Genomic DNA, 115,343 nt, shown 5'->3' on the forward strand with positions numbered 1-115,343 from the left:
GGCCCGCTGCTGGCCGCCGAGCTGGAAGCCCTCGAGAAGGCACTCGCCGCACCGCGTGCGCCGATGGTCGCCATCGTCGGTGGCTCCAAGGTCTCCACCAAGCTCGACGTGCTTAAGGCGCTGTCCGACAAGTGCCATCAGCTGATCGTCGGTGGTGGCATCGCCAACACCTTCATCGCGGCGGCCGGTTACAACGTCGGCAAGTCCCTCTACGAGGCTGACCTGCTCGATACCGCTCGCGCGCTGATGGACAAGGTCGAGATCCCGCTGCCGACCGACGTCGTCGTCGCCACCGAGTTCTCCGACAAGGCCGAAGCCGTCGTGCGCGCCGTCGCCGACGTCCAGGACGACGAGATGGTCCTGGATATCGGTCCGGAGACCGCCTCGCGCTTCGGTGCGCTGCTCAAGGACGCCGGCACCATTCTGTGGAACGGTCCGGTCGGCGTGTTCGAGATCGAACAGTTCGCCAACGGCACCGAGCAGCTGGCGATGGCCATCGCCGAGAGCGACGCCTTCTCCATCGCCGGCGGTGGCGACACCCTGGCGGCCATCGACAAGTACGACGTCGAGTCGCGCGTCTCCTACATTTCTACCGGTGGCGGCGCCTTCCTCGAATACGTGGAAGGCAAGGTACTGCCGGCCGTTGCGGCATTGGAAGCCGCAGCAAGCTGAACCCGCCTGTGTCCTCATTGGCGCAGGCTTAGAGTCACGGCCACAAGGTCGCTCCCCGTCAGCTGACGGGGGGCACCCGACGCTTCTCCACTCGATTCCTCAAAAAGACAGGTGATGTCATGGCATTGATCAGCATGCGCCAGATGTTGGACCACGCAGCCGAGTACGGATACGGCATCCCGGCGTTCAACGTCAACAACCTCGAGCAGATGCGCGCCATCATGGAAGCCGCCGATCACACCGATTCTCCGGTGATCGTCCAGGCCTCCGCCGGCGCACGCAAATACGCGGGCGCGCCGTTCCTTCGCCACCTCATCCTGGCTGCGGTGGAAGAATTCCCGCATATCCCGGTGGTCATGCACCAGGATCACGGCACCTCGCCGGCAGTCTGCCAGCGCTCCATCCAGCTGGGCTTCAGCTCGGTGATGATGGACGGCTCGCTGGGCGAAGACGGAAAGACCCCGACCAGCTACGAATACAATGTCGATGTGACCCGTCGCACCGTCGAGATGGCCCACGCCTGTGGCGTGTCCGTCGAAGGCGAACTGGGTTGCCTCGGCTCGTTGGAAACCGGCATGGCCGGTGAAGAAGACGGCATCGGTGCCGAAGGCAAGCTGGACCACGACCAGATGCTGACCGACCCGGAAGAAGCCGCCGACTTCGTCAAGAAGACCCACGTCGATGCCCTGGCCATCGCCATCGGCACCTCCCACGGCGCCTACAAGTTCACCAAGCCGCCGACGGGTGACACCCTGTCCATCCAGCGCATCAAGGAAATCCACGCCCGCATCCCCGAGACTCACCTGGTGATGCACGGCTCTTCCTCCGTGCCGCAGGACTGGCTGGAAATCATCAACGAATACGGCGGCAAGATTCCGGAAACCTACGGCGTGCCGGTCGACGAGATCGTCGAAGGCATCAAGCACGGCGTGCGCAAGATCAACGTCGACACCGACCTGCGTCTGGCCTCTACCGGTTCCATCCGTCGCTTCATGGCGCAGAACCCGTCTGAATTCGACCCGCGCAAGTATCTGAAGGAATCCGTGAAGGCGATGCGCGACATCTGCATCGCCCGCTACGAAGCCTTCGGTGCCGCCGGTCATGGCAGCAAGATCGACCCGATCAACCTCGAAGCGATGTTCGAGCGTTACAACCGTGGCGAGCTGGACCCGAAGATCAACTGATCGGGCGGCACCCGCCAAGGTCTCCCTGCCTGCCCGCACGCGAACAGGCAGGGAATGAAGAGAAAGGCGACCCTTCGGGGTCGCCTTTTTTATGCGCCTCAGGGTGCCAGCCTCTCGCGCACGCAGGTATCCTTTCGAGATTCCGTTTGGCATTGATCATTCATCACCGTATCGCAGGAGACATCATGGCCTCGCTCAAGGATCAACTGTCCGGGCTTGTCTATTCCACCGAACATGGCGCAACCTGCCCTGAGTGTCGGCGTGCCGAAGCCGAGTGCGAATGTGCCGACCTCGCCGAGCGTGATCGCCTGGCAAGCCTCGATGGCGTGGTGCGTATCCGTCGCGAGACCAGCGGTCGCAAGGGCAAGGGCGTGACCACCGTGAGCGGGATTCCGCTCGCCGAGAAGGAACTCAAGGCCCTGGCCAAGACTCTCAAGCAGCGGTGCGGCACTGGCGGCAGCCTCAAGGATGGCATCGTGGAGATCCAGGGCGATCACCGCGAGACGCTCAAGGCTGAACTCACGCGGATGGGCTATACCGTCAAGCTGGCCGGTGGCTGAACGCCTGCTGCGCGCACCTTTGCCTTCCATCTCGCTGCACAAGGGATTTCCATGCTGAACTTCATCACGCCACGCCGGTCTTCGGCTCGCACGCTCTCGCTCTCTGGCCTGCTGCTGGCCACGTTCGGGCTGGGTGGCTGCATGACCGGCCCGGACTTCACGCAGCTGGAGGCGCGCGTGGTGCCGCAGCAGGCCTTCACGGCACCGCCGGATGCGATGCTGGAAGTGCGCCTGGTGGATGTCTCCCGCGCCGACGCCGAGGCCGGACTGATTGCCAGTACCCGCTATGGCGGCCTGCGTGAAGGGCCTTTCCCGGTCAGGCTGCAGTACGACCGCAATGCCATCGAGGAAGGCCATCGCTATGCGCTGCAAGCCGATGTGCGCAGCGAGGGTCGCCTGTACTGGATCAATGACAGCGCGGTGCCGGTACTGGGTGACGCCAGCACCTCACAGGGCGAGGTCGAGATCCCGCTCACGCCGCTGCCGCGTGCGCTGGGCCATTGATGGCGCGCTCGCCCGGCCCGACCAGTACGCTCGACTTGACCAGTAGGCCCGTCTCTCACCGATAGGACACCCCAATGGATTGGCTGGAATACCTGTTACCTGTCTTCTTCCTTACCCCTCTGGGTGCCATCGCGCTGGTGGTGCTGGGCATGCGCGGCCTGCATGAGCGGCGCATCCAGTCGCCGCTGACCCGCCGCCAGCTGCGTGAACCGGGCCAGAGCCTGCGCGATCGTCTCGACGAGGCCTTCCAGGCGCTGTTTCTCGACGGGGCGCTCGGCCCGCTCATCACCTTGAGTCCGCTGGTCTACGGCATGGGGCGCATGGTGTTCGGCGAAGAGCAGAACTGGCTTGAGTGGGCCGCCTACGGTCTGGCCTGTGCGCTGCTGGTGCTGGTGTTCGCGCTGCGCCTGACGCGTCACTTCCAGCGCATCCGCAAGCTCAAGCTGGGGCTGGCCTGCGAGCTGTCCATCGGTCAGGAACTCGACCAGCTGATCCGCCCGGAACAGCTGACCAGCATGGTCTATCACGACGTGCCGGCCGATGGTTTCCATATCGATCATCTGGTGGTCACCCCCGCCGGCGCCTATGCCATTCGCACCAAGGCGCGCTCGCGGCCGCTGGATGCGCTGGGCGCACTCAAGGATGAGGTCAAGCTCAAGGATGGTCGCCTGTACTTCCCGGGCTATCGCGAGCGCAAACCGCTGCGCGAGACACGTACCGCACGCGACTGGACGGCCGCCTGGCTGAAGCGTGAATGCGGCGTCGACGTGCCGGTGCAGGGGCTGCTGGCACTGCCGGGCTGGCAGATCGTGCGCGAGGGGACCCAGCGCGAGAATGACCCCGAAGTCGTCAATGGCGAGGGCCTCGCCGAGTGGCTGAGCACCCATTGCATGGCTCCCGAAGAGGGTTGCCCGACCCTGGATGACGCCCTCAAGCAGCGCATCAACGAGGCGATTCTCGACCGCGTCCAGGCCGAGCGCCTCGCTACCAGTTGATCCTTTGCCATGCTCCGGCCCCTCGGAGCATGACAGCGCCAGACAAAGGCTTGCCAAGGCGGCCCGCCCGGCGTTAAATACGCGCCGGTCCAGCCTTGGCAACCTTATCGCGCTATCGCAATGATGGCACTCTTGGCGACATATCCCGCATGAAACTCATCACCTTCGACGCTTTTCGTACCCTCGGCATTCCCGGTGTTCGTTATATCAAGCCGGAGCGCATGCTGGATCACCTCGACGAGATCCGCGCCGCCGATATCCTGCTGTTTCCCGAATACTGGCAGATCACCACCCTGGTCTACGGCCTCGGCAAACGCATCTTCCCCAGCCTGCCCAGCTACGCGATCGGCCACGACAAGGTCGAGCAGACACGCGTCTTTCAGGCCATCTGCCCGGACAATGTGCCACCGACCGAGATTCGCGGCGCCAGCCGTCAGGCAATCGACGATATCGAGGCGCGCTTCGGCTACCCGCTGATCGTCAAGGAAGTCAAAAGCTCGATGGGCGTCGGCGTGAAGCTGATCCAGTCGCGAGGCGAGCTGGAGGCGCATGCGGCGGAGCATCCGGTGCTGTATGCCCAGCCGCGCCTGGAGATCGACCGCGACCTGCGCATCGTGGTGGTGGGTGGCGAAGTCATCACCGCCTACTGGCGCGTCACGCCGCTGGGCGGCTATCGCTCCAATGTCAGTCAGGGCGGCGAGACGGCCTACGACAATATCCCGGCGCCCGCCATCGCCCTGGCCCTGCACCTGGCCGATGCACTGAGTGTCGATCATGCCGGCTTCGATATCGCGATGGTCGATGGCCATCCGCTCGTGTTCGAGTTCAACCGCCTGTTCGGCAATCAGGGCATCCCGGACAGCTCGCGGCGCATCGGTGCCGCCATCCTCCGCCATCTGGCGCTCGACAGCAGCGACAACGACCCGATGCCACCGCTACTGACGCCGCGCCGGGTGCGCCGCGCGACACTCGAGGAAACCGGCTGACGCCTTGCGGGCCAGTCATCACGCTACGTCCTTGCCTGCCCTGAACGACAAGACGCCGCCCAATGGGCGGCGTCTTGTCGTCTGGCACTGGCCGTTCAACCGGCCAGGCGGCTCATCTCCTCACAGGCGTGAGGGACGGCTGTGCGGGTCGCCTTCGATATGATCCTTGGGCGGGTCCTGCCGCGGCTTGCCTGCTGCCGGCACGTCCTCGTCGGGTATTTCCCAAGTGCCGTCTTCGGTCCAGGGGTCGTCTGCCGGGAACTCCTCGATGTTGATTTCCTTGACCGTGTAATCCGGCTGGTAGCGCAGGTCATAGTGCGCGGCACGCACGATGGAGATGCACAGCATCAAGGCCACTGCCAATAGCGGCACACCCCCGATGATGGAGGCCGTCTGCAGGGTCTCCAGCCCGCCGATGAACATCAGCACGATGGGCATGAACGACAGGGCGAAGGCCCAGAACAGGCGGTTCCAGCGCATCGGCTCTTCATCGACTTCCTTCTGGACCACAGCGGCCAGAATGTAGGAGATGGAGTCGAAGGTGGTCGCGGTGAAGATCAGCGCCAGCAGCGTGAAGGCGAAGATCACCACGTAGTCCAGCGGCAGCGTGTGCAGCATCGCGAAGATGGCTGCGGTCGGGCTCTGGTCATTGAGAATGGTGACCACGTCCAGCTCACCGGACAGCTGCAGGTAGAGGCCGTAGTTGCCCATCACCATGAAGAACAGGAAGCAGCCCATGGTGCCGAAGAACATCGAACCGGCGACCATGGCGCGGATGGTGCGGCCCCGCGAGATACGCGCGATGAACAGCCCCACGCTGGGCGCGAACACCAGCCACCAGGCCCAGTAGAAGATGGTCCAGTCCTGCGGGAAGTGCGTGTCCTCGAAGCCCTTGAACTCGGCGAACGGTTCAAGCCAGGTGGCCATGTGGATCAGATTGCTCATCACGCGGCCCAGCGCATCCAGCCCGGTATTGGCCATGAACAGGGTCGGCCCCGCGATGAAGATGAACAGCAACAGGCCGACCGCCAGCCAGAAGTTGATGTCTGACAGCAGCTTGATGCCCTTCTTGAGGCCCACGTAGGCGCTGTAGCCGAACAGGGCGGTACACACCAGCAGCACCACGATCTGCGTAGTCAGCGACTTGGGCACCCCGAACAGCTCGTGCACCCCCTCGTTGATCATCGGTGCCGCCAGACCCAGGGTGGTCGCACCGCCGCCCAGCATGCCGAAGATGAAGCTGATATCGATCAGCTTGCCCAGCCAGCCATGCGCCAGCTTTTCGCCCAGCACCGGCATCAGCGCCTCGGAAATCTTCAGCACGCTGTGGTGACGCACGTAGTAGAAGTAGGCGATCGGCACGGCGGGAATCAGGTAGATCGCCCATGCCAGCGGGCCCCAGTGGAAGATGCCGTAGGCCGCGGCCCATTCCGCTGCCTCCGGTGTCTGGCCTTCCACATGGAATGGGGGCGACTGGTAGTAGTAGACCCACTCGATCATCGACCAGTACAGGATGGAGGCCCCGATACCGGCACAGAACAGCATCGCCGCCCATGAGACGATGGAGAATTCGGGCTTCTCCTCGGCATCACCGAGCTTTATCTGACCGATGTCGCTGAAGATGATGTAGATCATGAAGCCGCCGGCCCCCACGCCGAGCAGCAGATAGAGCACGCCGAGCTTGCTGGTGACGAAGTTCTTGGCCGCCGATACCCACATCGCGCCCTGCTCGGGGAAGATGACCAGGGGCAGCGTCACTGCCAACAGCAGGAAGATCGAGCCGAAGAAGGTCGGCTTGTCGATCATGTCGAAGGGCTTTTCCGGCCGATCCCCCGCCGCCCTGGCGGATACCTTTCGGGTTTCCTTGCTCATATATAAGCCTCATTTATCGTTATTGCCATACATGATAACAGCTTATCATGAGTGATTGCGATACACGCATCCCCACTGCGTACAATCCTAGTACAACGATCCAAGCGGCTACGTAAAGTCAATTTAACGCAAGCAAGTCATTTATTAGCGCATGACAGGCCTTGGCGTTAAGGCCAAGAGAAGAGCAGGAAGCACGACGACAGGGCTGGCAGCGACAGGCAAATCAGCAGGGAAGACACAGCCAGAACAGGCAGCGCAGAGGTGGGCAGCCACAGAGGGGGGAAGACGCAGGGGAGGCGCAGCAAAGGCAGCAGATGTCAGACCGGACAGCAGGCACCCGCCAGGAAACAGCACAGCACCGCTGCCGCTCTCTGGCTGGAGATGATGAGGCTGAAAGTGATGAAGCCTGCAGTAATCAGGCTTGAGATGATCGGGCTGATGGCGCCTCGGACTCAGTCGCCGCGCAGACGCCCGCCCATCTCCTGGGCGAGGTCTACCGCGAAGTGGTCCGTCATGCCGCCGATGAAGTCGAGCATGCGCCGATAGCTGCGGTAGAGGTCCCAGTCCTTGGTCGGCGTGTTCTCGCCGATCAATGCCAGCACACGTTGATGCTTGAAGCTGGAGCGCCCCTTGGTATGCAGCTCATGCGCAGCGCCGATGAAGGCCTCGAGCAGGATACCCAGCGTGGTGTAGGCGCCGATCTCCAGCTTGGCCTTGCGCTCGTTGCGGAAGATCTTCTGGCGCGCCAGATTCTTGGCTTCCCGCACGCCCCAGCCGAGGTCGGGGTGGCAAAGGTCGAGCAGGTCTTCACTGAGCGTGCCGGCCAGCAGTTCCGTCTCGCGCTGCACGAAAGCCTCGGCGACATCATTGACGGCACGCTCCATTGCCGCGCCTCTCAACGCCGCCACCTTGCGCCGCTGGGAGGTGCCGCGGGCGACCATCTCCTGATATTCGCGCGGCTCGCCACCGCTGATGCCGGTGAGAATCTCGAACACTTCCTCGAACTGCAGGATGCCCATCTCGAGGCCATCTTCCAGGTCCAGCAGCGCATAGCAGATGTCATCGGCGGCCTCGACCAGCCACGCCAGCGGGTGACGGCACCAGCGGCCATCGGCCCGCGCCAGCAAACCACAGCGCTCGGCGACCTGATCCAGCAGCACGCGCTCGCTCTGATAGCAGCCGAACTTGCCGCCCGCCGTGGCGTGCTCCACCGTCCACGGGTACTTGAGCAGCGTGCCCAGCGTCGCTGCCGTCAGGCGCATGCCGCCATGGAACTGGTTGTATTCGATCTGGGTAACGATGCGAAAGCCCTGGGCATTGCCTTCGTAGGTGAGCAGGTCCTCGCGCTCGGCATCGCTCAGCCCGGCCAGCCGACCGTGATCACTGGCGGCCTCGGCGGCGAACCAGTCACGAATGGCGTACTCCCCGGCATGCCCGAAGGGCGGGTTGCCGATGTCATGCCCCAGGCAGCCGGTCTGGACGATGACGCCGAGATCCGACGGCGTGATCCAGTCGGGCAACTGCTCCTTGAGCTTCTCGCCGACCATCATGCCCAGCGAGCGGCCGACGCAGCCGACCTCCAGCGAGTGAGTCAGCCGCGTGTGGATATGGTCGTTGTCGGTCAGCGGGTGGACCTGGGTCTTGCGCCCCAGGCGACGGAAGGAGCCTGCGAACACGATGCGGTCGTGGTCCTTGTGGAAGGGTGTCCGCCCCATCTCACGCGATACGGTGCCCGGTGCGTCATGCAGGCGACTCGGTTCCAGCAGTCGCTCCCAGCTCATCGATGACATCAGGCAACTCCTTGGCAGGCGCCGAGTACTGGCGCCGGCGAGCAGATAACAGGTGAATGACGCGCATAAAAAAAGAGAACAGGGATTGTGGCACCCTGTTCTCCTTGTCTCCAGCCCGCTCAGGCTGTCCTCAGTCCTCGGCCAGCGCCGGCAGCAGCACCTTGAGCTTGCGGGTCAGGGTGTTGCGGCCCCAGCCCAGCAGCTCGGCGGCTTCGCCCTTGCGGCCACCGGTATGCTTGAGGGCCGTCTCGATCAGGATGCGCTCGAAGTCGGGCACCGCCTCTTCCAGCAGATGGGTGTGGCCGGCGGCGAGTGCGCGGTCCGCCCACTCGCGGAAGGCACCACGCCAATCGCCGGAGGCCGCCTCGGTGCCGCTGGCATCGCGCAGCTCCGGCGGCAGGTCCTCGATCATCACTTCACGCCCCGAGGCCATCACCGTCAGCCAGCGACAGGTGTTCTCGAGCTGGCGCACGTTGCCCGGCCAGTCGAAGCGCGTCAGGTGTTTCTCCGCGGCCTCCGTCAGCACCTTGGGCTCGGTCGACAGCTCACGCGCGGCCTCGCCCAGGAAGTGGCTCATCAGACGCGGAATGTCTTCGCGACGCTCCGACAGGCGCGGCAGATGCACGCGAATCACGTTGAGGCGGTGGAAGAGATCCTCACGGAAGCGCCCATCCTCGACCAGCTTTTCCAGGTGCTGGTGCGTCGCGGCGATGATGCGCACGTCGACCTTGACCGGCGTGATGCCACCGACACGATAGAATTCGCCATCGGCCAGCACGCGCAGCAGGCGGGTCTGGGTCTCGGCGGGCATGTCACCGATTTCATCGAGGAACAGCGTGCCGCCATCGGCCTGCTCGAAGCGCCCGCGGCGCAGCGCCGTGGCGCCGGTGAAGGCGCCCTTCTCGTGGCCGAACAGCTCCGATTCCATCAGGTCCTTGGGAATCGCCGCCATGTTGAGCGCGATGAACGGCTTGGCGGCGCGCGGCGAGTGCTGATGCAGCGCCTGGGCCACGCGCTCCTTGCCGGTACCGGACTCGCCGTTGATCAAGACGGTGATATGCGACTGTGACAGGCGGCCGATGGCGCGAAAGACTTCCTGCATCGCCGGCGCTTCGCCGATGATTTCCTTAGTCAGCCCTTCCGGCACGGCGGCGGGCGCCTTGGATTCACGGGCATGCGCCACGGCGCGCCGTACCAGCGCCAGCGCTTCATCGACATCGAACGGCTTGGGCAGGTATTCGAAGGCGCCGCCCTGATAGGAGGCCACGGCGCTGTCGAGATCGGAATGCGCCGTCATCACGATGACGGGCAGGTCCGGGTACTTCTCGCGCACGCGCGCCATCAGGTCGAGACCATCGGTTCCGGGCATGCGGATATCGGTGATCAGGACATCCGGGCACTGGCGCATGATGCTGGCTTCAGCCTGATCGGCACGCTCGAAGGTTTCCACCTCGAGGTCGGGTTGTGCCAGAGCGCGCTCCAGCACCCAGCGAATGGCACGGTCGTCATCGACGATACAGACGCGGGCAGTCTCGCTCATGTGTGATCTCCAGAAGTGCCGGCTAGCGGAATGAGTAATCGGAATTCGGTATGGCCGGGGCGCGAGTCACACTCGATCAGCCCCTGATGCTGGTGCAGGATGCCCTGGGCGATCGACAGCCCGAGCCCTGAGCCTTCGGCGCGCCCCGAGACCATCGGGTAGAACAGCGTCTCGCGCAGGCTCTCCGGTATGCCGGGGCCGTTGTCGATGATCGCCAGCTCGCAGACCAGCCGGTGGCGCTCATGGCCCAGCGTGAACTGCCGGCGAGCGCGGGTCCGCAGCGTGATCTCGTAGGGGGCTGCGTCAGGCTGCGGTGAATCGGGCTGTGGCTGCTCATTGAGGGCCTGGGTGGCATTGCGCGCGATGTTGAGCACCGCCTGGATCAGCTGACCTTCGTCGCCGATCACCTCCGGCAGGCTCGGGTCGTAGTCGGCGCTCAAGGTGATGGCGCTGCCTTCCGCCTGCAGCAAGGCCCGCACCCGCTCGGTCACCGCATGCACATTGACCGGCGCCTGCAACGGCGGCCGGTTCGGCCCGAGCATGCGATCGACCAGATCACGCAGACGGTCCACCTCCTCGATGATGATGCGCGTGAACTCCACCATCTGCGGTTCGGGCAGATCACGTTCGAGCAGCTGGGCGGCACCACGAATGCCGCCGAGCGGATTCTTGACCTCGTGCGCGAGACCACGCGTCAGCACCTTGACCGCCTCCTGGCGGGCGATCAGCGCTTCTTCGCGCGAGATCTGCATCAGGCGGTCACGCGGTTCTATCTCGACCAGCAGTTCATTGGCGCTGATGGGCGTCGCGGTGAAATCCACCGTCAGCGCTTCATGGGCCGCGTTGATGATCTCGGCCTCACGCTGGGTGTAGGGGTGCTGCTCCTCCAGCGCCTTGCGCAGCACATTGATCAGGGTGTCATCCAGCCCGGTCATGTTGTCGGGCGTACTGCCCTTCACACGCACCAGACTCACCGCCAGCAGCGTCTCCGCGGCGGGATTCATCCAGACCATCTGCAGCTGTGAGTCCAGCACCACCACGGCAGTGTTCAGGTGTTCGAGCAGTCGTTGATGCATGGGTTTGTTCGCCATCTGCAGTACGTCTCCCTGTTCTGCAATAACCGCGCCAGTCTGGTGCAGGCACCGAGAACACGGCGTCCGATGCTGTGCAACCATTTCTGGCCCCTCATATTGGCACCAAAATGGTGCAGGCAGAAAAACGCGCTAGAATCCGCGTTGCCTCTCTTCGCTGCCAGGTGGCCCGACATCGACTGGCCCAGACACGAAAAAGCCGCCCGAAGGCGGCCTGTCAGCGAAGGAGAAAGGCGCGAAGAAAAAGGCCGCCCAGACGCTGCTAACCACCGCCAGCGTTGGCAGGGTTGTTGGGGTTGCGAGGCAGATTGACGCTGGCGCGCTGCACATAGACCACCTTCGGCTCGCTGGTCTGGCGCACGCGGCCGGTGGAATCCAGCAGCTCCGCCTGGATGACATGCTTGCCACGCTCCAGCGCCGGCACCATGAAGACGGTGCTGTGCATGGCGGATTGAGACGGCGCACCGTCCACGGTCACGCGCACCTTGTCTTCCGGGCGCAGCTTGGGCTCGATTCCCAGGCGCACCGCCAGATTGCCCGCCTGCCCGGTCTGCAGCGTTTCCTCGTTGGACGGGCTCTGGATGGTGAAGGTGGTATAGCCACGGAAGGCCACATCTACCGCAGGCGCCCGGGTGCGGGTGCTCTCGCTGGATGAGGAAGAACTCACGCGCGACGGCGTGCTGCGCCGCGGCGGCAGGGATTCCGTCGACGGCACCACGCTGAGCGGCGTCAGCTGCACCTTGCTGCCGCCCGCAGGCTGATCACTGAAGACGACGTTGCCGTTGGCATCGACGTGACGATAGACCTGGGCCGCCTGAAGATCGAACGACAGGCTGGACAGCATCAGCGTCGCTGCCAGCAGCAGGCACTGCAGTGGCTCGGGGCGCGCTGCTGGCAGTGCACGCGAGTCAGTCGCGGGGTTCGCGACGCGCAGGGAGGATACGAAGGGCCACATCCGAAGATTCCTGAAGAGAGTCATGGGAGGCCAGAAGCCGCAGGCAGCTCCAGCGGGTTGGGTCTATCGACAGGCGATCCTGCTGCCTGATGACAAGGCTAACAAGTTACAAAGCTTACCGCGTTGATGCCAGCATTTGGGGCCTTCGACAAGACGCCTGTGTGCATTGACTGTCACGCAAGGCTACCACCGCGCCCTGCAGGTCTGTCATCAGCATGGCCGATCTCAGGGAAAAGGATCAGGGGCAGAGCAAAGGATCAGAGCAAAGAGATAGAACGAAACAGGGCCATAATGAAAAACAGGGCCACAACGAAAAACAGGGCCACACCTGTCGGTATGGCCCTGCTGTCGTCATCGTCGTGGGCTTGCCTTCACCTGGAAGGCACTCCGTCAGATGGCGTGACTAGCGAATGTCTGCCTCAACCCCGGCAGTACTTAGACGCTGTAGTACATGTCGAATTCGAGCGGGTGAGTCGCCATGCGCAGGCGCTGGACGTCTTCGCCCTTCAGCTCGAGGTAGGCATCGATCATGTCGTCGGTGAAGACGCCGCCCTGGGTCAGGAACTCACGATCGCCGTCCAGCGCGGTCAGGGCCTGTTCGAGGCTCTCGGCCACGGTCGGGATGGACTTGGCTTCTTCGGCCGGCAGGTCGTAGAGGTTCTTGTCCATCGCGTCGCCCGGGTGGATCTTGTTCTTGATACCGTCAATACCGGCCATCAGCATCGCGGAGAACGCCAGGTACGGGTTAGCCGTCGGATCCGGGAAACGCGCCTCGACACGCTTGCCTTTCGGGCTGGCGGTGTACGGGATACGGATGGAAGCGGAACGGTTGCGGGCAGAGTAGGCCAGCATGACCGGCGCTTCGAAGCCCGGCACCAGACGCTTGTAGGAGTTGGTGGACGCATTGGTGAAGGCGTTCAGGGCACGAGCGTGCTTGATGATGCCGCCAATGTAGTAGAGGGCCATTTCGGACAGACCCGCGTACTCGTCACCGGCGAACTGGTTGTCGCCATCCTTCCAGAAGGACTGGTGAACGTGCATGCCGGAACCGTTGTCACCGACCAGCGGCTTGGGCATGAAGGTCGCGGACTTGCCGTAGGCGTGAGCCACGTTGTGGATCACGTACTTGAGTTCCTGAACCTCATCGGCCTTCTTGACCAGGGTGTTGAACTTGACGCCGATCTCGTTCTGGCCGGCGTTCGCCACTTCGTGGTGGTGAACTTCGACTTCCTGACCGATGGCTTCCAGGGTGTTGCACATGGCAGCACGGATATCGTGGAAGCTGTCGATCGGCGGGACCGGGAAGTAGCCGCCCTTCAGACGCGGACGGTGACCCAGGTTGCCGCCTTCCGGCGTGGAATCGGTCGCCCAGGCACCTTCTTCGGAAGAGATCTTGAACATGGAACCGTTCATCTCGTTCTTCCAGTGCACTTCGTCGAAGATGAAGAATTCCGGCTCCGGACCGAAGAAGGCGGTGTCGCCCAGACCGGTGGACTTCAGGAATTCCTCGGCACGCTTGGCGACGGAACGCGGGTCGCGCTCATAGCCCTGCATGGTGGCCGGCTCGATGACGTCACAGCGCAGCACCAGGGTGGTGTCTTCGGTGAACGGGTCGAGGAAGGCAGTGCCGTCGTCCGGCATCAGGATCATGTCGGATTCGTTGATGCCCTTCCAACCTTCGATGGAGGAACCATCGAACATCTGGCCGTTCTCGAAGAATTCCTCATCCACTGTACGCGCCGGGATGGAGACGTGCTGCTCCTTGCCCTTGGTGTCGGTGAAGCGCAGATCAACCCACTTGACTTCGTGTTCTTCAATCAGGGCAAGTGTCTTCTCAGCCATGGTAATTCTCCGATGGAGCCGGCGGCTCTGGTTACAGTTGGTGTCAGCGTTGTCTGGGGTTATTGCTCTATTTTGTAAGCCTTTTCTCTCATGGTCGGCGTCGTTATGCCAGCCATCAGACAGGATGCTCTAACAATGCAGCGAGCGTGCCAGAATGGCGCACGCCGCAGCGCTAATTTCAGTAAGTTAATGAATATGCTGAAAAAAAACACCACCATCTTCATGCATGCAGCACGAAAACCCGACCAGAGATGGGCCGACAAGGTGCAAAAATTCTTGCCGCGCAGTGCAGATTCATCATTTGAGTGCACCAAAAAACGCCATTGCTCCACATTGGTGCAAAACACTGAATCCCGGGGATTTCTCCGCTCACACCCGATGATCACGTCAGCATCACATTGCGGTCATTTCTTTCTTTCATCCTCATGTTTGCCTCGACTCACAAGTTTTTTTCATCCGCGACAAGGGCGCGGAAAAGACTTGAGAGACAACCATTTGGGCACTTCAGGCCAATTGAAGGCACTCGCTGACTCGCCTCGTGAATGCACGATGCTGGCAGGAGGCATGCCATGCCCCCTATAATGCGCCCCAAATCACAAGCGCCCGGTACGCGAGCGCCCATTTTCCGCACAGGTTCCCGTCGTGATCGAGAAACTTCGCAACATAGCCATCATCGCCCACGTTGACCACGGTAAAACTACCCTGGTCGACAAGCTCCTGAGTCAGTCTGGCACCCTGGACCGCAAGGCCGAGGGTCAGGAACGCATCATGGATTCCAACGACCAGGAAAAAGAGCGCGGCATCACCATTCTCGCGAAGAACACCGCGATCCAGTGGAACGACTACCACATCAACATCGTGGATACCCCTGGGCACGCTGACTTCGGTGGCGAAGTCGAGCGCGTGATGTCCATGGTCGATTCCGTGCTGCTGCTGGTCGATGCCGTCGATGGCCCGATGCCGCAGACTCGCTTCGTGACCCAGAAGGCATTCGCCCAGGGCCTGAAGCCGATCGTCGTCGTCAACAAGATCGACCGTCCGGGCTCTCGTCCTGACTGGGTCGTTGACCAGATCTTCGATCTGTTCGACAACCTGGGCGCGACTGACGAGCAGCTCGACTTCCCGATCATCTACTGCTCTGCCCTGAACGGCATTGCCGGTATGGATCCGGAAGACCTGAAAGACACCATGGACCCGATGTTCCAGTCCATCGTCGACATCGTCGAGCCGCCGAAGGTCGAGCTGGACGGTCCGTTCCAGATGCAGATCTCCGCACTGGACTACAACAGCTACGTCGGCGTCATCGGTCTGGGTCGCATCAAGCGCGGCGCCGTCAGCCCGGGTCAGCAGGTTTCCATCATCACCAAGGAAGGCGCTGTCCGTAAGGGCAAGATCGGCCAGGTCATGACTCACATGGGTCTGGACCGCGTGCAGACCGACAAGGCGACTGCCGGCGACATCGTCTGCATCACCGGTATCGAGAACCTCGCGATCTCCGACACCATCTGCGACACCGCCACTGTCGAGGCGCTGCCGCCGCTGACCGTCGATGAGCCGACCGTCTCCATGACCTTCCAGGTCAATGACTCTCCGTTCGCCGGTCAGGACGGCAAGTTCGTCACCAGCCGCAACATCCGTGAGCGTCTGGACCAGGAACTGATCCACAACGTCGCACTGCGCGTCGAACAGGGCGAGACTCCGGAGAAGTTCGTCGTCTCCGGTCGTGGTGAGCTTCACCTCTCCGTTCTGATCGAATCCATGCGTCGTGAAGGCTTCGAGCTGGCCGTGGGCCGTCCGGAAGTGATCATCAAGGAAATCGACGGCAAGAAGCAGGAGCCGTACGAAGAAGTCATCATCGACTGTGAAGAGCAGCACCAGGGCTCCATCATGGAAGAGCTGGGCTACCGCAAGGGCGAGCTGACCAACATGAACCCGGATGGCAAGGGTCGTGTGCGTCTGGACTTCATCATCCCGTCTCGCGGTCTGATCGGCTTCCGTGGTCAGTTCCTGACCCTGACCTCCGGTACCGGCATCCTGACCAGCCGCTTCGATCACTACGGTGATCTGAAGGAAGGCGCAGGCGTCGAGCGTCGCAACGGCGTCATGATCTCCATGGTGCCGGGCAAGGCGCTGTCCTACGCCCTGTACACCCTGCAGGAACGTGGCAAGCTGATCATCGGTCACGGTACCGAAGTCTATGAAGGCATGCTGGTCGGTATCCACAACCGCGCCAACGACCTGGTCGTGAACCCGACCAAGGCCAAGAAGCTCGATAACATGCGTTCTACCGGCAACGATGAAAACATCGTGCTGACGCCGCCGATTCGCTTCACCCTGGAACAGGCGATCGAGTTCCTGGATTCCGATGAGCTGGTGGAAGTCACTCCGCTGCACATCCGTATCCGCAAGAAGTACCTGAAAGAGAACGAGCGCAAGCGCGCCAGCAAGTAAGCTGGCCCAGCCAGCCCCCTGCCTGATGGCAGGGGGCATCGTGCTCAAACGCAAAAGACCCGCCAACTCGGCGGGTCTTTTGCGTTTGAGCACTTTTCGCTGTTGCCGCAAAGGGCAGCATGACCATCTCTCTAATACTTATGAATGTCATTGCAGGAAGTGCGTCGCTATTAGGGCTCGCAAAATAAGGGAACTTTGCGCGATACCTTGGCCTGAGGCATCTCTAACACTTAAATGAGGGTTATATGAGGCATATTCGTGTTGCGCATATAGTGTCTTCATTCAGAGCATGCCACACGCGGCCAACGCCCCTGCGCAACGTAATGTCTTGATCTATTGATAGCGCGCAATCACACGTCACCGAGCGAGGATAAATCGTCGAATTCTAATGATGCGTCGCGTTTGGACGACGCCAAAACGAGACGTCGATGCGCAGTCACTAGGGTCAACGCAACGGAGCAGGTATCTTCTGCCGGAGCTTTCTTTATGCATATCCTGCAGTTAACGAAGACTTGTTCGCCACACGCCACCCGGAGCAGGGTCCTCTTACCGATCCTCGTGAGCACTCGCCATGTGTCGCCATTGCCAAGCCCGGTGTGTGCAATGCGTCACGAATACGCTCCAGAAGACCCGTATGAAAGGATTCAGCAATGAGCATCAAGCAACGCCTCGAAGTCCTGCCATGGGACACGCTGGCGCGTTACCGCCTGATCGAGATCATCGCCTTGTGGGAGGGGCGAGTCACTTCGCGCCATCTGGGCAACGCCTTCGGTATCGCCAGACAACAAGCCTCGCGCGTCATGAAGACCTACCGCGAGACGGTCGCCGAGAACAATCTCGAGTATGACCCCGTCATCAAGGGCTACCGTCCGTCGGCGAATTTCTGCCCCATGCTGACGCGGGGTGAGGTCGATGAATACCTGCAATTGCTGGGCAATCACGACAATCTGAATCCGCATTTCACCGGGTTGGGGCTAGGCCAGGCAAACACCGAGGCCCTGCGCCTGCCGTCACGCAGCGCCAGTCCGCCGGTGGTCAGGGCCTTGATCGAAGCCGCCAGTCAGGGCGCGCGTCTCGAGGTGACCTATGCCTCTCTCAACTCCCCCCAGGGGGAGGAGCGCATCCTGTGTCCGCATACGCTGGTCTACGCCGCTGGCCGCTGGCATGTGCGCGCCTTCTGCGAGAAGAACCGGGCTTTTCGTGACTTCGTGCTGTCTCGATTCCGCGCGGTGCCGGAGCTGTTCGGTGAAGTCCTCGAGGGCAGCCAGCGCGAGTGCGATGAAGGCTGGGAGACGCGAGTCACCTTGAAGCTGGGCGCCGACCCGCGCCTGACGCCCGCCGAGCGCGGCCTGATAGAGCAGGACCACGGCATGGTGGATGGCGAGCTGCACCTGCCGACACGCGGCGCTCTGGTGCAGTACGTCCTGCGCGAGCTGGGCATCAATCCGGACCATCTGGAAGAGTCTCCGCGCGCCCAGCAGCTGGTCGTGCTCAATCGCGACGAGATCACTGACTGGCTGTTCGCCAGCTCCAGCGCCTGACGCGGGAGTGAGCGGGTCTGTCCTCGCGCTGGCCTCAGTTGCCTGAATGGGCTATCCATCGCCGAGCGAAGTTTATATGATGACTTCTGCACACAGTCCTTCGCCCTTCCCGGCGGAGGGCTGTTTTTTTGGTGTCCAGCAAGGCCTTGCTCGCAAGGGGCTGACACCACGACTGACAGGAGGTCTCATGGCCACACTTCCCTCGATCATCATCAATCGCCTGGACGCCGAACGCCTCGAGCGCCTGATTGATCGCGTTGCCGCCGCCGACCGTCAGGTGGCAGAACAGCTTGAGGACGAGCTGGAGCGCGGCGAGGTCGTCGAGCCTCACGAGGTGCCCGCCGATATCGTCAGCATGAACAGCCGCGTGGAGTTCACGGACCTGACCCGCCAGCAGACTCTGGTGCGCACGCTGGTCTATCCGCATGCGCTGCCCGGCCAGCAGGACGGCCTGTCGGTGCTGGCGCCACTGGGGGCTGCCCTGCTCGGCCTCAAGGTCGGCAGCCTCATCGAGTGGCGGCTGCCGGATGGCAGCCTGCACGAGGTGCGTATCGAGGCGCTGCATTACCAGCCGGAAAGCGCCGGCGACCTGCACCGCTGACAGCGCCTAGCGCATCAGCAGGCGGCGGATAAGACCATGGATGGCGCGCGCAGTCGGCCCGTCGGCATAGGGCGGATACATCAGTCGCGCGCCATTCATGCGTCCCTTGGCGAAGATTCCCTTGGCCTTGCTGAGCGCCTGGAAGCCTTCCTTGCCATGATAATGGCCCATCCCCGACGGCCCGATACCGCCGAACGGCATGTCATCCTGCGCCACATGCAGCAGGGTGTCGTTCAGACACATTCCGCCCGCATGCGTGCCCTCGGTGACCCGCTGCTGTTCGTGCTTGTCGTGGCCGAAGTAATACAGCGCCAGCGGCCGGGGCCGGGCGTTCACATAGGCCATCGCGACGGATAGCGTATCCGCCGGTGCCTCCAGCAACGTGTCCTTCACACTCGTCTCGCCCTCCGCCTCATCCGCTGCCCCCGGATCCGCCAGGCCGACGATCGGCAGCAGCGGGCCGAAGATTTCCTCCTGCATCACGCGCATCTCATCCGTCACATCGAGCAACGCCAGCGGCGGCATCAGACGCTTCTCGACCAGCTCCGGGTCATTCCAGTCGGGGCTGTCGACCAGAGGCCTGAGTGTCGCGCCCTTCGCCAGGGCGTCCTCGAGCACCTCTCGCAAGCGCTGGTACTGACGCTGATTGATGATGCGCGAATAGTCCTGCGTCTCGCAGAAGCGCGGATAGAAGCGCTGGAAGGCCTCGCCCAGTGCCGTGACCAGCAGCGGGACCTGGTCCTCACTGCACAGCACGTAGTCCGGCGCGACGCAGGTCTGGCCGGCGTTCATGCCCTTGCCGAAGGCCAGCCGCCCCGCGGCTTCACGACGCTGCGACTCATCCGCCATCAGCTCACGCGACATGATCACCGGCGACTTGCCGCCCAGCTCCAGCGTCACGGGGGTCAGGTTGTCCGCCGCGGCGCGCATCACATGCTTGCCGACCGCCGTGCTGCCGGTGAACAGCAGGTGGTCGAAGGGCAAGGCCGAGAAGGCCGCCGCCACATCGGCCTCACCGATCACCACGGCCACCTGCACCTCATCGAAGGCATCGAGCAGCATCACGCGCAGCGCCTCGGCGGTCTCGGGGGTGAACTCGCTCATCTTGATCATCACCCGATTGCCGGCACTCAGGGCGCTGATCAAGGGGCCGATCGCCAGATAGAGGGGATAGTTCCAGGGCACGATGATGCCGACCACGCCCAGCGGCTGATAGACGACGCGCGCAGAGGCCGGCTGGAAGGCGGCGCTGACATGGCGCTTCGAAGGCTTCATCCAGCCCTTCAGGTGACGACGTGCATGACGAATGCCTTCGTAGCTCGGCACCAGTTCGGCCAGACGCGTCTCATGGGCGCTGCGGTGGCCGAAATCGGCGCTGATCGCCGCGATCAGGGCCTCCTCGTGTGACTTGAGCGCATCACGCAGCGAGGTCAGCCAGGCCTGGCGCTCGTCGGCGCTGGGCATCGGCGACAGGCCGTAGGCGGCGCGCTGGTCTTCCAGCAGCGCCTGCATGCGCGTGATTTCCCGGGCGGCAGCCTCGCTGCTCTCATTAGACGAGCCAGCAGGCGAGACAACAGATTCAGGCGAAGCAGGATCAACAGGGGCGGCAGTCGTCATGAGAACATCCAGTGAGGGCCGGCGAAGCCAGCAGCTAAGGCAGACAGCCACGAGTATGGCGTACTAGGCGACAGCGACCGGCGCGAAGAACCGCCAACGTGGCTCATCCCGTTTTAGAACACTCGTTTGATGACGTCAAAGAAAGTCGCCTGCGCCGCTGGTGCACGCCGCAATGCAAAAAGCCCCCGCACCGTGAGGTACGAGGGCTTTTCGGGTGTCGACCGGCAATGGCGCCGGTAACGGGAATTCGTTGGCGCGCCCAGCAGGATTTGAACCTGCGACCCCTGCCTTCGGAGGGCAGTACTCTATCCAGCTGAGCTATGGGCGCGCATGCCAGGGTTGCAGTGAACCGAGGCGCGCTTATGGTAACGTCTTGATTCTACGATGTCGAGATATCCCGCCAGCCACGCGGTTGCTGCGCCTCCGGCGAGCGCTATACTGGCTCGATACACAGCCCCAAAAGGTGCACGCCATGCAAGCTCGCCGGCCAGCTGCTTTTCCCCTCAAGCGCTCTTCCCTGTCACTCTCATTGAGCGCGATGCTGTTCAGCGTGCTTGTCAGCGCGTCCGCACAGGCCGCAGACAACTCCCGCGAGGCGATTGCCGAGCGACTCAAGCCGGTGGGCGAGCTATGCGTGAAGGGCGATGCCTGCGCCGGTGATGGCTCGGCAGCGAGCTCGCAGCCGGCGGACAGCGGCGCTGGTGGCCAAGCCAGTGCCGCCAGCGCGATAGACGGCGAGAAGGTCTACGGTGGCATCTGCATGGCCTGTCACACCACTGGCGCCGCCGGTGCCCCGCGCCTGGGCGAGGCCGGCGACTGGGAAGGCCGACTCTCCAAGGGCGACGAGACGCTCTACACCCACGCCATCGAAGGCTTCAATGCCATGCCGGCCAAGGGCGGCAACCCGGCGCTTTCCGATGAGGAAGTGAAGGCCGCGGTGGATTACCTGCTCGACTCCGTGCGCTGAGTCTCAGCGCACAGTACCCGACAGTAAACATCAGCCCAGCAGCGAACGCAGGCCCGCGATGGCATCCCGCCCGCGGGCCACTTTCTTCTCCTGATCCTGCGGCTTGTCGGCCCGCCCTTCCCACTCGAGGTCTTCCGGCGGCAGCTCGTCCAGGAAACGGCTCGGCACGCAGTCCATCATCTCCCCGTAGGTCTTGCGCTGGCGCGCCAGCGTCAGCACCAACGTACGGCGGGCACGAGTGATGCCCACGTAGGCGAGGCGGCGCTCCTCCTCCACTGTCTCCATCTCGATGGAGTTGCGGTGCGGCAGCAGGTCTTCCTCCAGCCCCAGCACGTAGACATGCGGAAACTCCAGGCCCTTGGAGGCATGCAGCGTCAGCAGCTGCACACGGTCGGAGTCATCTTCCTCGGCCTGCTGCTCGAGAATGTCGCGCAGTACCAGGCGTGAGATGGCCGCCGCGACATCGCCAGTCTCGGTATCGCCGGTCATCGCCTCGCTGCCCTCCAGCTCCTCCACCTCTTCCTGCGGATTGCCGCTGATCGACTTCTCGAGCTGATCGACCAGAATCCAGACGTTGGCCATGCGCCGCTCGGCGATCTTGGGCGCACTGGCGTTCTGATACAGCCAGCCTTCGTAATCCACCTCGCGGAACAGCTCGCGGATCGCGCTGATCGACTGGCCGGCGTCCATCTCGCGGCGCACGCGGTCCAGCGTGTGGGTGAAGCGGCCGAGGCGGTCCAGCGCACGCTCGCTCAGCTGCTCGCGCAGGCCCATCTCGCTGCAGGCGGCGTAGAGCGACACGCCACGCCCGGTGGCGTAGTTGGCCAGCTTCTCCAGCGTGCCCGGCCCGACTTCCCGCCGCGGCACGTTGACGATGCGCAGGAAGGCGTTGTCGTCCGCCGGATTGATCAGCAGACGCAGGTAGGCCATCGCGTCCTTGATCTCGTTGCGCCCGAAGAAGGAGGTGCCGCCGGAGAGCTTGTAGGGAATCTGGTAGTGCTGCAGCTTCAGCTCCAGCAGGCGCGCCTGGAAGTTGCCGCGATAGAGCACCGCGAAGTCACGCCATTCGGCGCCTTCTTTGATGCGCCGCGTGAGAATCTCGCCCGCCACGCGCTCGGCCTCGGCCTCTTCGTTGCGATTCATGATGATGCGGATCGGGTCGCCATCGCCCATCTGCGACCACAGCGTCTTGTCGTAGACGTGGGGATTGTTGGCGATCAGGGTGTTCGCCGCGCGCAGGATGATGCCGGTGGAGCGATAGTTCTGCTCCAGCTTGATCAGGTTCAGGCGCGGGAAGTCCTCACCGAGGGTGACGAGGTTCTCCGGGCGCGCGCCGCGCCAGGCGTAGATCGACTGATCATCATCGCCCACCACCGTGAAGGTCTGGCGCTCCTGCATCAGCATCTTCACCAGCAGGTACTGGCTGATGTTGGTGTCCTGATACTCATCGACCAGCATGTAGTGGATGCGCCGCTGCCAGCGCGCCAGCACCTCGGGGTGATCACGGAACAGCACCACCGGCAGCAGGATCAGGTCATCGAAGTCGACCGCGTTGTAGGCCTTGAGGTGCCGGTTGTAGGCCTCGTAGATCACTGCGGCGTACTGGGCGTCTTCATCCTCGGCATGCGACAGCGCCGCCCCGGGCAGGATCAGATCATTCTTCCAGGTGGAGATCTGGCTCTGCACCGCGTTGATCTGCTCGGCGTCGGTGTCGGCTTCCTTGTGCATCAGCTCCTTGATCAACACCTTGGCGTCATCGGTGTCGAACAGCGAGAAGCCCGGCTTGTAGCCCAGTGTCTTCAGCTCGCCGCGGATGATGGTCAGGCCGAGGGTGTGGAAGGTCGAGACGATCAGCCCGTGGCCCTCGCGGCCCTTGAGCATCTTGCCGACACGCTCCTTCATCTCGCGCGCCGCCTTGTTGGTGAAGGTCACTGCGGCGATGTTGCGTGCCTTCATGCCGCATTCCTGCACCAGATAGGCGATCTTGGTCGTGATCACGCTGGTCTTGCCTGATCCGGCACCGGCCAGCACCAGACAGGGGCCATCGATGGCGCGCACGGCTTCCTGCTGGCGGGGGTTGAGCTTGGCGAGGCGATCACGGATCTCGGTCATCACGGTGTCCTGCTGGGCGAAGAAAGGGAGCGGAAATGCATCTCACGCGGGCGATGGTCGGTCAATCGAGGCCTGGCCGATCAATCGAGGCCTGGCCGATCAATCGAGGGCTGGCCGATCAATCGAGAATTGCGGCGCCGGCGAAATCGAGCTGACGCCAGCTTTCATAGACGACCACGGCGACGGCATTCGACAGGTTCATGCTGCGGCTGTCGGCCAGCATCGGCAGGCGCAACACCTGCTCGCGGGGCAGGCTGTCGAGCATCGCCTGTGGCAGACCGCGTGTCTCGGGGCCGAACACCAGCGCATCACCGGCCTGGAAGCTGGCCTCATGCGGCGCGGTGCGACCACGCGTCGAGAGCGCGAAGACCCGCGAAGGTGTCACGTTCGCCACGAAGTCATCGAGGCTGGCATGGCGCTGCACACGTGCCCACTCATGATAATCGAGACCGGCACGGCGCAGGCGCTTGTCATCCAGCTCGAACCCCAACGGCTCGATCAGATGCAGGCGGTAACCGGTGTTGGCACACAGCCGGATGATGTTGCCGGTATTGGGCGGAATCTCGGGCTGATAGAGCACGATATCGAGCATGAGCAGACTCGCGGCAGAAGTCGAAAACAGGGGGCTGGCCGGCGATGCTCACCTGGCCATGACAACGCAAAGCGGGCCCCGAAGGGCCCGCCATCTTACCGCAATGCGTGACTCACGCGGAGCACGCGTTGCCGAGAACCCGCCTCAGAACTGCAGACGCATGCCGACCAGCGGGCCGGAATCCAGCGTGCGTTCGTCACGGTTCTCGAAGTCAGCCTTCACCTTGCGGTAGCCGACATAGCCTTCGACGTTGTCGATGACCTGATACCGTGCGCGCAGGCCGTATTCGTAGCTGTGCTCGAGGTCGTTGCTGGTCGCGACGTCCGGGGTCACGTAGCCGTAGCCACCCAGCGAGACACGCGGTGCGCCCGGCAGGTAGTAGTAGCCGTAGCCGCCGAGGCCCAGACCGCCGCCGTCACCGTGGTCGGTGTCGTACTGGCTCCAGCGTGCGCCGAGGCCCACGTCGTATTCGCTGGTGCGCTCGGTGCCCAGCAGCTGGACGTGACCGGCCGTGACGTCGTCGTGGTCATCGCTGGACAGGATACCGCCGCCGAGCTGGACGCCATTGCCGATCTCGCCATTGATTTCGCCCTGAACGGCTTCAGTATTCAGGTTGATGTCAGCGTTGCCGGCCATGGCCGGGGCGGACAGACTGGCAGCGAGGATGGCTGCCGAAAGGCCGAGAATGTTACGGTGAGCTGTCATGTATGCACCTCTGTACGTGACTGGGAAGGTAATGCTGCGCGGGTCATGAACGCTCTCAGGCGCCCTGGAGACCGTATTGCGCACGGTAGTCGCGAATCGCGACCGCATGCCCAGACAGTTCCTGCTGTGCGTATTGTTCCAGATATTCGAGCACCTGGTCGAGCGTCACGATACTGACCACGGGCATGGAGAAACGTGCCTCCACTTCCTGAATGGCGCTGTTCGCCTTCAGGCCTCCCTGACCATCGGGAGCGCGCTCCTGACGGTCCAGTGCGATCACGACGCCCGCCGCCTTGGCACTCTCGGCGTGGATGATCTCCATCACTTCGCCGATGGCGGTGCCGGCGGTGATGACATCGTCGATGATCATCACGCGGCCTTCGAGGGGCGCGCCGACCAACGAGCCCCCTTCACCGTGGGTCTTGGCTTCCTTGCGATTGAAGGTGAACGGCATGTCACGATCATGATGATCAGCCAGCGCCACGGCCGTCACGGCACCCAGCGGGATACCCTTGTACGCTGGGCCGAACAGCACATCGGCCTCCAGGCCTGATTCGACGATGGCACGCGCATAGAAGCGTCCCAGACGCGCCAGGGCCTGTCCGGAGCGGAATAGACCAGCATTGAAGAAGTAGGGGCTCACCCGCCCGGACTTGAGCGTAAACTCGCCAAACCGCAGCACGTCCTGCTCGATGGCAAACTCAATGAACTCCCGCTGGTAGTCCTGCATCCGATATCACCTTTGAATTCGTTAGCCATTTACCAAATCGTCTAAAGCTCGGGTATCATACAGGCGCGACGAACCAGGGACCACGTATGAAAATCGCTACAGTTAACGTCAATGGTATTCGAGAAGCGGTCAGCCGCGGCTTCCTCGACTGGCTTGCCAGTCAGGACGCCGACGTCGTCTGCATCCAGAACCTCAAGGCCAAGAGCTTCGAGCTCGACGACAGCATCCTCTACCCGGAAGGGTATGAAGGCTACTTCCTGGACGCCGAAAAAGACGGCTTCTCAGGGGTTGGCCTCTATTGCCGCCAGATTCCCAAGGCCATCATGTATGGACTGGGCTTCGAGCAGTGCGATAACGAAGGCCGCTACCTGCAGGCCGATTACGACCGCTTCAGCATCTGCTCTTTCCTGATGCCTGACGGAAGTGATCCGGCTGCCAAGGGCGCCTTCATGGAGCAGTATCAGGAATACCTCAGCAAGCTGCGCCGCAAGCGTCGTGATTACATGATCTGCGGCACCTGGCATGTGGCCCACAAGACTGTCGACCTCGCCAACTGGTCCGACAATCAGATGACGCCGGGCTTCAAGCCGGAAGAGCGCGCATGGATGGATCAGGTCTTCGGCCCGATCGGCTTCATCGACGCCTTCCGCGAAGTCAACCGCGATGCCGACCAGTACTCCTGGTGGCCAGCGCTGGACAGTGACCAGCCGCGCGCCCGTCAGGAAGGCTGGCGCCTCGACTATCAGGTCATCGACCCGAACCTGCGTCGTCATATCAAGGACGCCTGGATCGACACCGATGCCACCTTCAGCGAGTTCGCACCGGTCATCGTCGAGTACGACCTCGAGCTGTGATGCACGCTGTCACCCCTTGAGCGTTCGGCCTCGGGCCACCCTGCCAGTCGCATGATGTGCCTTCGGGCACTGACGAAAACGCCCCCATCGCGCAAGCGGTGGGGGCGTTTTCTGTCTGGCGTCAAGCGCTCATGACGCAGCGCTCATGACATGACACTCACGACACATCACTCATGACATGGCACTCATGGCACAGCGGCCGTGCCGCAGGGCTCAGGCGTCGGCCGGCATGCCGAGTGCGGCGCGCTGCGCGGCGAACAGCTGCTCACCGGTACGCTCGGCGAGATCCAGCAGCGCATTGAGCTCGGCGCGATCGAAGGCCGCGCCTTCGGCCGTGCCCTGCACCTCGATCAGCCCCTTGCCTTCGGCCATCACGACATTCATGTCGGTATCGGCCTTGCTGTCTTCCGGATAGTCGAGATCGGTGACCGGCACGCCCTTGTAGATGCCGACCGACACGGCGCTGACCAGACTCACCAGCGGGTCGGTCTTGATCTTGCGCTCACGCTGCAGGCCCTGCAGCGCATCGACCAGTGCCACACAGCCACCGGTGATCGCCGCGGTACGCGTGCCGCCATCAGCCTGCAGCACATCGCAATCGATGGTGATGGTGTATTCGCCCAGCTTCTTGAGATCTACCGCGGCGCGCAGCGCACGGCCGATCAGACGCTGGATCTCCACCGTGCGGCCACCCTGCTTGCCACGCGCCGCTTCACGATCATTACGGGTATGGGTCGCACGCGGCAGCATGCCGTACTCGGCGGTCAGCCAGCCCTTGCCGGAACCGCGCAGCCAGCGCGGCACGCCCGCCACGACAGAGGCGGTGCACAGCACGCGGGTCTCCCCGAACTCCACCAGCACCGAACCCTCGGCGTGACGAGTGAACTCACGGGTCAGGCGGATCTCGCGCGGCTGCTCCGGGGTACGGCCACTGGGACGGGTCACGTTGGCTTCGCTCATGGGGATTCCTTGTTGCAGTATTCGGGAGGCCAGAGTCTACACGCCGCAGCCACGGGCGACGACCTTCGCGCCGCGCGGGCCGGACCTGCTCCTGATCACTGGGCGCTCAAGAGCGGCACGCGTACACTTCAGGCTATCAGCGCGGTCGCTCATGCGCCGCCCCTCTTCTGACAGCCAACCGACAAGGAGCACGTCATGGTCCACAGCATGACCGCCTTCAGCCGCCAGACCCATGAAGCCGACTACGGCACCCTGACGCTGGAGCTGCGCTCGGTGAACCAGCGCTATCTCGAACCGCACTTCCGCCTGCCCGACAGCCTGCGCGAACTCGAAAGCGCCTTCCGCGAAGGCCTGCGCAAGCGCCTCAACCGCGGCAAGGTCGAACTCTCGCTGCGCTTTGACGCCGAAGCCGGTGCCGACAGCCTCGCCGTCGATGCCAGACGCCTGGGTGAACTCAGCCGCGTACTCGCCGAAGTCGGCCAGCACTGCCCGGACACCCCGCAGCCCTCACGCCTCGCCCTGCTCGACTACCCCGGCGTGCTGGTGCGCGAAGGCGCCGATCAAGAGCGCATCAAGGCCGATGCCCTCAACCTGTTCAAGCGCGCGCTGGACGAGCACATCGAAGGCCGCGCCCGTGAAGGCGAACGCCTCGCCGAGCTGATCAGCGCACGCCTCGATGGCGTCGACACCCACGTCGCCGAAGTCCGCCGCCTGATGCCCGACATCCTCGCCCGTCAGCGCGAGAACCTGCTCGCCCGCCTCGAAGAAGTCCGCGCCACCCTCGACCCACAACGTCTGGAAGCCGAACTGACCCTGATGGCCCAGAAGGCCGACGTCGACGAAGAACTCGACCGCCTCGACACCCACGTCGGCGAAGTCCGTCGTCAGCTCACCCAAAAGGGCCCCATCGGCCGCCGCCTCGACTTCCTGATGCAGGAACTCAACCGCGAAGCCAACACCCTCTCCTCCAAGTCCGTGGTCGCCGACACCACCCGCTGCGCCGTCGAGCTCAAGGTGCTGATCGAACAGATGCGCGAGCAGATTCAGAATATCGAGTGAAGCTGGCATTTGGTGGGCGCCCGCGAACCTGGTATTCTCCTGGTCACGCTGGGCGCCATGCGAGCATCCGATCACCTCATGCGAGGCGGAATTGCTGGCCATTGCATGTCAGCATGCAGTGATCGGATCAGCTCTGGAATCTGATGATCCTCAAGATCAAGGTGCTTCAAACCGCATTCCCATACGACAAGCACTCTCCAACCAAGCTGTTGCAGCTCATTCTGGACTCTGGCATCACGGGCCATGTTGGCCTCGAACTTCTGTTGCCAGAACTCAGGCCTCGTCTTCGGGCTGGCGGCGTAGAAACACTTTTCATGTCGATGCCAGAAACAGCCATGTACGAAGATGACGAGTGAGTGGCGCTTGAGCACCAGATCGGGAGAGCCGGGAAGGCCGCGCCGGTGCAGGCGATAGCGGAACCCCTGGGCATGCAGATACTGGCGCAACTGGATTTCAGGCTTCGTATCCTTGCCCTTGATGGCCCCCATCATCCGGGAACGCACTTTAGGATCAACCACATCTGTCATGTCAGCCCCCTGCTTCATTCAGGCATCAATTCAGGCTTAGAACCATGAACCATTCAATTCAGGTGGTCGACCTTTTTGCAGGCCCAGGTGGCCTGGGTGAAGGATTCAACTCCCTACGGGATGACAACGAGAAACGCGTCTTCAAGACACTCGTCTCGGTCGAGAAGGAAGCTTCCGCTCACAAGACACTGACCCTTCGAGCCTTCTTCCGGGAACTGCTCGATAGCGGAAAGGACAGGAGTGTCTACTTCAATTATCTGACAGGCGGCCCGCATCCCTCCAGCCTCGAAGAATATCGCGACCTCTGGGAACACGCAGAGCATGAAGCATTGTCATTGGAGCTGGGAGACGAAGCTGGCAATCATGCACTTGAGGAGAGGCTCGAGCAGGGGCTGGATCATTCGAGAAACTGGGTACTGATAGGTGGGCCGCCCTGCCAGGCCTACTCCCTTGCCGGGCGCTCCAGAAACAAGGGCAACAAGGAATACAAGGCAGAAGATGACAAGAGACACTTCCTTTACAAGGAGTATCTATCCGTTATCGCGCGCCATCGCCCTGGTGTCTTCATCATGGAAAACGTTCGCGGGATATTGTCATCCAAGGTCAATGGTGAATACATCTTTGACCAGATCCTGTCTGATCTACATGAGCCAGACTCTGCCGTAGAGGTCACTACCGCGGATTCCGTGATGTCGGTGCAGAAGAAGGGCTACACCATCTTTTCTCTGGTGGATGACAAGGTTCACTACCCGCGCGAGAACAGTGGCTGGTTTGGCTCTACCCCTCTTTCACGAGATGAGTTTTCCTCTTTCCTGATAAAGGCAGAGCAATACGGCATACCGCAGGCCCGTCATCGCGTCATTCTGGCGGGTGTCAGAAATGATCTTGTTGAAAGCATGGGGATCGACAAGATCGCCAGCATGCTCAAGGTTCCTCTTCACAGGGGAGGTGAGCCTGTGCCTGCTGCAGAGGTTCTTTATCACTCAGGCATGCCTGAACTGCGCAGTGGTCTGAGCCGCGAGGATTCACGTAAAGAGTGGTCCAGAACGATTCATGAAGCCGCGCAAAGAATCATTGCTGAACTGAAGGAGAAACCTCCTGTAAAGCTTGATTCAAGGCAAGCTGAGGAGCTGCTTGACGAGATCAAGTCCGTATCCGGGCATGCAGCCAAGGGGCTACGCCTTGAGCGAAAGCAGATGGTGGTAGAAGGGGCTTACAAATCCAGCCCGATAGTCAGTCAACTGGAAGAGTGGCTGCATGGTGCCTATGACAGAAAAGTGATGCCTATCTGGGTGAATCATGAGACGCGTGGTCATATCAAGGAAGATCTGGCGCGTTATCTCTATTGCTCCGCATATGCAAAGGTTACCGGAAGAGCCCCCAAGGGCTCCGAAGAGATACACCTGGATTGCCTGGCACCCAATCATGCCAACTGGAAATCCGGCAATTTCTCGGATCGCTTCCGAGTGGTTGTCGAAAACCAGCCATCCAAGACGATCACGAGTCATATCTCCAAGGATGGTCACTATTTCATCCACCCGGATCCATTCCAATGCCGTAGTCTGACGGTCAGAGAAGCAGCACGCATCCAGACATTCCCGGATGACTACTTCTTTGAGGGAAACCGGACACAACAATATGTCCAGGTGGGAAATGCTGTGCCACCGCTGCTGGCAAGACAGATTGCTGAAAGGGTCATTGAAGTTTTAAGTGCAGTCAATAACGCTTGAGCTATCTGCTCACCACAGATTACCGGAGATACTGCTAAACATCAGTATCTCCGGTATCAGTAGAATATGATCAACCATCAGACAATGCTAGTCCACTATGCTCAAACCCATCCATTTTCAACTTATCCAAGGCTAGCAGAGCAGCTTTACACTGCTTCGGAGACGGTGGTCTTTTGTGCATCGATTTACACGCCTTTAATGAATTCTGTTCGCCAAGAGTGATTGTATCGCACTCCAAAGACCACTCATATGCAGCCTCCCAACAGTCGGTACTGATCTTGTAGACATGAAGCTCCATGTCAATACTGTCATCAAACTGCTTCTCTACTTGGGCAGATTTCTTGTTATCTCTGTCTTCTTCTGTAGAAATCAGGGCTTCTCCAATCTTGGTTGTATATGTAACTGTAGAGTCGCGTACATGTTGCCAACAGACCTCTTTCTTGGCCCATTCACTGTAATTCCTGATGCCAGGCAAGGGATTGGTAATGACTTTCTGTGCCCGTTCAGCAGTAGCAAGCAAAGCCAACCGAAGCTCAGGAGTCAAAGTTTGACGGCGCCATACAAGATCGAGGTCAATACAGACACCTGTTTTTCTAGTATCGTAAACGAGTTTTGAGATCGCATAAGCGACAATATTTGCTCGATAACCACCAGCATACCATTCGGCATTGGAAACAAGCTTTTCGGTGGCCTTGAAAATGATAGCCTTTGCTATCATCTGCTTGTACCAGTAATCATTATAGGAAGACTCATGTCTCTTCCATTGCTTGCCTATCTCTTTCGCAAACTCAATGAAGTTCTTTTGTGCCCCCAAGCTTACAATATGTGGCTTCTCTGCCCAAAGATTTTCATACTTTGCCAAGTCTGTCTTGGTAAAGAATTGACTTTTCGGGTGCTGATTATCAAAAGCCTTTCTTTGAGCCCCTGTCAATTTACTACGTAGGTCCGCATACTGCCCCCTGGCTCTTTCATAGAACCATTTTGTATCCATATAACCGTCTAGCCCCCTCGGGGCCAGTATTTTACGTGAATACTGCTCAATTCGCGTATGGAACGGGTGATTAGCAAAGAAGTCTGCAGCATTCACCTTGTTCTGACTATTGGCAAATTCTGAGATCTTGGGGACTATTTCTTCAGACGCCTCTTTCGGTACTATGGTAAGCTTCATCTGAACATGAACTCGCTTCAATTCCTCCAAGGAGTCTTTGAGTGCAGCATGAAGCGATGCTGTTGTTTGTCCACCATTTACGATCTGAAGATTTTCCACTTGCACTAATTCTAGACCAACTTCTGACTCTCTTACCATTACCTTTTCTGCCGTAACACTCAATCCATTGTTATACGACAAGAACATTTCAGGAGTATTTTTGATCGTTTCTCTTATCCCTCTATTGACCTTGTTACGCGCCTGTAGAAAGCTTCTAACATTTGCCTCCAGGAGTCGTGCCCCCCACTTATCATATATCTCAGCCAATCTATCTCCAGAAACCACTGCCAAATAACTAGAGTACGCATCAATTTGTGAAGGTATAGCCAATACTGGTAAAGCACCGCCATACTCATTAGCAAAGTCGATAATAAGCTCAGACCTACTTTGCCCCTGCTCCTCAAATCCTTTAAGTCGCTTTATATCCCAAACACTGTAAACAACTTTTTTCCCATCGATAGACTCCATGCCGACAGAGTCAGACTTACCACGATAATCTGAATTGGACACTACTACAATCTTGATATCTTCAATCAAACCCCAACGTGTTGCAATCATGTCTCCGACTAAGAAACCTGAGCTCGTTTCCTCTAATTCATAAAGGAAAGTGGTTTTTTGGGTGGCTTTTATAAAGTTATACGCTAATTTGGCAAGTTTCTCTGCTCCACCTTTATCAAAATTTCGTAATTCAAGGCTAGGGTCGAAATCACATACGATAAGACTTAATACATTTTCATTATGAATTGGGTCTCCACCATATCCATCAAAGCGTAGATTAAAATTACCATTTGCTCCGGAATAATAAGCTCGATCTCCCCCACCAATTTCACCAGCTTCTTCTAAAAACTTGCAAATATAATCAAAGAAAGATTCAGATAAAAGTTCATTATTGGCATCGGCATTACTTTGTATATCAGATACCAAATGCTGGTGGTAAGCATTTAAATCACTCATGTATTTTATCTCCTAGTGAAGTCTTCATAAATATCTGGCACACAAAACTTAATACACTCATCAAGAGATAGACAGTATTTCAGTCGACTTATACCTCTTGGCAAAGGTGGTAATAGTCGAGGAAAATCTATGCCGACAAAGTAATTCATCCTTCCAACCACCTCCCAATGACGGCCTTCATAGTCATTAGTAGGGTCATAGCCTGTTGCCATGATGGTGCTTTGCCACAAGTCGTGTGCACTTTCATCAGCCTGAAATACTTTATCTGCCTGCTTGACCAATTCATGCAATGTCACACCATCTGGTCCAGCCCCAGAGGCTACCGAGGAAACATGTAAATAAAGATGACTGCCTTCAACAGGCTCAAGTTGATGCTCTGAGGATATCGATACAACAGGCTGACTGGCAGCCCTACGAGTCTTCACCTCCACACAAAATCCCGGAAACTCGTAGTCTTTGGCCGACCCCATAGGTCCTTGCCATGCTTCAATAGCCTTCCTTGGACTCGTTAAATTCGACATGTAGATAAGAAAGTCAAGCTCGCCCACAAGGCCTCTTTGCTCTTCTTGAGTCAGACCTCTGTCCCCTCCATTCTTGAGAAAATAGTGCCATTTACCAGTACATTTCACTGCATTGGAAACAGCTTCCTCAGTAGTACCTGCTTGTTTGGCTGCATTTACAACATCGAAGCAAAGTGTCGTAAAAATTTTCTTGTACGACTTATCTTTTAGGCTGATCAACAAGGCAAACCCATCCCCCATGGTACGAATTTGCACATTGATATTCTTGAATTTTGGCATCCGAATTCGAGAATCTAGCTGCTCGCTAAAAGAAAGCAATAGCCCCAACGACCCATCCTCCAGAATAATCCAGAAGAACCCATGTAAAGCGCCAGGGTCGACTCTACGCATGACACCGGGCTTTATCCCCCTCCATGGATCACTATTACTCATACGCTTCTTCCTCATCACCTAACTCTTCTTCACCAAATATCTCAATGAAGCGAGTAGTATTGACTACATATTCAACTTTCTCATCAGGCGTACTCGACTTGGGAAGACTAATACTCCAAGCTACGACCGGTGAATTCGACAAAAATGCAAATTCTTCCAAATCACCAGTTGACTTGTTTTTCAAGTTGAGATCAATCAGATGAATTATAAGTAATGGTTTTATCCTTTTTTCGCGATATATTTTGTCAGGAAAATTACTACCCTTCTTCTTTGTTAGATAATCTTCTTCAGCCTTTTTTATTGAGATAGTGTCCACTCCCGCTTTTTCTATACCCTTGCTTGAAACCCTTCTCTTGCTTCCACCAATCGAGATAATTCCTTTTCTCAGATCTTTGGTACTGATCGACCGCTGTATTGGATAAATAGGCTTTCCTAATGCCAAACTTTCTATTTCTCCAGTCTGCTTCCCGGATATCAATACATCCCAATTATGTAACTCTGTATCCTTTTTAGATTCTATATACTTTCTGACTAACACTGGGTCTGTTTGATCATTTATAAGAATACTCTTCCATTTGGAAAGGAAACCATCAACAATGCTTACAGGTATATCCTTATATAAAAACCCGGATTTCCAATCACTATCAGGAGCATTCGTCAGTTTTGACACCAGTTCCTTTGCAGCAAGAACATTTTGATCCAGATGATTACTATCTAAACTGAGACGCGCTGTCTCGGTAAATTTATTTGAAAGCCCGATATTAGCTTTTATCTTCTTGCCGGAGCCTAGCTTGTTTCTGGCCGTAACCAATAAAGAGGCAGGATGGCTGCGTACTGCAAGACCGAATTCACCTGGAGTCGCTTTCTGAGCCTGCATGGATCTCAACTCGTCATGCAGCTCTATAGTCGCGCTGGCAATATAGGTATACCAGCCAATAGCTTCTTCTGGCATCCAGATGCGGCAAAGATCTTCATATTTATTCCTGTAACCGAACCAGCGCCCCATCTGCATCAAGGTGTCATACATCTGAGTATTGCGCAAAAACCAGGTTACTGTTAGCCCTTCCAACGTCAGGCCTCGTGAAAGAGAAAATCCACCAACAGCTATCAGAGTTTTTCCTTTATCACTTGCTGCCTCATAATCGAGTTCATTTGTACGACTATTGACTTCTACTACCTTTGCTGCTGCGATGCTTTCCAGAAGATTGCCTAGTATTTCTTCCCAGGTTTCTTCAAGGTGAGAGTATTCTTCCAACCACACATCATGAAGTAATTTTATTTCTACATTGCTTAACGCATTATCTTTCTTGCTCGCATTGACTCTTATTGCATTCAATATACGATCCAGAGCTTCGTGTAGACGGTTTCTGATCTTGCCCTGAATACCTGTGAAACGACTTGCATTGACAAGCATCGAGCAATGTTGATCACCTTGCCCTCTTAAATTTCTGATCGTTCTTGCCAAAAGGAATGTTCGCAAAGCCGTCATCAATGACTCTGGTAACATATTGAAGTCATGATCTATCTTGTGCTTTATCGGGATATGAACTTCATTATCATCTATCTCCCTGAGATATAGTCTGGCTCTTGTAACATCTTCATCTTGCACTTCATTCTTGTCATCTTCTTCCAGAAACACCTTGGCAGGACCAAAGTAATTGCTAGGTGCATCCAAGCCAATGATAAAATCTTTAGGAAAGAGATCCTCCTTGTATATCTCATCCTCATGATCAGGATCAATGAAAATATTTGCAAATGGTGTTGCTGTATACCCTATATAGCAGCACCTATGAAATGTCTTCAACAAATCACGTATTTGACCATTGATCTTGGTAACTTCACTTTTTCCATATTTTGTATTTATCGATGCGTTATCAGCCTCATCATCAATGAGAAGCATAGGCTGATCGATCATATTACCATCGCCGCAATTACTATTATTTTCCTTCAACCAGTCAATCAAATTTTTCAATGTGCTACTATTTTTCTTTATAACGAGAACAACTGGCACTTTATAAGAATCTATCTCACTAGTATTTGTAGATGCTGTCGCCTTATTGAAATCTCGTAACGTATTTGTCAAACTGACAGGCGTATTTCGTGAATCGAATTTACCTACGCCGATTACATTGCTACTTTTCTTTTTCTTATTAGTATTTGCTATCAGGCTTCCTGTATCGCGCCCGATAAAGCCTTCATCTATACGTTTCTGTGTTTGATCCCTAAGATTGTTATGTATTCCTGCGATAACAATTATCAATCTATAACCAGCATCTGCAGCCTTACAAATAACACCAGTGTAATTAGCTGTCTTTCCACTCTGTACATGACCTACGACCATACCGCGACGATCCCATGGTGTAAGCTCCCGGGGGTTGCCTAGCCGACCAAGAATTTTCTCTGTTACTCTATCAGTAGCCGTTACAACATCTTTTGGCAATCCATTTTGAAGCAATAACTTCTTGTACCTTTCCCAATAAAAAGGATCTATGGAGGCCTTGGCATCATCAAGCCATTCTATAAAATCATTACTATCAACAACAGATCCAAGACCTGCTTTAACACCATGTTTGCTTTCAAGTTCACGAGCCATACTTTCAATGTCGTCATACGACATGGTCGGCGCTATTACTTTAGCCAAATTAGTAATGAACTCCCTCAACTCTTCACCAGTCTTTTCGCCGGTTTCATAGAGTGTTGCCTCTACAGCTGACATCAGTCCCTTGTTGCTATTCATCAACTCTTCTCCAATATGTAATTTCCTACAACATCTCGAACTTCACTTTGACTGACTCCAGGTATAGCATAGTTACTCATCACGCTCATCAGGGATGATATCTCTACCCCCCCATTAAGTAATACATCCGATAATTGATAAATGACCTCCGTTAATTCATCTTTTTTATCTGGCCCGCTCTTCAATGAATCTGGGCCAGCGGAAAGCTCCATGAATATAGTATCAATCGGCAACCCTATACCCAGCAACTTCACACACTGAATGAAACCTTCTTGAAATTCTTTTGGCAAATTCTTCAGATAATCAACGATAATCGGGTGTTCAAGATTAGGTCTAAACATAACTTTGGAATCTCTTATTTCTCGATTCCAGATAGGATTCATCTCACGATCAACAAGCTTGTTACCTTTACTCTGATATGTACGCTTGGATGTACTGGATAAACGCTCTACAATCTTTTTCAACCGTGACCTAACTGCTGGCGGCAATTGCGCTGACGCCTTTTTGACATCTATCTTCCAGTCAGAGTCCATAGAGTTGGGAATATCGACTCGCACTCGACAAAGCTTGGTCAGATCTGACTGTCGTGCCAGCCCTAACCACCCACCTGCAATTATCAATCTATCCCCGCGATATATATAGAACCCTTGAGACTTCAAGTGTCCCTCACTACCTCCAAGCTCCTCCCAATCTTCGGAGCTTAACTTCCCATGATGGGGTAGTGTATGGCATAGCACATCGACTTTCCCATTCAATAGCGAAATTGTTTCAACAGGATCTTTTTGAGTAGCCTTATGGTTACTTGCCATAGGGTCTATAGGCCGAAGTTTCCGGCCATTCAATGTCAGCACTAACCGGTGACCCGATCGCTCCATGAAGCGATGAAACACTAGCCTCAAGTGAGCTTCTGCATCTGCAAGCTGACTATTCATATGCTCCTGTCTATATGTGCCAGGCTCCTGTCCACCACTCAACCTATCCAATTTTTCCCATAGCACAACGGTACCGTTGGCATAGCCTTCAAGGTGTCTCCAACATGACAATGATGCATTTTTTCCCAGTAACTCAAGTGCCCACGTATTGCGTCTAGCGACATGATCAAGGTCCCAGCGTGCACAGGAAGTCACCCCTTCCTTACGAGAAAGAACCGTCAAAGAGCGGCATTGTGAGAAGCTGGCGCTCTTGAGCCCTAAGCCAAACCGCCCCAAGTCGCCACTTTCTCTAGCATCGGTCGGATTCTTGGAGCCCAATCTCATCGCTTCGATCAGCTCTTCTTCAGACATGCCAGTACCGTTATCCACGATCGCCAACCATGGATCATCAGAACTGGTATCTACTTCCAGCTTGACGCTTGTGGCTCCTGCAGAGATGGAATTGTCGATGACATCTGCAAGCGCAGTCTTAAGGTCATAACCAAAATCCCTATGACCCTCAATCAGTGCTGATGCATTCGGTGGAGTATCGATTTCTCTACAGGCCTGTCCTGCCTCTTCTTTCTTGTACATATCGCCACCACTACTTAAAGTTTATCTACAATATGCCTAACTTATAACACTCTGTTGGTCTCTTGGTAACTATGGTGATGCTCATATTCGCTATGGACTTTGATCGATACACTAAAAATCAACTTGACTTGGCAGTTGTTCCATATAAGTACTTGAATCTATGAATATCTACTTGAACTCATCAGCAGTGACCACCATCTTGTTTCCATCCCTCGACTGAGGGCTTTTCCGCTCAAGGAGTCAGGCATGTCTATCGAACAAGTGCTGTACCGTGCAGAAGCCACTACCACTGGGGGTCGTGAGGGCAAGTCGCGTTCTTCCGATGGGGCGCTGGATGTCACCCTGAGCACGCCGAAGGAGCTGGGCGGTGGTGGCGGTGAAGGTACCAACCCGGAGCAGCTGTTCGCGGCGGGTTACTCTGCCTGCTTCATCGGTGCCATGAAGCACGTGGCCAGCACTGACGGCGTGACACTGCCGGAAGGCCTGGAGATCACCGGCAAGGTGGGCATCGGCCAGATTCCGGCCGGTTTCGGTATCGAGGTGGCGCTGGATATCAGCCTGCCGGGCATGGACAAGGCCGAGGCGGATGCGCTGGTCGAGAAGGCGCACCAGGTGTGCCCGTACTCCAACGCGACGCGTGGCAACATCGATGTGACGCTGAACGTCAGCGTCTGATGGCTGATCGCCAGACACGAAAACGCCGCCCCTCGGGGCGGCGTTTTTGATGATGCGAGACGCGCATTGCTTGCGAGCGTGTGAGCCGATCAGACGCCCTGTTCGCGCGCCATGCGGCGGGCAATCAGCGGAGCGTTCCACAGGCTGGGCAGCAGAATCAGCGACACCGGCACGGCGGTGACGACGATGAAGGATTGCAGCGCGTTGATGCCGCCATCGCCCATCGAGATCAGCAGCGCCGCGACCACGCCCATCATCAGGCTCCAGAACACACGCACGCCGCGCGGCGGATTGTCGTGACCGCTCATCACCATCGAGACCGCGTAGGTCATCGAGTCACCGGTGGTAGCGACGAACAGCGTGGTCAGCACCAGGAACAGCACCGAGATGGTGAAGCCGAACGGCAGCTGCTGGGTGATGGCGATCAGCGCTGCCGGCAGGTTGAAGCCGGTGAACGGACCGGAGACGCTGCCCGGGTTGCTCAGCTCGAAGGCCAGACCGCTGCCACCGATGATGGTGAACCACAGGCAGGTGACCAGCGGCGAGATGACCGCGATCAACAGCACCATCTGACGCAGGGTGCGGCCACGCGAGATACGCGCGACGAACATCGCCATCAGCGGACCATAGCCGATGAACCAGCCCCAGAAGAACAGCGTCCAGCCATTCAGCCAGCCATCGTCACCCCGGAAGGAGGACATGGCGACGAAGTCACCGACGTAGCGCACCAGGCCCTGCGGGAAGGCTTCGAGCAGGAAGCCGGTCGGGCCCATGATCAGGATGAACAGCAGCAGCGCGCCGCCGAGCAGGACGTTGGTGCTGCTCAGGAACTGGATGCCACGGGTCACGCCGCTGACAGCGGACAGGGTGTAGATGACGGTCAGCACGAGCAGCAGCGTGAGCTGGGTCGCGTAGGTATCGGGAATGCCGAACAGCGCATTGAGGCCATAGCTGACCTGCAGACCGAGAAAGCCGATGGGGCCGACGGTACCGGCCACCACTGCCAGCACGCAGCAGGCATCGACCAGCGCACCGATGGGGCCACGCATGACGCGGTCGCCGAACAGCGGATAGAGCAGCGTGCGCGGCTTGAGCGGCAGGCCCTTCTCGTAGTGCAGGTACATGAAGATGATGCCGGTCAGGCTGCCGAGCATCGCCCAGGCCAGAAAGCCCCAGTGCATGAAGCTCTGCGCCAGCGCGTTGTAGGCGGCATCGGCATTGCCTGTCGGGGCGTCCGCGCCGAACACCGGCGGCGGCGAGGTGAAGTGAGCGATCGGCTCTGCCGCTGCCCAGAAGACACCACCGCCCGCCAGCAACGTGCACAGGATGATGGCCATCCAGCGCAGCGTCGAGATATCCGGCGCCGCCAGCCCGCCCATGCGCACCCGTCCGGTACGGCCGATGGTCAGCACGATGGCGATGACGAAGGTCGCCAGCATCAGCGCTTGCCAGTAGGCACCGAAGTATTGGGTCGAGACACCGAAGGCACTCTGGATGAGCGCGGAGACAGCGTCGAGATCCACCAGTGCGGCGATGGCAAACACTGCCAATACGCCACCACTGATGATGAAGACGGGCCAGTCGATACCTTGCGGGGTGTGTGCGGGTTCAGCGGGGGGATTTACCGGTGTGGCGGAGCCGGACGAAACAGTCCGGGAAGAATCCGTCATTAGTCAGCCTCTGGGCATGATCTGAGTGACGGTGCAGTGTATCAGCCGTAAAACGCTGAACTATGACACAAGCCGTTGTTTTTACACCCATGTAACGCGACGTATCACCAAGCCTACAGCCGTTTTACATCCGGGCATCGGTGATAACAACTCATGACCTCCCTCGGCTGCCATCTTCGGGCCATGCCAGACTGATCCGTGCATGACGACATGCAAAGGCCGCCCACTCGGGCGGCCTTTGTCACTCAGCCAGTTACAGCCCTTGCTCACGCGCCATCTGCCGCGCGATACGCGGCGCATTCCACAGACTGGGCAACAGCACCAGCGAGACAGGCACCGCGGTCACCACGATGAAGGATTGCAGCGCATTGATGCCGCCATTGCCCATCGAGATCAGGATCGCCGCCACGACACCCATGATCAGGCTCCAGAACACACGCACGCTGCGTGGCGGATTGTCGTGCCCACTCATCACCATCGAGATGGCGTAGGTCATCGAATCCCCGGTCGTGGCCACGAACAGCGCCGACAGAATCAGGAACAGCACCGACATGATGAAGCCGAACGGCAGCTGCTGAGTGATGGCGATCAAGGCCGCCGACAGATTGAAGCCGCTGAACGGGCCCGAGACGCTGCCCGGGTTTTCCAGCTCGAAGGCCAGGCCGCTGCCGCCGAGAATGGTGAACCAGACACAGGTCGCGAGCGGCGACAGGATGGTTATCAACAGCACCATCTGACGCAGGGTGCGCCCCCGCGAGATACGCGCAACCAGCATCGCCATCAGCGGACCGAAGCCGATGAACCAGCCCCAGAAGAACAGCGTCCAGCTATCCAGCCAGCCGCTGTCGCCGCGAAAGACCGCCATCGGCACGATATTGTCCAGGTAGTCGACCATGCCCAGCGGGAAGGCCTTGAGCAGGAATTCGGTCGGCCCGAAGAGCACGATGAAGAACAGCATCGCGCCGCCGATCAGCACATTGGCACTGCTCAGGAACTGGATGCCGCGCATCACGCCACTGACGGCGGACAGGGTGTAGACGAGGGTCAGGATGGCCAGCAGCACCAATTGCGTCGCGTAGGTATCGGGAATGCCGAACAGCGCATTGAGCCCGTAACTGACCTGGATACCGAGGAAACCGACCGGCCCCACGGTGCCCGCGATGACGGCCAGTACGCAGCAGGCATCGACCAGCGCGCCGATCGGCCCACGCATCACGCGTTCTCCGAGCAGCGGATAGAGCAAGGTGCGCGGCTTGAGCGGCAAGCCCTTCTCATAGTGCAGGTGCATGAAGACGACGCCCGTCAGACTGCCCAGCACCGCCCAGCCGAGAAAGCCCCAGTGCATGAAACTCTGCGCCAGCGCATTGTAGGCCGCATCGAGATTGCCGACCGGCGCCTCCGGCCCGAAGACGGGCGGCGGCGAGGCGAAGTGCGCGATGGGCTCAGCGGCGGCCCAGAACACGCCACCACCGGCCAGCAGGGTGCACAGAATGGTCGCCATCCAGCGCGGCGTGGAGATGTCAGGCGTCGACAATCCGCCCAAGACCACGCGCCCCGTGCGCCCGAAGGTCATGCCGACGGCGACGAGGAAGGTCACGATCATCAAGCCCTGCCAATAGGCACCGAAGTAGGTGGTCGAGAAGTCGAAGGCGTGATTGATCAGGGCCGACACGCCGTCCAGGTCGATGAGCGCGGCGGCGACGAACAGCGCCATCACGCCTCCACTGAGGAGGAAGACCGGCCAGTCCAGACTGCGGGAACTGTTGAGCGCGGTGAGCTCGGAATCAGGAAGTGATGCGGCTTGATCGGGAGAGGATGCGGTGTGATCAGCAAGAGATGCGGCGTGATCGGAAAGGGGAGCTGCTTGGGTTGCGGAGCCGGACAAGGCAGTCCGGGTGGTATCCGTCATTAGTCAGCCTCGGGGCATGATCTGAGTGACGGGGCAGTCTAACAGGCGAGAAAGCGCCGAATATGACACAAGTGATTGTTTTTACACCCATGTAACGCGACGTATCATCAAGCCAACAGCCTCATTACATGCCTGCCACCCCGTAACCACCAGCGAGAGGCTCGCCGCGGGAGCGTGCAGCTGCGAGGATGGAGTCTCACTGTGGCCATCCTGCCGGTCGCCTTCGATCCACTGCCGCTCGCGGCCCCTGCAACGAACGCAAGCCATGACCTCGCCCCGTCGCCGCGACTTCACCCCCGCGATGAAGCGTCGCAACCAGCATCTGCTCAAGGACGTGACCTGTGCCCAGAGCGCACCGCTCAATGTCGCCTTCATTTTACTGGAGCACTTCTCGATGCCCGCCTTCACCAGCGCCCTCGATGTGCTGGTCACGGCCAATCTGCTCCGCGATGTCCCCTTCTATCGCATTCACACCTTCGGGGTGACGGCGGGCAGCGTACGCAGTGATCTGGGCATCGACATCATGGCCAGCGCCGGGCTCGAGTCGCTGGGGCAGGCGCAGATCGACATGATCATCGTGTGCGGCGGCTACCGGGTGCAGCTGGACGAGATTCCCTTGCTGAGCGAGGTCTTGCGGCGAGCCGACCACCAGGGCTGTCGCCTCGGCAGCCTGTGGAATGGCAGCTACTTTCTGGCGGCCGCCGGCGTGATGGCGGGCCATCGCTGCACTATCCATCCCGAGAATGCGGCGCTGTTCAGCGAGTCATTCCCCCAGCTGGAGCTGTCGCGTGCCCCGCTGGTGGTGGAAGCGGCGCGCTTCAGCTGCACCAATGCCGGCAGCGCGCTGAACATGATGCTGGAAGCCATGCGCCAGCGTCACGGCGATGACCTGGCGCGCAGTGTCGAGGAAATCCTCGCCTGCGAGCGCCCCGCGACGCCCAGCCCCTGGCATCCGGACCAGACGCTGCCCGCGCCGGACAGCCAGCACCCGGAGGCACTGCGCACCATCCTCGAGCTGATGAGCAGCAACCTCGAGGAGCCTTTGAGCATGAGCGAGATCTCGCACTGCGTGACGCTGTCACGCCGCCAGATCGAGCGCCTGTTCACCCGCCATCTGGATACCACGCCCTCGCGCTACTATCTGGAGCTGCGCCTGACCCGGGCACGCCAGCTGCTGACACAGGGCAACGCCAGCATCACCGAGGTCACCGTGGCCTGTGGCTTCGTCAGCACCACCCACTTCAGCCACTGCTTCCGCGATTACTTCGGCATGTCGCCGACGCGAGCGCGTCAGCAGCGCTGACGATGCCCTATCGCTGACGTGCCGGCGCCGCTCCACAGACTTTCCGCCACTGAAACGCAAGACGCCGCCCCGAAGGGCGGCGTCTTGCGTTGCGGCTCGTGCTCACGGGGGGGTCTTGCCTCTCTTGCCTGGCCTCGCGTTCACAATCTCGCTTCAGGCTCACATCAGGCAGAAGCCGTCTGCAGCTCGCGGCGCTCATGACGCTGACCGAGCAGGAAGACGATCAAGCCCGCGATGGCCATCGCCACCCCGACCAGGCCGATGGAGGAATGCGACGGGCCATAGGCGAAGGCCATGCCGCCACACCAGGCGCCCAGCGCATTGGCGATGTTGAAGGCCGCATGATTGAGCGTCGCCGCCATGGTCTGGGCGTCTTCCGCCACATCCATCAGGCGCATCTGCAGCGCCGGTGCCAGACCGATGCCGGTACCGACCAGCCCGACGAACAGGATGCCGCTCCAGACGCCATCGGCGGCGAAGTAGAAGCCACCCTGCACCAGCGCGCTCCAGATCAGCACGGCAGGAATGGTGCGCATCAGGTCGATGTCCGCGGCACGGCTACCGATCAGGTTGCCGATGATGGTGCCTACCCCGAAGACGGCCAGCACCATCGGCACCAGATTCTGGGACAGCCCGGCCTGGACGTTGAGCGTCTCCACCGCATAGCTGTAGACACTGAACATGCCGCCGAAACCGATACAGGCGATGCCGAGGGTATAGAGCACCCGCGGCTTGATCAGCGCTGCCAGCTCGGTGAGCGGGGTCGCGTCCTGATTGCCGGCCTGATAGGGCACGAAGCCACGCACCAGCAGCGCCGTAGCCAGCGCCAGCAGGCCGACGACGAGGAAGGCGGAATGCCAACCGAACAGGCTGCCGAACCAGGTCGCCGCTGGCGCCCCGATCAGAATCGCCACCGTCAGGCCCATCATCACGCGACCGACGGCCCGTCCGCGCTCACCGGCGGGGGCAGCATCCGCCGCCACCAGGGCCGCGACACCCAGATAGACGCCATGCGGCAGGCCGGCGATGAAGCGCAGCGCGGCAAAGCTGGTCAGCGACGGTGCCAGCAGGCTGGCCACGTTGCTGACCGCAAACAGCAGCATCAGGCCGATCAGCAGCCCGCGCCGCGGCAGGCGTGCGCCCAGCGCCGAGATCAGGGGGGCGCCGACCACCACGCCCATCGCATAGGCACTGATGGCGTAGCCGACCTGCTGCGAGGACACATTGAAGTCCGCCGCGATGTTGGGCATCAGGCCCATGATCACGAATTCGGTAGTGCCGATGGCAAAGGCACCGAGCGCCAGCGCCAGTTCGGCGATGCGCGGATGGCGCGCAACGGGGGAGGCAGACATGTCCGGGTCTCCTGAAACTTGAAAAGGGGGTATCACCCGTGGCCGTACTCAGCCGTGGCGCCGCTGTCAGGGGCAGGCCACAGCTGACATAGCCCGCGCATGGCTGGCGCTACGCAGGGCAAAAGACCGCGCGCCATTCATCATCAGCCGGAAGGCGGGAATGAATGGCGCGCGGGACAGGTAACGGGTGATGCGCTCGTGCGCGGCCTCTCTGGCGGAGGCCTGCGGCACGTCTGGCGCTGCTCTATCGACTTATGTACGCGTCTGGCAAGGCGCGATGGGAATCACGGGAGTGCGCAAGCTCAGGCCAGTATGGCGAGGCGGCGGCAAACCCTGTGTCCCTTCAAGCCCCCAGGCCGGCGCGAGAACTGGCCGACGCTTGAGTGATAACTGAAATATACGACCATTGTTGCAGATAACGCCACGCCAACCCAGCCACTTCGCGACGACAACTGTGATGCCCGAGCTGCAACATTGCATCACGGGACTGTCATGCGCGCGTGCAGCGGAAGCGGGGTGGATTATGCGATAATGCCGCGATTCAGCGACAGCAAGCGGATCACTTCCATGTCTTCGACTTCTTCAGCACCTTCCTCGGCGGCCAGCAACGCACGTGGCACGCTCTACATCATTTCCGCGCCGTCCGGCGCCGGCAAGACCACCCTGGTCAAGGCACTGCTGGAGCGCATGGACGGTATCGGCGTGTCCGTCTCGCACACCACCCGCGGCCAGCGCCCGGGCGAGCAGGATGCCGTCAACTACCACTTCGTGGATGTCGATCACTTCAAGACCATGATCGAGCAGGGCGACTTCTTCGAGCACGCCCAGGTCTTCGACAACTTCTATGGCACCTCGCGTCCGGCGGTCGAAGCTCGCCTGAGCAAGGGCGAGGACGTCATCCTCGAGATCGATTGGCAAGGCGCCCAGCAAGTGCGCGCTCAGGTGCCGGAGGCCGTCTCCATCTTCATCCTGCCGCCGTCGCGTGAAGCGCTGCTCGAGCGTCTGTCCGGTCGCGGTACCGATGGCGAAAACGTGATCGCGCGTCGCATGCGCGATGCGGTCAGCGAGATGTCCCACTACGACGAATACGACCTGATCGTCATCAATGATGACTTCGAGCAGGCCCTCGACGAGCTGTGCGGACTCGTCAATGCCCAGCGTGCGCGTCTGCCGCGCGTGCAGCATCGCCACGCGGCACTGCTCGATTCCCTGCTGGCCGACTGATGACGGCGGCGGGAATCCTGCTGCTCAGTCAGCCGTTCGGTCAGCCGCGCGGCCGGCCGTTCTGACAGCCTGACAGTCGGGCAGGACTTGCCGGCTTTCGTCCTGATCATGCGCGCTGTGGTCGCGTACGCCGCCGACAGACGCGCCAGGCGAAGGAGTTGATCGCGCCTGACTTGTCATGCAACAACGGCGTCGAGTAGACTCGATTCCCTTTCAGAATCATTGGCCGCTGAGCCGTCTCGCCCCTGGCGGGCCGGCTCAGCGGCATTGTGCTTGCGTCGTGTGCGAGATACTGTCAGATGATCAGGGTAAGTGACCCCTAGCGGTCGCGGCACTCTGCGCTGATTACACGCCGACAGCGAACCCCGAATATCCCGCTATTGATAGGTGCACCGCCATGGCTCGCGTAACCGTAGAAGATTGCCTCGAGAACGTCGACAACCGCTTCCAGCTGGTGATGATCTCCACTCGTCGTGCCCGTCAGCTGTCACGCGGCAGCCGCAACGCCCAACTGCCGTGGGAAAACGACAAGCCCACCGTCCTCGCCCTGCGCGAAGTGGCAGCGGGTCTGGTCGGTCGTGACATCCTGAACGAGCCGGTCGAAGCTCCGATCCAGCGCAAGCCGGTAATGCCGCAGATCGAAGACTGAGCCCACGCTCAACCTGCCGACTGCATGTGTGCTTCCGCACCTCTGCCACTCCCGCCCTCGCGGCCGGAGCACGGGGTGCGGGCCCGGAATCACTCTGAGCCAAGGCCGCTGAATGTTCACGATCGATGACCTGGCAGACCGCCTGGGCGGTTATCTTCCCGAGGAAGAGATCCGTCAGGTTAGGCGCGCCTTCTATTACGCCGAGCAGGCCCACGATGGCCAGCGCCGGCGTTCCGGTGAGCCCTATGTGACCCACCCGCTGGCGGTGGCGAACATTCTCGCCAACATGCACATGGACCATCAGAGCCTGATGGCCGCCATGCTGCACGATGTCATCGAAGACACCAGCGTGACCTTCGAGGCACTGGCAGGCCAGTTCGGCGAACCCGTCGCCCTGCTGGTGGATGGCGTCTCGAAGCTGACCCAGATCACCTTCGAGGACAAGGCCGTCGCCCAGGCCGAGAACTTCCAGAAGATGGTGCTGGCGATGTCCCAGGACATCCGCGTCATCATCGTCAAGCTGGCCGACCGCCTCCACAACATGCGTACCCTCGGTGCCCTGCGCCCCGAGAAGAAGCGTCGCATCGCCCGTGAGACGCTCGAGATCTACGCCCGCGTCGCCAACCGTCTCGGTATCAACACCATTCGCGTCGAGCTGGAAGACCTCTCCTTCCAGGCGCTGCACCCGATGCGTTCCGAACGCATCAAGCGTGCCGTCACCGCCGCGCGTGGCAATCGTCGTACCCTGATGCGCGAGATCCAGGCCAGTCTGCAGAACGCGCTGGAGCGCGATCAGCTGCCCGGTTCGGTGATCGGTCGTCAGAAGCATCTGCTGTCCATCTATCGCAAGATGCGTGACCAGCAGAAGCCCTTCAATGAATTGATGGACGTGTTCGGCTTCCGCATCATCACCGATGACGTGGACAGCTGCTATCGCATCCTCGGCGTGGTGCACAATCTCTACAAGCCGGTGCCGGGTCGCTTCAAGGATTACATCGCGATCCCCAAGGCCAACGGCTACCAGAGTCTGCACACCACGCTGTTCGGCATGAACGGCATGCCCATCGAGGTACAGATCCGTACCCGCGAGATGGAAGCGATGGCCAACAACGGCATCGCGGCGCACTGGCTGTACAAGGCCGGCCAGACCGACCGCCCAATCGGCGCCGGCAGCCATGCGCGTGCCCGGGAATGGGTGCGGGGTCTGCTCGAGATGCAGCGCCATGCCGGCAACTCGCTCGAGTTCATCGAGCACGTCAAGAACGACCTCTTCCCAGACGATACCTACGTGTTCACCCCCAAGGGCGACATCATGGAATTGCCGCGCGGTGCGACGGCGGTCGATTTTGCCTATGCGGTGCACACCGATGTCGGCAACAGCTGTATCGCCTGCCGCATCGATCGTCATCTGGCACCGCTATCCTCGCCGCTGGAGAGTGGCCAGACCGTCGAAGTCATCACCGCGCCGGGCGCCAAGCCCAATCTGGCGTGGCTCAACTTCGTCACCACGGCCAAGGCGCGCTCTGCCGTGCGCCATTACCTCAAGCATCAGCAGCGCAGCGAATCCGTGACCCTGGGTCAGCGTCTGCTCAACAAGGCGCTCTCCGGGCTGGACTCTTCCCTCGAGCAACTGCCGCCCAGGCGTCTCGATACGCTGGCCGCGGAGCTGGAGCTGGAAGGCGGACGTGATGATCTGCTCGAGTCCATCGGGCTCGGCACCCGCGCCGCCTACAGCGTGGCCCAGAGCCTTCTGAGCGACACGACCAGCACCACGGCGCAGCAGCCCAAGTTCTCGGCCAAGGACGGCAATGTCCAGGCGGAGCAAAGCGGCAACAGCCCGATGCAGGTCAGCGGTGGCAACAGCATGGTCACCAGCTACGCGCGCTGCTGTCACCCGCTGCCCGGCGAGCCGATCATGGGCCATCTGTCGGCCGGCAAGGGCCTGGTGGTCCATCGTCAGGAATGCAGCAACATCACCGAGCTGGCCAGCGACCCGGAACGCGTCTTCCCGCTGACCTGGGCCGATCAGGTCGAAGGCGACTTCACGGTGGCGCTGCGTATCGAGGCACAGACCCAGCGCGGCCTGATCGCCGAGCTGGCCGAGCTGGTCACCGATGCCGAAGCCAATATCGAGCGCATCGGTATCGAGGAACGCGACGCCCATCTGGCCATCGTCAATCTGACCCTGGCCGTGCGTGATCGCATCCATCTGGCGCGCATCATCAAGCGCATGCGCAACCTGTTGCACGTGGAGCGAATCACCCGCGTCCTCAGCTGATCTACCGTACTGGCCGCGTCGTCCGCCACTGGCGGGCGGCGCGGTTTTTGTTTTCAAGGCTGCCGCAGAGCGGCCATCGGACACGTTCTTCTGAACACCCGTGTCGCGGTCAAGGCCGACTGCAGTGCAGGACCTTGACCGCGACCGAACTCGCCGTGGACGGCGAGACCCTATAACCACAATCGTAACCCGCTGCTGAAGGCCGCCACCGCACAACACTCGCAACCGGCAAGGCTTGAGCGCAGTCACAAGGAGCATGTCATGAGCAATCGCGCGATCATCAACACCGACAAGGCCCCTGCTGCCATCGGTCCGTATTCCCAGGCGATCAAGGCGGGCAACACCGTCTATCTGTCCGGCCAGATTCCGCTGGACCCGCAGACGATGGAAGTCGTCGAAGGCGGTATCGAGGCGCAGGCGCGTCAGGTCTTCACCAACCTGAATGCCGTGTGCGAAGAAGCCGCCGGCAGCCTGGGCGACATCGTCAAGCTCAACCTCTACCTGACCGATCTGGACGACTTCGCGCGCGTCAACGCGGTGATGGAAGAGTTCTTCACCGCGCCCTTCCCAGCGCGTGCCGCGGTCGGCGTCAAGGCGCTGCCCAAGGGCGTGGCCTTCGAAGCCGAAGGCGTGATGGTCATCGGTGACTGAGCACCCGCTCACTGACGATGGTAGGTCATCCGCGAGAAGTGGCTGACGCAGAGACGACAGTGCCCGCCCCGGGATTCCGGGGCGGGCACTGTCAGTTGGCGCTTCATCTGGCACTTGACCAGCCGCTTCATCACTCGAGAACTGCGCCGCTCGTCAGCCAGTCTCGGCGAGCAACTTATCCACACCCGGTCGGACGGCTCGACGCGCAACCACATGTGGATAAGTGAAAGCCGCAGTGATCAGCGGCCCGACAATTCGCTCTTCGGCACCGTCACGCCGTGCTCCTTGAGCACCTCGGCATAGCCTTCGCGGAAGGTCGGGTAGCGGAAGGTGTAGCCGCTCTCGAGCAAAAGGGCATTGCCGCAGCGCTTGCTGGAACGCCGCCGCAGCGGTGACTGGATCACCTCGGTGGACTCGACCTTGAGCTGACGCGCCAACCAGGCCATCACTTCGTGCAGCGGTGCGCCATCGCAGTCGGTGGCCAGATAGATCGGCTCGACCGGCTTGCCCTCGAGGCTCAGCGCGATCAGGTGTGCCAGCACGCCCGCGCAGTCGTCACGGTGGATGCGGTTGGAGTAGAGTGGCGGGTTGCTGGCGGCGATGCGACCATCACGCGCCTGGCGGATCAGCATGTCGCGGCCCGGCCCGTAGATGCCGGAGAAGCGCACCACGGTGCCGTTGAGCGAGGAATCGAGCAGTGCCTGCTCGCCTTCGCGCATCAACTGGCCCGAGAAGCTGGTGGCATCGGTGGGCGACTGCTCGTCGACTTCCTCGCCATCCTTCTGGGCGTAGACGGAGGTCGAGGACACGAACAGCACGCGGGTCGGCGGCTTGGCGCGCGACTCGAGCTCCGTCACCAGCGCCCGAATGCCATCGACGTAAGCGGCGCGATAGGCCTCTTCGTCGAAACGGTCGGCGCTCAGCACATGTACCACCGTGTCGGCATCTGGCAAGCTGGCCAGTGCACCTTCGGCAGTGATGTCCAATGCCAGCGTCTCGATGCCGAGATCCGCAAGCTTGGACACATCGCGCCTGACACCAATGACGTGCTGACCGGCCTTGAGCAGTTCACGCGCCAGCGCGCTGCCAACGTCGCCACAACCGAGGATGAGACTCGTCTTCTTCACCTTTGCCGTGCTCCTTGGTAAAACGAATCGGTACCCACCGCATCCCAGGATGCCAGTTCCGGGCAGGAATCATGACTCTAACAGAACTCCGCTACATCGTAACCTTGGCCCAGGAGCGTCATTTCGGACGCGCCGCAGAGCGCTGCTTCGTCTCGCAGCCCACCCTGTCGGTGGCCGTCAAGAAGCTTGAGGAAGAGCTGGGAGTCGCACTGTTCGAGCGTTCCAAGTCCACCGTACAGGTCACACCGCTCGGCGAGAAGATCGTTCAGCAGGCTCAGCGCGTGCTGGAGCAGTCCAGCGTGATCAAGGAACTGGCCAATTCCGGCAAGGATCAGCTCTCCAGCCCGTTGCGCATCGGCGCCATCTATACCATTGGACCGTATCTTTTCCCGCACCTGGTGCCGGAACTGACGCGGCGTGCGCCGAAGATGCCGCTCTACATCGAGGAAGGCATGACCGGCGACCTGCGTCGCAAGCTGCGCAATGGCGAGCTGGACGTGATCATCGTCGCGCTGCCGTTCACCGAGACCGACGTGCTGACCAAGATCCTCTACGAAGAGCCCTTCGAAGTCCTGCTGCCGGCCGGCCACCCCCTGCTCGAGCAGGACAGCATCGCCAAGGAACAGTTGATCAACGAGCGTCTGCTGATGCTCGGCGAGGGCCACTGCTTCCGTGATCAGATTCTCGAGGCCTGCCCGGCCATCGGCAATCAGATCAACAACCCCGAGAATACGCTGATCGCCGAAGGCGGCTCGCTGGAAACCATCCGCCACATGGTCGCCTCCGGTCTCGGTATCACCGTGCTGCCCTACTCGGCGACCGGTACCGGTCATTACGAGAGCGGCGTGCTCGAGACGCGGCCCTTCAAGGACCCGGCGCCCAGTCGCAGCGTGGCGCTGGCATGGCGTGCCAGCTTCCCACGCCCCAAGGCCATCGACGTGATCAGCCAGGCGATCGCCGAGTGCTCCAATCGTGCGCGCCAGAGCAATGAGAACGGCATGCAGGGCTCCGCTTCCCAGAGCCACGAACCGGCATGAGCAGGGCGGGCACGGAAGCCTCACCTGCCGGGCCCGCCAGCGCCGGTGTCTTCGCCACCGGCGCGCTGGCCCAACCGCTGGACAGCCTGAGCGGCGTCGGCCCCGCGCTGAGCGAGAAGCTGTCGCGCCTCGGGCTGGAGCGCGTCGCAGACCTGCTGTTCCACCTGCCGCTGCGCTATCAGGACCGCACCCGCGTCACGCCCATCGGCACGCTCAAGAGCGGCATGGAGGCGGTGGTGGAAGGCGAGGTGACGGCCTGTGACATCGTCAAGGGCCGTCGCCGCAGCCTGCTGGTACGCCTGCGCGATGGCAGCGGCATCCTCAGCCTGCGCTTCTTCCACTTCTCTCCCGCCCAGCAGCAGCAATTCCAGCGTGGCCATAGCGTGCGCTGCTTCGGCGAGGCACGCGCCGGGGCCACCGGTCTCGAGATCTACCATCCGGAATACCGCCTGCTCGGCCAGGGTGCCGCGCCGGTGGAAGACCACCTCACGCCCATCTATCCGGCCACCGAAGGCCTCAATCAGGCGCGCCTGCGTGCCTTGATCGCCCAGGCGCTCAAGCAGCTCGAGGAGACGCCCCATGAGCTGCCGGACCTGATCCCCGAGGCGTTGCGCACACGCTTTCGCCTGCCCGGCGTGATCGAGTGCCTGCGCTTTCTGCACGAGCCACCGCCGGATGCGCCCGTCGACCAGATGAGCGACGGCGTGCACCCGAGTCAGCGCCGCCTCGCCCAGGAAGAATTGCTCGCCCACCAGCTGAGCCTGCGTCAGGTGCGCGCGCGTATCCAGCAGGATGGCGCGCCCTCGCTGAGCGCCAGTGGCGGGCTCAGCACGCGCTTTCTCGCCCAGCTGCCCTTCTCGCTGACCGGCGCCCAGCATCGCGTACTGGAAGATGTGCGCCGCGATCTGGCGCGCGAAGTGCCGATGCTGCGTCTGGTGCAGGGCGATGTGGGCTCGGGCAAGACGGTGGTCGCCGCGCTGGCGGCGCTGATCGCGATCGGCGGCGGCTGTCAGGCGGCCCTGATGGCGCCTACCGAGATTCTCGCCGAGCAGCACTATCGCAACTTCCGCGAATGGCTGGAGCCATTGGGCATCGAGGTGGCGTGGCTGGCCGGCAAGCTCAAGGGCAAGGCGCGGCTGGATGCCAAGGCCGCCATCGCCGATGGCCGGGCGCGCATGGTAGTCGGCACGCATGCGCTGTTTCAGGCCGATGTGACCTTCCAGCGCCTGGGGCTGGCGATCGTCGATGAGCAGCACCGCTTCGGCGTGCATCAGCGCCTCGCGTTGCGGGCGAAGGGGGAAGCCGGTGGCCTGACACCGCACCAGCTGATCATGACCGCGACGCCGATTCCGCGCACCCTGGCGATGAGCGCCTACGCCGACCTCGACCTGTCGGTGATCGATGAGCTGCCACCGGGACGCACCCCGGTGCAGACCGTCGCGGTGGCCGACCCGCGCCGCCCCGAGGTGGTCGAGCGCATCCGCGCCGCCTGCTCCGAGGGCCGTCAGGCCTATTGGGTGTGTACGCTGATCGAGGAATCCGAGGTGATGACCTGCCAGGCTGCCGAGGTGACGCGTGACGAGCTGACCGAGGCGCTGCCGGAGCTGTCCATCGGCCTGGTCCATGGCCGCATGAAGGCGGCCGAGAAGGCCGAGGTGATGGCGGCGTTCAAGGACGGCGAGCATGACCTGCTGGTGGCGACCACGGTGATCGAGGTCGGGGTCGATGTGCCGAATGCCAGCCTGATGGTGATCGACAATCCCGAGCGTCTCGGCCTGTCGCAGCTGCACCAGCTGCGTGGCCGTGTCGGGCGTGGCAGCACCGAGAGCTTCTGTGTGCTGCTCTATCATCCGCCGCTGTCGCAGCACTCCAAGCAGCGCCTGGCGGTGATGCGCGAGACCACCGACGGCTTCAAGATCGCCGAGAAGGACCTGGAACTGCGCGGCCCCGGCGAAGTGCTGGGCACGCGTCAGACGGGGCTGGCGGGGATGAAGATCGCCGATCTCGAGCGTGACAGTGACCTGATCGCCCCGACCACCACCCTGGCCGATGCCATCCTCAGCGAGGCCCCGCAGGCCGCGGAGCCCCTGATCCGCCGCTGGCTGGGCGAGGCGGCCGGGCAATACGGCGCCGTCTGAGCGCGCTGCCCGCTGCTCACCTGTCGCCCTCACGTATTCAAGCCGGACACTCGATCACTCGGCCCGCCGCGCCAGTCGCTCAGACAGCACTTGTCTTACAGCACTTGTCTTACAGCACTTGTCTTTCAGTACCGGTCAGTCAGGACAGGTCAGCCAGTACAGGTCAGCTGGCGCGGCTGGCCTTGATCAGCTGGGTGCCGGCGCTTTCCAGCGGCTGCAACAGCCGCAGCACCAGAATCAGCTGTGACAGCGCCAGGCGTCCGGTGGTGGATTCGACCCGCTCGACCTCGGCTTCCAGTGCCGCGATCTCATCTTCGCTGTCCAGCGTGACGGCGATCTCACCGCCCGCCTCCAATTGCTCTCCCAACGCCGTCAGCTGCTGACTCAAGCGCTCGCCATGGCGCAGCAGCGTCTCGATGCCACTGCTGGCCGAGGCGGTCGATTCCAGTTCGCCACGATGCGCTGCCAGTGCCGAGAGATAGCCGAGCACGGTATGCGCGTGGAGCAGGAAACCGAAGCCCGGCTCGACATCGCGCCGGAAGTGGCCGGGCTCCTTGCGCGCGGTGGCCAGCAGATTGGAGAAGGCCGCGTCGGCGTTGTGGGCATTGCGGCGTGCCAGGCGGTAGGCCAGATCATCGCGCTTGCCGTGGCGGTACTGGGACAGCACCTCGCCCAGATAGCGACCGCTGGTCTTGAGGCTGACGCCGGCCTGACGATAGAGCTTGCGGCCCTGCCAGTCCGGCAGGATCAACACCACCGAAAGCCCGGCCAGCAGGCCACCGACCAGCGTATCGAACAGGCGCGGCCAGATGAGATCGAAGCCATCGCCGACCTGGTTGAAGCACGCCAGCACCATCAGCGTGATGGCGGCGGTGGCCAGGGTATAGCGCGAGCCACGGGTGGCGAAGAACAGCACCCCCGCGACCACGGCGATCCCGGCCTGGATCGTGGGCGCCGGGAACAGACTGATCAGCGCCCAGCCGGCGACCAGACCGATCAGCGTGCCCAGAATTCGCTGCGCCAGCGTGCGGCGCGTATCACCGTAGCTGGGACGACACACGAACAGCCCGGTCAGCAGAATCCAGTAGCCCTGGGTCGGGTGCACCGCCAGCAGCACGCCATAGCCGGCCACCAGCGTCGCGGTCAGGCGCAGCGCATGGCGGAAGATCGGCGAGCGCGGCGTCAGGTGGCTGCGGATACGCTCGAACATGTCGCGCGTGCCGTGGGGCGAGCGGTCCAGCAGGCTGTTGTCGTTTTCATTGCTGACGGCTTCGAGATCATTCAGGCGCGCGATCTGGCCTTCGATCAGGCGCAGGTTACTGGCGAGGGCTTCCAGCGCCTGCATCAGATGGTGCCACTCGGGCCGCTGCTGTTGCTTGAGATAGACGAGCGAGGCATTGAGGTCTTCCAGCGCCTGCTGGCTGTCACTGGCATCGAAGGGCTGGCGCATCAACAGCGCCTTGCCGAGCCCGCGACAGGCGCGCCCCTGCTGCTCCAGCAGGCGCTGACAGCGGAACAGGATGTCGTGATGGAAGAAGGCGTCGGTGAGCTGCCCGTAAGGATAATGGCTGGAGCTGGCGCGCTCGTGGAGGTCCTGGGCGATGAAGTAGAGGCGCAGGTAGCGGTCGAGCTTGGTGGTATCGCGCCGCCCGGCGAGGCGCCGGAAGACCATCTCCTTGGTCTGGTTGAGCGCCACCACCACGCGACCGTTCTGCTCGGCCAGCGCCAGACGCCGGGCGGACTGGTCGACATTGCGCAGCGGTTCGAACAGCTGCGCCTTGAGAATCAGGTAGCGCCCCAGCTCACGGTAGAGCGTCGCCATGCTGTGCTTGAGCGGCTGGCGCGAGAACAGCGCACACCACACGACCGAGAGCAGGCCATACCAGGTCGCCCCCACCACCAGCAGCAACGGCTGAACCAGATTGATGCCCAGCCCCGGCTCCCGCAGCCACTCGGGCAGGCTGCGCTCCAGCACCGCGATCTGACCATCTCCATGCTGCTGCTCGAGGCTGATCATGGTGTAGACGGCCAGAATCAACGAGGCGCGCGCGATGGCGCCGTAGCGGGCATCGATGGCGCCCAGCATCGGCATCGCGAAGGTGGCCAGCGCCAGCCCGATCACGAAGGGCAGCGGCATGCCGAACAACAGCTCCACCGAGACGGCGGCGATGCTGAAGCAGGCCAGCGTCATGCCCAGCGCGCGCAGTCGGCCGCGCCAGTGATCATCGGTTTCCGCCAGCCCCGAGGCGATCACGCCCAGAAACAGCGGAATCACCACCGCCATCTCGTCGAGCCAGAACCCCACCGCCATCACGCCACCCAGCGCGATCAACATGCGTAGCGAATAGCTGAAGGCATCCAGCGTCCACAGACGACGCAGGGAGTGCATGAGGGAGTCCAGGAGAGAGCGTGTCATGAAGTGTTCCGTGACCAGGGCGCCGGGCAGCGCATTAGACTTTAGATTTATATCGCTAGCATAACACCCCGTTCTGCCGTGTCCGAGAGCCATGGCGCATGCAAGCGTTGGCGGGCGCGTCGAATGTCGAATCGCCGCGACGTGCCACTCTGAAGACTCCTGACCTCATTGGCTTTCATGGAGAATACCGATGCATCCTCTTATCGAACGCGTCACTGGCTCCCTCGGGCTGTCACCGGAAATCGCCGAGCAGGCGGTCGGCATGGTTCTCAAGTTCGTGCGTGAGCAGGGGCCGGATGGCCCGGCCGCCTCACTGCTGGGCGCCATTCCGGGAGCGGAAGGCCTGATCGGCAGCGCAGGCGAGGAAGCCGCCGAGTCCGGTGGCGGTGGCCTCATGGGCGGCCTGATGGGCGCCGTCAGCGCCTTCACCGGCGGTGGCGGTGGCGGTGCGCTGGAACTGGGCCAGAAGCTGATGGGGCTGGACCTGAACATGGACCAGGCGCGCGGCGTAGCCGATGAGACGCTGAGCTATGCGCGGGAAGAAGCCGGCGATGGCGTGGTCGATCAGGTGCTCGAAGGCATTCCGGGCCTCAAGCAGTTGCTGTGACGCCTCGAGGGCGTTGAGAGGGTCTTCTCGAACAGCCCCTCGCAAGTAAAGGCTCGCAAGAAAGGCTCGTGACAAAAACAACGCCCCGCTGATTCTCTCAGCGGGGCGTCTTTCGTTCATGCAGGCACGGCACAGGGCCATTCAGCGAATGCGCTTGAGCAATGACTGCAAGCGGTTGAGCTGGGCCGAATCGCCGACCAGCCGCACGCGCTGGTCCATCAGGCCTTGCAAAAAGGCACGCGGCGAGGGCTTGAGCAGGAAGGCCACCGCACTGTCACTATCGGCGAAGCGCAGCTCAAGCTCGGTATCCACCGGCAGGCCACTGCCCGTGGTGACGCCCGCGTGGGACATGCGGTAGTGACGCGCGATGCTCATGTCTTCGGTCGCGACGCCCCAGTCCAGCGGACGCTTTTCCAGCTCGGCACGAAATTCGGGGTCACGCTTGAAGGCCCGCTTGAGCAGCAGACCCAGCACCCACAGCAATATCTTGAGCTTCATGGTGTCATTCCTTGAATCGCGAAGCGTCGGTCACGCAGGCCATATGAAAATGCCACCGGCCCCGCAGGGCGGAACCGGTGGCATCAGCATGACAGCCGACAGGGCTTTTGATGACGACGATTGAAAGCCATGGCGACAGCCACCCCGGGTCTGCGCTGAAGCACGAGCCGAGGTTACTTGGTCACTGCATCCTTCAACGACTTGCCGGGTTTGAAGGCAACGGTCTTGCTGGCCGGGATGGTCAGCGGCTTGCCTGTCTGAGGGTTCTTGCCGGTACGCGCCGCACGCTGGCGCACGGTGAATGACCCGAAACCGATCAGTGAGACGTCATTGCCTTTGGCCACGGTATGAGTGATCTCGTCGAGAATCACGTTCAGTACCTGACTGGCCTTGTCCTTGGATAGATCCGCACGCTCGGCGATGGCCGCAGCGAGTTCTGGCTTGCGCATGAAAAGCCCTCCTGGTTTGGCATTCTGCACGGGCGGCCAAGCCGCCGTTTCCATTGTTGTTCTTGCACTTGCTAGCGGTGGCGTATGGCGGCGACGCAATCCGCTCCCGGCAAGCTTTGCCGTATCAAACCTGTCGATGGCAGCATTCTGTCAGACGACGCCCGCTGAGCAGCATGTCTGACGGAGCATTCACTATCGTGCCTGACCGCGCTGGCAGCAAGGGATTTACGACCATCGATCATGGCATCGCCTAGCCTAGCAACGGCGGCGCCTGCCGCGCTAGCTCGACTTTCCTGCGAACGGCGGCGCCTGTCAACGCATATCCAATCAAGCGTTCGTTCATATCCAGTGCACGCGCTTCGAGGTCATCGCCTTCACCGTTGATTTCCCAGCGCGCCACGGCCGAACGCGGCGGATAGGCCACCACCGGCAAGGCCGGTGTCTTGACCAGCACCGGCCACGCCTTCCAGTCGAGCACGCTTGGCTCACCACACAGGTTGGCTGCCAGGGTGCGCGCGGCCATCTGCAGCGGCTGGACATACATGGCATTGACGCCCTCGACGCTGGCGCAATCGCCCAGCGCCCAGATATGCGGCTGTGAGGTGGCCAGGTGGCGGTCGACACGGATGCCGTCGCCGCCGGCGCTCAGGCCTGCGGCCTGCGCCAGACGAATGCGCGGCGCCAACCCGGTGGCCAGCAGAACCACGGAGCCCGTCAGGCGACGACCGCTCTGCAGGCGCACCTCGACCGGCGCGGCCTGACGCTCGGCCTCCTCGCCTGAACTTGCGGCGATGGTCTCGACCATCTCGCCCTGGCGGCGCGTCACGCCGAGTCCATCCAGCGCCGCGCCAAGACGCTGCCCCAGTGCTTGCGGCAGCAGTCCATCCAGCGGAGTTTCCTCAGGCGCGACCAGCGTGACGCGGTGGCCGGCCGCCGTCAGATCATTGGCGTATTCACAGCCGACCAGTCCGGCACCGACAATCACCACGTGCCCGTCTTCCCCACGCTCGCGGGCCTTCGCCAGCGTCGCGCAGAAGGCCGCATAGTCGTCGAGGTCATTGATGCTCTGCACGCGTGAGGCCACTTCCGCGGCGACGGGGAAGGGACGACGCGGCGCGGCACCGAGTGCCAGCACCAGCTCGTCATAGGCCAGACACTCCTCGCCCAGCCATAGCTGGCGGGCATCACCGTCGATGGCAGTGACGCGTTGATGGGTACGCAGCTCGGCATTCAGCTCGTCCACCAGCGCCACCGGCGCCTGACGCGACAGGTCGGTGGCCGACATCTTCTTGGCGAAGGCGGTGGACAGCATCGGCTTGGCGTAATCGTGGCCGCTGTCCTGGCTGATGAGGATCAGCCGGCTGTCCTTGTCACGCGCACGCAGCGCGCGCGCCAGACCAATGCCCGCCATGCCGGTACCAATGATGACAAGGGTGCGTGGGTCGCGCATGGCACCATCTCCTGAGATCGATCCGAGGGAAGCGCTGATGAAAGAGCGCCAACAGCGTCCGTCATGAACGCCGATGAATGCGCCCAGCATACCAGCCCGCCAGCAGTGCAGGCATGCCTGAGCGGGAGGCCTTGCCGCCCGGCCATGCTAGACTCGCCATTTCGTCATCCTGACAGGGAATTCACCGTGGTCCGATGCCCAGCAGGCGAGCCTCATCGCGCAGCGCTCACGCCACAGACCTCCACCTGTGAGGCGCCTCATTCGTCAGCCGAGTCCCTGTGCCAGCCTGCGCCTCGCTGGCCTTCGCCCACGCGCGCCGCACCCGCTGCTTCGGCGGCGGTGCGCCGTCATTGGCAGCCGGCTGCCGCGCTGCAGGGTGTCATGCCGGCCGGCTGGTGGGCGTGGCTCTCCTCGACGGACTCGCTGACCCAGCGTCTTGCCAGCGCCATGCAGCAGCAGGATGAACGCGATGGCCAGCCCATCCAGGGCCTGCGCGTGCGCCTGCTGCTGCAGGACACCGGCCCCGCGCGGCTGGATGAGGCACGCCTGCTGGGCATCGGCCCGCGCCGGCATGTCTGGCGGCGCGAAGTGGCACTCTGTCATGGCGATACGCCATGGGTGATCGCGCGCTCGCTGGCGGCGCTGGACCTGGCCCACGGTCATCGCCTCTCGACGCTGGGCGAGCGCTCGCTGGGCCACTGGCTGTTTCGCCAGCCCGACCTGACCCGCAGTGCCATCGATGTCAGCCGCGCCCCGCTGGTGCTTTCGAGCCCCAGGCCGCTGGCCCGCACCACCAGTCGGTGGATGCGCCGCTCGATGTTCTCGCATGGTCGCTTCAAGGTGCTGGTGCAGGAGGGCTTCACACCGGCCTTCCAGCACGCGCTGCAACTGGCCTGAGCCTTGCGCCCGACTGGCCTCGTTTCCCTCTCTTCCCTTGCCCACTACCACCCGCCCAGGAGCCCCGATGACCGCGTCATCCACTTCCGCCGCTTCGCGTCCTTCCAGACTGGCCGACTACCTCGCCCTGACACGGCTGGACCGCCCCATCGGCACCTGGCTGCTGATGTGGCCGACCCTGTGGGCACTGTGGCTGGCGGCAGATGGCATTCCCGAGCGCACGACCCTGCTGATCTTCATCGCCGGGGTCTATCTGATGCGCGCCGCCGGCTGCGTGATCAACGACTACGCCGACCGCCACTGGGACAAGCATGTCGAGCGCACGCGTGACCGGCCGCTGACCTCGGGTCGCATTTCGGAGCGCGAGGCGCTGACACTGTTCGGGGGGCTGGTCGCGGCCGCCTTCGTGCTGGTGTGCTTCACCAACCTGACCACGGTGCTGCTGTCGATCGTCGCCGTGCTGCTGGCGGCCAGCTACCCGTTCATGAAGCGCTTCCATCATCTGCCCCAGGTGGTGCTGGGCGCCGCCTTCGGCTGGGCGATTCCGATGGCGTTCGCCGCGACGCTGGAGGAGGTGCCGACCTACGGCTGGTGGCTGTTCGCGGCCAACCTGATGTGGACGGTGGCCTACGACACCGCCTACGCGATGGTCGATCGCAACGACGACCTCAAGGTGGGCATCAAGTCCACCGCCGTGCTGTTCGGGCGTGCCGACAAGCTGATGATCGGCCTGTTGCAGCTGGGCATGCTGGCGGTGTTGATCGGCATCGGCCTGCAGCTGGCGCTGGGCATCTTCTACTGGCTGGGACTGGCTGCCGCCGCCGTCACCTTCGTCTGGCAGCAACGTCTGATCCGTGAGCGTGAGCGTGCGCCCTGCTTCCAGGCCTTCCTCAACAATCATTGGACGGGTCTGCTGATCTTCGCCGGTATCGCCCTGGCGACCTGGCCGATGAGCTGACTCCTGCATAAACATTAGTTTTATTTGATTTAAAGCGACCCCTGCCCTCTGTTGCTCCCCAGCCCACGGTTCATGCCTGCCTGCCGCGCCTCCAAGGCGGCTGGCAGGCTTGCGTGCAAGCTGCCATGCTGGCAGTTGTCATCTCGTTGTCATATAAGCGGGTTGTAATCGTCATCGACTTGTCATTCTGGCGCGTGCGCCGACTGCTGCATGGGATCTAGCGATGAGCTCCAAGACCGTACTGATTGTCGACGATGAATCCTCGATTCGCGAGATGATCGCCGTTGCCCTCGAAATGGCGGATTACCGCGTGCTGGAGGCAGACAATGCCCAGGACGCCCACGCCATCGTCGTCGATGAAAAGCCCGATCTGCTGTTGCTGGACTGGATGATGCCGGGCACCAGTGGCCTGGAGCTCGCGCGGCGTCTCAAGCGTGACGAGACCACCTCGGAGCTGCCGATCATCCTGCTGACCGCCAAGGGCGAGGAAGACAACAAGATTCAAGGCCTGGAAGCCGGTGCCGACGACTACATCACCAAGCCCTTCTCGCCGCGCGAGCTGGTCGCCCGCCTCAAGGCCGTGCTGCGTCGCACCACTCCCAAGGGGGTCGAGGAGGCGGTGGAAGTCGAAGGCCTGATGCTCGACCCGGCCAGCCACCGCGTCACCGCCCACGGCAACTCGCTGGATGTCGGCCCGACCGAATATCGCCTGCTGCAGTTCTTCATGACGCATCAGGAGCGTGCCTACACGCGCAGTCAGCTGCTCGATCAGGTATGGGGCGGCAACGTCTATGTCGAGGAGCGCACCGTGGACGTGCACATCCGTCGCCTGCGCAAGGCGCTGGGCACAGGCCATCAGCATCTGATCCAGACCGTCCGCGGCACCGGTTACCGCTTCAGCGCTCAGGCCTGAGGGATTCATGCGCTATTGGACCAACGAGCTATGGCGCCTCGGCTACCTTGCCGGTGGCTTCGGCCTGATCGGTGGCCTGCTGGGCCATCTAGGCTGGGGCCTGGCGCTGGGTCTTTCGCTGTATCTGTTCGTCCATCTCAAGCACTTGAAGAGCCTCTACACCTGGCTGATCACCAATCCCCATGAAGAGCCGCCGCCCGGCGATGGCGTCTGGGGAGACCTGCTCGATCGTCTCTACCGGTACCAGAAGGGCCAGCGTCAGGCTCAGGAGCGACTGCGCAGCATCCTCAACCGTATCCAGGAATCCTCGGAGGCCATGCGCGACGGCCTGGTGATGCTGGACAACCACGGTGACATGGAATGGTGGAACAGCGCTGCCGAGCAGCTGGTCGGTCTCAAGGCCAGCCACGACCGCGGTCAGCACATCACCAACTATCTGCGTGACCCCGTCTTCATCGACTACTTCAATCGGCTGGCCTACCGCGAGCCGCTGACGCTCCAGTCGCCGCTGTCTGACAACCTGACGCTGCAGATCTCCATCACCCTGTTCGGTGACAACGAGCGTCTGGTCATGCTGCGTGACGTCACCCGCCTCTATCGTCTTGAAGAGATGCGCCGCGACTTCGTGGCCAATGTCTCCCATGAGCTGCGCACGCCGCTGACGGTGCTGGCCGGCTATCTCGAGACCTACTCCGATTACGCCGATGACCTGCCACCGCGCTGGCAGCGTGGGCTTGGCCAGATGCAGAGCCAGACCGACCGCATGCAGCACCTGGTCGAGGACCTGCTGACCCTGTCACGCCTGGAAACCGACGAGCTGTCCGACAACGGTCGCTGCATCGACATGAGCGCCCTGCTCGGCCATATCCGCGACGACGCCGAAGGCCTGTCCCAGGGGCGCCACACCTTCTCCATCGAGGCCGATGCCAGCGTGTCTCTGCGCGGTGAGGAGCAGGAGCTGCGCAGCGCGATCTCGAATCTGGTATTCAATGCGGTGCGCTACACCCCCGAAGACTGCCATATCACCCTGCGCTGGAAGGCGGATGACCAGGGCCTGCTGGTCGAGGTGGAAGATGACGGGGACGGCATCGACCCGGTCCACCTGCCGCGCCTGACCGAGCGCTTCTACCGCATCGACAAGGGCCGCAGCACCGCCACGGGAGGCACCGGCCTCGGGCTTGCCATCGTCAAGCATGTGCTGATTCGTCATCAGGGCCATCTGGAGATCGACAGCCACCCCGGCGAGGGTGCGCGCTTCCGCTGTCGCTTCCCCGACGAGCGCGCCTGCCAGGCGAGCGCTCCCCAGGCCAGCAGTGCGCTAGCCCAGTGATGGGCTGATTCAGTGATGATCTGACCCGGACGCCAGCCCAACGCAGAACGCCCCGCAGCCACCTCGAAAGGAGGCGACTGCGGGGCGTTTCGTTTGGTCAATCAGACGACGCTGCGGCTATTTCAGCGACGTGCCAACTTAGCGACGAGTCAGTTCAGCGACAAGCCAGCTCTGCGACAGGCTGTCTCAACGACGCGGCGCCGGCAACTGACGGTAGTGGCTCTGCCACATCAGTACCGCCCCGGCGACGGCGCCCGGGATGAACAGCAGATTGGCCAGCGGCACCAGCGTCATGACGAACACCGCGGCGCCGAAGGTCAGTGAGGGCCACCAGCGCGCCTTGAGGCGCTGCTTCATGTCACCGAAGCTGACCTGATGGTTGTCCATCGGGTAGTCGAGGTACTGGATCGACATGCTCCAGGCCGAGAACAGTCCCCACAACAGCGGCGAGAGCAGGTTCAGGCCCGGGATGAAGCCGATGATGAACAGCGCGATCATGCGCGGGATGAAGTAGCCCAGCTTGGCCATTTCACGCCCCAGCGAGTCGACGCCGATCTTCATCAGGCCGCGATCATCATCGATCAGGGTGCCATCCAGACGATGCTCGACCTTCTCGGCCAGAATGCCGTAAAAGGGCGCGGCGATCAGGTTGGTCACCAGGCTGAAGGTGAAGAACACCACCAGCAACAGACTCACCACCAGCACCGGCCAGATCAACCAGCTGAGCCAGTCCAGCCACGCCGGTACCTTGAGCATCCAGTAATCGATCCAGCCACCGAACTGGTTGAACAACACCCACAGCGTGATGCTGTAGAGCACCAGGTTGATCGCCAGCGGTACGAATACGAAGCGGCGCAGCCCGGGGGTATAGACCATGCGGGTCCCGCGGACCAGCGCCGATACGGCATCAATCATGCGACGTCCTCGTCATCTCAAAAGAACCGGCCAGCCAGCGGGCTGACCGGAGCCACACCCTAGCACTCCCGCCTGCGCGGCGCAGCTGTCGGCCGCCTGACACCGCTCGCGCTCCCACGACGCAATCGCCCCGCGGCCTGCCGGTGGGCAGGTGCGGGGCGAAAGAGGCGACACAGGGGCAGGGAAGCGCGTCAGCTCACTTCTTGTCCAGGTCCTGCGGCTTCAGATCATGGGTATCGGTGTGACGCACGTCCACGCCCTTGACCAGGAAGATGACGTACTCGGCCAGGTTGTCGGCGTGGTCACCGATGCGCTCCAGCGCACGCAGAATCCACATCACATTGAGCACCGGCGTGATCTGGCGCGCGTCTTCCATCATGAAGGTCATCAGCGAGCGCATCGCGCTCTGATATTCCAGATCCACCGAGGCGTCTTCACGCAGTACCTTGAGGGCAAGGTCGGTATCGAAGCGCGCGAAGGCCGTCAGGGAGTCACGCACCATGCTGCGCACGTGCTGACTGAGGTGACGCACCTCGACCATGCCGCGCGGGCTCTGGCCATTCTCGACCAGCGAGATGGCATTGCGTGCGATCTTGCTCGATTCATCACCGATACGTTCGAGATCGGAGGTGGCGCGGATGACGGCCAGCACCAGGCGCAGGTCGGAGGCCGCCGGCTGACGGCGGGCCAACACCCGGGTGCACTCGTCATCGATCTTGAGCTGCATGTCGTTGACAGCCTTGTCGTTGTCGCGCACCCGCGTGGCGGTTTCACTGTCGCCTTCCAGCAATGCCGTGACGGCATCCTGCAGCTGCTTCTCTACCAGTCCGCCCATGGCCAGCAGGTGTGTCTTCAGTGCATCCAGCTCGTGATTGAACTGCTCTGAGATATGCTTGCCGTGCGAATCGCTGGTGATATCCATTTCCCTCTCCCGGAAAGTCGCCCACCGAGTCAGGGGGCGTGACATGAATGACGTGACAAGTATGGCCCACTACTGACTGACACAGCGGGCTCCCCCTCAGCATGCCGACACTTGATTGCAGTTATGTTTCACCCATGGCGCAAAGGCGCTATCTGGCCGCCATCGTCAGCAATATCAGGACGAAAGGGCTACCTGGCTGCACGTTCGCGCATGAGCGCGCTAACCGAAACGCCCCGTGATGTAGTCTTCCGTCTGGCGGCGCCGCGGGTTGGTGAACAGCTGATCGGTCGGGGCGAATTCCACCAGGCGGCCCTCATGCAGGAAGGCGGTATCGTCTGACACCCGCGCGGCCTGCTGCATGTTGTGCGTGACGATGATCAGTGTCAGGCGCGAGCGCAGCGAACGGATCAGCTCCTCGATCTTGAGCGTCGAGATGGGGTCCAGCGCCGAGGCCGGTTCATCCAGCAGCAGCACCTCCGGCTCGACCGCCAGCGTCCGCGCGATCACCAGCCGCTGTTGCTGGCCACCCGAGAGCCCCAGCGCGCTGTCGTGCAGGCGGTCCTTCACCTCTTCCCAGAGCGCCGCGGAGCGCAGACAGGATTCGACCTTGTCATCGAGGTGGCGCTTGTCATTCTCGCCGACCAGCCGCAGTCCGAAGGCCACGTTCTCGTAGACCGACATCGGAAAGGGGTTGGGCGTCTGGAAGACCATGCCGATCCGGCGGCGCAGCATCGGCACGTCCACGCCGCGCGCATGAATGTCCTCGCCCTCGAGCAGTACCTTGCCGGAAAGACGTGACTGTTCGTCGAGATCGGTCATGCGATTGAAGGTACGCAACAGACTCGACTTGCCGCAGCCGGAAGGGCCGATGAAGGCCGTCACGCGCTTGCGCGCGATCTGCAGGCTGACGTCCTCCAGGGCGCGGCGCGTCTGGTTCTCCTTGCCGACACGTGCCTGATAATCGAGGCTCAGGTGACGGGTTTCCAGGCAGATGTCCTCAGCCGGCCGCGCAGGCGTCTCCTGAAGAAACAACTGGGGCTTGGGCTGTTCAGAGTCACGCCTCATTCGGTGGCTCCCTTGTAACGTTGTGCCAGCATGTGACGCAGGCGAATGGCACTCAGATTGAGGCATAGAATCACGACCACCAGCACCAGCGCGGTCGCGTAGACCAGCGGCCGACTGCTGAAGGCGTCGCTGCTCTGGAAGGCCAGATCATAGACCTGATGCCCCAGATGCATGAATTTTCGGTCCAGATGCAGCCACGGGAAGCTGTCATCCAGCGGCAGGTCCGGGGCCAGCTTGACCACCCCGACCAGCATCAGCGGCGCGACTTCGCCCGCCGCACGCGCCACGGCCAGAATCAGCCCCGTCATCAGCGCCGGCGAGGCAGCCGGAATCACCACGCGCTTGAGCGTTTCCAGGCGTGTCGCCCCCAGCGCCAGCGCACCTTCGCGCAGACGACGCGGCACGCGCGCCAGCCCCTCTTCCGTGGCGACGATCACCACCGGCAAGGTCAGCAGGGCCAGCGTCAGCGAGGCCCACAGAATGCCGCCGGTCCCGAAGGTCGGCGTCGGCAGCCGCTCGGAATAGAACAGCTCATCGATTCCGGCGCCCAGTCCATAGACGAAGAAACCGAGACCGAACACGCCGTAGACAATGGAGGGCACCCCGGCCAGGTTGCGCAGCGCGATGCGCGTCAGGCGCGTCAGGCGTCCCTGATGGGCCACCTCGTGCAGATAGAGCGCCGCCATCACGCCGAAGGGCATCACCATGATCGACATCAGTACCACCATCAGCACGGTGCCGAAGATGGCGGGCCAGACGCCACCGAAGCCCTCGGTGGGCGCGCCAGCCACGAAGTCACGGAAACGCTTGAACGTCATCATCAGCCGGCCGCTGAAGCCCATCGCATTGGGCCGCCAGGCATTGCGGATATCATCGAGCGCGATGCGGCCTTCGTAGCCGCCATTGCCGCCCAGCAGCAACTGACCGCCCGCCAGCGCATCCCGCAGGGCACTCAGCTGACCTTCACGCTCGATGAAGGCGCTGCGCACCTCTTCCAACTCCTCCTGCATCTGCTGCTCGAGCTCAGCGTCCTCTTGAGTCCGCGCCGGGTCACCGTCAGCAGTGGCGCTGCGCCGGGATTCGAGCGACTGCTGCAGCGCCTGATAGCGACTGCTCAAGGCTTCACTGTCCAGGCGCAGTGCCTGCAACTGGCGGCGCTCGCTCTCGATCATCTTCAGGCGGGCAAACAGCGGCTCGGCGTCCTCGGACAAGGGCCGGACAGGTCCGTCGCCGACATCGGGCGTGTGGTCCATCTCCCCTGTCATCGGGTCACTCAGCGCCCGTGGCATGCCGTAGAGAGTGCGGCCATCGCGCATTTCCAGCATCAGCGCCTGGCTGGGGAAGGTCATCCTGTCGAGCAGCGTCTCCGGCAGCCACTGCCAGCTGGCCGCGGCCCCGTCACGTGAGGATGTCTGCAGCAGCCACCATTGCTGGCGAGCGTCATCCCCCTCGCCCGAGGTAACACGGCGCATCTCCTCGTGCATCAGCTCGCCGAGCAGATGGCGATTGTCGGCCGCTGGCTCACCGCGCGTGGTGGTCAGCGCCGTGGGACTCTGGCCCGGCTGCGCCGTCAGCTCCACCTCGACCAGCCGTGAGGGCCAGAAGTGACTGAAGGAGCCCACCACCAGCAGGCTGAGCAGGCCCAGCACCAGCACCAGCGAGACACTGACCGCCATGGCATTCAGCCAGCCCCACGGGCCGCCGTCGCGCCAGTAGCGCTGCAGGCGCCCGACCAGCGGCTCGCGCGGGCGCAGCAGTGAGGAGCTGGCGCGATTGGTGTCAGGGTGACTCATCCCCAGCTCCCCTGATTGGGCGGCGTGAAGCGCTGTCGCAGCACTTCCGCCAGCGTATTGACCACGAAGGTGAAGACGAACAATGCCAGGGCAGCGAGGAACAGCAAGCGGTAGTGGCTGCTGCCGACCTCGGCCTCCGGCAGCTCGATGGCCAGGGTCGCGGCCAGTGAACGCAGGCCCTCGAACAGACTGGCATCCACCAGCGGCGTATTGCCGGCCACCATCAGCACGATCATCGTCTCACCGACGGCACGCCCCATGCCGATCATCATCGCCGAGAACAGCCCGACCGCAGCGGCAGGCAGGATGACGCGGCGCAGACTCTGCCATGGCGTCGCGCCAAGCGCCGCGGAGCCTGCGGCCAGACCGCGCGGCACCGACGAGAGGGCATCCTCGCTGAGCGTGAACAGGGTCGGCATCACCGCCAGCCCCAGCGCCATGCCGGTCACCAGGGTGTTGCGCTGGGCGTAATCGATGCCGTAGTGGCTGAACAGCCACTGGCGGAGGTCACCGTCGAACCACCACTGCTCGACCTGGCCGGCGATGGTCACATCCAGCCACAGCAGCACGAACAGCAGCGGCAACAGCCCGAAGGCCGCCATGTTTTCCGGCAGCAGATTACGCCATACGCGCGGCGACAGGGTCCACAGGAAGCCGGCCACCATGGTGCCCAGCGGAATCAGGACCAGCCCCAGCAACACCGCCATCAGCTCACGCTCGACGAAGGGCGCGACCACCAGCGCGGCGATGAAGCCGATCACCACGGTCGGCAGCGCCTCCATCATCTCCAGCAGCGGCTTGATGCGGGAACGCTGGCGCGGCGCCATGAAGCAGGCGACATGGATGGCACAGCCGAGCCCCAACGGCACGGCAAACAGCAGCCCGACCAGCGCCGCCTTGAGCGTGCCCCACATGATGGGCACCAGCGACAGACGGGGTTCGTGGGTACCGGTGCTCTCCAGCTGCCAGATCCACTCCGGCGCTGCGCGTCCCTCATACCAGACCTTGCCGAAGATGGCGTCGAGCCCGACGGCCTGATGCGGGTCGTGTATCGCAAGCCCCGCATAGGCCTTGCCGAGCGCCCCCAGCGACGCTTCCTGAGCGGGCAGCCTTGCCTCCCGGGTCGCCGATGCCAGCAAGCGGCGGTCATCATTGTCAAATTCCAGCGTCACGCCAGCCGCGACCCGGGCGGCGTCCAGCCAGTCCAGCACCTGACGGCGACGCTCGCTGGTGGCCAGATAGAGGCCAAGGCGGCCGTTGGCGTCCAGCGCGGCAAAGCCGAGGCTGTGATGGGCGGCAGCCATCGTCACCACCGGCGCCGACAGGTCACTGTCAAAGACGCCGGCCTTGACCAGCGGCTGCGCATGCGCCGGCAACAGGTAATGGCTCAGGCCACCGGCGGCGTCTCCGACGATCAGGCTTCTGCCGCCACGCAGGACGCTGATCGCGGTGATCGCCGGCGATGACGCGGAGGCAGAAGAGGCCATAGCGTGATGTGCCAGCTTGCGCGCCAGCGGCTTGGTCCCGGTGGAGGCCTCGCTCAGTTGCCACTGGGTGAAGCCATCGCGGTCAGCGGTGACCAGCAGACGCCCCTGCTGCGAAGACAGCCTGGCCGTGCCCGGCAACCACTGCTGCTGCCACTCGGAGAGCGGCGTCTGGCTTGCTGCATCGTCACCCAGCGCGCCGGCGGTAGCGTGCGACGCCGACAAGGCCAGGCGCGCCAGCCACAGGCCATCGCCCTCCTCGTACGGAATGCGCAGCCACAGCTGGTCACGGCTGAGCATCAGGCTTGCCTGGCGGCGCTCAAGCCCTGCGGGAACCTCGATGGCACTGCCGCGCAGTCGCACGCCAGCGGCGGACTGCTGAACCACCTGCAGGCGATCATCCGCGAGCCAGACACCCGCCAGCGGCGAGGTACGCGAATCCGCCGTCGAATCGTCACTGGCCAGCACGGGAGGCAGCCCGTCACGCGCGGCAAGCGGCATGTCAGGCAAGGCGCTCAGCCAGTCAGGATCGGTCTGCGCGGCAGGCATCTGCTGGTCGCTCACTTGCTGTTCGAGCGCCTGCTGAGGAAGCGACGTGACGCTGGCGGGCTTGAGCAGCGGCCACGACACGCTGACCAGATAGGCCAGCATCACGACGACGATGACCATCACGCCCAGCCCGGCCGCTGTCAGCCACAGACTGGCAAGACGGTCATGCCGCAGACGACGACGCTGCATTCGGGAGGCATCAACTGCCGACATGAAATATCACCACGAAAGGATTCGCGCCCTGGAGTGTCGACTCCGCAGACGCATGAAGCGGGTATGGCACCGAGATTATGTCCAAGTGATGACAGAGAGATGACAAAGGCGAATCAAAGGGCATCCACATCCTCCAGCCCCAATTGCTGACGCCAGTGCAGCAGCTGCTTTTCCGGCAGCGGCACATAGCCACCACGCAGGATGGCCTGCTGACCCTGGCGCGACATGATCAATGACAGGAAGGCCTGCTCCAGCGCCGGGAGCGGCTCGTCAGGCACCCTATTGACGTAGATGTACAGCGCGCGGGTCAGCGGATAACGGCCATCGCGAATGCTGGCCCGGCTCGGGAAGACGGCGTGGCCACCCGCCTCACGGCTGACGGACAGCTGCTTCACCAGCGGCGAAGAAGTGCTGAAGCTGGCATAGCCGATGCCATTGGGCGAGGAGCCCACCGCACCGATGATGGAGGCCGAGCCCGGCTGTTCACTGACATCGAGGCGGAAGTCGCCATCGCACAGCGCGATACGGCGGAAGGCGCCGTAGGTGCCCGAGGTGGCACTGCGCCCGAAGCGCGTGATCTGGCGGTCATTCCACTCATCACTCAGCCCGAGCTGGCCCCAGCGATTGGCTGCCTGGCCACCACAGTTGTGCGTGGCGGAGAAGATGGCATCCAGCTGCGCGATGCTGATCTCCTCCAGCGGATTGCTGCGATGCACGATGATGCCCATCGCATCCAGCGCCACGGGCACACCAAGCGGCGGATAGCCGAATTCACGCGTGAAGTCCTGACGCTCCTGATCGCTCATCGGGCGCGACATCAGCCCGATGCGAGTGGTGCCGGCGATCAATGCCGGCGGCGCCGTCGAGGAGCCCGCTGCCTGCAGCTGCACGCGCACCCCCGGATGATAGCGGCGCAGCTGGGCAGCCCAGCGCGTTACCAGCACCGACAGGGTATCCGAGCCCACCGCCGTCAGGTTGCCCACCACCCCGGACACCGGGCGATATTCGGGCACCTTGTCGGCCAGTGCCGGAGCCGAGAGCGTCGAGAGCCCCAGCAGGCAGGCAAGCGACATCAGCCGCAGCGACGGCAGACCTGAGCGCAGACGGGGCGCGCAGGAGGAAGGCACATATGAGGAGGACGCGGATGACCCGCGACGCGACGCGAACACGGCGCGAAAGCCTGAACGAACAAGCGACCCGACGGAAACTGACATGGCGACTTCCCACCAGAGAATGAACAAGATGACGATGCGACACGGAGCTGGCCACTGCTTGCCACGCCCGTGGCGACGGGCATGCGACGGTGGATCAAGGCGGCCCGTGCAGCATGGCGAAAGACAGCGAGTATCCGTCATTGCTGCGTTGAGGAACGATACTCCATGCTGCAGCGCAAAAAATCTCCTGACAGTCCATCGTCAGTGAGGACAGTGCTTTGTCCGCCGGAGTAGGATACAGGAGATGATGAAGCCGCTGCGGCTCATCCGCCATGGTCTGCGTCGCGCTGATGCTATCGATGGCCCCGGTGACTTTCTTCGGCGATTGCCGAAGTGCCCTGTATAAGGCCCCCTGTGCAAGGCAGTGCCCTGTACAAGGAGGCGTCCTATGCAAGGCAGCGCCCTGCGCCAAAAGACGCACCTTTTTCAGACGCAAGGGTGCAGAAATGAAATGACCATTTTATAACAACAAGATAGCGAGTCATGACATGCAAGCTCTGGATGATATCCCGACGCCGAACGGCACACTGACGCTAAAATTGATCGCCCAACGCCAGGACACCAATCTCTATGGCGACATCAGCGGCGGCTGGCTGATGCACCGCATGGACGAGGCCTGTGAGCTGGCCGCCGGGCGCGTCGCCCACGGACGCACTGCCACCGTGGCCGTCGAAGGCCTCGATTTCCTGTCGCCGGTGCGTATCGGCTCGGTGGTCAATATCTTCACTCAGGTGGCCGAGGTCGGGCGCAGTTCGATCAGGCTCGCCGTCGAGGTCTGGATCCGCCCGCCGCAGGAGCGCAATCAACACGCGCTGACCAAGGTGACCGAAGCCTGCTACGTGATGGTGGCACTCGATGACAATGGCCGCATCCGCGCCGTACCGGAGCAGGCCAGCACCGCCATCATCGAGGAGCAGGACTGATCCTGAGCAGGACTGAGCCAGGCGCCTCGCCTCTCTTCCTGTCAGCCACACGCCAAGAAAAAGCCGCCCTCTGGGGCGGCTTTTTCGTCAACAATCAGTCACGCGCTCAGACAGTCAGGCAGGCAGTCGGAAAGAGACTCGCTCAGGCTTCGCCCAGCACCCGACCACGCGCATCCAGATAAGCCTGCTCACCGATACGCGACCAGGGCGCGACCTGCTGCTGGAAGGCGCGGTAGGACTCATAGACGCGCCTGGCGTCCTCATCCTTGGCAATGAACTCGTCCAGCACCTCGTTGGAGGCATCGAACAGCGCCGCATAGACGTCCTGGGGGAATTCACGCAGCTCCACACCGTGCTCCTCGACCAGCGAGGTCAGCGCAGTGGCGTTGCGCAGCGCGAATTCATCCACCATGGCGTGATTGGCGATTCTGGCCGCCTGGATCACCACCTGCTGCAGGTCTTCCGGCAATGCCTGCCAGGCCTCGAGATTGACGGTGCCTTCGAGGATGGCGGAAGGCTCGTTCCAGGCCGGCGAGTAGTAATACTTGGCCACCTGATGCAGGCCGAAGGCCAGATCATTGTAGGGGCCGACCCAGTCGGTGGCATCGATCACGCCGGTTTCCATCGCGGTGAAGATCTCGCTGCCCGGCAGATTGACCGCGCTGGCGCCGATGCGATTCATCACTTCGCCCGCCAGCCCCGGCAGGCGGATCTTCAGCCCCTTCATGTCCTCGAGACTGTTCACTTCCTTGTTGAACCAGCCGGCCATCTGGGTGCCGGTGTTGCCCACCGCCAGCGGCTTGAGGTTGTGGCGCGAGTAGATCTCGTCCCACAGCTTCATGCCATCGCCATGATACAGCCAGGCGTTGGTCTCGGTGGTGTTCATGCCGAAGGGCACCGCAGTGAAGAACTGGGCCGCGGGCACCTTGCCCTTCCAGTAGTAAGAGGCCGAGTGGCCCATCTGGGCGGTACCGGAGGACACGGCATCGAAGACTTCCAGCGCCGGTACCATCTCGCCGGCGCCATAGACCTTGACCTGCAGGCGACCACCAGAGAGCTGACCGATCAGGCTGGCGAATTCATTGGCACCGGTGCCCAGTGCCGGGAAGTTCTTCGGCCAGGAGGTGACCATCTTCCAGTGGATGGTCTCGCCCTCGGCGGCATTGGCGGTGGACACGAAAGGCGCGGCGGCGAGACCGGCAGCACCGGCCCCCAGAGCAGAGAGAAAACGGCGGCGTTGCATGGGACTTTCCTTGTTCGAGTTGTGGGCAATGCATGACGCGGCATCAAGACAGCATGTCTGCCACTATGCCGCGACCCATGGATGGCCCACAACTGCACCAAGGCCGTAATGGCGAACGAATACCGCGCCCCCTGCCCCGCGCTACACCTCTTGCCAGCGCCTGCAGTCAGCGCCTCATGGCTGCGTCTGCCATCAATGCAGGATCAGCTCAGCACTTCCAGCTTGGCAAAGCCCAGCACCAGCCACTTGTCGCCTTCGCCCTCGAAGCTGATCTGCACGCGCGCGCGCTCGCCCTGGCCTTCGGCATTGATGACCACGCCTTCCCCGAACAGCGGATGCCGTACCAGGCTGCCGAGCGAGAGTGCCGGCATGTCGCCATTGGCCTCGACACTCTCCTGACGCGGACCGGAAGGACGGCGATTCGGCGTGGCGCGCTGGGTCGAGACCGGACGCGAGACCTGGCCACGCAGACGCACCTCTTCCATCAGCTCTTCCGGCAATTCACGCAGGAAGCGCGACGGCCGCTGGAAGGTCTCCTTGCCGTGCATGCGACGCAGCTCGGCGTAGGTCAGGTAGAGGCGCTGCATGGCACGGGTGACACCGACGTAGCACAGGCGACGCTCTTCCTCGAGACGCCCCGGCTCCTCCAGCGACATCTTGTGCGGGAACAGCCCCTCCTCGACCCCGGCGACGAATACCACCGGGAATTCGAGCCCCTTGGCGGAGTGCAGCGTCATCATCTGCACGCATTCCTCGCCTTCGGCGGCTTCGTGATCGCCGGCATCCAGCGCGGCTTCGGCGAGGAAGGGCTCCAGCGCCTCGGCCCCTTCGCTGGGGGCTTCCGGGTCCATGCGCTCGCCCTGACTGAAGGCGCGGCAGGCGTTGACCAGCTCCGAGAGGTTCTCGAGGCGCGCCTGGCCCTTCTCGCCCTTCTCGGCGGCGTGATGCTCACGCAGGCCGGAGACATGGATGACGTGCTCGACCAGCTCATGCAGCGCCATGCCGGCGGTGTCGTTGTCGAGGCCATCGATGATGTCGGCGAAGGCACGCACTGCGGTGGCGGCGCGTCCCTTGAGGGCGCCATCGGAGACCGCATCGCTCATCGCCTGCCACATGGTCAGGTTGCCGTAGCGTGCGCGCTCGCGCAGCTGCTCGACGGTACGCATGCCGATGCCACGCGCCGGCACGTTGATCACGCGCTCCAGGGCGGCATCGTCCTCGCGGTTGTTCATCAGACGCAGATAGGCAAGCGCGTTCTTGATCTCGAGACGCTCGTAGAAGCGCTGGCCGCCATAGATGCGATACGGCATGCCCTGGCGGATCAGCGTCTCCTCCAGCACGCGTGACTGGGCATTGGAGCGATACAGGATCGCGATCTCGTCGCGGCTGTAGCCATGCTCATTGACCAGTTCACGGATGGTATCGGCGATATAGCGCGACTCGTCGATGTCATTGAAGCCGGCGTAGACACGTATGCGCTCGCCGCGACCGCTGTCGGTCCACAGCTCCTTGCCCATGCGCCCGCCGTTGTGGCTGATCAGGGCGTTGGCGGCCTCCAGAATGGCGCTGGAGGAGCGGTAGTTCTGCTCCAGACGCACCACGCGGGTGTTGGCGAACTCCTCGGTGAAGCGCTGGATGTTCTCGACCCGCGCGCCACGCCAGCCGTAGATGGACTGGTCATCATCGCCGACCACGGTCATGCACTCGCGATCACCGGCCAGCAGCTTCAGCCAGGCGTACTGCAGGGTGTTGGTATCCTGGAACTCGTCGACCAGCAGGTGGGCGAAGCGCTCGCGGTAATGCGCCAGCAGGTGCGGCGTATCGCGCAGCAGCTCCAGCGAGCGCAGCAGCAGCTCACCGAAATCGACCAGGCCGCCGCGTTCACAGGCGAGCTGATAGAGCTCATACATCTCGACCATCTTGCCCATGTAGGCATCGCCATGGGTCTGCACCTGATGGGCGCGCAGACCTTCCTCCTTGCAGCCGGCGATGAAGTACTGGACCTGCTTGGGCGGCCAGCGCTCGTCATCGACGTTGTGCTCCTTGAGCAGCCGCTTGACCATGCGCAGCTGGTCATCGCTGTCGATGATCTGGAAGTGCTCGGGCAGGCGCGCCTCCTGCCAGTGGGTGCGCAGCAGACGGTGACTGATGGAGTGGAAGGTGCCGACCCACATGTGGCGCAGGCTGCTGCCATTGAGCGCCTCGAGACGCGTGCGCATCTCCCGCGAGGCCTTGTTGGTGAAGGTCACCGACAGGATGGCGTAGGGCGAGAACTGGTATTGGTCCATCAACCAGGCGATGCGGTGAACCAGCACGCGGGTCTTGCCGGAACCGGCCCCCGCCAGTACCAGCATGTTGCCCGGCGGCGCGGACACGGCCTCACGCTGATGCGTGTTGAGGTGATCGAGGAGGGGCGATTCGGACATGCAGGGCTCACCACAGGGCAGAGGAGTCGAGGAGCGGAGCAGCGTGAGATTCGCTGCCCCTGTTCAGGCATCCACCTTATCACAGCGGCCTGCCCTGCTCTTCCCCGCGCCGGCCTTCCTTGCACATACGTACCTTGCACTTGCCTTCAAGACAGATGATGCCCGGGCGGTGCTCAGTGGGTATCGAAGTCGTGGTCGTCGATGCGCAGGGTGGCGAGGCTCTTCTTGACCGCCTCCAGCTGCTCCTTGAGCTTGGGTCCGCGCGCCTTGGCGACTCCGACCGCCAGCGTATCGACGATCACCAGGTGCGCGATACGCGAGCTCATCGGGGTGTAGATCTCGGTGTCTTCGTGCACATCGATGTGCAGCGGCAGCGTGACTTCATCCGCCAGTGGCGAGCCACTCGGACACAGCCCGATGACGGTCGCGCCGGCGTCCCGCGCCAGACGCACGCTGGCGATCAGCGCCTTGGTGCGGCCGGTCTGGGAGATGGCCACCACCACATCGCGCGGCCCCAGCGTCACCGCTGACATGTTCTGCATGTGCGGGTCGGTGTAGGCGGCGGTGGAGATCTGCAGGCGGAAGAACTTGTGCTGGGCATCGTGAGCCACGGCGCCCGAGGCACCATAGCCGTAGAACTCGACCCGGCTGGCGGAGGCCAGCGAGTGGATGGCGCGCGCGACGGCTTCGGCGTCCAGACGGTCACGCACCGACAGCAGGGTGCCGATGGTGGAATCGAACAGCGAGTGCGAGAACTCGGCCACGCTGTCGGAGTCATTCATGGAGAACTGGGCGAACTGGGTGCCGGTGGCGAGGCGTTGCGCCAGCTGCAGCTTGAAATCCTGGAAGCCGGCAAAGCCCATTGCCCGACAGAAACGCACGACCGTCGGCTCACTGACCGATGACTCGCTGGCCAGATCGACGATCCGCATGTGAATCACTTCCTCCGGATGGCGAAGGACATAGCGTGCGACCTTTTGTTCAGAGCGGCGGAAATTCTCCATCCGGCTCCTCAGGTCGTCGAAGATGGCATGGCTCACGGCACACTCCTTGCAGACTTCATGGGCATGCCTGAGCTTACGTCATCCCCCCAGGGGTGTCGCCTGCACAGGCAGGCGATAGTCACAATTTTGTCAAGTGAGCTATAGTAAAACGGTGTGGCGCCAGTGAAAGCCCACATCCTTTGGATGCCATGGAGGTCGAATCATGCGTAATTCAGAGCAGGTAGATACGCTCAAGAAAGAGCTTCTCGATATTTTCATGACTCTCGGTGCCGACGAACATCAGGCCCGCAAGAAACAAAGCGCAGTCCGCCATCTCCGCGCCCGTCGTGGAATAGAATTGCACAACGAAATCAAGCGCCTAAGCGAGGATTTAAGCGACATCGAAGTGCTGGAAATGGATACTGAAAGCGATATCGACACCCACTGATTCCAGGCGGGGAGGCGATACGCTCCCCGCCGATCAGTGATGTTTTCACGCTCTGATCCGCCAGGGTTCGGGCTCCATGCGACACCTTCCACCATCTCTTTCGAGCATGGTCGTACCCCCCTCTGGCGCAATTTCAGCATCATCCCCCCTGACTGAAGTGCCTTCTGCGCTGTCATGCCCGGTGTCCTGCTCATCAATCCCGAAATATTCGTTTTTTCTCACCTCATTTTCCGCCCCACCGCTCTTCTTCTGTTTGTCACATTTCTCCTCTATCGCGTGCCGCCATCATCCTTGATGCACCATTTCAGTGCGTATCCGCCGCCATGCGCCTCTCAATACCTGAAACCAGGCTCACGCCTGATGGCGACTTTCCCTCTCGGAAAGGATGAATCTTCTATGTCAAACGAATGACAGACGACGGCCACGCAGCGCAGCGCTACCCAGCCATGACGCCTGCCAGGCAAGCACGCGACCGGGTTGAGATTCTCCAGGCTCAGAAACAGGAAAGGCCCACCGGATGGCGGGCCTTTCGCATTGCCTGCCATGACAGGCCTGAGGCATGTCATGGCAAGTGTTTCACGAGATCTCTCTATATCTCTCGAGATCTCACTAGACCTACAGGCTGGACGCGAACACCACGACCACACCGATCGGGGCGATATAGCGCGCCACGAAGCTCCACAGCGAGAAGGCCGAGTCGCTCATGTTGAGCTGGCTGCGCACCTCGTCACGGCCCATGAACCAGCCGACGAAGACGATGGTCGCCAGACCGGTCAGCGGCAGCATCAGCTTGCTGGTCGCGTAGTCGAGCAGGTCGAAGATGGTCATGCCTTCGAACTTGGCGAACATACCCAGCGGCGCCACGTCACTCCACAGGTTGAAGGACAGGATGGTGGCGATGCCCAGCAGCCAGGTGGCGATACCCGCGACCCAGGCCGAGCCGACGCGCGACATCGGCGTCTTCTCTTCCAGCCATTCGACGATGGGCTCCAGCAGCGAGATGCCTGAGGTCCAGGCCGCGAATACCAGCAGCACGAAGAACACCACGCCGAAGACTTCACCGCCCGGCATGTGGCCGAAGGCCAGCGGCAGGGTCTGGAAGATCAGGCCCGGGCCCGCGGCGGCGTCGAGGCCGTTGGAGAACACCACCGGGAAGATGGCCAGACCGGCCAGCAGGGCGATGACGGTATCCAGCACCACCACGACCAGCGCGGTACGCCCGATGTTGACGTCATCGGACAGGTAGGAGCCGTAGGCCATCATGATGCCCATGCCCAGTGACAGGGTGAAGAAGGCATGCCCCATGGCCGCCAGCACGCCATCCTTGTCGAGCTTGGAGAAGTCCGGCGTCAGCAGCCAGGCGGCGGCATCAGCGAAGCCATCGGTGGTGGCAGCGTAGCCGACCAGCACGATCAACATCACCGCCAGCAGCGGCATCAGGATCTTGGCGGCACGCTCCAGGCCACCGGCGACCCCGCCGGCCACGACCAGGATCACCATCAGCATGAAGGCACTGTGCCAGGCCAGCAGTGTGGTCGGGTCCCCCAGCAGACCGCCGAACAGGCTACCGGCCGTGTCAGAGGTCAGGGTTTCGAAACTGCCGCTGGCCGCGTCGGCGATGAAGGCCAGCGCCCAGCCACCGATGACGCTGTAGAAGGACAGGATCAGGTAGGCGCCGAGCACGCCGGCCACCCCGATCAAGACCCAGGCGGGACTGCGTTTGAGCCGGGCACTGATGTGGCTCATGGTCGAGATGGGGTTCTTCTGCCCCAGGCGACCCAGCAGCCATTCCGACATCAGGATCGGCAGACCGATCAGCAGTATGCAGATCAGATAGACGAGGACGAAGGCACCGCCGCCGCTCTCACCTGTCATGTAGGGGAATTTCCAGATATTGCCCAGACCGACGGAAGAACCGACGGCAGCCAGGGTAAAGGCCAGGCGAGAAGACCACTGTGCGTGGGAATGCGGTTTGGATGACATGTGAATCCCTGATTCGTCGCGAGGGTGCCAGTCGCTGGTAGCGACTTCGGACACCTTGTTGTGCTTGTTGCATCATGCTGCCAATGCGGACGGATCATCCGTGGCCAACACGATGGCGTCGCAGGATCACTGCTGTGGTGCTCCCGGCATTCACGCTGACCGGATAGGTCGTGGGGAATGACAGGCAAGTGCCGATAGGCACGCCGGAACGGGCAGACTGCCCATCTCCGGTAAATATCGCCGAGGTAACGGCAACATGTGGCTAAAGCTACTCGATTGAGGGGCCATCTGCCAGCAAGCCACCATCAGACCATGGCCTCACAGGAGAAACCTCACGGCCAGGTGGAGCGTCAGAACAGGCTGCCCTGCCCCTCTCCCGGAAAGGCCCCGATCAAGGGGCGGTCCAGTTTCGCCAGCACCTGATTGGCCAGCAGGCGTGCCAGCGCGGGCGCTGCCTTGTTGTCCGGTGTATGTACAAAGAGAAACGGGCTTTTCCCCTGACTTATCCACAAGAAAAGTCGCTCTACCCAGGGAGCGAACAGTGCCCGGTTGGTGGCTTCATCGTAATGACCGATGAAGCGCACCACGGGATGTTGTCCGCTGGAGAACACATGCAATGGGCGGTGAGGCTTTTCCGCGCGCGCCACCGCAAGGCCCGGATGCGCGGTGGTGGGGCCACTGAAGAGTGGACGCACATCCAGCATCACGCGATCGACTGCGTGAGTTATCAACAAGCGATTCAACTGTCGTTCCGCCTCGCCCTTGGCGAAGAATACCGGGTCGCGGGGCTCCACCGACCAGGCAAGCCCTGCTCCCTTCACCGACTGCAGAAATTGCTCGAGGCGTGGCAGGACTTCCGCCCCGAGGTCACGCGGCAGCTGAATCATGATCGGACCGAGGCGGTCCTTTATCGGCGCCAGGCAATCGAGAAACTCCGCCAGCTCCTGCTCGATGCCCTGCAGGCGCAATTCATGAGTCAGTCGGCCCGGCAACTTGAAGCAGAAACGAAAATTGGCCGGCGCCTGACGTGCCCAGCTGGCGATGGCAGCAGACGTGGGTTGGGCATAGAAACTGGTATTGCCCTCGACGCTATCGAAGACCCGGGCGTAATCCGCCAGATGTTCCCGCGGGCCGCTGCCCGGCAGCAGGCTGCCGCGCCAGTCGTCATTGGCCCACATCGCGAGCCCGAGATGAAGATGCCCCGCCGAGTGCGAGGCATCCGACGGTGCGGAGGCTGCATGAAAATGGTGCATGAAGAGGCCAGAACTAGAGGAATATAAGGGTCAAAGAGCCAATAAGCCGAAGAATATCGTCTGCCAGAGCGACGTAAGCACAATAAAAACTGTCATCACGGCGTGCTATGGTCCGCATCCTGCATGACACGTCAGCAAGCGGTCCACCCACCGCCCTGACTCCGCTTCCAGCCAGCCACAAGCCGCGCCGGAAGACACTCTTGTTGACTGCCCATACCCCGGAGCCTGTCATGACTGCTTTCCAACGACTCATTCTGCGCGCCAGCGGCAGCCGCTCTCGCGCGGCAAATGCCATCACCCTGCGCAGCCTGATCACGCTCATCGAGGGCTGCCTGCTGGTGGCGCTTGGCGTACGCCTGCTGCAGGCCGGTGGCCTGCTGGTCAGTGGCACTGCCGGCATGTCGTTGCTGGGTGCCGACCTGACAGCACTGAGCTTCGGCAGCCTGTTCTTCCTGATCAACCTGCCCTTCTACGGCCTGGCCTGGAAACAGCTGGGGCTGAATTTCACCCTGCGCACGCTGGGCTGCGTCAGCCTGCTCTCCGTGCTGTCCGATGTGCTGGCGGTCAGCTTGCCGCTGGGTGCCGTCAGCCTGCCGGTCGCGGCGATAGCCGCAGGCCTGTTGATCGGCCTGGGCATCACGCTGCTGTTTCGCGAGAACGCCTCGCTGGGCGGCCTGAACATTCTGGCACTGCATCTGGAGCGACGCTTCGGCATCCATGCCGGTCGCACCACCTTCGCCTTCGACCTGCTGCTGATCGCGATCGCCGCGCTGGTCTACCCCTGGCCACAGGTCATCTGTTCGGCACTGGCATTCGCGACACTGTCCTTCGTGCTGGGCCGCTACCATCGCCGCACGCCTCAGACTGCACAGCCTGCCTCACCGGCGCATGACAAGCAGGTGCAGACGGCTCACTAGCGGCGACCGCGTCCCCCATTGGAGGGACCGCTACCCTTGTACGAGGCGCCCTTGCCAGCCGAGCTGTTTTTCCCCGAGCTCGTGTTGCCGTAACTCTTGCTGCCGCCGCCCTTGTTGGCAGCGGTCTTGCTGTTGGCAGAGGCCTTGTTGACAGAGCCCTTGCTGTTGGCCGCGCCACGCTCATTGCGGCCATCACTGGCATTGCCACGCGTGCGCGGCTTGAGTCCGCTGGCAAGCTTGCCGGCGCCGCCCGCACTCTTGCTGGCATTCCTGCTGGCACTTCTACCGTCGCTTCTGCCTTCCTGATTGCCACGCCCCGTGGTGCGCTCGTCAGAACGCTCGCGACGCCCTGCACCCTCCTGCTTGGCTCCTGAACGCTGGCCCGCACGGCGTTGATCAGCACCGCGCTGACGTGTCTCGCGTTTATCAGGGCTGCGCTGGCCGGATCCGCTCTTGCCGCCCTCATGACGTCGAGTCCCGCTACGCCGGCCAGCGTCCGTATCCTGGGCGGCGCGCTGATGGCGCGCGGCCGTCGCGTGCTGGGAAGGAGGCGGTGCCGCCGCCAGGCGCGAGGCTTCCTCAGTGCCGCTGGAGCCCTCGATCATCTGCTGGATATCCGCCATCTCGCGCTGGGTGAGATACCGCCATTCGCCGACTCCCAGCCCGTCCAGGCTGACATTCATGATGCGCACCCGCTTGAGCTTGAAGACCTCATAGCCCAGCGCCTCACACATGCGACGGATCTGACGGTTGAGGCCCTGGGTCAGGGTGATGCGGAACACATAGGTCGAGATCTGCTCGATGCGACACGGCTGGGTGATGGTGTCCAGAATCGGCACGCCAGCGGCCATGCGCTTGAGGAAGTCGCCGTTGATCGGCTTGTCGACCCGCACCACGTATTCCTTCTCGTGGGCATTGCCGGCACGCAGGATCTTGTTGACGATATCGCCGTCACTGGTCAGGAAGATCAGGCCATCGGAGGGCTTGTCGAGGCGACCGATCGGGAAGATACGCTTGGGATGACCGATGTAATCGATGATGTTGCCGTCGACATGGCGCTCGGTGGTGCAGGTGATGCCCACCGGCTTGTTGAAGGCCAGGTAGACCGCTTCCTGCTTGGCTTTCAATGGCTTGCCATTGACCAGCACCTCATCGCCCGGCGCGACCTTGGTGCCCATTTCGGGCACGACACCATTGATGGTCACTCGTCCTTCGGCGATGTAGCGATCCGCCTCGCGTCGCGAGCAGAAGCCCGTTTCGCTGATGAACTTGTTGAGGCGGGTAAGCGATGCGTCGCGATCAGTCATGGCAGGTCACGTGCGTGCGCCGGGCGATGAACGCGCAGCGGACGGAAGGGGATAAGAAGGCAGGCGCACAGGATACCAAAAACGGCAGCCCTGAGGCTGCCGTTGGCACAATGAGACTGGGCTCATCTGCTGCTGCGCCAGATATGGCGCAGCCATCTTGCATCGCAGATCACTCGACCGTGACACTCTTGGCCAGGTTGCGCGGCTGATCGACATCGGTGCCCTTGAGCACGGCGACGTGATAGGACAGCAGCTGCAGCGGCAGGGTGTAGAGAATCGGCGCCAGCACTTCACTGACATGCGGCATGCGCAGCACGCGCACGCCTTCGCTCTCTTCAAGGCTGATGTTCTCGTCAGCGAACACATAAAGCTCGCCGCCACGCGCGCGCACTTCCTGCAGGTTCGACTTGAGCTTCTCGAGCAGCTCGTCGTTCGGCGCCACCGCCACTACCGGCATGTCAGCATCGACCAGTGCCAGCGGGCCGTGTTTCAGCTCGCCCGCCGGATAGGCCTCGGCGTGGATGTAGGAGATTTCCTTGAGCTTGAGGGCGCCTTCCAGTGCGATGGGGAACTGGGTGCCACGCCCGAGGAACAGCGCATTGTGCTTGTCGGCGAAGGCCTCGGAGAGACGCTCGATCTCGCTGTCCATGGCCAGTGCCTTGGTGACCAGCGACGGCAGCTGACGCAGCTCGCGCACCACCTCGGCTTCACCCGCCTCATCACCGCCACGCACACGACGCAGCGACAGTGTCAGCAGCATCAGGCCGACCAGCTGGGTGGTGAAGGCCTTGGTGGAGGCGACGCCGATTTCCGGGCCGGCCATGGTCATCAGGCTGAGGTCTGATTCCCGCACCAGCGAGCTGCCCGGGACGTTGCAGATCGCCAGACTGCCGAGGAAGCCTCCCAGCGACTGGGCATAACGCAGCGCGGACAGCGTATCGGCGGTCTCGCCGGACTGGGACAGAGTGACGAACAGGGTACCATCGGCGACCACCACCGGGCGGTAGCGGAACTCGGAGGCGACCTCGACCGCCGCCGGAATGCCGGCCAGACGCTCGATCCAGTAACGCGCGACCATGCCAGCGTGGTAGCTGGTACCACAGGCGACGATCTGCACCTGCTTGACCTGGCGGAAGAGGTTTTCCGCCTCGCTGCCGAAGCTGCGCACCAGCACGTGATCACCGTTCAGGCGGCCTTCCAGCGTGGCGGCCAGCACACGCGACTGCTCGTGGATTTCCTTGAGCATGAAGTGACGGTAATCGCCCTTGGAAGCGGCATCCTGCGCGTGCTCGAAGGTCTGCACCGGACGCTCGTTGGCCTCGGTGACCAGACGCTCGCCCTGCTCGAAGATCTCGATCTGCTCGGCGGTCATGCGCACCAGATCGCCTTCCTTCAGGTAGATGAAGCGATCGGTGACCTGCAGCAGCGCCAGCTGATCGGAGGCCAGGAAGTGCTCGTCGATCCCGACACCGATCACCAGCGGGCTGCCCTGACGCGCGCCGATCAGCACGTCCGGCTGGGCACGGTGCACCACGCCCAGCGCGAAGGCGCCATCGAGCAGCGCCACGGCTTTCTGCACCGCGGTCAGAAGGTCCTGACTCAGGGTGTATTCACGCGCCAGCAGGTGAGCGACCACCTCGGTGTCCGTCTCGGAGGTGAAGACGTAGCCCTGGCCTTCCAGCTCGCGCTTGAGGGTCTCGTAATTCTCGATGATGCCGTTGTGGACCACGGCCAGGCTATCGCCGGACTGGTGCGGGTGGGCATTGGCTTCGCTCGGCGCGCCATGGGTGGCCCAGCGGGTGTGCGCGATGCCGACACGACCCTTGAGCGGAGCTTCCTCGAGGCGGCTCTGCAGCGCCCCGACCTTGCCCAGCGCACGCACGCGGTTCAGGCGACCCTCTTCGGAGAGGACGGCCATGCCCGCACTGTCGTAGCCACGGTATTCGAGGCGGTGCAGGCCCTCGAGCAGGATGTTCTGGACGTTACGACTGGCGACGGCGCCGACGATGCCACACATGAGCGATCTCCTTATGCAGTTGCTGGCTCGATGAGCGGGGCGATCAACACCTCGACGCCATGAGCACGAATCTGGTCACGCGCAGCATCAGGCAACGCGTCATCGGTTATCAGGGTACTGACGCTGGACCAGGCCAGCTCCAGGTTGGGAATGCGGCGGCCCAGCTTGTGGGATTCCGCCATCACCACCACTTCACGCGACACCTCGGCCATCACGCGCGACAGGCCGATCAGCTCGTTGAAGGTGGTGGTGCCACGCTCGAGATCGAGACCATCCGCGCCGAGAAACACCTGATCAAAGTCATAGCTGCGCAGCACCTGCTCCGCCACCTGGCCCTGGAAGGAATCGGAGTGCGGGTCCCAGGTGCCACCGGTCATCAGCAGCACCGGCTCGTTTTCCAGCTCGCGGATGGCATTGGCCACGCTCAGCGAGTTGGTCATCACGATCAGGTCATCCCGGCCCTTGAGCTCGGGAATCAACACCACCGTGGTGGTGCCGCTGTCGATGATGATGCGCTGGTGCGCGCGGATACGGCTCGCGGCGAGACGGGCGATGGCCTGCTTGGCGGCGCTGACCGGCTCGTCATGCACCAGCAGCTCACGCGGCATGGCCACGGCGCCGCCATAGCGTCTGAGCAGCAGGCCACTCTTCTCGAGGAAGGCCAGGTCCTTGCGGATGGTGACCTCCGAGGTGGCAAGCTCCCGCGCCAGTGCCTCGACACTGACCTCACCGTCACGCGCCAGCTGATCAAGGATCTGGTGACGCCGTTGCGGTGTCAGTCGCTTTGACATCGGGGACTCCCATAAAGTTTCGAACCGAAAGATAAGAGAGATGAATCGAAACATCAAGTGAAAGACGATAGAGGATGAGGCGATTCACTCCCGGCAGGCCGTCCAGCACAATCGACCGTGACGAAAAACGGGGAGACACCTGTCGGTGCCTCCCCGCCGGTGATGCTCATCTACCCTCAGGGGCAAGCATCGCTACCACAACTGCCGATCACTTCTTGGTCGGACGCGGCCATTCCGGCTTGTCGATACGCTTGCCACGCGCCACGCTCAGCGCGCCCTCGGCGACATCGCGGCTCAAGGTAGAACCGGCACCCACGGTGGCACCGGCACCGATCTTGAGCGGTGCCACCAGCGCCGAGTTGGAGCCGATGAAGGCATTGGCGCCGATTTCGGTGCGGAACTTGTTGGCACCATCGTAGTTGCAGGTGATGGTGCCGGCGCCGACATTGACGGCCTCACCGAGGGTGGCATCGCCGACATAGCTCAGGTGATTGATCTTGGCATCGACACCGACCTGGGCATTCTTGGTCTCGACGAAGTTGCCGATGCGTGCGCCACGCGCAAGCTCGGTGCCCGGACGCAGACGCGCGAACGGACCGACGTTGTTGTCGCCTTCCAGCACGGCGCCGTCGATGACGCTGTGCGGCGCGATGTTGGCACCGGCACCGATGGTGGCGTTGCGGATCACGCAGTGGGCGCCGATGACCACATCATCCGCCAGGGTGACGTCGCCTTCGAAGATGCAGCCGACATCGATGCTGATGTCAGTGCCGATGGTCAGCTTACCGCGCACGTCGATGCGTGACGGGTCGGCCAGGCTGGCGCCTTCGGTCATCAGGCGGTTGGCCTCACGACGCTGGAAGGCACGCTCGAGATCGGCCAGCTGCAGGCGGTTGTTGACGCCCTGCACTTCCTCGACCGCCGCCGGCTGGGCGGTGGCGATGTTGACGCCTTCGCTGGCTGCCATGGCGATGATGTCGGTCAGGTAGTACTCGCCCTGGGCATTGTCGGCGGACAGCGCCGGCAGCCAGCGCTTGAGCTGGGCACCGGTGGTGGCGAGGATACCGGTGTTGCCTTCCTGGATGGCCAGCTGCTCCGGCGTGGCATCCTTGTGCTCGACGATGGCGCTGACGCGGCCTTCGGCGTCGCGCACGATACGGCCATAACCTGTCGGGTCTTCCAGAATCACCGTCAGCAGGCCCAGAGTCTGCTCACTGACTTCGGCCAGCAGCGCTTCGAGGGTCTCGCGACGAATCAGCGGCACATCGCCATACAGGATCAGCACCTTGCCATCACCGATGGCGTCCAGTGACTGGGCCACGGCGTGGCCGGTGCCCTTCTGCTCTGCCTGCACCGCAAAGCTGGCGCCGGTATCGGCCAGCTGCTGCTGAACGCGCTCACCACCATGACCGATGACGACATTCAGATGCGCACCGTCCAGGCCTGCAGCGGTGTCAGCCACATGACGCACCATTGCCTTGCCTGCCAACGGGTGCAGCACCTTCGGCAATCTGGAACGCATGCGGGTGCCCTGGCCTGCGGCAAGAATGACGACGTCGGTACGCTCTGCGCTGCTCATCGGTGAACTCCTGTAGAAAGCGGGTCTTCATACCTGAAGCCCTGAAAATAGTGGCGCCATGATAGCAGCTGATCCGTGACCTGCCAGTGACGAGGTTTACCCACGGGACTGTCGCCGAGAACAGACCCGAGAAAGTATCAGTGCTCCCGCAAGGGCTCTCAGCCAAGCGGCTCAGCGCTCAAGGTGCTGACGGATGAGCACGCTCAACCTTGAATCGCGCCAGGCTACCCCAGCGGCAAGACTGTCCATTCCCGGGTGATGAGCACAAAAAAAGGCGACCCGAAGGTCGCCTCTTTCCTGTCACTGGCCGTCATGGCCCAGTGCATCTCAGCGCGTGTGACGACGCATCTGCTGCACGGTGCGCAGCTTGGCCATCGCCTCGGCCAGTTCGGCCGTGGCGCGTGAGTATTCCAGTTCGGAAGCCTGGTCGTTCATGGCCTTCAAGGCCACTTCCTTGGCTTCCTGGGCTGCCGCCTCATCCAGATCGTCGGCACGTACTGCGGTGTCGGCGAGGACTGAAACGAGGTTCGGCTGCACTTCAAGGAATCCGCCACTGACGTAGTAGATTTCCTCGGCCCCACCCTGACGCTGAACGCGAATCGGGCCGGGTTGCAGCTCGGTCAGCAGCGGAGCGTGACCCGGCATGATGCCGAGGTCACCTTCACTGCCGGCAGCCACGAGACGCTCGACCAGGCCGGAAAAGATGCCTTTCTCAGCGCTGACGATGTCGCAATGGACGCTCATAGCCATACCTGTTTCCTCATGCCTGAACAGGGAAATTACATGCCCTTGGCTTTCTCGACAGCTTCGTCGATGGTGCCGACCATGTAGAACGCCTGCTCCGGCAGTGCGTCATATTCGCCGTCCAGGATACCCTGGAAGCCGCGGATGGTGTCCTTGAGGGACACGTACTTGCCCGGCGCGCCGGTGAAGATTTCCGCAACGAAGAACGGCTGTGACAGGAAGCGCTGGATCTTGCGCGCACGTGCCACGGTCTGCTTGTCTTCGTCAGACAGCTCGTCCATCCCGAGGATGGCGATGATGTCTTTCAGCTCCTTGTAGCGCTGCAACACACCCTGAACGTTACGGGCAGTGTTGTAGTGCTCTTCGCCAACGACCAGCGGGTCGAGCTGACGAGAGGTGGAGTCGAGCGGGTCAACGGCCGGATAGATACCCAGCTCGGCAATCTGACGGGACAGTACGACTGTCGCGTCAAGGTGCGAGAAGGTGGTCGCCGGAGACGGATCGGTCAAGTCATCCGCGGGGACGTAGACGGCCTGCACGGAAGTGATCGAGCCAGTCTTGGTAGAAGTGATGCGTTCCTGCAGGACGCCCATCTCTTCCGCCAGAGTCGGCTGATAACCTACCGCGGACGGCATACGACCCAGCAGTGCGGACACTTCGGTCCCCGCCAGGGTGTAACGATAGATGTTGTCGACGAACAGCAGAACGTCACGACCTTCGTCACGGAACTTCTCGGCGATGGTCAGACCGGTCAGTGCCACGCGCAGACGGTTACCCGGCGGCTCGTTCATCTGGCCATAGACCAGGGCAACCTTGTCGAGAACGTTGGATTCCTTCATTTCGTGGAAGAAATCGTTACCTTCACGAGTACGCTCACCCACGCCCGCGAACACGGAATAACCGCTGTGCTCGGTGGCGATGTTGCGGATCAGCTCCATCATGTTGACGGTCTTGCCGACACCGGCGCCGCCGAACAGACCGACCTTGCCGCCCTTGGCGAACGGGCAGACCAGGTCGATGACCTTGATGCCGGTTTCCAGAAGCTCGTTGGACGCTGCCTGTTCCGCGAAGCTCGGGGCTGCACGGTGAATCGGCATGTGCTCTTCAGCACCCACGTCGCCAGCTTCGTCGATCGGCTGACCCAGCACGTTCATGATGCGACCCAGAGTCGCCGTGCCGACCGGCACGGAGATCGGAGCACCGGTGCTCTCAACTGCGAGACTGCGCTTGAGGCCTTCGGTCGAACCCATTGCGATAGTACGGACCACGCCGTCGCCCAGCTGCTGCTGGACTTCGAGTACGGTCTCGCTATCGGCGACGTTCAGGGCGTCGTAGACCTTGGGCACTGCGTCCCGCGGAAACTCGACGTCAATCACCGCGCCGATGATTTGTACGATACGTCCGCTCATTCCTGGTTCCTCTTAAACCTGCGATTGAAACCTGCTTGCCTGTTGCCACGCTGTCATCAGACGGCGGCGGCACCGGATACGATCTCGGAGATTTCCTGAGTGATCGCTGCCTGGCGGGCCTTGTTGTAGACCAGCTGAAGGTCGTCGATCAGGTCGCCGGCGTTATCGGTCGCACTCTTCATTGCGATCATTCGCGCTGCCTGTTCGCAGGCGATGTTCTCGACCACGGCCTGGTAGACCTGGGCCTCGACATAGCGCTTGAGCAGCTTGTCGAGCAACGAGACGGCATCCGGCTCATACAGGTAGTCCCATGTAGTGGGACCGGTTTCTTCGTCATTCAGATCAGCTTCGAGAGGAAGCAGCTGACGCACGACCGGCTTCTGCGTCATGGTGTTGACGAACTCGTTGAACACCACGTACAGACGGTCGAGGCTGCCCTCGTCGAATGCGTCCAGCATGGCCTTGACGCTACCGATCAGATCCTGGGTACCCGGGGAATCCCCGAGACCGGACTTGGCGGCAAGCAGGTTGCCACCGTAGTTGCGGAAGAAGGTACCGGCCTTGGAGCCGAGGGCACAGAAGTCCACCTCGACACCCTGATCGCGCCAGCTCTTCGCATGCTTGGTGACAGCCTTGAACAGATTGGCGTTCAGGCCACCACACAGGCCGCGATCACTGGAGACCACGATATAACCGACACGCTTCACATCGCGTTCCATCAGATACGGATGGCGATATTCCGGGTTGGCCCGGGCGATGTGTCCTACAACCTTGCGGATCTGATGAGCATAAGGCTGGCTGGCCGCCATGCGATCCTGCGCTTTACGCATCTTGGACGCAGCCACCATTTCCATGGCGCTGGTGATCTTTTGCGTATTTTTGATGCTCCCGATCTGGGAGCGAATCTCTTTTGCAGCTGCCATAGCGATCTGCCTTATTCATGCCACCCGAAGGGAAACGACAGGGCCCGGACTGGCCGGGCCATGCCACTTACCAGCTTTGAGTCGCCTTGAACTTCTCGACGCCAGCCTTGAGACCATTCTTGATCTCGTCATCGTAGCCGCCGGACTGATTGATCTTGTCCAGAAGATCCGCGTGCTCGGAGCGCATGAAGTCCAGCAGCGCCTTCTCGAAGCCCAGCACCTTGGCGACGTCGACGTCATCCAGGTAGCCTTCGTTGGCCGCGAACAGCGAGATCGCCATGTCGGCCACGGACATCGGAGAGTACTGCTTCTGCTTCATCAGCTCGGTGACACGCTGACCATGCTCGAGCTGCTTGCGGGTCGCTTCGTCCAGATCAGAGGCGAACTGGGAGAAAGCTGCCAGCTCACGGTACTGAGCCAGTGCCAGACGCACACCACCACCCAACTTCTTGATGATCTTGGTCTGAGCAGCACCACCGACACGGGAAACAGACAGACCCGCGTTGATGGACGGACGGATGCCGGAGTTGAACAGGCTGGTCTCGAGGAAGATCTGACCGTCGGTGATGGAGATCACGTTGGTCGGAACGAACGCAGACACGTCGCCACCCTGGGTCTCGATGATCGGCAGCGCAGTCAGGGAGCCGGTCTTGCCTTTCACTTCACCCTTGGTGAACTGCTCGACATAATCGGCGTTGACGCGTGCGGAACGCTCAAGCAGACGGGAGTGGAGATAGAAGACGTCACCCGGGTAGGCTTCACGGCCCGGCGGACGCTTGAGCAGCAGGGAGATCTGACGATACGCCCATGCCTGCTTGGTCAGATCGTCATAGACGATCATCGCGTCTTCACCGCGGTCGCGGAAGTACTCACCCATGGTGCAACCGGCGTACGGTGCCAAGAACAGCATGGCAGCCGGGTCGGAAGCGCCAGCAGCGACGATGATGGTGTGTTCCATCGCGCCGTGCTCTTCGAGCTTGCGCACGACGTTGGCAATGGTGGACTGCTTCTGGCCGACGGCGACGTAGACGCAGGTAATGCCCTTGCCCTTCTGATTGATGATGGCATCAATCGCGATGGCGGACTTACCAATCTGACGGTCACCGATGATCAGCTCGCGCTGACCACGGCCGATCGGCACCATGGCATCGATGGACTTCAGACCTGTCTGCACCGGCTGGTCGACCGGCTCACGGGCGATGACACCCGGAGCGACCTTCTCAACCGCGTCAGTCAGCTTGGCGTCGATCGGGCCTTTGCCGTCAATCGGGTTACCCAGCGCGTCGACCACACGGCCGACCATTTCCGGGCCTACCGGCACTTCGAGGATACGACCGGTGCACTGCGCGGTCATGCCCTCTTCGAGCTGGAGGTAGTCACCCAGAACGACAGCACCGACGCTGTCGCGCTCAAGGTTAAGCGCCATACCAAAGACGCCACCCGGGAATTCAATCATCTCACCGAACATGACGTCTGCGAGGCCGTGGATCTGCACGATGCCGTCGGAGACGCTGACGATGGTGCCCTGATTACGGGCTTCGGATGCGACGTCAAGCTTTTCGATACGCTGCTTGATGATGTCGCTGATCTCGGAAGGATTCAGTTGCTGCATGCCATGTCCCTCGGACTCAGGAGTTCAGTGCTTCGGAAAGCCGGGCCAGCTTGCCGCGCACGGAGCCGTCAATGACGGTATCTCCGGCACGGATGATGACGCCGCCGAGCAGCGTACTATCCACCTGAGTGGTAATGGAGATGTCGCGGTTCAGACGCTTGCGCAGGGCAGTGGCGAGCTTTTCTTCCTGCTCACTCTCCAGTGCAAAGGCAGACACCAGGGTCACCTCGACACGCTGTTCCTGCTCGGCCTTCTGGGCCTCGAACAATTCGGCCACGGAGGGCAGGGCCGCAAGGCGGTCCTGCTCACCGAGAGTCCGGATGAAGTTGCGGGCGCTGTCATCCAGCGCCTCACCGCACACGTCCAGGAAGGTGCCAACCTTGTGCTCGGTGGAGAGCTTGGGGTTGTCGAGCACCGCCTTGACGTTTGCGTCGACAGCGACGAGCGCCGCTGTCGACAACATGCCGGACCAGGCCTCTAGCGCCTGCTGGCCGCGTGCAAACTCGAACGCCGCCTTGGCGTACGGGCGAGCCGCGGTGGAGGTAGACGTTTCAGCCATGGAATCAGTCTCCTCAGAGCTCGGCAGCGAGCTTGTCAATCAGCTCGCGGTGCTTGGCTTCGTCGATGGAGGATTCCAGGATGCGCTCGGCGCCGACCACTGCAAGAGCAGCGACCTGACCACGGAGCTCGTCCTTGGCCTGGTTGATCTCCTGGGAGATTTCGGCACGGGCCTGCGCAACGAGACGCTCGCCTTCCGCACGTGCAGTTTCACGTGCTTCCTCGATCATCTGGTTGGAGCGCTTATGGGTCTGCTCAATGATGCGTGCTGCTTCATCCTTGCTTTCCCGCAGAGTCTCGGTGGCTTTTTCCTGCGCCAGTTCGAGGTCACGGGTAGCACGGCTGGCAGCATCCAGACCATCTGCAATCTTCTTCTGACGTTCTGCCAGAGCCTGTGTGACCGGCGGCCAGACATACTTCATGCAGAAATAAACGAAGACCGCAAAGGCGATGGCCTGACCAATCAGGGTTAAGTTCAGATTCACGCCAGCACCTCTCGCTTCACGATTGTTGGGTCAAAAACACGGTAGGCCGGAGGCCAGCCGATGTTTAACCGACAAACGGGTTGGCGAAGGTGAAGAACAGCGCGATACCAACACCGATCATGGTCACGGCATCCAGCAGACCAGCGACGATGAACATCTTGACCTGCAGCTGCGGGATCATTTCCGGCTGACGCGCTGCGCCTTCCAGGAACTTACCACCGAGGATACCGAAACCGATGGCGGTGCCCAGGGCGCCCAGGCCGATCAGCAGGGAGACGGCGATAGCGGTCATGCCAAGAACTTGTGCTTCCATTGTGGAACTCCAGTTTTAGTCAAGTTTAAGTCAAGGGTTGAGGGTGTGAGCAGAGCTCGGAAATCTTGCCCCACGCCACGGATGGCGTGGGGCGAATTACATCAGTGGTCTTCGCTGGCCATGCTCAGGTAGACGATGGTCAGCATCATGAAGATGAATGCCTGCAGGGTGATGACCAGGATATGGAAGACCGCCCACGGGAAGTGCAGGGGCAGCTGCCAGATACCGACCAGCGAGATCAGGATGAAGATCAGCTCGCCTGCATACATGTTACCGAACAGACGCAGCGCCAGAGAGATCGGCTTGGCGATCAGCGTCACGAACTCAAGCAGGAAGTTGACCGGAATCAGCGCGATCTGTGCCAGCTTGTTCGGGGTGTTGAACGGGTGCAGCGTCAGTTCGGCCAGGAAGCCCTTGAGGCCCTTGACGCGAATGGAATAGAAGATGATCAGCGCGAACACGGACAGTGACATGCCCAGCGTGGCATTGATGTCAGTGGACGGCACCACCTTGAAGAACACGTGAGCCGGATCGGCGCCGAACATCTCACCGACCTTGGCAGCAACGCCAGGCAGCCAGTCTACGGGGATCAAGTCCATCAGGTTCATCAGGAAGATCCAGCAGAAGATCGTCAGTGACAGCGGTGCGATCAGGCGTGAACGACCGTGGAAGGTCTCACGCACGGACTGATCGACGAACTCGACCATCAATTCGACGAAGTTCTGCAGACCGCTGGGAACGCCAGTGGTGGCGGACTTGGCGACCTTGCGGAACAGGCACAGGAAGATCAGGCCCAGACCGATCGACCAGCCCATGGTATCCAGGTGGATGGCCCAGAATCCCATGTCGGCCGCTTCCTGAGCGCTGTGCGCCAGTGACCATCCGTGTTCCGGGTGGTTGCCGTACGTCAGATTCTGCAGGTGGTGCTGAATATATTCGGAGGGACTCGGGTTGGTGCCTGCCATGACTCTGCCTCAGGTTCGTGTGTACGGTGTTCGCTTCACCAGCCAGGGGCCCAGCCAGTGAACCGCCATTGCCGCCACGTAAGCGCAAAAAAATAAAGCGGGGTTTGAGGGCGGCACTGCAATGAAGAAGAACGCAAACAATACGGCCGTCAAACCGAACTTACCGGCCTCGGCCTGATAGAAGGCCTTGACCATTGCCTGGGCGTAGCGTGCACCGGTCACACGCAGTGAACGCCAGGCGAAAAACAGATTGGGCAGCAGGCAGACCAGCCCACCACACAGCGCGGAAAGCGCCGCACCACTGCCTTTCATCACTCCCGCCAGCAAGACGGCAATCACGATGACCAGCGCCTGGCCCCAGAGCAATCGAGCCACCTGAGGGCGTTGTAGAGCAGCGGGTGTCGTCTTGTGCATCTTGGACCTGTGTCTCGCAATGATGGCCTTCGCCATTTCTGGCGCTGCGCTGGACACAGCCCGGGAGCAAACTCGCCGGATTATAGGGGAGCGCTTCACCGCCATCAACCAAACGACAAGCTAAATTCCTTGATCTTTCGCAAGCTTACGACCAAAGCCTCACTATCTTGCGGGAAACCGATGACAGTTTGCTTACGTTGACAGTCGCTTGCGGTGCGAGCGACACAGGGTTGCATGAATCACAACCTGACGTCAGCAACATCCTTCAATATCTTGAATGTCAGATGCATTTCGCGCCCCTGCGACAATGAGTCACAGGGGCGCGAAAGAGGATCGTGATCCGTCACGCGGAAAATTGCCGCCCGGGGAGGTGTGACGCGCGGTCAGCCCTCCCCTGCTCACCCACTAGTGGATATGGCCGAGAATGCCGTCCAGCTCATCCAGACTGGTGTAGGAGATGGTGACCTTGCCCTTGCCGCTCTTGCCGTGACGGATATTGACGGCAGCGCCCAGTTGCTCCGAGAGGCGCGTTTCCAGACGCTGGATGTCGGCGTCCGGTCGCGCCGGTGCCGACTTGGGCTGCTCACCCTTCTGCACGCTTTTCACCAGCGCTTCGGTCTGGCGCACGGTCAGCTCGCGCTCGACGACTTCATGGGCCAGCTTGCGCTGACGTGCCGGAGTCAGGCCGATCAGGGCACGCGCGTGCCCCATGTCGAGCTCACCGCGCTCCAGCAGGGTCTGCACTTCCTGTTCCAGCGTCAGCAGCCGCAGCAGGTTGGTGACCTGGGCGCGTGAACGCCCGACCGCGTCGCCCACCTGCTGCTGGGTCAGCTCGAATTCCTCGAGCAGGCGCTTGAGCGCCAGGGCTTCCTCGACCGGATTGAGGTTCTCGCGCTGGATATTCTCGATCAATGCCAGCGCGAGCGCGATCTCATCGCTGATGCCTTCGCGGACGACGGCGGGGATGGTATCCAGCTCCGCCAGCTGCGAGGCACGCCAGCGGCGCTCGCCGGCGATGATCTCGTAGCGCCCCTCCCCCACCGGACGCACCACGATGGGCTGCATCACGCCCTGAGCCCGGATGGAATCCGCCAGCTCCTCGAGCGCTTCCGGCTGAATGTCACGCCGTGGCTGATACTTGCCACGCTGCAGCTGCCCGAGCGGCAAGCGCTCGAGGCGCTCGCTGGGCAATTCCGCCGTGGCAGCGGCCGGATTCGCGGCCAGCGCGGCATCCGGTGACGCATCGATGGCGTCGCCATCGACAGCTTCTATATCGGCTTCGACATGGCGGCGGCGGTTTCCGGCGCCAATCAGGGCATCCAGGCCCCTTCCCAGGGCACGCTTACGCGTCATGGACCTTCCTCGGTGAAGTTACAGCGAGAGACGACGAATCAATTCCTTGGCGAGCACCCGATAGGCCTGGCTGCCACGCGACAGACGCGCATACTTGGTCACCGGCAGGCCGTGGCTCGGCGCTTCCGCCACCCGCACGTTGCGCGGAATGGTCGCCTTGATCAGGGTATCGCCAAAGTAATCGGAAAGTTGCTTGCTGACATCGCGGGTCAGACTGTTGCGAGCGTCGTACATGGTACGCACGATCCCGAACACGTCGAGGGCCGGATTCACGTTGCCTTGAATCTGCTCGACGGTATCGAGCAGCGCTGACAGACCTTCCAGTGCATAGAACTCGCACTGCAGCGGAATCAGCACGCCATGGGCGGCGGTCAGGGCATTGACGGTCAACATGTTGAGCGAGGGTGGGCAGTCGATCAGTACCACGTCGTATTCCGCGGCGATCGGCGCCAGAGCTTCCGTGAGGCGGCGCTCACGCCCCTCGACACCGAGAAGATCGACCTCGGCGGCGGTAAGGTCGCCATTGCCGGGCAACAGGGCGTAGCCGGCATCGGGACAATCGAGAATCACGTCACTGGCACGCAGTTCGCCCAGCAGCACATCCAGCACGCTGCCTTCGAGGTCGTGCTTGTCGATGCCGCTGCCCATGGTGGCATGGCCCTGCGGGTCGAGATCGATCAGCAGAACGCGGCGATCGAGTGCCGCCAGCGACGCCGCCAGATTGACGGCAGTGGTGGTCTTGCCGACGCCACCCTTCTGGTTGGTCAGCGCGATGATCTTGGTCACGAGCGACTTCCTTGGTTCCTTGAGAAGCGGGGCCATTGGCACCAGCCACATGCTCACGAGGACAGATCAATGATCTGCCCTCGTGAAAACATCAGGCTGCCTGCCTTTTGCGCCCGGCACAATCCCTGCGCACGCCTTGAGGCGCTTTATCAGTCGCGCTTGAGGCGCAGAAGGTGACGCTCCCCTTCCTCGCCCGGCACTTCCAGCACCAATGTCTCGACCAGCGAGACACCCATCGGCAGGCGGGCAATCTCATCACTGGGGATGCGCCCTTTCATGGCCAGCCATTCGCCGCCCTCGGCGAGCACGGCCGCCGACAGATTGACGAAGGCATCGGTATCGGCGAAGGCACGCGAGATGATCTGCTCGAACGGCGCGCCATCATAGGCTTCGATACGGACCTGGGTCGGGCTCAGATTCTTGAGGCCCAGTTCATGGCCGGCCTGAATCTGGAAGCGCACCTTCTTGCCATTCGAATCCAGCGGCACGACGGCGATGTCGGGACGCATGATCGCGATCACGATGCTGGGCAGGCCCGGGCCAGCGCCGACATCCAGAAGGCGTGGCCCACTGATATAAGGCAGCACACTGAGGCTATCGAGCAGATGGCGAGTCACCATCGCCTCCGGCTCACGTACCGCGGTGAGGTTATAGGCGCGATTCCACTTGTGCAACAGCACCAGCAACGTCATCAGCTGGGCGTGCTGTTCCTCGCTCAGCGCCACTCCCATGGCGCTGGCACCACGACTGAGCAGCTGAGCGCAACGTTCACGCTGTGTCTCGTTGAGCGTCTGGCTCATTGCGCGACTCCCGTGTCAGTCGTTGCGGCATCTGCGGGTGTCTCCGCCTTGATCAGCTGACGCTTCTTCAAGTGAATCAACAGGATAGAGACAGCTGCCGGCGTGACACCGGAAATGCGACCGGCCTGGGCCAGCGTCGCCGGGCGCGCTTCGTTGAGCTTCTGCTTGATCTCGTTGGAGAGACCATCGACGGAATCATAGTCGAGGCTGGTCGGCAGTTCGGTGTGCTCGTGACGACGCAGGCGGTCGATCTCTTCCTGCTGACGCTGGATATAGCCTGCGTACTTGGCAGTGATCTGTACCTGTTCGGCGATGCGCCAGTCGTCGACCCCTTCCCCTTTCAGACCTGCCACATCCGGATACTCGAGCTCCGGACGCTTGAGCAGCTCCATCAGGCTGGCTTCGCGCTTGAGCGGCGAGCTGAGCTTGTCGCTCAATGGGGCCAGCTCCGGGCTCTTCGGCGTCAGCCAGGTGCTCTCGAGACGCGCGGTCTCGCGGGCGATGGCTTCACGCTTGCGATCGAAGGCTTCCCAGCGGGCGTCATCGATCAGGCCCAGCTCGCGACCCTTGGCGGTCAGACGCAGATCGGCATTGTCCTCACGCAGCAGCAGGCGATATTCGGCACGCGAGGTGAACATGCGGTACGGCTCGCGCGTGCCTAGGGTGATCAGGTCATCGACCATCACACCGGTGTAGGCCTCGTCACGCAGCGGATGCCAGGACTCGTCGTCAGTGGCGCGCAAGGCGGCATTGACGCCCGCCAGCAGCCCCTGGGCACCGGCTTCTTCATAGCCGGTGGTGCCGTTGATCTGACCGGCGAAGTACAGGTTCTTGATGAAACGCGTCTCCAAGGAGTGATGCAGGTCCTGGGGATTGAAGAAATCGTACTCGATGGCGTAGCCGGGACGCGTGATGTGCGCGTTCTCCATGCCACGGATCGAGCGCACCACCTCGAGCTGCGTATCGAAGGGCAGCGAGGTGGAGATGCCGTTGGGATACAGCTCATGGGTATTCAGGCCTTCCGGCTCGATGAAGACCTGGTGGCTGTTCTTGTCGGCGAAGCGATGCACCTTGTCCTCGATGGACGGGCAGTAACGCGGCCCGATGCCATCGATGACGCCGGAATACATCGGCGAGCGGTCGAGATTGGCGAAGATGATCTCGTGAGTGCGCTCGTTGGTGTGCGTGATGTAGCAGTTGACCTGCTCCGGCTGCATCTCACGGCTGCCCATGTAGGACATCACCGGACGCGGCGTGTCGCCCGGCTGGGCTTCCATCTTGCTGAAGTCGACGCTCTTGGCATCGATGCGCGGCGGGGTGCCGGTCTTGAGGCGATCGACCCGGAACGGCAGTTCACGCAGACGCGATGCCAGGCCATTGGCGGGCGGATCACCGGCACGGCCACCGGCATGGTTGTCCAGGCCGATGTGGATCACGCCGCCGAGGAAGGTCCCGGTCGCCAGCACCACCGTGGTGGCGTGGAAGCGGATCCCGGTCTGGGTGACGACACCCCGCACGGTCTCGCCTTCGACGATCAGGTCTTCCGCACCCTGCTGGAACAGCGTCAGGTTCGGCTGGTTTTCCAGCACGTTGCGGATCGCGGCCTTGTACAGCGCCCGGTCAGCCTGTGCGCGAGTGGCACGCACTGCCGGCCCCTTGCGGGCATTCAGGGTACGGAACTGGATACCCGCCATGTCGGTGGCCAGGCCCATGGCACCGCCCAGCGCATCGATCTCCTTGACCAGATGGCTCTTGCCGATCCCGCCGATGGCGGGATTGCAGGACATCTGGCCCAGCGTCTCGATGTTATGGGTCAGCAGCAGGGTCTGACGGCCCATGCGGGCAGCAGCCAGTGCGGCTTCCGTACCGGCATGACCGCCGCCGATGACGATCACGTCAAAGCGGTTCGGGTAATCCACGTTGGCACCTCGGGGTATCACGAAACTTGGGTGAAGCGCTGTTCGCTGGTTGGCGAAGCAGGCAAATCGGCCAGGCAGGGCGATGAATCGATGCCTGGATGAATCAAGGACTGCCAGACGGCATGGCGAATGATGTCCGTCGCCGAAGGCATGTGCTCGACCGGTGAGGGAGCTTGCAAGCCAGCAGGATGACGTCCGGGCCGCACAGTATAAACCGCCTGTGGGTAAGCGTCAGGAGTTTTCCACAGCGCCTTGCCCTGGCAGGCCATGAGCGAATGCCCGGGTTGTTTCTTCTGGGGCATCAATCCACGCCGCGGCGATTCACGAGTCTTGCGGATACGACGCGTCGATTTTCCGGCGAGGGATGCGCTACCCAGACAGCCGTTCGTTATCCCGAACACTTCGGATTCGGCGAGTTCACGTCAGGTCGATCGTGAGGTCTCGGTCCGTCCTTCGGGTTTCCGGATAACAAGATTATATAAAGAAAAGAAAAAGGGGTTCTGTTGATGTTGTAACTACTGTTGTGGACAAAATCAGTGGGAAATCGAATTTATCCGTTACAAATCAAAAGCTTACGATGTTGATATAGTTGGGGAGAAAATGCGGAGTACCTGAGGACGCCACCGGTCGCTTCCTGTGGATGAAATGCGGCCTTGTCCACAGCCCCGATTATCCCCTGATTCATACCGAGCTGGTACCCGACTTTTCTGCCCTGCTGTGCACAAGTGGCGTTGTTACCCACAACCCCTAGTGCTGCATGGTCTGACGGCAAGAAGGCCGCGGATAATGCCGGAAAATGTCCACAGAGGCAAATGTCGATTTCCTGCGCTGCCCAAGGCTGTAGACAGTCATGGGATAAGTGGTGCGTGAATGGCTACAGCCCTCGCCAATGGTGCCAATGACGTTACACGCCCCAGCCTGTGGATACTTTTTCGCTTGTTTTGCCCGTGTCGGCCGCTGAGACTGCCTGAACGCTGTCCCAGCGGCTCACGGTGCACGTTATCCTCGTGTGGTTTTCCGGCTAGGCCCCTGATTTATCCCTGTTTTTCACACGCTAAAGCGACGCCTCAGCGAGGACTGCCAGGCGGGGAAAGCGTCATTCCTTCGAGCGCCAAGGCGTGTTTGCGTGACCTGGCAAGGGGATGGCCGGGGCCAAAAAAATTCGTTTTTTTCTTCTCGAAATGCCGACAGATGGCGCGGGGAGAGAAGATTTTTCATCGTTTGGCGATCCGCAGGGCTCGCGAGGGCCTCTGAGGACAAAAAAAATGCCCCGACCTGACGGTCGGGGCATGCCCGCTGCACGCATGGCAGCGGGTAGGGTCTTCACGTGCTCAACGCTTGTCTGACCAGTGGCTCAGCGAGCCTTGTGGAAGGCGCTCAGTGGGACAGTACGCGGGCCAGGAAGCTCTGGGTACGTGGATGTTGCGGCGTATCGAAGACCTGCTCTGGCGTGCCTTCCTCGACGATGCTGCCCTGATGGATGAACACCACCCGGTCTGCCACTTCACGGGCAAAACTCATTTCATGGGTGACGATCATCATCGTCATGCCTTCGCGGGCCAGCTTGCGCATGACATCGAGTACCTCGCCGATCATTTCCGGGTCCAGTGCCGAGGTGGGCTCATCGAACAGCATCAGGCGCGGTTCCATCGCCAATGAGCGGGCAATGGCCACGCGTTGCTGCTGGCCGCCGGAGAGTTGCCCCGGGTACTTGTCGGCCTGCTCGAGAATATTGACCCGCTCGAGCAGCGTATCGGCTTGCTGCTCGGCCGCCGGTCGTGAGGTGCCGCGCACCTTGATGGGGGCCAGGCTGACGTTGTCACGCACGCTCATGTGCGGGAAGAGGTTGAACTGCTGGAAGACCATGCCGACTTCGGTGCGTATCGCCTTGAGCGCCCTGTGGCTCTTGCCGTGGGGGATCAGCGAATGCCCATCCACCTCGATGTTGCCGTCCTGAAACTCTTCCAGGCCGTTCACGCAGCGAATCAGTGTCGACTTGCCGGAGCCACTGGCCCCGATGATCACCACCACCTCCCCCTGGGCGACCTCGAGCTCGATGTCCTTGAGGACATGCAGGCTGCCGAAATGCTTGTTGAGCTTGTGCATCTTCACGATGGCAGTCATGGGGCGCTCCGAACCGGCGCTGCATGCCGGAAGGTCGTCAGAGAAATGAGATCAGGCTGAAGGTGAGAGGGCGCGGCTATATCCGTCGCGCGTGGGGGGCAGAGAGACATCATTGGCCCACCAACCCGCGGCGCTCGAGCATCCGCAAGCCAAATGACAGGCTGAGGGTGATCACCAGATACAGCAGCGCGACCATGAAGTAGGTTTCCAGCGCATTGAAGGTCGTGGCGATGTAGATCTGCCCCTGACGCACCAGCTCACCGACGCCGATCACCGAGAACAGCGAGGTGTCCTTGATCGAGACGATGCCCTGGTTACCCAGCGCGGGAATCATGCGGCGCAGCGCCTGAGGCCAGATGACATAGCGGAAGGTCTGCGGGGTGGAGAGGCCGAGTGACAGGCCGGCTTCCCGCTGGCCACGGGCGATGGACTGCACGCCACCGCGCACGATTTCCGAGATATAGGCGGCCGAGTTCAAGGCGATCGCGGCGATGCCGGCGGTCAGGGCATCGATGGGGCCACCGATGATCTGCGGCAGGCCATAGAAGATGAAGAGCACCTGGACGAGCACCGGGGTGCCACGGAAGATCTCGATATAGGCGGTGGCGACCCAGCGCAGGATGCGGCTGGGAGACAGGCTCAGCAGTCCGAACAGGATGCCGAGCACGAAGCCGATGGCGAGGCCACCGAAGGAAATGGCGAGGGTCCAGGGAATGCCCTCGAGCAGGTAGGGCACCGAATTGAGTGCGGCCTGCCAATCAAACTGGAACTGAACGTCCACGGGGGGCTCCTTGGCACGAACCTCTCATGCGCTGCTGGGCGCGCCGGAGGTTCGAGACGACCGACATTCCGGCAGGCTGTCGCTGCCGAAATGTCGTGATGATGATCTGCACTACGCGACGTGGGGTGTCTGAGGCGAGTCGAAAGCGGCTTACTGGCTGTCGCCGGGCATGGCGCCGAACCATTTCTGGTAGATCTCGGCATAGCTGCCATCGGACTTCATCTCGGCCAGCGCCTTGTTGGCGGCCTCGGTCCACTCGCTGCCTTCGGTGAAGGCGATGCCGTATTGCTGGCCCTCATAGAGCGGCCCCACCGTCTTGACGCGTCCATTGCCCTTGGTCTTGGCGAAGTAGCCGACGTTGGGGGCATCGTAGAAGACGGCATCGACGCTGCCGGATATCAGGGCCATGTACATGTCGGCGCTGCCCGGGTAAGGCGTGATGGTGGAGTCACCAAGGTTGGCGGTGAGGTAGTCGTAACTGGTGGAGCCGATCTTGGTGCCGATCTTCTTGCCTTCCAGGCCCTCGATATCCTCGATGTCGCCGTTGTTGGCCGAGGTCAGAATCTGCAGGCCGGAGTCATAGTAGGGATCGGTGAAGTCGACGATCTTCTCGCGCGCCTCGGTGATGGTGATGCCGGCGATGGCGACATCGACACTACCGGTCTGTACGGCCGGGATGATGCCATTGAAGTCCATGGTCTTGAGGTCGATATCGAAGCCGGCGCGCTCGCCGATGGCATTGAGGATGTCGATATCGAAGCCGACCATCTCGCCGCTTTCCTGGTCGAGCATCTCGAAGGGCACGAAGCTCGGGTCGGTCGCCGCCTTGAGGGTGACGGCATGGGCAGCGCTGGCCATGAAGGTGGCGGCCGCGAGGCCAGAGAGAGAGGCCAGCAGGTGAGATCTGCGCATTTTACATTCCTCTTTATATTTAGATTTTAGGATGTATAGCGTTTTTAGATTGACGAGCACACCGGACCCCGTCAAGTCTCCCGCTGCTGCCATGCGGCGAAGGGAAGCTTGCAAGCCACTGAGATGACGAAAAAAAAATCGCCCCCTACCGGGAACCGGTAGGGGGCGATCAGGCGCCAGCAAGACGCCAATGTCGTGTGCGGGCCTGTCAGCCCTCCCTGGTCAGACGCTCCCTGGTCAGACCCTCAATGATCAGACCATGAAGGAAGACCCGCAGCCACAGGTGCTGGTGGCATTGGGGTTCTGGATCATGAAGCGGGCGCCCGCCAGACCTTCCTCATAGTCGATCGTCGAGCCGACCAGATACTGGTAGGACAGCGGGTCGATCACGATGGCGGCTTCGCCCAGCTCGACCACGGTGTCGTCATCGGCCAGATCGGTGGCGATATCGAAACCGTACTGGAAGCCGGAACAGCCGCCGCCAGTGACGTAGACCCTGAGACGCAGCTCCGGGTTGGCTTCTTCCGCGCGCAGCGCTGCAATCCGGGCACTGGCGCGCTCGGACAGGTACAACGGCGTGGGGATGAAGCTTTGTGCTTCGCTCATGCGGGCCTCCTGGAAGGAGTCGGAGGCCGGACGCTGGAGACAGCGCCCGGCACGGTATAGAGAACGGAATGACGCCTATTATCCCTATATCCGAGCAAAAGGGTCAACTTTGTCTGACGTGCTGCCTTGCGGGCGTACGCTGGCGGTTCAGGGCATCATCGCCGGCGCGCCGATCCCCATCATCTCATCGAGACCGAACATCAGGTTGAGGTTCTGGATGGCCTGACCTGATGCGCCCTTGACCAGGTTGTCGATCACCGACAGCACCACCAGAGTGTCGCCGTTGCCCGGACGATGCAGGGCGATGCGGCACAGGTTGGTGCCACGCACGCTGCGCGTCTCCGGATGGCTGCCCAGCGGCATGACATCGACGGCGGGGTGATCGGCGTAGCGCTGCTCGAACAGCGCCTGCAGATCTTCCAGCGTGCCGCTGAAGCCGCTCAGACGCGGATAGAGGGTGGAGTGGATGCCGCGGATCATCGGCGTCAGGTGCGGGACGAAGGTCAGGCCGACCGCGCTGCCGGCTGCCAGGTCCAGCCCCTGGGTGATTTCCGGCAGGTGACGATGGCCGGAGGCGCCGTAGGCCTTCATGGACTCGCCGGCTTCACACAGCAGCGAGCCGACCTTGGCACCGCGACCCGCGCCGGAGACGGCGGACTTGCAGTCGGCGATGATGTTGTCGGTCTCGATCAGGCCAGCTTCCAGCAGCGGGATCAGCCCCAGCTGCACGGAGGTCGGGTAGCAGCCCGGCACCGCGATCAGGCGCGCTTCGCGGATGGCATCGCGATTGACTTCCGGCAGGCCGTAGACGGCCTCGCCGAGCAGCTCGGGCGCGCCATGCGGCTGGCCATACCACTCGGCCCAGACGTCGGCGTCCTTGATGCGGAAGTCCGCGGACAGGTCGATGACACGCGTGCCGCGTGCCAGCAGATCGCCGGCCAGGGCGTGAGCGACACCGTGAGGCGTGGCGAAGAATACGGCGTCACAGGCGGCCAGCACCTCGGCATCCGGCTCGCTGAACGCGAGGGTGTCGTAGTGGCCGCGCAGATTGGGGTACATCTCGTCGACACGCACGCCCTTCTCGCTTCGCGAGGTGATCACGGTCACTTCCACCTGCGGGTGGCTGGCCAGGAGCCTGAGGAGTTCCACTCCGGTGTAACCGGTGCCGCCGACGATACCTACCTTGATCATGCTGCCTCCCCGCCTTCGGGCGGTGTCCTGTTGATGCGAGATGTAATCTTGTGTCCGATCTGCTGCTGCGACCTTTGGTGGCCTGTGCGCGAGACAGGCGTTGCGCCATGCTGTGCCGAGGTTGTCGGATTGCGCACGGTCGCGACGGTTCGCAATCGATATGATACACAGGTGTCAGGCGGGCAGTAATGCGCTGCCGACATGGATGTCCTCTGTCATTGCCAGTGCCTTCAAGGAGTCGTGAGTGTCACGCCTGACGCGTCCGCATCTGCCTCGTCCCAGTCTCGACAATTTTCGGCGCAAGCTGGCGGCGGTCGATGCACTCCCGCAACTGTGTCTGCTGGGGCTGGTGGCAGGGCTGCTGACCGGCTCATTGATGGTCGGTTTCCGCCTGCTGTTGAGCGCCGGTGCCCTGGGCTTCATGCCCGATGACAATCCGGAGAACTTCGAGGGGCTTGCCCCCTGGGTGCGCGCCTCGCTGCCGCTGCTGGCGGTGCTGGTGATCGGCATCGTGCTGGGGCGACAGCATCCGGCGCAGCGCAAGCTGGGCATCGGTCATGTCATCGAGCGCCTGACCTACCATCAGGGCAAGATGCCGCTGCGTGCCTGGCTCAATCAGGTCGTGGTCGGGGTCGTGAGCGTGCTCGGCGGTCTGTCGGCGGGACGTGAAGGCCCGGCGATCCACCTGGGCGCCGGCGCCTCGAGCTGGATCGGCGAGCGCCTCAAGCTGCCCAACAACAGCCTGCGCGTGCTGGTCGCCTGTGGCACCGCGGCGGGCATCTCCGCCTCCTTCAATACGCCGATCGCAGGGGTCATCTTCGCCATGGAAGTGGTGATGATGGAGTACACCCTGATAGGCTTCATGCCGGTGATTCTGGCCTCGACCACCGGCGCGGTGGTCACGCAGATGGTCTACGGCTCGGCGCCGGCCTTCGCGGTGCCGTCTCTGCTGCTGCATTCCCTGCTCGACCTGCCCTGGGTCATCGTCACGGCGCTGGTCATCGGCCTGCTGGCGGGGGGCTTCGTGCATCTGGCGCGTCAGCAGGCGCGCGTGGCACACCTGTCATGGGGGATGCGCATGGCGCTGGTCGGGGTCTCGACGGCCGCCGTGGCGTGGTGGTATCCCCAGGTGCAAGGCATCGGCTATGACAGCCTGGCCCAGTTGCTCGACGGCCAGCTGGCGCTGGATATCCTGTTGGCGCTGGTGATCGGCAAGCTGGTGCTGTCGGCACTATGCGTGGCCTGTGGCGTGCCGATCGGCATCATCGGCCCGGTGGTGGTGGCGGGCGCCGCTGCCGGGGCCTTGATGGGCATGTTGGGCGGCTGGCTGTTGCCGGACCAGGCCTCGGACATCGCGCTTTACGCCCTGCTCGGCATGGCGGCGATGATGGGTGCGGTGCTTCAGGCGCCACTGGCCGCCCTGATGGCACTGCTCGAATTGACGCATTCGCCGAATATCATCCTGCCCGGCATGCTGGCGGTGGTGGTGGCAGGCCTGACCTGTCGCCAGCTGTGCCATTGCCAGGGCTTCTTCATCTCGACGCTGACGGCGCAGGGCCTGCATCCGCTCCAGCAGCCATTGATGCAGGCGCTGTCGCGGGTGGCGGTGCCGGCGGTGATGGAGCGCTCGCTGGTCAGCGTGCCGCGCCGCATCACGCGTGAACGTGCTCGCGCCCTGCTCGACAGCAAGCCGGTCTGGCTGGTGGTCACGCGCTCGACGCCGGAAAAGCCGATGGTCGCGCTGCCGGCGGCGGATCTGGTGCGTGTGCTGATGGATGAGCACTGGCGGGAGCAGGAGGAGCTCGACCTGCTCGAGATCCCCGCTCAGCGTCTGGATCTCGCGCCCATCCACCTGCAGGCTACCTTGTCCGAGGCCTATGAGCGGCTGCTGCCCAGCGATGTCGATGCCCTCTATGTCGAGCACACCACGGCACCGATGATTCGCAAGATTTCAGGTATCATCACGCGGGATGCAATAGAGAGCTACTATCGCTATACGCCCTGAAGCGTGGCGTGGCACCTGCTTCTCAGGCGTGAATTCGCTCTGCGCGCGCCTGCCGCGACCGCATACCGCATGGGCCTTGGCGGTGCCACATGCCATCGTGGCGATCCGATTGCATCATCCGCGCGTCCACTTTCTGACCTTCCCGACCCTGACTGACGGAGCTCCCTCATGTATCTGTGGATCAAGGCTTTCCATCTGATTGCCGTAGTGTGCTGGTTTGCTGCCCTCTTCTATCTGCCCCGGCTGTACGTCTATCACGCCCAGGCGCGTGATGCCGGCGACCACAAGGCCATCGAGTACTTCAAGACCATGGAGCGCAAGCTCTATCGCGGCATCATGATGCCGTCGATGATCGCGACCCTGGTGCTGGGGATCTGGCTGCTGGCGCTGGTGCCGAGCTTCATGAGCATGGGCTGGATGCACCTCAAGCTGACCATAGTCGTGTTGCTGGTCGGCTATCACCATGCCTGTGGCCTGTATCTGAAGCAGTTCGCCGCCGACACCTGCAAGAGAACCTCGCGCTATTTCCGCTTCTTCAATGAAGTGCCGGTGCTGATGCTGGTGGTGATCGTCATCTGCGTCATCGTCAAACCGTTCTGAGGGATGGTTCAGCCATGACCGAGTGCTCAGCGCAACTGCCCTACGTGCTGGTATTGGCGGGGCATGATCCCAGTGGCGGCGCGGGTCTGATCGCCGACAGCGAGGCGATCCGCGCCGGTGGCGGCTGGGCGCTGACGGTGCCGACGGCACTGACGGTGCAGAACTCCTGCAATGTGCAGGCGGTGATCCCGCAATCGGGCGAGTCGATGCTCGCCATGGCCCGCACCCTGTGTGAGGACTTCCGCCCGGGCGCGCTCAAGATCGGTCTGCTCGCCAGCGAAGCGGCGCTCACGGCGTGCGTGACGCTGATCGAGGAACTCCAGCAGCGCTGGCCGGGGCTGCCCGTGGTGTGGGACCCGGTGCTCAAGGCGGGCGGCGGGCTGGAGCTTTCCACCGAGTCGCTGATCCATCAGGCGCGTGAGAGCTTGCTGCCGCATGTGGATGTGCTCACGCCCAACCGCGCGGAGCTTGCGCGGCTGGCGGCCTGCCCCACGGGGACGGGCGACGGCCGACTTGCCGAGCATCTGCTGGCGGCAGGTGCCGGGGCCGTGCTGGTCACCGGTACTGATCCTGTCGAGCGCGATACTGATTCGCTGGCTGAGCCGTCGGTGATCCATCGTCTGTATCGCCGTGACCACGCCACGCTCGCACTGGACTGCCCGCGACTGACGGGCAGCTTCCATGGCAGCGGCTGCACGCTGGCCTCGCACCTGGCGGTGCGTCTGGCGCGCGGCATGGCGTTGCCATCGGCATGGCAGGCTGCCCAGCAGGCCACCTGGCAGAGTCTCGTCGATGGCCAGCAGCGTGGGCGAAAAGGCGCGCTACCTGAGGCCCAGTTTCTGCCCTGGCGATAGCGCTATTGCCCCTTTCGATGCCGGCACCCCTTGCGCTCGCGCGGCTGCAACTCACCCGTGAGTCGCGTTAAGCTGTCGCCATCGATGGCATTCGGGTTATCCACACCCCCTTGCCGCCCCGAGGCTATCGGGCCGTTTCATCGCCTGTGGACAAGCTGCATTCACGTTATCCACAGCGTCTTTGTGTCTGATCCCCCTTTTCTCCATTTTCGCGGCCGATGGCCGCTCGCCGCTTATCAAGAGGTATGTCATGACCACGTCCGCTGCCCAGTTCGAACGCGCCAGCCGTCATATTCCAGGTGGCGTCAATTCGCCGGTCCGCGCCTTCAAGGGGCTGCATCGTCCGCCGGTGTTCATCGACCATGCCAAGGGCGCGTATCTGTTCGATGTGGAGAACACGCGCTATATCGATTACGTCGGTTCCTGGGGGCCGATGATCACCGGCCACGCCGATGAAGATGTGCTCAGCGCCGTGCGCGAGCGTCTCGAGAGTGGTCTGTCCTTCGGTGCGCCCACCGAGATCGAGTCCGAGATGGCCGAGCTGATCTGCGAGATGCTGCCGAGCCTCGACATGGTGCGCATGACCAACTCCGGCACCGAAGCCACCATGTCGGCGATCCGCCTGGCGCGGGGTTTCACCGGCCGCGACAAGATCGTCAAGTTCGAGGGTAACTATCACGGTCACTCCGACTCGCTGCTGGTCAAGGCCGGCTCCGGCGCGCTGACCCATGGCGAGCCCAGCTCCCCGGGCGTGCCGGCCTCGCTGGCCGAGCACACCATCACGCTGGACTACAACGACGCCGAGGGCGTGCGTCGTTGCTTCGCCGAGCTGGGTGACGAGATCGCCTGTATCATCGTCGAGCCGGTCGCCGGCAACATGAACTGCATCCCGCCGGTTCCGGGCTTCCTCGAAAGCCTGCGTGAAGTGTGCGATGCCCACGGCAGCGTGCTGATCCTCGATGAGGTGATGACGGGCTTCCGTGTCGCCCTGGGTGGCGCTCAGGCGCATTACGGCATCACGCCGGACCTGACCTGCCTGGGCAAGATCGTCGGCGGCGGCATGCCGGTGGGTGCCTTCGGCGGCAAGCGCGAGATCATGCACCACCTCTCGCCGCTGGGGCCGGTCTACCAGGCCGGGACGCTGGCAGGCAATCCGCTGGCGATGGCCGCTGGTGTCGCGCTGCTGCGCAAGCTCAAGGCGCCCGGCTTCCACGCCGAGCTTTCACGCAAGGTCGAGATGCTGTGTGAAGGCCTGGAAAGCCGTGCCAAGGCGGCAGGCATCCGTCTGATTACCCAGCATGCCGGTGGCATGTTCGGTGTCTTCTTCACCGATGACGCAGAGGTCAGCAATTTCGCCTCCGCCACGCGCTGCCGTCAGCAGGATTTCGTGACCTTCTTCAACGCGATGCTCGCCGAAGGTGTCTATCTGGCGCCGTCCGCCTATGAAGCCGGCTTCATGTCCGCGGCGCATACCGATGCTGATATCCAGGCCACGCTGGATGCGGCCGAGCGGGTCTTTGCGCAGATGTCCGCATCGAACTGAGTGCGACGCAAGACAGTACCTGAGTCCGCGGGTTGGCCAACGCAGACAGGAACCCGCTCGGCAGGCTGCCGGGCGGGCTGCCATCCGGTACACTTGTCGCCAACGATAGCGATTGCGCTAATGACCTTATAGCCAGCTTGCCTTAGCGGAGATGACCTTGAGCCAGGCCTTGATTCGAGCCCTTCACACAGCCGATTGCTTCGATCACCCCGTGAAGGATATCGAAGTGCACGAGACGCATATCTCGTGGATCGTGCTGACCGGCGACTACGCCTACAAGATCAAGAAGCCGCTGGATTTCGGCAGCTTCCTGGATTTCTCGACCCTTGAGCGCCGCAAGCTCCTGTGTGAACAGGAAGTGCGCCTCAACCGCCGTCTGGCACCGACGCTGTACCTGGATACCGTGGCGATCTCGGGCACGCCCGAGGCTCCGCGCATCGGAGACGACAGTGCTGTCTTCGAGTACGCGGTCAAGATGCGCCAATTCTCCAATCGCCATCTGTTCAGCGCCCTGCAGGCCAGTGGCGAGCTGTCGCTGGAATTGCTGGACGATCTGGTCGACCAGCTGGTGGCCTTCCACGAGCAGGCCGAGCGCATCCAGGGCGATAGCGAGCTGGGTAGCCCGCAGATGGTCAGTCGTACCATCGACAACGAGTTCGAGCTGATTCGTCCGCGCCTCGGTGATGATGCCGAGGCCATCAAGCGACTCGCGCTGCTCAAGCAGTGGACCGAAGAGACCTTCCAGCGCCTCAATCCCGAGTTCGAGCGTCGCTGGCAGGAAGGCTTCGTGCGTGAGACTCATGGCGATATCCATCTGGGTAACGCCGTGCGCCATGAAGGCCGTGCCCTGCTGTTTGACGGCATCGAGTTCAATGAAGAATTGCGCTGGAATGATGTCGGTTGTGACCTGGCCTTCCTGGTGATGGATCTCGAAGCGCGTGATGAGCAGGCCTTTGCCCATCATGCGCTCAACCGTTATCTCGAGCTCTCCGGCGATTACTCGCTGGTGCGTCTGCTGCCGTACTACAAGATCTATCGCGCACTGATCCGGGCCAAGGTGGCGATGATTCGCTATCACCAGCCTGACCTGTGTGAAGCGGATCGCGCCGATGTGCTGGCCGAGTACGAGCGCTATATCGGGCTGGCGGAGCGCTATAGCGAGATCCGCTTCCCTTACATGATCATCGGTGTGGGTGTCTCCGGCAGTGGCAAGAGTCGCTTCACCGAAGAGATGGTGCGTGAACTGGGCGGTGTACGCATTCGCAGCGATGTGGAGCGCAAGCGTCTGTATGGCTTTGCGGCGGATGCCGATACCGAGTCCGGGCTCAATGGCGGCATCTATACCCCCCAGGCCACCCATGCGACCTACGAGCGACTCTCGAATCTGTCAGCCACGCTGCTGGAATCGGGCATCCCCGTCTGCATCGATGCCACCTGCCTGAAGAAGGTGCAGCGTGATCGTCTGCGTCATGAGGCAGAAGCCCGTGGCCTGCCGGTGCTGATGATCAGCTTCGAGGCCGATGACGAGACGCTGCGCAAGCGCATCATCAAGCGTAGTCAGCGCAGTGGCGAGGCTTCCGAAGCGGGTCTGGAAGTGCTCGACAAGCAATTGGCCAATCGCGAGCCATTTGCGCCAGAAGAGCATGGTCAGCTGGTCCATATCGACACGACAGCGCCCAACGCCAATGTCACCTTGGCTCGCCTGATTCGTGAGCAGCTCAGGCTGCATTGAGACGAGCGATCGTTGTCATGGGGCATGGCGGAATGACCGCCATGCCCTTTTTTGTATTGCATAGTGCGCTCCCGAGTGAGCCTTGGCTTTGGTTGGGAAGCTATGCATCTGGAAAGGAAATATCATGCGCCAACAATGCGTAAATACCGCCGCCGCTGCCATCAGTCTGGCACTGCTCGCGGGCTGCTCCAGCCAGCCGACAACCGCTGATCTCATGCGCGGTCAGGCTGAGGAAGCCAAGGCCGTCGCCAAGGTGCGTGATCAGCTGGCCGATAATTGGGAGAGCGGCAAGTCTCTGGTGGCCGCGGGTGAGAAGCAGATCGTCAGTGGTGAGAATCTGGTCAATGATGGCGAATCCAATATCGCCAAGGGCCAGGCGCTGATCGACAAGGGCAATGGTCAGATCAAGAAGGGCAAGGCGCGGATCGCCAGCGGTAACAAGCAGGTCAGCAAGGGCCGTCAGATGGTGGATGAAAGCCTTGAGAGTTATCGCAAGTCCTTCCCGGAGAATGTCGTGACACCGCCAAAGAAGTAACTTGCCGCTGCGATAGATGTTTCGCGGCTGGTACTGGAAGGCCGCTGACAACCCTGTCAGCGGCCTTTTTCATTATGGGGATCCACCGAGCGGAAAAACGAAAAACCCCGCTTGCGCGGGGTTCTGTAAGACATCCTGGCTGGGGCGTGATCAGTACTGCATCACGTTGGCTACGTTGCCACCGCCAGTCTGGGTGATGGTGGAAGAGTTGGTGAAACCAGTCTGCGTCACATTGGCAGTATTCGGCGCAAAGCTCATGAAGCCGCCAGCCTGCTGCAGAATGGTGGATTCGTTATGTCCGCCTACCTGCAGCACGGTCGCACTGTCGTTGTAACCGGTCTGGGTAATATAGGACTCGTTATCAACCGCCCAAACCTGCGTGACATTGGCATCGTTGTTGAAGCCGCTTTGCTCAGTCATGGCCAGATTGCCCAGGCCAGCCTGCTTGATATCAGAATCATTGAAGGCACCGCTCTGAATGACCATGCTACGGTTACCGTAACCGTACTGGTCTATCTCGGAGTCATTGTGGAAGTCAGACTGAGATACGCTGGCACGGTTGTAGCCACCCGCCTGATTGATATCGGAATCGTGTGACTTGTCGCTTTGCATGACACGAGCTCGCTGATGCTTGCCGGATTGTGCGATGTCCGAGTCACTGAAGGCCCCCGTCTGCATGACACGTGCCTTGCTGTACTTCCCGCTCTGTAACACGCTGGAGTCATGGTAGATGCCGCTCTGGCTGACGGAAGCGACGTTGTAGTCACCGCTCTGTTCGACATCCGAATCATGGCCGAGGCCCATCTGGGTCACGGTCGCTTTCTCGTGACTACCGCTTTGCGTGGCAATGGACGAGTTGAAGGCGCCTGTCTGGGTCACGGTCAACTCATTGAAACGACCACTTGAGTTCGGGCCGCTATCGCCTTGCTTGGAGACGGAGTTGTTGCGCAGGCCTTCCTGGGTGATGGTGGCCGTGTTCTTGAAGCTTTTCTGGTCGACATCAGCGTGGTTGCGGCGGCCATCCTGGTAGACAGTTGCTATCTGTGCCTGCCCCCTCTGCAGGACATCCGCCATATTGGCCAGGCCTTGCTGGTTGACACTGGCAATGCTCGCGACGCCGCTCTGGTAGACAGTGGCGCCGTTGAAGGCCCCTGTCTGGTCAATATCACTGGTATGCTCTCCGGCGTTGAACGGGTTTCCATTGCGATCACCTTGGGTGACCGTCGCGCCATTGGCGAAACCGGTCTGATCGATGTCGGAAGCATTGTCCACTGCCATCGCATGTGAAGAGAAAGCGACAGCGGCAGCCAGCAAGCTCATTTGGATTTTCATGGTTTGTTCCCTTGTGTAGATCGTTTTTTGAGTTGTGTTTTTATTATTGATTTTCTTCTGGTCGTGCATCCCCTGACATGATGACGGTCTGGTTTTTCGTGATCCGCGACATCATGTTGTACTGCTACTGCTCTTTTGTGCCCTTTCCAGAAGGTTGTGTTCGTCATGCAGGACTTTTGACTACATGAAAGCGAGAACACCTCCTGGCTAAGCAAAATCCATATTGTCGATTCGACGAAAGCGAATATTCAGCCACCACCTTCACAAGCATCATCGTCATAGAGCGATGTCATGCGAGCCATCGTGGTAAAGATCACTGTTGTATGACCTGGACACGCATATGGCCCCGTGAATATTGAGTGATACTTGCCGGTACCTGACTACTGGCCTGTTGTAGAAGCGTGGCGCTTCCCCCGATGCCTGTCTGCTGAATGCTGGCGCTTTGCCCAACACCTTGCTGAATGATCAGCGCATCATGATATTGGCCATGCTGAAGAATGCTGGCTTCATGCAGGGCACCCTCTTGCAGCGTGTATGCCGTGTTTCCATTGCCATATTGATCGACACCTGCTTCATTCAGGGCACCGCTCTGGTCAATCAATGAGGCGTTGCCATTGCCATGCTGAGCGATCATCGCTGTGTTGTACGTGCCAGATTGCTCGATGACGGCCACTGAGTGGCTGCTTCCCAATTCGGAGGTGGTCGCCAGGTCATTGGCCAACACCCACAAGCTGAATGTCAGTGATGAGAAGAAAAGGCAGGCCTGTAGCATTCTTCTTTGTTGATGCTTTGCCGAAGCCATGGCGTGAGTCCATCCAGGTGACCGTCTAAGTGCTCTAACTATTGGTCTTTATCGAGGCCATCACCATCAGTCCTTTTCGGGTTTATGAGGGCTAGAGCTTGCTACTTATAATGTCTTGCCCAATAGCGGTGAGTAATGACAAAGGGTGGCCAGATTTTCAGCACCGTTCAGGGAGGTATTACTGTTGACGGTATTAGGCGCATGATATTTCATGCTTTGTTGTTTTATTTATTTCTTATGTTTTGCGCAGACACGAAAAAAGGCAGCCACCTCTTGTGAGGTGACTGCCTTTTGAGGGAAAGATAAACACCGCGAATACCAAGATGCTCTCTACGGGGTCTTGAATGTGGGCTGGCTCTACAACATCGGGGTCGGGGCTTGCAGGTAATCCATCAGCTCTGATGTCTGAAGGCTGTCCGGGTCCTGGAGAACCCAGAGCTGGCGTTCGACGCCTTGCGCAATCAAGTGAATCACGGCAGATTCGATGGCGGACATGACCGCCATCTGTACGGGTTCATTGCTGGTATACCCCGCTTCCATCTCCAGCAAGCGACTGAAATCGATGAAGCGATAGACGCCCGCCCTCAGCTCGCGTGAGTAGATCGTCTTGCTGGTATTGACGTTGGCGATGACCTGCCCCGTGGTGATATCGACAGCGCGCAGATTGACCGTCACCTGGTCCACCTGATACTGACC

97 protein-coding genes and 1 tRNA gene (2 of these 98 cut by a window edge) are annotated in these 115,343 nt (G+C 61.6%); 35 read left to right on the plus strand and 63 right to left on the minus strand.

The annotated features are described in order from the left end of the window. The 6 genes from LCW13_RS16850 to LCW13_RS16875 form a co-directional block, all read left to right on the plus strand. A protein-coding gene (locus LCW13_RS16850) for a phosphoglycerate kinase (RefSeq protein ID WP_225347428.1) crosses the window boundary here: on the plus strand, positions 1–672 show its 3' portion. It extends 492 nt beyond the left edge of the window; 672 of the gene's 1,164 nt are visible here — the last part of the coding sequence; its start codon lies off the left edge, out of view; its stop codon occupies positions 670–672. Positions 673–791: 119 nt separating this feature from the next. Then, positions 792–1,856 (plus strand): class II fructose-bisphosphate aldolase, encoded by a 1,065-nt coding sequence (gene fba, locus LCW13_RS16855; protein WP_043335741.1) that lies wholly within the window; start codon positions 792–794, stop codon positions 1,854–1,856. A 185-nt stretch (positions 1,857–2,041) separates the two neighbouring features. Continuing rightward, positions 2,042–2,416, plus strand: coding sequence for a translation initiation factor Sui1 (locus LCW13_RS16860; RefSeq protein WP_225347429.1), 375 nt, complete (start codon positions 2,042–2,044; stop codon positions 2,414–2,416). 51 nt (positions 2,417–2,467) lie between these two features. Next, positions 2,468–2,920, plus strand: coding sequence for a YbaY family lipoprotein (locus LCW13_RS16865; RefSeq protein ID WP_225347430.1), 453 nt, complete (start codon positions 2,468–2,470; stop codon positions 2,918–2,920). A gap of 74 nt (positions 2,921–2,994) precedes the next feature. Then, positions 2,995–3,915 (plus strand): nuclease-related domain-containing protein, encoded by a 921-nt coding sequence (locus tag LCW13_RS16870; RefSeq protein ID WP_043335750.1) that lies wholly within the window; start codon positions 2,995–2,997, stop codon positions 3,913–3,915. Positions 3,916–4,064: 149 nt separating this feature from the next. Continuing rightward, complete coding sequence (locus LCW13_RS16875) at positions 4,065–4,901, plus strand: ATP-grasp domain-containing protein (protein ID WP_225347431.1); 837 nt, start codon at positions 4,065–4,067, stop codon at positions 4,899–4,901. Positions 4,902–5,021: 120 nt separating this feature from the next. Here the strand turns inward: LCW13_RS16875 and LCW13_RS16880 are convergent, their stop codons facing one another. The 6 genes from LCW13_RS16880 to glnA all read right to left on the minus strand — a co-directional run bounded on the left by LCW13_RS16880 (position 5,022) and on the right by glnA (position 13,991). Beyond that, positions 5,022–6,773, minus strand: coding sequence for a BCCT family transporter (locus LCW13_RS16880; RefSeq protein ID WP_043335751.1), 1,752 nt, complete (start codon positions 6,771–6,773; stop codon positions 5,022–5,024). 452 nt (positions 6,774–7,225) lie between these two features. Continuing rightward, positions 7,226–8,563 carry a deoxyguanosinetriphosphate triphosphohydrolase gene (locus tag LCW13_RS16885; protein WP_043335753.1) on the minus strand — a complete coding sequence of 446 codons (1,338 nt, stop codon included), beginning with the start codon at positions 8,561–8,563 and terminating at the stop codon, positions 7,226–7,228. Between the two features lie 130 nt (positions 8,564–8,693). Continuing rightward, the gene (gene ntrC, locus LCW13_RS16890) at positions 8,694–10,103 is read right to left on the minus strand and encodes a nitrogen regulation protein NR(I) (RefSeq protein WP_043335756.1); all 1,410 of its coding nucleotides are present in this window, start codon (positions 10,101–10,103) and stop codon (positions 8,694–8,696) included. Then, on the minus strand, positions 10,100–11,194 hold the full coding sequence (glnL, locus tag LCW13_RS16895; protein ID WP_263643034.1) for a nitrogen regulation protein NR(II): 1,095 nt from the start codon (positions 11,192–11,194) through the stop codon (positions 10,100–10,102). Before glnL ends, ntrC begins: the two co-directional genes overlap by 4 nt. A 262-nt stretch (positions 11,195–11,456) precedes the next feature. After that, positions 11,457–12,149, minus strand: coding sequence for a DUF4124 domain-containing protein (locus LCW13_RS16900; protein ID WP_054556333.1), 693 nt, complete (start codon positions 12,147–12,149; stop codon positions 11,457–11,459). Between the two features lie 435 nt (positions 12,150–12,584). Next, entirely contained in the window at positions 12,585–13,991 is a 1,407-nt protein-coding gene (gene glnA, locus LCW13_RS16905) for a glutamate--ammonia ligase (RefSeq protein WP_043335758.1), read from the minus strand. 642 nt (positions 13,992–14,633) lie between these two features. On the opposite strand from glnA, the gene typA reads away from it, so the two are divergent. The 3 genes from typA (at position 14,634) to rnk (ending at position 18,584) form a co-directional block, all read left to right on the plus strand. Then, positions 14,634–16,442, plus strand: coding sequence for a translational GTPase TypA (gene typA, locus LCW13_RS16910; protein ID WP_043335760.1), 1,809 nt, complete (start codon positions 14,634–14,636; stop codon positions 16,440–16,442). 650 nt (positions 16,443–17,092) lie between these two features. Continuing rightward, positions 17,093–17,983, plus strand: coding sequence for a WYL domain-containing transcriptional regulator (locus tag LCW13_RS16915; protein WP_225347432.1), 891 nt, complete (start codon positions 17,093–17,095; stop codon positions 17,981–17,983). 187 nt (positions 17,984–18,170) lie between these two features. Then, complete coding sequence (rnk, locus tag LCW13_RS16920; RefSeq protein ID WP_175090630.1) at positions 18,171–18,584, plus strand: nucleoside diphosphate kinase regulator; 414 nt, start codon at positions 18,171–18,173, stop codon at positions 18,582–18,584. A gap of 6 nt (positions 18,585–18,590) precedes the next feature. Here the strand turns inward: rnk and LCW13_RS16925 are convergent, their stop codons facing one another. Both LCW13_RS16925 and LCW13_RS16930 read right to left on the minus strand, forming a co-directional pair. Beyond that, a complete protein-coding gene (locus tag LCW13_RS16925; RefSeq protein ID WP_225347433.1) occupies positions 18,591–20,201 on the minus strand; it encodes a coniferyl aldehyde dehydrogenase in 1,611 nt (536 codons plus the stop codon). Between the two features lie 251 nt (positions 20,202–20,452). Beyond that, positions 20,453–20,529: transfer RNA gene (locus LCW13_RS16930), tRNA-Arg, on the minus strand. A 144-nt stretch (positions 20,530–20,673) separates the two neighbouring features. On the opposite strand from LCW13_RS16930, the gene LCW13_RS16935 reads away from it, so the two are divergent. Beyond that, the gene (locus LCW13_RS16935; RefSeq protein WP_064503228.1) at positions 20,674–21,168 is read left to right on the plus strand and encodes a c-type cytochrome; all 495 of its coding nucleotides are present in this window, start codon (positions 20,674–20,676) and stop codon (positions 21,166–21,168) included. Between the two features lie 30 nt (positions 21,169–21,198). On the opposite strand, the gene rep is transcribed toward LCW13_RS16935, so the two are convergent. From rep to pyrE, 4 genes are all read right to left on the minus strand, one after another. Further along, positions 21,199–23,280 (minus strand): DNA helicase Rep, encoded by a 2,082-nt coding sequence (gene rep, locus LCW13_RS16940; RefSeq protein WP_225347434.1) that lies wholly within the window; start codon positions 23,278–23,280, stop codon positions 21,199–21,201. Positions 23,281–23,398: 118 nt separating this feature from the next. Beyond that, a complete protein-coding gene (gene trmL / locus LCW13_RS16945) occupies positions 23,399–23,872 on the minus strand; it encodes a tRNA (uridine(34)/cytosine(34)/5-carboxymethylaminomethyluridine(34)-2'-O)-methyltransferase TrmL (protein WP_225347435.1) in 474 nt (157 codons plus the stop codon). 144 nt (positions 23,873–24,016) lie between these two features. Next, on the minus strand, positions 24,017–24,577 hold the full coding sequence (locus tag LCW13_RS16950) for a YfaZ family outer membrane protein (protein ID WP_225347436.1): 561 nt from the start codon (positions 24,575–24,577) through the stop codon (positions 24,017–24,019). Between the two features lie 55 nt (positions 24,578–24,632). Continuing rightward, on the minus strand, positions 24,633–25,307 hold the full coding sequence (gene pyrE / locus LCW13_RS16955; protein WP_107335804.1) for an orotate phosphoribosyltransferase: 675 nt from the start codon (positions 25,305–25,307) through the stop codon (positions 24,633–24,635). 86 nt (positions 25,308–25,393) lie between these two features. Between pyrE and LCW13_RS16960 the strand changes: the two genes are divergently transcribed. Beyond that, positions 25,394–26,161, plus strand: coding sequence for an exodeoxyribonuclease III (locus LCW13_RS16960; protein WP_043331765.1), 768 nt, complete (start codon positions 25,394–25,396; stop codon positions 26,159–26,161). A gap of 213 nt (positions 26,162–26,374) precedes the next feature. Here LCW13_RS16960 and rph read toward each other — a convergent pair whose 3' ends face one another. Continuing rightward, positions 26,375–27,121 (minus strand): ribonuclease PH, encoded by a 747-nt coding sequence (rph, locus tag LCW13_RS16965; RefSeq protein WP_043331764.1) that lies wholly within the window; start codon positions 27,119–27,121, stop codon positions 26,375–26,377. 195 nt (positions 27,122–27,316) lie between these two features. On the opposite strand from rph, the gene LCW13_RS16970 reads away from it, so the two are divergent. After that, the gene (locus tag LCW13_RS16970) at positions 27,317–28,180 is read left to right on the plus strand and encodes a YicC/YloC family endoribonuclease (protein ID WP_225347437.1); all 864 of its coding nucleotides are present in this window, start codon (positions 27,317–27,319) and stop codon (positions 28,178–28,180) included. A 71-nt stretch (positions 28,181–28,251) separates the two neighbouring features. On the opposite strand, the gene LCW13_RS16975 is transcribed toward LCW13_RS16970, so the two are convergent. Continuing rightward, a complete protein-coding gene (locus tag LCW13_RS16975) occupies positions 28,252–28,707 on the minus strand; it encodes a very short patch repair endonuclease (protein WP_225347438.1) in 456 nt (151 codons plus the stop codon). 44 nt (positions 28,708–28,751) lie between these two features. Here LCW13_RS16975 and LCW13_RS16980 point away from each other — a divergent pair, with 44 nt between their 5' ends. Next, positions 28,752–30,437 carry a DNA cytosine methyltransferase gene (locus tag LCW13_RS16980; protein WP_225347439.1) on the plus strand — a complete coding sequence of 562 codons (1,686 nt, stop codon included), beginning with the start codon at positions 28,752–28,754 and terminating at the stop codon, positions 30,435–30,437. Between the two features lie 70 nt (positions 30,438–30,507). Here the strand turns inward: LCW13_RS16980 and LCW13_RS16985 are convergent, their stop codons facing one another. Genes LCW13_RS16985 through LCW13_RS17000 form a run of 4 tightly spaced genes read right to left on the minus strand, consistent with a single transcriptional unit; the run spans position 30,508 to position 37,793 of the window. After that, positions 30,508–32,598, minus strand: a complete 2,091-nt coding sequence (locus LCW13_RS16985; protein ID WP_225347440.1) for an AIPR family protein — start codon at positions 32,596–32,598, stop codon at positions 30,508–30,510. Between the two features lie 5 nt (positions 32,599–32,603). Continuing rightward, positions 32,604–33,551, minus strand: a complete 948-nt coding sequence (locus tag LCW13_RS16990; protein ID WP_225347441.1) for a PD-(D/E)XK motif protein — start codon at positions 33,549–33,551, stop codon at positions 32,604–32,606. Beyond that, on the minus strand, positions 33,544–36,288 hold the full coding sequence (locus tag LCW13_RS16995) for a Z1 domain-containing protein (RefSeq protein WP_225347442.1): 2,745 nt from the start codon (positions 36,286–36,288) through the stop codon (positions 33,544–33,546). The genes LCW13_RS16990 and LCW13_RS16995 overlap by 8 nt, the downstream gene beginning before the upstream one ends. Beyond that, positions 36,288–37,793, minus strand: a complete 1,506-nt coding sequence (locus LCW13_RS17000) for an ATP-binding protein (protein WP_225347443.1) — start codon at positions 37,791–37,793, stop codon at positions 36,288–36,290. Before LCW13_RS17000 ends, LCW13_RS16995 begins: the two co-directional genes overlap by 1 nt. Positions 37,794–38,039: 246 nt before the next feature. Here LCW13_RS17000 and LCW13_RS17005 point away from each other — a divergent pair, with 246 nt between their 5' ends. After that, the gene (locus LCW13_RS17005; protein ID WP_054556341.1) at positions 38,040–38,468 is read left to right on the plus strand and encodes an organic hydroperoxide resistance protein; all 429 of its coding nucleotides are present in this window, start codon (positions 38,040–38,042) and stop codon (positions 38,466–38,468) included. An 89-nt stretch (positions 38,469–38,557) separates the two neighbouring features. Here LCW13_RS17005 and LCW13_RS17010 read toward each other — a convergent pair whose 3' ends face one another. Together LCW13_RS17010 and LCW13_RS17015 are read right to left on the minus strand one after the other, a co-directional pair. Next, positions 38,558–40,138 carry a BCCT family transporter gene (locus LCW13_RS17010; RefSeq protein WP_153636711.1) on the minus strand — a complete coding sequence of 527 codons (1,581 nt, stop codon included), beginning with the start codon at positions 40,136–40,138 and terminating at the stop codon, positions 38,558–38,560. Positions 40,139–40,391: 253 nt separating this feature from the next. Then, positions 40,392–42,047, minus strand: coding sequence for a BCCT family transporter (locus LCW13_RS17015; RefSeq protein ID WP_225347444.1), 1,656 nt, complete (start codon positions 42,045–42,047; stop codon positions 40,392–40,394). A gap of 265 nt (positions 42,048–42,312) precedes the next feature. Here LCW13_RS17015 and LCW13_RS17020 point away from each other — a divergent pair, with 265 nt between their 5' ends. Further along, positions 42,313–43,350: a GlxA family transcriptional regulator gene (locus tag LCW13_RS17020; protein WP_225347445.1), complete on the plus strand. Its 1,038-nt coding sequence runs from the start codon at positions 42,313–42,315 to the stop codon at positions 43,348–43,350. A 164-nt stretch (positions 43,351–43,514) separates the two neighbouring features. Here the strand turns inward: LCW13_RS17020 and LCW13_RS17025 are convergent, their stop codons facing one another. Beyond that, a complete protein-coding gene (locus LCW13_RS17025) occupies positions 43,515–44,702 on the minus strand; it encodes an MFS transporter (protein WP_153636713.1) in 1,188 nt (395 codons plus the stop codon). A gap of 567 nt (positions 44,703–45,269) precedes the next feature. On the opposite strand from LCW13_RS17025, the gene gmk reads away from it, so the two are divergent. The 4 genes from gmk to LCW13_RS17045 all read left to right on the plus strand — a co-directional run bounded on the left by gmk (position 45,270) and on the right by LCW13_RS17045 (position 49,504). Then, positions 45,270–45,926 carry a guanylate kinase gene (gene gmk, locus LCW13_RS17030; RefSeq protein WP_225347446.1) on the plus strand — a complete coding sequence of 219 codons (657 nt, stop codon included), beginning with the start codon at positions 45,270–45,272 and terminating at the stop codon, positions 45,924–45,926. A 397-nt stretch (positions 45,927–46,323) separates the two neighbouring features. Then, the gene (gene rpoZ / locus LCW13_RS17035; RefSeq protein WP_043331755.1) at positions 46,324–46,575 is read left to right on the plus strand and encodes a DNA-directed RNA polymerase subunit omega; all 252 of its coding nucleotides are present in this window, start codon (positions 46,324–46,326) and stop codon (positions 46,573–46,575) included. Positions 46,576–46,687: 112 nt separating this feature from the next. Continuing rightward, positions 46,688–48,853, plus strand: coding sequence for a RelA/SpoT family protein (locus LCW13_RS17040; protein WP_107335798.1), 2,166 nt, complete (start codon positions 46,688–46,690; stop codon positions 48,851–48,853). A 261-nt stretch (positions 48,854–49,114) separates the two neighbouring features. Further along, positions 49,115–49,504, plus strand: a complete 390-nt coding sequence (locus LCW13_RS17045; RefSeq protein WP_043331752.1) for a RidA family protein — start codon at positions 49,115–49,117, stop codon at positions 49,502–49,504. A gap of 239 nt (positions 49,505–49,743) precedes the next feature. Here the strand turns inward: LCW13_RS17045 and LCW13_RS17050 are convergent, their stop codons facing one another. Next, positions 49,744–50,631 carry an SDR family oxidoreductase gene (locus LCW13_RS17050; RefSeq protein ID WP_043331750.1) on the minus strand — a complete coding sequence of 296 codons (888 nt, stop codon included), beginning with the start codon at positions 50,629–50,631 and terminating at the stop codon, positions 49,744–49,746. 71 nt (positions 50,632–50,702) lie between these two features. Here LCW13_RS17050 and LCW13_RS17055 point away from each other — a divergent pair, with 71 nt between their 5' ends. Further along, a complete protein-coding gene (locus LCW13_RS17055; protein ID WP_052384315.1) occupies positions 50,703–51,668 on the plus strand; it encodes a hydrogen peroxide-inducible genes activator in 966 nt (321 codons plus the stop codon). Then, entirely contained in the window at positions 51,665–53,806 is a 2,142-nt protein-coding gene (gene recG, locus LCW13_RS17060; RefSeq protein ID WP_225347447.1) for an ATP-dependent DNA helicase RecG, read from the plus strand. The genes LCW13_RS17055 and recG overlap by 4 nt, the downstream gene beginning before the upstream one ends. Positions 53,807–53,969: 163 nt before the next feature. Here recG and yccS read toward each other — a convergent pair whose 3' ends face one another. After that, the gene (gene yccS / locus LCW13_RS17065) at positions 53,970–56,222 is read right to left on the minus strand and encodes a YccS family putative transporter (protein WP_225347448.1); all 2,253 of its coding nucleotides are present in this window, start codon (positions 56,220–56,222) and stop codon (positions 53,970–53,972) included. A 190-nt stretch (positions 56,223–56,412) separates the two neighbouring features. Between yccS and LCW13_RS17070 the strand changes: the two genes are divergently transcribed. Continuing rightward, positions 56,413–56,829 carry a hypothetical protein gene (locus LCW13_RS17070; RefSeq protein ID WP_192839003.1) on the plus strand — a complete coding sequence of 139 codons (417 nt, stop codon included), beginning with the start codon at positions 56,413–56,415 and terminating at the stop codon, positions 56,827–56,829. A 141-nt stretch (positions 56,830–56,970) separates the two neighbouring features. Here LCW13_RS17070 and LCW13_RS17075 read toward each other — a convergent pair whose 3' ends face one another. The 3 genes from LCW13_RS17075 to LCW13_RS17085 all read right to left on the minus strand — a co-directional run bounded on the left by LCW13_RS17075 (position 56,971) and on the right by LCW13_RS17085 (position 59,226). After that, positions 56,971–57,327, minus strand: a complete 357-nt coding sequence (locus tag LCW13_RS17075) for a hypothetical protein (RefSeq protein WP_054556348.1) — start codon at positions 57,325–57,327, stop codon at positions 56,971–56,973. A gap of 173 nt (positions 57,328–57,500) precedes the next feature. Beyond that, a complete protein-coding gene (locus tag LCW13_RS17080; protein WP_024952843.1) occupies positions 57,501–57,776 on the minus strand; it encodes an HU family DNA-binding protein in 276 nt (91 codons plus the stop codon). A gap of 250 nt (positions 57,777–58,026) precedes the next feature. Continuing rightward, positions 58,027–59,226, minus strand: coding sequence for an NAD(P)/FAD-dependent oxidoreductase (locus LCW13_RS17085; RefSeq protein ID WP_153636716.1), 1,200 nt, complete (start codon positions 59,224–59,226; stop codon positions 58,027–58,029). A gap of 339 nt (positions 59,227–59,565) precedes the next feature. Between LCW13_RS17085 and LCW13_RS17090 the strand changes: the two genes are divergently transcribed. From LCW13_RS17090 to phoR, 4 genes are all read left to right on the plus strand, one after another. Continuing rightward, on the plus strand, positions 59,566–60,123 hold the full coding sequence (locus LCW13_RS17090; protein ID WP_225348192.1) for a chorismate--pyruvate lyase family protein: 558 nt from the start codon (positions 59,566–59,568) through the stop codon (positions 60,121–60,123). 67 nt (positions 60,124–60,190) lie between these two features. Further along, a complete protein-coding gene (ubiA, locus tag LCW13_RS17095) occupies positions 60,191–61,081 on the plus strand; it encodes a 4-hydroxybenzoate octaprenyltransferase (RefSeq protein WP_043331742.1) in 891 nt (296 codons plus the stop codon). 223 nt (positions 61,082–61,304) lie between these two features. Then, complete coding sequence (phoB, locus tag LCW13_RS17100; protein ID WP_043331741.1) at positions 61,305–61,994, plus strand: phosphate regulon transcriptional regulator PhoB; 690 nt, start codon at positions 61,305–61,307, stop codon at positions 61,992–61,994. 7 nt (positions 61,995–62,001) lie between these two features. Further along, complete coding sequence (gene phoR, locus LCW13_RS17105; RefSeq protein ID WP_153636718.1) at positions 62,002–63,324, plus strand: phosphate regulon sensor histidine kinase PhoR; 1,323 nt, start codon at positions 62,002–62,004, stop codon at positions 63,322–63,324. Between the two features lie 186 nt (positions 63,325–63,510). Here the strand turns inward: phoR and cysZ are convergent, their stop codons facing one another. The 6 genes from cysZ to LCW13_RS17135 form a co-directional block, all read right to left on the minus strand. Continuing rightward, a complete protein-coding gene (gene cysZ / locus LCW13_RS17110; RefSeq protein ID WP_107335789.1) occupies positions 63,511–64,239 on the minus strand; it encodes a sulfate transporter CysZ in 729 nt (242 codons plus the stop codon). A gap of 196 nt (positions 64,240–64,435) precedes the next feature. Next, positions 64,436–65,161, minus strand: a complete 726-nt coding sequence (phoU, locus tag LCW13_RS17115; RefSeq protein ID WP_043331737.1) for a phosphate signaling complex protein PhoU — start codon at positions 65,159–65,161, stop codon at positions 64,436–64,438. Between the two features lie 219 nt (positions 65,162–65,380). Next, positions 65,381–66,226 carry a phosphate ABC transporter ATP-binding protein PstB gene (gene pstB, locus LCW13_RS17120; protein WP_084589238.1) on the minus strand — a complete coding sequence of 282 codons (846 nt, stop codon included), beginning with the start codon at positions 66,224–66,226 and terminating at the stop codon, positions 65,381–65,383. Then, entirely contained in the window at positions 66,223–68,019 is a 1,797-nt protein-coding gene (pstA, locus tag LCW13_RS17125; protein WP_153636719.1) for a phosphate ABC transporter permease PstA, read from the minus strand. The genes pstB and pstA overlap by 4 nt, the downstream gene beginning before the upstream one ends. Then, entirely contained in the window at positions 68,016–70,265 is a 2,250-nt protein-coding gene (locus LCW13_RS17130) for an ABC transporter permease subunit (RefSeq protein WP_153636720.1), read from the minus strand. Before LCW13_RS17130 ends, pstA begins: the two co-directional genes overlap by 4 nt. Positions 70,266–70,378: 113 nt before the next feature. After that, positions 70,379–71,338: a PstS family phosphate ABC transporter substrate-binding protein gene (locus LCW13_RS17135; protein WP_054556469.1), complete on the minus strand. Its 960-nt coding sequence runs from the start codon at positions 71,336–71,338 to the stop codon at positions 70,379–70,381. A 629-nt stretch (positions 71,339–71,967) separates the two neighbouring features. Between LCW13_RS17135 and LCW13_RS17140 the strand changes: the two genes are divergently transcribed. Next, entirely contained in the window at positions 71,968–72,402 is a 435-nt protein-coding gene (locus LCW13_RS17140) for an acyl-CoA thioesterase (RefSeq protein WP_054556356.1), read from the plus strand. 142 nt (positions 72,403–72,544) lie between these two features. Here LCW13_RS17140 and LCW13_RS17145 read toward each other — a convergent pair whose 3' ends face one another. The 3 genes from LCW13_RS17145 to hexR all read right to left on the minus strand — a co-directional run bounded on the left by LCW13_RS17145 (position 72,545) and on the right by hexR (position 77,111). Further along, positions 72,545–73,645 carry a TRAP transporter substrate-binding protein gene (locus LCW13_RS17145; RefSeq protein ID WP_043331733.1) on the minus strand — a complete coding sequence of 367 codons (1,101 nt, stop codon included), beginning with the start codon at positions 73,643–73,645 and terminating at the stop codon, positions 72,545–72,547. A 203-nt stretch (positions 73,646–73,848) separates the two neighbouring features. Then, positions 73,849–76,071, minus strand: a complete 2,223-nt coding sequence (gene uvrD, locus LCW13_RS17150; RefSeq protein WP_043331731.1) for a DNA helicase II — start codon at positions 76,069–76,071, stop codon at positions 73,849–73,851. A 173-nt stretch (positions 76,072–76,244) separates the two neighbouring features. Then, on the minus strand, positions 76,245–77,111 hold the full coding sequence (gene hexR, locus LCW13_RS17155; protein ID WP_043331730.1) for a transcriptional regulator HexR: 867 nt from the start codon (positions 77,109–77,111) through the stop codon (positions 76,245–76,247). Between the two features lie 166 nt (positions 77,112–77,277). On the opposite strand from hexR, the gene LCW13_RS17160 reads away from it, so the two are divergent. After that, on the plus strand, positions 77,278–77,502 hold the full coding sequence (locus LCW13_RS17160) for a PA3496 family putative envelope integrity protein (RefSeq protein ID WP_043331728.1): 225 nt from the start codon (positions 77,278–77,280) through the stop codon (positions 77,500–77,502). Positions 77,503–78,117: 615 nt separating this feature from the next. Here LCW13_RS17160 and LCW13_RS17165 read toward each other — a convergent pair. Together LCW13_RS17165 and LCW13_RS17170 are read right to left on the minus strand one after the other, a co-directional pair. Further along, a complete protein-coding gene (locus LCW13_RS17165; RefSeq protein WP_043331727.1) occupies positions 78,118–79,485 on the minus strand; it encodes a sodium-dependent transporter in 1,368 nt (455 codons plus the stop codon). Between the two features lie 350 nt (positions 79,486–79,835). Then, positions 79,836–80,738, minus strand: coding sequence for a DUF72 domain-containing protein (locus LCW13_RS17170; protein ID WP_153636721.1), 903 nt, complete (start codon positions 80,736–80,738; stop codon positions 79,836–79,838). Positions 80,739–80,968: 230 nt separating this feature from the next. On the opposite strand from LCW13_RS17170, the gene LCW13_RS17175 reads away from it, so the two are divergent. Next, a complete protein-coding gene (locus LCW13_RS17175; RefSeq protein WP_082388683.1) occupies positions 80,969–81,655 on the plus strand; it encodes a YitT family protein in 687 nt (228 codons plus the stop codon). On the opposite strand, the gene rluF is transcribed toward LCW13_RS17175, so the two are convergent. The 23 genes from rluF to argC all read right to left on the minus strand — a co-directional run bounded on the left by rluF (position 81,652) and on the right by argC (position 105,244). Beyond that, a complete protein-coding gene (gene rluF / locus LCW13_RS17180; protein ID WP_153636722.1) occupies positions 81,652–82,962 on the minus strand; it encodes a 23S rRNA pseudouridine(2604) synthase RluF in 1,311 nt (436 codons plus the stop codon). The genes LCW13_RS17175 and rluF overlap by 4 nt on opposite strands. A gap of 169 nt (positions 82,963–83,131) precedes the next feature. Further along, on the minus strand, positions 83,132–84,979 hold the full coding sequence (gene glmS, locus LCW13_RS17185) for a glutamine--fructose-6-phosphate transaminase (isomerizing) (RefSeq protein ID WP_043331725.1): 1,848 nt from the start codon (positions 84,977–84,979) through the stop codon (positions 83,132–83,134). A gap of 11 nt (positions 84,980–84,990) precedes the next feature. Beyond that, entirely contained in the window at positions 84,991–85,770 is a 780-nt protein-coding gene (locus LCW13_RS17190; RefSeq protein WP_043331724.1) for a DeoR/GlpR family DNA-binding transcription regulator, read from the minus strand. 208 nt (positions 85,771–85,978) lie between these two features. Further along, complete coding sequence (gene glmU, locus LCW13_RS17195) at positions 85,979–87,349, minus strand: bifunctional UDP-N-acetylglucosamine diphosphorylase/glucosamine-1-phosphate N-acetyltransferase GlmU (protein WP_153636723.1); 1,371 nt, start codon at positions 87,347–87,349, stop codon at positions 85,979–85,981. 327 nt (positions 87,350–87,676) lie between these two features. Continuing rightward, positions 87,677–88,099, minus strand: coding sequence for a F0F1 ATP synthase subunit epsilon (locus LCW13_RS17200; protein ID WP_054556360.1), 423 nt, complete (start codon positions 88,097–88,099; stop codon positions 87,677–87,679). Positions 88,100–88,128: 29 nt separating this feature from the next. Beyond that, positions 88,129–89,502 (minus strand): F0F1 ATP synthase subunit beta, encoded by a 1,374-nt coding sequence (gene atpD, locus LCW13_RS17205; RefSeq protein ID WP_043331716.1) that lies wholly within the window; start codon positions 89,500–89,502, stop codon positions 88,129–88,131. A 56-nt stretch (positions 89,503–89,558) separates the two neighbouring features. After that, positions 89,559–90,425, minus strand: coding sequence for a F0F1 ATP synthase subunit gamma (gene atpG, locus LCW13_RS17210; RefSeq protein WP_043331714.1), 867 nt, complete (start codon positions 90,423–90,425; stop codon positions 89,559–89,561). Between the two features lie 67 nt (positions 90,426–90,492). Further along, the gene (gene atpA / locus LCW13_RS17215) at positions 90,493–92,037 is read right to left on the minus strand and encodes a F0F1 ATP synthase subunit alpha (RefSeq protein WP_043331712.1); all 1,545 of its coding nucleotides are present in this window, start codon (positions 92,035–92,037) and stop codon (positions 90,493–90,495) included. A gap of 16 nt (positions 92,038–92,053) precedes the next feature. Continuing rightward, positions 92,054–92,596, minus strand: a complete 543-nt coding sequence (locus LCW13_RS17220) for a F0F1 ATP synthase subunit delta (protein ID WP_043331710.1) — start codon at positions 92,594–92,596, stop codon at positions 92,054–92,056. Positions 92,597–92,609: 13 nt separating this feature from the next. Continuing rightward, positions 92,610–93,080, minus strand: a complete 471-nt coding sequence (locus tag LCW13_RS17225; RefSeq protein WP_043331708.1) for a F0F1 ATP synthase subunit B — start codon at positions 93,078–93,080, stop codon at positions 92,610–92,612. A gap of 64 nt (positions 93,081–93,144) precedes the next feature. Next, positions 93,145–93,393: a F0F1 ATP synthase subunit C gene (gene atpE, locus LCW13_RS17230; RefSeq protein WP_011508579.1), complete on the minus strand. Its 249-nt coding sequence runs from the start codon at positions 93,391–93,393 to the stop codon at positions 93,145–93,147. Between the two features lie 101 nt (positions 93,394–93,494). Beyond that, positions 93,495–94,358 carry a F0F1 ATP synthase subunit A gene (atpB, locus tag LCW13_RS17235; protein WP_043331706.1) on the minus strand — a complete coding sequence of 288 codons (864 nt, stop codon included), beginning with the start codon at positions 94,356–94,358 and terminating at the stop codon, positions 93,495–93,497. Between the two features lie 9 nt (positions 94,359–94,367). Continuing rightward, positions 94,368–94,772, minus strand: coding sequence for an ATP synthase subunit I (locus LCW13_RS17240; RefSeq protein ID WP_043331819.1), 405 nt, complete (start codon positions 94,770–94,772; stop codon positions 94,368–94,370). A 405-nt stretch (positions 94,773–95,177) separates the two neighbouring features. Then, complete coding sequence (locus LCW13_RS17245; protein ID WP_153636724.1) at positions 95,178–96,125, minus strand: ParB/RepB/Spo0J family partition protein; 948 nt, start codon at positions 96,123–96,125, stop codon at positions 95,178–95,180. Between the two features lie 18 nt (positions 96,126–96,143). Next, positions 96,144–96,911 carry a ParA family protein gene (locus LCW13_RS17250; protein ID WP_043331702.1) on the minus strand — a complete coding sequence of 256 codons (768 nt, stop codon included), beginning with the start codon at positions 96,909–96,911 and terminating at the stop codon, positions 96,144–96,146. Positions 96,912–97,060: 149 nt separating this feature from the next. Further along, on the minus strand, positions 97,061–97,711 hold the full coding sequence (gene rsmG / locus LCW13_RS17255) for a 16S rRNA (guanine(527)-N(7))-methyltransferase RsmG (protein ID WP_043331700.1): 651 nt from the start codon (positions 97,709–97,711) through the stop codon (positions 97,061–97,063). Further along, positions 97,708–99,630 (minus strand): tRNA uridine-5-carboxymethylaminomethyl(34) synthesis enzyme MnmG, encoded by a 1,923-nt coding sequence (gene mnmG / locus LCW13_RS17260; RefSeq protein WP_153636725.1) that lies wholly within the window; start codon positions 99,628–99,630, stop codon positions 97,708–97,710. The genes rsmG and mnmG overlap by 4 nt, the downstream gene beginning before the upstream one ends. 17 nt (positions 99,631–99,647) lie before the next feature. After that, positions 99,648–99,932, minus strand: coding sequence for a hypothetical protein (locus LCW13_RS17265; protein ID WP_153636726.1), 285 nt, complete (start codon positions 99,930–99,932; stop codon positions 99,648–99,650). A gap of 1,075 nt (positions 99,933–101,007) precedes the next feature. Continuing rightward, positions 101,008–101,754 carry an amino acid ABC transporter ATP-binding protein gene (locus LCW13_RS17270; protein ID WP_054556363.1) on the minus strand — a complete coding sequence of 249 codons (747 nt, stop codon included), beginning with the start codon at positions 101,752–101,754 and terminating at the stop codon, positions 101,008–101,010. A 109-nt stretch (positions 101,755–101,863) separates the two neighbouring features. Beyond that, positions 101,864–102,535: an amino acid ABC transporter permease gene (locus tag LCW13_RS17275; protein ID WP_043331697.1), complete on the minus strand. Its 672-nt coding sequence runs from the start codon at positions 102,533–102,535 to the stop codon at positions 101,864–101,866. A gap of 150 nt (positions 102,536–102,685) precedes the next feature. After that, entirely contained in the window at positions 102,686–103,447 is a 762-nt protein-coding gene (locus LCW13_RS17280; protein ID WP_153636727.1) for a transporter substrate-binding domain-containing protein, read from the minus strand. A gap of 252 nt (positions 103,448–103,699) precedes the next feature. Further along, positions 103,700–104,053, minus strand: a complete 354-nt coding sequence (gene erpA, locus LCW13_RS17285; RefSeq protein ID WP_043331693.1) for an iron-sulfur cluster insertion protein ErpA — start codon at positions 104,051–104,053, stop codon at positions 103,700–103,702. A gap of 147 nt (positions 104,054–104,200) precedes the next feature. Next, positions 104,201–105,244 carry an N-acetyl-gamma-glutamyl-phosphate reductase gene (gene argC / locus LCW13_RS17290; RefSeq protein WP_054556364.1) on the minus strand — a complete coding sequence of 348 codons (1,044 nt, stop codon included), beginning with the start codon at positions 105,242–105,244 and terminating at the stop codon, positions 104,201–104,203. Between the two features lie 253 nt (positions 105,245–105,497). Here argC and LCW13_RS17295 point away from each other — a divergent pair, with 253 nt between their 5' ends. From LCW13_RS17295 to LCW13_RS17320, 6 genes are all read left to right on the plus strand, one after another. After that, positions 105,498–107,249: a chloride channel protein gene (locus LCW13_RS17295; RefSeq protein WP_153637018.1), complete on the plus strand. Its 1,752-nt coding sequence runs from the start codon at positions 105,498–105,500 to the stop codon at positions 107,247–107,249. 168 nt (positions 107,250–107,417) lie between these two features. Further along, positions 107,418–107,849, plus strand: a complete 432-nt coding sequence (gene hemJ / locus LCW13_RS17300; protein WP_225347449.1) for a protoporphyrinogen oxidase HemJ — start codon at positions 107,418–107,420, stop codon at positions 107,847–107,849. A 14-nt stretch (positions 107,850–107,863) separates the two neighbouring features. Next, entirely contained in the window at positions 107,864–108,703 is an 840-nt protein-coding gene (gene thiD / locus LCW13_RS17305) for a bifunctional hydroxymethylpyrimidine kinase/phosphomethylpyrimidine kinase (protein WP_153636729.1), read from the plus strand. A gap of 250 nt (positions 108,704–108,953) precedes the next feature. After that, a complete protein-coding gene (gene hemL / locus LCW13_RS17310; protein ID WP_043331681.1) occupies positions 108,954–110,246 on the plus strand; it encodes a glutamate-1-semialdehyde 2,1-aminomutase in 1,293 nt (430 codons plus the stop codon). A 211-nt stretch (positions 110,247–110,457) separates the two neighbouring features. Beyond that, complete coding sequence (locus tag LCW13_RS17315) at positions 110,458–111,978, plus strand: bifunctional aminoglycoside phosphotransferase/ATP-binding protein (RefSeq protein WP_225347450.1); 1,521 nt, start codon at positions 110,458–110,460, stop codon at positions 111,976–111,978. 124 nt (positions 111,979–112,102) lie between these two features. Beyond that, positions 112,103–112,513 carry a hypothetical protein gene (locus LCW13_RS17320; protein ID WP_215823642.1) on the plus strand — a complete coding sequence of 137 codons (411 nt, stop codon included), beginning with the start codon at positions 112,103–112,105 and terminating at the stop codon, positions 112,511–112,513. A gap of 150 nt (positions 112,514–112,663) precedes the next feature. Here the strand turns inward: LCW13_RS17320 and LCW13_RS17325 are convergent, their stop codons facing one another. From LCW13_RS17325 to LCW13_RS17335, 3 genes are all read right to left on the minus strand, one after another. Further along, positions 112,664–113,914: a hypothetical protein gene (locus LCW13_RS17325; RefSeq protein ID WP_153636732.1), complete on the minus strand. Its 1,251-nt coding sequence runs from the start codon at positions 113,912–113,914 to the stop codon at positions 112,664–112,666. 244 nt (positions 113,915–114,158) lie between these two features. Further along, positions 114,159–114,647, minus strand: a complete 489-nt coding sequence (locus LCW13_RS17330) for a hypothetical protein (protein ID WP_153636733.1) — start codon at positions 114,645–114,647, stop codon at positions 114,159–114,161. A gap of 357 nt (positions 114,648–115,004) precedes the next feature. Next, positions 115,005–115,343: the end of a CsgG/HfaB family protein gene (locus LCW13_RS17335; protein ID WP_043331673.1), read on the minus strand. The gene runs 495 nt beyond the window's last position; 339 of the gene's 834 nt are visible here — the last part of the coding sequence; its start codon lies off the right edge, out of view; it ends in the stop codon at positions 115,005–115,007.

Source organism: Cobetia amphilecti (assembly GCF_020217465.1).
Taxonomy (GTDB): Bacteria; Pseudomonadota; Gammaproteobacteria; order Pseudomonadales; family Halomonadaceae; genus Cobetia; species Cobetia amphilecti.

Excerpts from the sequence above, each read along its gene's own strand:
- fba (WP_043335741.1), top strand. The coding sequence starts at position 792 with ATGGCATTGATCAGCATGCGCCAGATGTTGGACCACGCAGCCGAGTAC.
- LCW13_RS16860 (WP_225347429.1), top strand. The coding sequence starts at position 2,042 with ATGGCCTCGCTCAAGGATCAACTGTCCGGGCTTGTCTATTCCACCGAA.
- LCW13_RS16865 (WP_225347430.1), top strand. The coding sequence starts at position 2,468 with ATGCTGAACTTCATCACGCCACGCCGGTCTTCGGCTCGCACGCTCTCG.
- LCW13_RS16870 (WP_043335750.1), top strand. The coding sequence starts at position 2,995 with ATGGATTGGCTGGAATACCTGTTACCTGTCTTCTTCCTTACCCCTCTG.
- LCW13_RS16875 (WP_225347431.1), top strand. The coding sequence starts at position 4,065 with ATGAAACTCATCACCTTCGACGCTTTTCGTACCCTCGGCATTCCCGGT.
- LCW13_RS16880 (WP_043335751.1), bottom strand. The coding sequence starts at position 6,773 with ATGAGCAAGGAAACCCGAAAGGTATCCGCCAGGGCGGCGGGGGATCGG.
- LCW13_RS16885 (WP_043335753.1), bottom strand. The coding sequence starts at position 8,563 with ATGTCATCGATGAGCTGGGAGCGACTGCTGGAACCGAGTCGCCTGCAT.
- ntrC (WP_043335756.1), bottom strand. The coding sequence starts at position 10,103 with ATGAGCGAGACTGCCCGCGTCTGTATCGTCGATGACGACCGTGCCATT.
- glnL (WP_263643034.1), bottom strand. The coding sequence starts at position 11,194 with ATGGCGAACAAACCCATGCATCAACGACTGCTCGAACACCTGAACACT.
- LCW13_RS16900 (WP_054556333.1), bottom strand. The coding sequence starts at position 12,149 with ATGTGGCCCTTCGTATCCTCCCTGCGCGTCGCGAACCCCGCGACTGAC.
- glnA (WP_043335758.1), bottom strand. The coding sequence starts at position 13,991 with ATGGCTGAGAAGACACTTGCCCTGATTGAAGAACACGAAGTCAAGTGG.
- LCW13_RS16915 (WP_225347432.1), top strand. The coding sequence starts at position 17,093 with ATGAGCATCAAGCAACGCCTCGAAGTCCTGCCATGGGACACGCTGGCG.
- rnk (WP_175090630.1), top strand. The coding sequence starts at position 18,171 with ATGGCCACACTTCCCTCGATCATCATCAATCGCCTGGACGCCGAACGC.
- LCW13_RS16925 (WP_225347433.1), bottom strand. The coding sequence starts at position 20,201 with ATGACGACTGCCGCCCCTGTTGATCCTGCTTCGCCTGAATCTGTTGTC.
- LCW13_RS16935 (WP_064503228.1), top strand. The coding sequence starts at position 20,674 with ATGCAAGCTCGCCGGCCAGCTGCTTTTCCCCTCAAGCGCTCTTCCCTG.
- rep (WP_225347434.1), bottom strand. The coding sequence starts at position 23,280 with ATGACCGAGATCCGTGATCGCCTCGCCAAGCTCAACCCCCGCCAGCAG.
- trmL (WP_225347435.1), bottom strand. The coding sequence starts at position 23,872 with ATGCTCGATATCGTGCTCTATCAGCCCGAGATTCCGCCCAATACCGGC.
- LCW13_RS16950 (WP_225347436.1), bottom strand. The coding sequence starts at position 24,577 with ATGACAGCTCACCGTAACATTCTCGGCCTTTCGGCAGCCATCCTCGCT.
- pyrE (WP_107335804.1), bottom strand. The coding sequence starts at position 25,307 with ATGCAGGACTACCAGCGGGAGTTCATTGAGTTTGCCATCGAGCAGGAC.
- LCW13_RS16960 (WP_043331765.1), top strand. The coding sequence starts at position 25,394 with ATGAAAATCGCTACAGTTAACGTCAATGGTATTCGAGAAGCGGTCAGC.
- rph (WP_043331764.1), bottom strand. The coding sequence starts at position 27,121 with ATGAGCGAAGCCAACGTGACCCGTCCCAGTGGCCGTACCCCGGAGCAG.
- LCW13_RS16970 (WP_225347437.1), top strand. The coding sequence starts at position 27,317 with ATGGTCCACAGCATGACCGCCTTCAGCCGCCAGACCCATGAAGCCGAC.
- LCW13_RS16975 (WP_225347438.1), bottom strand. The coding sequence starts at position 28,707 with ATGACAGATGTGGTTGATCCTAAAGTGCGTTCCCGGATGATGGGGGCC.
- LCW13_RS16980 (WP_225347439.1), top strand. The coding sequence starts at position 28,752 with ATGAACCATTCAATTCAGGTGGTCGACCTTTTTGCAGGCCCAGGTGGC.
- LCW13_RS16985 (WP_225347440.1), bottom strand. The coding sequence starts at position 32,598 with ATGAGTGATTTAAATGCTTACCACCAGCATTTGGTATCTGATATACAA.
- LCW13_RS16990 (WP_225347441.1), bottom strand. The coding sequence starts at position 33,551 with ATGAGTAATAGTGATCCATGGAGGGGGATAAAGCCCGGTGTCATGCGT.
- LCW13_RS16995 (WP_225347442.1), bottom strand. The coding sequence starts at position 36,288 with ATGAATAGCAACAAGGGACTGATGTCAGCTGTAGAGGCAACACTCTAT.
- LCW13_RS17000 (WP_225347443.1), bottom strand. The coding sequence starts at position 37,793 with ATGTACAAGAAAGAAGAGGCAGGACAGGCCTGTAGAGAAATCGATACT.
- LCW13_RS17005 (WP_054556341.1), top strand. The coding sequence starts at position 38,040 with ATGTCTATCGAACAAGTGCTGTACCGTGCAGAAGCCACTACCACTGGG.
- LCW13_RS17010 (WP_153636711.1), bottom strand. The coding sequence starts at position 40,138 with ATGACGGATTCTTCCCGGACTGTTTCGTCCGGCTCCGCCACACCGGTA.
- LCW13_RS17015 (WP_225347444.1), bottom strand. The coding sequence starts at position 42,047 with ATGACGGATACCACCCGGACTGCCTTGTCCGGCTCCGCAACCCAAGCA.
- LCW13_RS17020 (WP_225347445.1), top strand. The coding sequence starts at position 42,313 with ATGACCTCGCCCCGTCGCCGCGACTTCACCCCCGCGATGAAGCGTCGC.
- LCW13_RS17025 (WP_153636713.1), bottom strand. The coding sequence starts at position 44,702 with ATGTCTGCCTCCCCCGTTGCGCGCCATCCGCGCATCGCCGAACTGGCG.
- gmk (WP_225347446.1), top strand. The coding sequence starts at position 45,270 with ATGTCTTCGACTTCTTCAGCACCTTCCTCGGCGGCCAGCAACGCACGT.
- rpoZ (WP_043331755.1), top strand. The coding sequence starts at position 46,324 with ATGGCTCGCGTAACCGTAGAAGATTGCCTCGAGAACGTCGACAACCGC.
- LCW13_RS17040 (WP_107335798.1), top strand. The coding sequence starts at position 46,688 with ATGTTCACGATCGATGACCTGGCAGACCGCCTGGGCGGTTATCTTCCC.
- LCW13_RS17045 (WP_043331752.1), top strand. The coding sequence starts at position 49,115 with ATGAGCAATCGCGCGATCATCAACACCGACAAGGCCCCTGCTGCCATC.
- LCW13_RS17055 (WP_052384315.1), top strand. The coding sequence starts at position 50,703 with ATGACTCTAACAGAACTCCGCTACATCGTAACCTTGGCCCAGGAGCGT.
- recG (WP_225347447.1), top strand. The coding sequence starts at position 51,665 with ATGAGCAGGGCGGGCACGGAAGCCTCACCTGCCGGGCCCGCCAGCGCC.
- yccS (WP_225347448.1), bottom strand. The coding sequence starts at position 56,222 with ATGACACGCTCTCTCCTGGACTCCCTCATGCACTCCCTGCGTCGTCTG.
- LCW13_RS17070 (WP_192839003.1), top strand. The coding sequence starts at position 56,413 with ATGCATCCTCTTATCGAACGCGTCACTGGCTCCCTCGGGCTGTCACCG.
- LCW13_RS17075 (WP_054556348.1), bottom strand. The coding sequence starts at position 57,327 with ATGAAGCTCAAGATATTGCTGTGGGTGCTGGGTCTGCTGCTCAAGCGG.
- LCW13_RS17080 (WP_024952843.1), bottom strand. The coding sequence starts at position 57,776 with ATGCGCAAGCCAGAACTCGCTGCGGCCATCGCCGAGCGTGCGGATCTA.
- LCW13_RS17085 (WP_153636716.1), bottom strand. The coding sequence starts at position 59,226 with ATGCGCGACCCACGCACCCTTGTCATCATTGGTACCGGCATGGCGGGC.
- ubiA (WP_043331742.1), top strand. The coding sequence starts at position 60,191 with ATGACCGCGTCATCCACTTCCGCCGCTTCGCGTCCTTCCAGACTGGCC.
- phoB (WP_043331741.1), top strand. The coding sequence starts at position 61,305 with ATGAGCTCCAAGACCGTACTGATTGTCGACGATGAATCCTCGATTCGC.
- phoR (WP_153636718.1), top strand. The coding sequence starts at position 62,002 with ATGCGCTATTGGACCAACGAGCTATGGCGCCTCGGCTACCTTGCCGGT.
- cysZ (WP_107335789.1), bottom strand. The coding sequence starts at position 64,239 with ATGATTGATGCCGTATCGGCGCTGGTCCGCGGGACCCGCATGGTCTAT.
- phoU (WP_043331737.1), bottom strand. The coding sequence starts at position 65,161 with ATGGATATCACCAGCGATTCGCACGGCAAGCATATCTCAGAGCAGTTC.
- pstB (WP_084589238.1), bottom strand. The coding sequence starts at position 66,226 with ATGAGGCGTGACTCTGAACAGCCCAAGCCCCAGTTGTTTCTTCAGGAG.
- pstA (WP_153636719.1), bottom strand. The coding sequence starts at position 68,019 with ATGAGTCACCCTGACACCAATCGCGCCAGCTCCTCACTGCTGCGCCCG.
- LCW13_RS17130 (WP_153636720.1), bottom strand. The coding sequence starts at position 70,265 with ATGTCGGCAGTTGATGCCTCCCGAATGCAGCGTCGTCGTCTGCGGCAT.
- LCW13_RS17135 (WP_054556469.1), bottom strand. The coding sequence starts at position 71,338 with ATGTCGCTTGCCTGCCTGCTGGGGCTCTCGACGCTCTCGGCTCCGGCA.
- LCW13_RS17140 (WP_054556356.1), top strand. The coding sequence starts at position 71,968 with ATGCAAGCTCTGGATGATATCCCGACGCCGAACGGCACACTGACGCTA.
- LCW13_RS17145 (WP_043331733.1), bottom strand. The coding sequence starts at position 73,645 with ATGCAACGCCGCCGTTTTCTCTCTGCTCTGGGGGCCGGTGCTGCCGGT.
- uvrD (WP_043331731.1), bottom strand. The coding sequence starts at position 76,071 with ATGTCCGAATCGCCCCTCCTCGATCACCTCAACACGCATCAGCGTGAG.
- LCW13_RS17160 (WP_043331728.1), top strand. The coding sequence starts at position 77,278 with ATGCGTAATTCAGAGCAGGTAGATACGCTCAAGAAAGAGCTTCTCGAT.
- LCW13_RS17165 (WP_043331727.1), bottom strand. The coding sequence starts at position 79,485 with ATGTCATCCAAACCGCATTCCCACGCACAGTGGTCTTCTCGCCTGGCC.
- LCW13_RS17170 (WP_153636721.1), bottom strand. The coding sequence starts at position 80,738 with ATGCACCATTTTCATGCAGCCTCCGCACCGTCGGATGCCTCGCACTCG.
- LCW13_RS17175 (WP_082388683.1), top strand. The coding sequence starts at position 80,969 with ATGACTGCTTTCCAACGACTCATTCTGCGCGCCAGCGGCAGCCGCTCT.
- rluF (WP_153636722.1), bottom strand. The coding sequence starts at position 82,962 with ATGACTGATCGCGACGCATCGCTTACCCGCCTCAACAAGTTCATCAGC.
- glmS (WP_043331725.1), bottom strand. The coding sequence starts at position 84,979 with ATGTGTGGCATCGTCGGCGCCGTCGCCAGTCGTAACGTCCAGAACATC.
- LCW13_RS17190 (WP_043331724.1), bottom strand. The coding sequence starts at position 85,770 with ATGTCAAAGCGACTGACACCGCAACGGCGTCACCAGATCCTTGATCAG.
- glmU (WP_153636723.1), bottom strand. The coding sequence starts at position 87,349 with ATGAGCAGCGCAGAGCGTACCGACGTCGTCATTCTTGCCGCAGGCCAG.
- LCW13_RS17200 (WP_054556360.1), bottom strand. The coding sequence starts at position 88,099 with ATGGCTATGAGCGTCCATTGCGACATCGTCAGCGCTGAGAAAGGCATC.
- atpD (WP_043331716.1), bottom strand. The coding sequence starts at position 89,502 with ATGAGCGGACGTATCGTACAAATCATCGGCGCGGTGATTGACGTCGAG.
- atpG (WP_043331714.1), bottom strand. The coding sequence starts at position 90,425 with ATGGCAGCTGCAAAAGAGATTCGCTCCCAGATCGGGAGCATCAAAAAT.
- atpA (WP_043331712.1), bottom strand. The coding sequence starts at position 92,037 with ATGCAGCAACTGAATCCTTCCGAGATCAGCGACATCATCAAGCAGCGT.
- LCW13_RS17220 (WP_043331710.1), bottom strand. The coding sequence starts at position 92,596 with ATGGCTGAAACGTCTACCTCCACCGCGGCTCGCCCGTACGCCAAGGCG.
- atpE (WP_011508579.1), bottom strand. The coding sequence starts at position 93,393 with ATGGAAGCACAAGTTCTTGGCATGACCGCTATCGCCGTCTCCCTGCTG.
- atpB (WP_043331706.1), bottom strand. The coding sequence starts at position 94,358 with ATGGCAGGCACCAACCCGAGTCCCTCCGAATATATTCAGCACCACCTG.
- LCW13_RS17240 (WP_043331819.1), bottom strand. The coding sequence starts at position 94,772 with ATGCACAAGACGACACCCGCTGCTCTACAACGCCCTCAGGTGGCTCGA.
- LCW13_RS17245 (WP_153636724.1), bottom strand. The coding sequence starts at position 96,125 with ATGACGCGTAAGCGTGCCCTGGGAAGGGGCCTGGATGCCCTGATTGGC.
- rsmG (WP_043331700.1), bottom strand. The coding sequence starts at position 97,711 with ATGAGCCAGACGCTCAACGAGACACAGCGTGAACGTTGCGCTCAGCTG.
- LCW13_RS17265 (WP_153636726.1), bottom strand. The coding sequence starts at position 99,932 with ATGCCCCAGAAGAAACAACCCGGGCATTCGCTCATGGCCTGCCAGGGC.
- LCW13_RS17270 (WP_054556363.1), bottom strand. The coding sequence starts at position 101,754 with ATGACTGCCATCGTGAAGATGCACAAGCTCAACAAGCATTTCGGCAGC.
- LCW13_RS17280 (WP_153636727.1), bottom strand. The coding sequence starts at position 103,447 with ATGCGCAGATCTCACCTGCTGGCCTCTCTCTCTGGCCTCGCGGCCGCC.
- erpA (WP_043331693.1), bottom strand. The coding sequence starts at position 104,053 with ATGAGCGAAGCACAAAGCTTCATCCCCACGCCGTTGTACCTGTCCGAG.
- argC (WP_054556364.1), bottom strand. The coding sequence starts at position 105,244 with ATGATCAAGGTAGGTATCGTCGGCGGCACCGGTTACACCGGAGTGGAA.
- hemJ (WP_225347449.1), top strand. The coding sequence starts at position 107,418 with ATGTATCTGTGGATCAAGGCTTTCCATCTGATTGCCGTAGTGTGCTGG.
- thiD (WP_153636729.1), top strand. The coding sequence starts at position 107,864 with ATGACCGAGTGCTCAGCGCAACTGCCCTACGTGCTGGTATTGGCGGGG.
- hemL (WP_043331681.1), top strand. The coding sequence starts at position 108,954 with ATGACCACGTCCGCTGCCCAGTTCGAACGCGCCAGCCGTCATATTCCA.
- LCW13_RS17320 (WP_215823642.1), top strand. The coding sequence starts at position 112,103 with ATGCGCCAACAATGCGTAAATACCGCCGCCGCTGCCATCAGTCTGGCA.
- LCW13_RS17325 (WP_153636732.1), bottom strand. The coding sequence starts at position 113,914 with ATGCACGACCAGAAGAAAATCAATAATAAAAACACAACTCAAAAAACG.
- LCW13_RS17330 (WP_153636733.1), bottom strand. The coding sequence starts at position 114,647 with ATGGCTTCGGCAAAGCATCAACAAAGAAGAATGCTACAGGCCTGCCTT.